Below are 92,120 nucleotides of genomic sequence, written 5' to 3' on the forward strand. Positions count from 1 at the left end.
GGTAAGGAGTGTTGCTATAGTGTATTAGCCCGGAAAAAGATTGGTGAATGCCTGCGGAAAATGCCTGCAAAAGAAACCTTGCATGAGAACGGTAAGAAGGCTCAGCTCCTGCCCGCAGCAGCCACCTTACACTCCCGCAGCCGCTCCGCCGGCGGGCACTTCGCCGGAGGCTCCGTTCGCAATCTTTTTGTACAAAAACTTCTTGCCTCTCCACCGCAGCAACGAAATCACCCCGCGAAGGTATTCGTCCGCCGTCATGCTGATGTAAATCCCGATAATGCCCCAACCCATCGAGACGCCGAACAGCCAGGAGCAGCCGACCGCGACCAGCCACATCGAGACCATGGCCACGTACATGTTGAATTTCGTATCGCCTACAGCATTCAAGGCACTGGTGACGGCCATATTGAGCATTTTGCCCGGCTGGAGAAGGAAATTCAGGAAAAGTAACGGCAGACACATCTCAATCACACTCGGGTCGGAAGTGAACCAGCCCAGCATGGTTTTGCCGAACAATACCAGCAGTAGGGTGTTGAGCATCACGACAGCAAGCCCGATATAGAGCGCGCGGTACGCAGCCTGGTACGCTTCTTTCAGCCGGCCCGCTCCAAACAAGTGCGCAATCTGGATCTGCACGGCCAGTGCAAACGCGTATCCCAGCAAGAAGCAAAATGACTCTAATTGGTTCATGTAGGTTTTGGCCGCAAGTTCCTTTGTTCCGAGCATAGCCAAAAAAGAATACATCACCAGCTGCGTCAGCACCCATGCCGACATATTGACGCCGAGCGGCCAGCCGATTTTGATAATCTCCTTGAACAATCCACGGTCAAACAGCTTAAGATCGAACCATTCAATTTTACGTTCAAAAGAATGCCGGAATACCGCATAAAGCACCACCACAGCAAGGACCTTGCTTATGAGCGTAGACACGGCTACGCCGGTCAGCCCCCATTCCGGAAAGCCCATGATGCCGAAAATAAAAGCATAATTCATCGCTACATGCACAAGGTTCACGCCGATGCCGATGTACATCGGCGCTTTCGTGTTGCCGGTGCTGCGGATGGCGGTGCCGAGCACGGCGCTCAGCGCTGTAAATACCATGGCGCCGCCGGCAATGGATATATAGGAATTGGACAGCTGCAGCAGCTCCTCCGGCATTTGCAGCAGCCGGGCGATCGGCTCGGGGATGGCGAACAGCAGCACGCTGATGGCCAGTCCGATGGCGCCGCATACTTTCAGCGCAATGATAGCCAGCGTCCGCGCGTCTTCTCTGGCGCCGGAACCGATGCGCTGGGCGATGAGGATCCCCGCTCCGCTGGCCGCGATCATGAACAAGGTCATGAGCGCATTAAACAATTGGTTGGACAGGCCCACGACAGCCACAGCGTCGTCGGATATTTGGCTCACCGAGAACGTATCGACGGTCCCGAGCAGCGTCTGCAGCAGCACTTCTATGAAAATAGGCCATGCGAGCGTCCACAAGGCAAATTTACGGTCTTCCGAATTCATAACTTTAAAACCTCCTGCCCTGTTGTCGGGCGAACTTCATTTTGGTTGGGTAATGACGTTGTTTTCAGTTCAAATTATAGATGGTATAGTGAGCTTATGGTATCAGATATGGAACCAAAACTATCACGATTTCAACCTCATGAAAGGAAGTATTCCCATGAACCTGCTCCAGTTTACCGTCCCTCCGTTCCCGCATTACATCCTGGCCGGCTTTGAGACGAACGGGATCGGAACCAAGCATGTAGCAAGGCATCATGTCGGGGTATTCGACCTCTTGTATGTAACGGAAGGCTGCCTGTATATGGGCGAAGGAGACCGCACCTACGAAGTCGGGGAAGGCTGCGCCCTTACCCTGCGTCCGGACCAGTATCATTACGGTACGAAAGGATGCAGGCAGAGGACCAGCTATTATTGGGTACACTTTCAAGCTTCCGGCCCTTGGTCGCCTGCGGACGCTGCTCTTCCGCTGACGCGGCCGGACGGCGACGAAGACAAAGCGGTCTGGAGCCTGAATGCACGCCCTTTCCAGATCCAGCTGCCGCAGTTCGCCCGCCTGCTGCAGCCGGCGTCCATGGACGCGCTGCTGCGCCAGCTCGTCCACCTGCAAGCCAGCGCCCATCTAAGCAGTGTGCGCTGGCGGCAGGAGACGTTGTTTCAGGAGATGCTGCAGCTGCTGTCCGCCTCCTTCACCTCTCCCGCGGCCTCGCCGCGTATCGCTTGCGCCGAACAGGCGGCAGCGTATTTGCGCAAGCATTACAAGGAAGAAGTGAACATGCAGGAGCTCGGCGACAGCCTGAACTTTCATCCGGTATACATTGCGCGCTGCATGCAGTCCGAATTCGGCTGTTCCCCAGTCGAATACCTGCTGCGTTACCGGATTGAGCAGGCGAAGCTTCTTCTCCTGCAAACCGACTACCCCATGACCCGCATCGCGGAAGAGGTCGGCTTTAATCAAGCCTCCTACTTCACCTCGCGGTTCACTAAATACGAGGGCATCCCGCCGCGCAAGTACAGGCAGCGTTTTTCACAGGGTTAACCTAGCTGAGCGGTTGGGGCGTGCCGAGCGTGCGATTCCTCCGGGTACTTGATAGATTTAAAGGGAACCCATACAAAACCAGCCTATTTTATGTTAGTATACTTGACATTAACAGCCATAACAGGAACGGGAGGCGTACACGTTGAGAAAGCGCATCATTTGGTTTCTTGCGTTAGCCGTCGGAATCACTGCAGGGGCAGTGTTTGTACAGTACACCCAGAAGGCCTCTACAGCGGAAACCCAAACCGAGCTGCTCGTTTCCGCCGCGGCCAGCCTGAAGGACAGCTTAACCGACATTGAAGGGATGTACGAAAAAGAACACCCCGGCATCCAGCTCCAATTTAACTATGGCCCGTCCGGTACGCTTCAAAAACAAATCGAGCAAGGAGCTCCTGCGGACTTGTTTTTCTCCGCCGGCACCAAACAGATGGACACCCTCCGGAAGCAAGGCCTGATCCGGGAAAGCACGGACATGCTGCTGAACGAACTCGTCCTGATCACTCCGCGTGATTCCAAGCTTGCTTTTGCCACTGTGAAAGAACTGACCCGTCCGGATGTACGGACAATTGCGCTGGGACAGCCCGAGTCGGTGCCGGCCGGCCAATATGCGAAAGAGACGTTAACTGCGCTGAAAACCTGGGACGTCCTGAAAGACAAGTTCGTTTACGCCAAGGACGTCCGCCAAGTGCTCACTTATGTCGAAACCGGGAACGCAGATGCGGGATTTGTGTACAAAACCGATGCCATGACATCAAGCAAAGTCAAAATCGCCATCCGTGTTAACCCGGGCATTCATGCCCCGATTATTTATCCTGCAGGGATCGTGAAACAAACGAAACATCCCAAGGAAGCGGACGATTTCTATACTTATCTTCAATCTGAACAAGCCCGTGGGGTATTCTCCAAATATGGGTTTCAACTGCCATAATATGAACCCGTGCTAGACTGACCGCTGAAATCTATCAAGGGAAGTCACCCTAAAGAAGTAGAAAGGAGGAGGTTCAGCTTGGACTGGAGCCTTTTTGCAGAGCCTATAGCCCTATCCATCCAAGTCTCGCTGGCAGCCAGCGTTATCGTCTTCGCGGCCTCTCTTGCAGCAGCATGGAAGATGGCGCGGGCCCGCTTTCCCGGGCATAGCCTGCTGGAAACCTTCCTCCTGCTCCCGCTGGTGCTGCCGCCAACCGTCGTAGGCTTGTTCCTCCTCGTTCTGCTGGGAAGGAGAAGTTGGGTCGGCGAGGCGTATGAAAGTCTTACCGGCGGCCCGCTTCTATTTACTTGGGGAGCTGCTGTCATTGCCGCGGCAGTCGTTGCTTTTCCGCTTGCTTACCGTACGATGAAGACAGGCTTTGAGCAGGTAGACCAAGACTTGGAGGATGCGGCGAGAGCTTCCGGGGCGACAGAGGGCCAGGTGTTCCGCTACATCTCGCTCCCGCTGGCCCGCCGCACCGTCATCTCCGCTTACCTGCTCGGCTTTTGCCGCGGGTTGGGCGAGTTCGGGGCGACCCTGATGGTCGCCGGCAACATCCCCGGCCGAACCCAAACTATCCCGTCCGCCATCTATGTCGCCGCCGACGGGGGCAGCATGCCGATGGCCTGGGCCTGGGCCGGGACCATGGTGCTGCTGTCGTTCGCTATGCTCCTGCTATCGAACGGGCTCACTAAGGATTCATAAGTAACCAAATTACGAAAATAGCAAGCAGCGAGACCAAGCAGCAAGAAACCAAATATCCTGGACCATCAAGCAGATAAGTAAGCCAAGTAACCAAGTATCCTGGGCCGCCAAGCAGCTATGTAAGCCAAGTAACCAAAACCACCAAGCAGCCAAACTACCCGTCATGGCTAACGGACACCACAGCCCTTATTCCGCCGCAAAACATGGATTTCATATTCTAACGGACAAGAGATACCTTATTTCGCCCATTTTGCGACTAATAAGGGGGTTGTTGCCCTAATAAGGGCCTACATGTCCGTTACATTGGGAAACAACCCATATCGGGCACATTAACGGCTCTTAGGTCCGTTACAACACAAAAACACCCTTACCGTGGAACCAACCACGATAAGGGTGTTTCTAATTTAAGCCGCTGTCACCGCGGCAGCTGCCGCTTGGCGGCGCTGCTTGGCGGATTTGCGGAAGTAGAACAGCTCGTAGATCGCAGGTACGACGATCAGCGTCAGTACGGTTGCGGCCACCAGACCGCCGATAACTACGATCGCTAAGCTCTGGGAAACGATGCTGCCCTGCTCGCTGTGGCCGAACACCAGCGGGGCCATAGCGCAGATCGTGGCGATCGCCGTCATTAGGATCGGGCGCATCCGTGTAGCGGCTGCTTCCACGATCGCTTCACGGACCGTCATGTGCTCTTCGTTCTGCTTGATACGGTCGATCAGCACAATTGCGTTGGTCACAACGATACCGATCAGCATCAGCGCTCCGAACATAGCGGTAAAGTCAGGGGTAATACCGGACACCATCAAAGCGATGATCGCACCAATTGCAGCCAGCGGCAGCGAGAACATGATGGCTAGCGGTGCGCGAAGCGTTTTAAACGTAAGCACCATAATCAGGTATACCAGGCCGATGGAGATCAAAGCCGTCATGCCGATATCGGCAAAGTCGCCCGCCTGATCCGCCGAAGCCCCGCCTGCGAACAGCTCCACGCCGTCCGGCAGCTTCACTTCGTCAGCAGCTTTCTTAATATCCGCACCAATGGTAGACACTTTCTTCGGATCTACGTCCGCGGTAATTCTTACATAAGGCTTGCCGTCTTTGTGATAAAGCATCGCCGGTTCGTTACGCACTTCAAACTTCGCCAGCTTCGTAATCGGAGCCGGGCCTGCCGCGGTCATCAGCGTAATTCCTGTCAGATCGCTTTCGGATTTGGCCTGCACCACCGGATCCAGAATAACGGCCGCCGGTGTTTCATTAATTTCCACCTGCCCGATCGGCATCGGATTTAACATCATACCCAGCTGCATAGCAATTTCCTGGGCATTCGCCTGCGTCGGATCTACTTTATAGGAGAACACCGGTTTCGTATCGTTCATGTTGCTGGATACTTTCTCGATGCCGTCGATCTTTTGAAGCTTAGCCGTCACTTCATCAGCTACCTTGCTCAGTGCGCTTACGTCGTCGCCCATAATATCTACGAACTCGGAAGTCGAGCTGCCGCCAAAGATGCTGGTTTCATTAGCGGAAATCGTTGCGCCTTTGAACTTGGATTTTTGCGCCAGCACATGGTCGATAAACTTCTGCGCATCAGCGCCTTCTTTCATAGCTACGGTGAAATCCGCCTGTGTCAGCGAGGAAACATTCCCCCACTTCGCACCGTCGGCACTGCGTCCGGATTGAAGAAGCACTTTTTCCGTCTGATCCTGCTTCATTAAATCCTCTTCCATCAGCTTCGCATTTGCAAGCACATCGCTGACAGGCACGTCATTCGGATATTTCATTTGTACACCCACATAAGATGCATCAGACGCGTCCAGCGCTGCCTTAGGCATATTCATGTAAGCCGCGATAGAACCTACAAACACTACCAGCGTCAGTGTCAACGTCACCCATTTGTGCTTCAGGTTCCAAGTCAGGAAGCCCGAGAAGCGCTTGGATGGAGCGTGTTCTTTCATAGTCGAATGTTTCAGCAGCCAGGAGCTGAGCAGAGGCACTACCGTCAGAGCTACGACCAGGGAAGTAAGCAGCGAATACGTCACGGTCAGCGCAAAAGGCAGCAAGAACGCCTGCAAGCTTCCGCGCAGCAAGCCCATCGGCAGGAACACGGCTACAGTTACAATGGTGGATGAGGTGATGGCACGCGCCACCTCTTTGGTCGCCCCGATAATCATGTCGCGGGACATCGGTTCCTTTTGCAACCGGCGGTAAATGTTCTCGATCACTACGATACTGTCATCCACCAGACGCCCGACCGCAACCGCTACTCCCCCTAGAGTAACAATGTTCAGCGTAATGCCGGAGGCCTTCAGCAGGTATAGCGTAACTGCCAGAGACAACGGAATCGATACGATCGTAATCAGCGTTGCTTTGAAATTGCGCAGGAACAGCAGAATGACCACTGTTGCAAAAAGCGCACCCATTAATACTTCACGCATCATATTATTAACGGAGGTAACTACCATATCGGAAGTGCTGAATACTACGTCTACTTCGGCATTTTTCACATCTTTATTGAGCTGGTCTACAGTTTCTTGGACTTCTTTGCCCACCGCTACCGCGTTGGCGTTCGCTTCTTTCGTGATGACCGCGAACAGCACATCTTTCCCATTTGCCCGGCTTACGCTCTCCTGGTTGGAGACCATGTCTACGGAGGCAATGTCCTGCAGGGTTGCGCCCGCTGCGACCGGCAGTTTTTTCAATGTATCCACGCTGTCGATGGTCGAAGTTACGTTGACGTTGCCTGTTTGGCCGCCGATCGTTTGCTCCCCGATGGAAGCCGACACGCTGCGCCCTTGAAGCAGAGTCATAAGCGACTGTGCATTCACCTTATACTGTGCCATCTTCGCCTGATCCACTTTCACGTGGATTTGCGGGGATGTTTTGCCGTAGAGGCCTACGCTTGCCACGCCGTCAATTTTTTGCAGTTCCGGCAGGATTTTTTCTTCGGCTGTCTTGATGTTCTGATCCGTCAATCCCTCGTCAAACGACATTGTAATTTGCGAAATCGGAATCATCGAGGTGTTGAACTGAACCACAAACGGCTTCATGACGCCCTGCGGGAATTGCAGCGAATCGATCGCCTTCTGCACTTCCTGCGTAGCTTCCTTCATATTGGTCTTGCCGTCAAAATTCATGTTCACTTGGGCAAAACCGTCCCCCGCGTTCGAGAACATTTCTTTCTTGCCTTTTACCGTCCCGACCGCTTCTTCGATCGGCTTCATGACGTTCTTTTCCATCGATTTAGCGTCTTGGCCTTGGCCCAGCACCGTTATCGTTATTTGCGGGTTATCCGCCTCCGGCATAAATTCCATGGGCAGTGTCGTGTAACTGATCGCCCCGATCACGAGCGCCATAATGACGAGCAGCCCCACCGCCGCTTTGTTAGTGAATGACCATTTGGTTAACCATGTCATCATTGTTGTTCCCCTTCCCTTTCCTTTACTCCATGTTCTTTGCGTTCTGAAGTTTACCGACTGCCCAAATACCCTTTATGGCATATCGCGCTTCTTTTTTGTGACTTCTGTCAGGCCGCGTCCGTATCGAGTGCTTCATCACAGAACTAAGTGTAAAAGAATTCCTTTCCCGCCGTAACGGACCCGGGATGGTTTTCGATACTGGACCCGAGACCGATGAAAAGTACACGAATTTACAAAATGGTTACAGTACCCATTACTGAATCCTTGGTGACCGGGGTGCGATGGTGGGTAGTTTTGACCCTCCCTTGGTCACTCGGGCGTGATGGTGGGTAGTTTTTACCCTCCCTTGGTCACTGGGGCGCGATGGGGGCCACGTAGGTGGTCTATGTATATATTTTATATTGCTAAGTAATTCCAATCTGTGCTACAATTCCTATACAAACATTATACAAACTAGGTACAAAGTTGGAGGCGGTCCTCATTGCAACACATCATCGTATAAAGGTTTGGGCTTTAGGCGCAGTGACTCTTCTTGGTTTATCCCTTACCGTTTGGCTGAAAGGGCACTGGGCACTGCCCCTCGCTTACGCGGGTGTCGTATCCGCGTGGATTTATCTTCTGTATCCCTATTACCGTATCTTGCAATCGGCCGGTACGGCGGAATTTCAAACAGCGGCGGCACATGAACTGCTCCAAACTCCGGATGCCCATCCGGGGCTGCCAAACGATACGCTGCCTCACGTGCTGATGAAGCTGGCGGAATTGAACCGGCATATCGAGACAGCAGCAAGCGCCATTCAAGAGAATGCGGCGGATGTAGAAGCCCGGGCCGAGCAGATTACACTTGCCTCGGCGGACATTACATCCGGAATTCAGGGGCAAACGGCGGGCACGGAGGAAACACTGCATCAGGGACAAGAGGTGCTGCAGCAGTTTCAGCAAACAAAGGACACCCTCCACTCCACTGCACAGACTACCGGGGAATGGGTGAAGCAGATGGAGGCCGGACGCGGCGTTCTGGAACAGCTTCTATCCGACATGTCCCGCATAAAGCACCGGACGGAGCTGGCTAATGAAAGCTACGAAACCTTCGCCAAACAAATCAAACAGGTACAAGCCCTGTTCCTGCAGATCAAGGATATTGCAGACCAGACACAGCTGCTCAGCCTGAACGCCGCGATCGAAGCCGCCCATGCGGGCGAATACGGGGCCGGATTCAGCGTCGTTGCCGATGCCATCCGTAAACTCTCCGGCGAGGCTAAGAAGCTGTCCGAAGATATCGGACGCACCATGAACGACCTGCTCAAGCAGGCCGACCATACCGCTTCGGCGATGCACGAACAAGATCAACTCATTGCCGCCGGCTCCGAACGTACGGAGCATGTACGCAAACTGCTGCTGACGCTTTCCGGCTCGGCTAACCAGGCAGCAACCGAACAGCAGGTGCTTATATGCAATACCGGCAAACTCGAGCAGTTGTACGATCACCTGTATGGCCGCCTGCGACGGTTAACAGAGGTTTCGGCAGCCGTTTCCGGGAAAGCGGAGTTATCTTCGGAAGCTTCGCAAATCCAACTGATGAGCCTCGTGGAGTTAAGCGCTTCGTTAGACATTCTCAAGGGTGTGGCTGCCCAGCTGTCAGACGAGCTTTTGCAAGCAGGACTGGATCCGGCCCAAGTAAAATGGATCCGCCCTTTTCAACTGTAACCGTCCGAAATACATAAACCTAAATCTAATGGAGGAATGAACATGATTAACGCATCGTTATACCGGGATATTTTTGACCAAAGTGTGGGGGAAGTTCAAGAAATAGCAGGCATGATAAGCCGTGCTCAGCTGGATACGGCCTCTTTAAAATATGAAACGCAGGTGCCGCAGCTGGAGTATATGTGCCTGATTATGGAGAATATGGTGATAACAAAAAAACCTAAAGCGGTTATCTATGCCGGGTTCCAGAAGCTTTCCCGTGCCGTGGCCCCCGTACTGGAGCGTTTTTTTACGATGGCGGAAACGGCGGAGAAGGTGTATATCTTCGGCGTTCCTGACCAGGAGCGCCCGGCGCATCCGAATGTAGAATATATTCACCTGCCGGAAGATCACCCGCTGGTCCGGGAATGGTTCCTGGTCGTCCAGGCTCCAACGATGAAAATGATGATGACCGCTTATGACCTGGAAGGATTCGGCGTACATGCCGTGGAAGAGAACCGCAAGTTCCGCGGCGTAAAGTCCAACTCTCCGAAACTGGTAGACCAAGCGGCACAGCTTCTGGCGAATGTTGTTGATTCGGCCAAAACAGGAAACAGAGCATGATCAAGCCGGATGCCAGACGCAGCGGCTTACTCTGGGTGGCGCTGGGGGCCGCCATGTGGGGCACGGACGCCTTGTTCCGCAGCGGATTGGTGGAGCGGCTCACCTCGCTGCAGATCGTTTGGCTTGAGCATGCCTTGATCAGCCTGATGATGCTGCCTTGGATCATCCGCGCCTTCCGCAAGCTGTCCGGCTTGTCTGCCGGCGGGTGGCTGCTCCTGCTCGCCGTCTCGTGGGGAAGCTCCGCCCTCGCCACCTGGGCGTTCACGGAAGCGTTCCGCTACGGCCACCCGAGCGCGGTCGTCCTGCTGCAGAAACTGCAGCCCCTTTTCGCCGTCCTGGCGGCGAAATGGCTGCTGCGCGAGCGCTGGTCCAGCACCTACTACGTCGTGCTGCCCGGAGCCTTGCTCGGCGCCTACGTGCTGTCGTTCGGGTTCTCCGCCCCCTTCACCGCAGCACACGGCGGCCAGTGGGCCGGCTCCCTGCTCGCGATCGCTGCTGCGCTGCTCTGGGGCTGCGGCACGACCTTCGGCCGCAGCCTGCTCCAGCGCTTCAGCTTCGCGGAGCTGACCGGGCTGCGCGTCTTCTGCGCGCTGCCGATGCTCACCCTGCTGCAGACGCTGCAGGGCGGACTGACCCCAGCCCTCGGGGAGCTGACTTTCCCCCTCGGGCTGGACCTGTTCCTGCTCTCGCTGGTTCCCGGCTTGGCAGGGCTGCTCCTGTACTACTACGGCTTGCAGCGCACGCAAGCCGCCTATGCCGCCATCGCCGAGCTGTCGTTTCCAGCGGCCGCCCTGCTCATCAACCGGTACTTCCTGGGCCAGTCCGTTTCCATGGCGCAAATCGCCGGCGTGCTCTTGATCTGGCTCATGGTAGCTTACCTGTCCCGGCAGAAGGAGAACCCGCTGCCCGCGCTCGCGGCACGGAATCACAGGGCCCAAATGTTATAACATCTCCCTTAACCGTGGTACGCCTGCCTGTTCTTTTTATAAGGAACAGCAGGAGTTCCACGGTTTTCATCCCTTTCGCCCAGCTACAAACACGCAAATTCACAAAGAGACAGACCTTGGAACTATGGTGATATCCGGCGGCCCTGTGATAGGATGTACGTAAGTAAACCATCCAGCGGGAACCGCTTACAGACAAAGGCAAACTTGCCGAAAGGCAGGGACGCAAAGCACCAGGGCTACGGATAACGCATCTATGCCGGCTGTGTTACCTAACAAGAGGTCGCTCTTATTAGGAGATGTATAGCATGAAAAGCCCCTCAGACTACCTCCACAATGCCTTATCGATGAAACGGTCCTCTTTTCCCCAAGAAGAAAAGAAGCGCCATTACCGTGAATTGCTGGTACGGATGAAGAATGAATACGGCCTGCTGCTGAATGCTGATCATCCGGACAAGCATACTGAAGCTATGGAAGTATATCGGCAAATCATGGTTCTAAACCAAGGATGACCGCTTATGTTAGCCGCAAATACCAACCATAAGGTTGGTATTTTACTGCATGTCGCGCGTCTGTTCGTCTGCAATGCTTTGTACATCCTCGGCTGTAATGGTCAAGTAGGCGTACCCGTCTTCCTCATGCCTCTTCAAAGCCCGCTGCTTCATATATTTGGGGCTGGCCTCACCTGCATCTTCATCATAAAACAGCAAGATGCCGTCGGATTTCCTAAGCAGCAGCTGATCTCTTGCCGTAAGCTGCCACACACCGCTGTACGGCTGGTTGCTGACCGATCCGCAGTAATCCGCGCCTTTGAGAATCCCGCGGTAATAGTCCTGTTTGGCCTCGGGCCATTTCTCTTCCGGATTAAGATAAGCCGTAATAATAGCCAGTTTTACATCGGGATACTGTTTCTTCAGCTCGATGACAACTTCGCACGCCCACAGGTCCACCCCGTATTGACCCGCCGTAATCACCCATTCCAGCCCTTCTTCGATCAACGGAACCAGCTTATCCCGCAAAGCCTGCTTGATATAGACGATCCCTGCATGCTTCTGGTCATATATGCTCAATTCCTGAGCCCGATAGCCTGTAACAAGCAGTGTTTTCACCCTTAGGATTCTCCTTCCGTTGAAATTCATTGTTTTCTAATTATACCGCTTTAAGCCGTTCATAACTGTTTTTTCATCAATTACCATCCAGTCTTTTTACCTTGACAAGAAAAGTTACACTGGTACAATATTCATAAAATAACACATGAATTTTTTTGCATATACTTGATCATTCCTATTTTTTTCGGGTAAAAGTTGCACTTAGACAACACTCTTTGGTTTGTACAACAGCAGTGCTAACGAGAAGGAGATATGGCTGAAGGTGCTGGCTTGGACCGTTGCCGTTATAATCGTGTCGCTGAATTTGTACATGCTGTATCGGACGTTCTTTTAAGAGAAGGGGCTGCCCCAAGGTTGATATAACCTTGAGGCAGCCCCTTTGTTGTCTTTCCGACGCCCTGCGGCGAAAGGTATAAGTTGGCAGTAACTAGAGCACAGTAACAAGTATCTGTAAGCAGCGTGACTCCAGTCAAGCGAGGTAGAACTTCATGCATGTATTATTTACGCTTGCCATCCTTTGCTTTGTATATTTTAAAGGGGACTGGCGCGATTGGCAGAAATACGGTTTGTCGATGTTCTATCCCGCCGCCTGTGACCTGCTCTATAACATTTTGTGCCAGGATAAGCTTCTATGGAGTTATCATCCGGACCCGCACTTATTTCCCCGCTCTCATGTGGCGGTCGATCTCCTCTATACGTTCCTCATCCTGCCTTCTGTTGCCTTAATGTACTTAACGAACTACCCTTTCGGCGAACGGGCCTGGCGTCAATGCAAATATATTTTGCTGTGGGTAGCCGGCTCATTGGCTGTGGAATATGTGTTTATCGCCTTCGGCAGGCTGGAATTAATGAACGGATACCGGTTTTGGATGGAGGCCCTGTTTTACCCCACCATGTACCTGATGCTGCGCCTTCATTACACCCGTCCCGTGCTTACTTATCTGATTTCCATCTTCATTATCTGGTTTTTGATGAGCGTATTCGAAGTTCCTTTGCCGCACTGAAACCCTGGATGCTTACACATCATATTCCAGCTGCTTCCGCGCCTGCGAGATGAAATCCAGCGGCGATTCAATGGCAGTTTCGTCATATTCCACGGCACCGATCCTCAAATCCAGCTCCACGGAGAACCGTCCTGCATAATCCTGCATATTCAGATCCTCCACCTTGTCCCTCAACCGGTCAATGACAATGTTGGCGCCTTCCCTGTCCGTAAATAGCAGCATGCCCCACGTAGGGTTATTGCTGTTAAGCATGTAAAGGGAGTCGTTCGTCCGGATGGTAGTCTGGCTGAGCGAAGAAACATCGAAAATCGCCTCCGTCATCTGGTCCTCACTGATCATCTGCTTAATTTCATCCCAATACTTCACGTTGGCCACAACCAGTGTCAGAGGAATCTGATACCGTTTGGACAGGGCCATAAAGATGGTAGCATCCTTTTGGAAGGAGCGGATATTTTTCAGGTTGGTATGTTCGTCCATCGTGGCCAGGGAGACCGTCGCTTTTTTCAATCTGGCATTCTCCGCCTGGATCGCTTTATTTGCATATGTCAGCAGCCAGGTAGTCAGCGTATAAATCGGGGTCATGATCAGCCAAAAATAAGTCTGAAGCTCCACCACCCCTCCGGTTACAGCCGTCCGGTACAACGTGAACGTGCCGTAGCCGAACAGGAACAGGATATTAATAATCAGGCCCGTGGTCACATTCGTGAAATACGTGATAATGGCGATCAGAAACGCAACGTTAAGAAAAATAATATTCCGCAGATACTGATCCGGATCTCCGCCAATATAAACGATGGTCAGAAACGACAGCAGAAACAGTGCCAGAAATGCGCCGTCAGAAAGGAAGCTGCTTAGATTTCGCCTCATATCCTGTCCTCCCCGGTTCTGCGCTTCTTATATTTAATAAACAGCAGCATCAGCGATACGAGTACCAGAACGAGCACCAGCACTAAAGACACCAGAAACTGCACTACGTCTTTCCGCTGAAGCACATCGGCTATCGCTGTAGAGGAAGGGGCTTCCGCCTGCTTTTTGAAGCGGTATGGATAGACGTTGCCGTCCAGGTCGGTCACCGCGCCGTCGCCGTATATTTTGTACAGCGTCCCCTGATTGGAAACCAGCTTGGAGGCCAGGTTGTATGCTTCCGGAGAAGCCCCTGTAACCGCCAGCAAGGCATGGCCCGCTTCGTAAGGAGACGGGAGCAGCTGCAAGGAACCGATCTGCCGCCCATAGTCGGTATCGATACTCATTTTCTCATTGGAAACAAAGCCTTCACCCTTCTCGTCGTAGCGGAAATACAGCTTATCGTTCGTATGTTGAATCAGACGGTTATCCTGGTAGCTTCCGATGGCGATGATCTGTTTGGATTTCAGCTCGTTTTCTCCGGCTGTATCGCTGACAAAGGTTACCTCACCCGTATTGCCTACCGCATATTGCCCGAGCAAGTTGAAGATATTCGTTAAAGCCAGGTAGGTCTCTCCGTTGCGCTGCTGCGGGAGAACCACCGCTACCTGGTTATAGCTGCCGTCCCGGAGGAACGGATACGGGTAGTTGTTGAACAACAGCTCCGTCCGGTCTTTCGTATTCAGCTGCAGCATCGAATCTTTCGTCACATAGGCCCAAGGCATCTGATTCTGATTATCAGTGCAATATAATTCTTTGATCTCCAGATCAAATGCTGCCGTAACGGTGAAATTCCCGCTGATATTCAGGTTTTTAGGAATCGGCAGAGACAGCGTATCCCCGTCGGCGAGCTGCGGCGTCAGTTTCTTGCTTCCGATCGGTGTGCCGTTCACCAGAATGGTCACCAGGGAACGGTCGAAATCCAGATTGCGGGCATACCGGAAATTCAACCGGATTTTGCTGGCCTCCGCTATCGAGCGGTTTGCCGGCAGTGCGATATAATACTGCTTCTCCCTGTGCTGCGGCCCGGTCAGCTTATCCCCTGTTCCCGTCAGCTGAATGTCGCGTGAAATGCCGTAAGCCGGCGTATCGACGTTCGTGCGCTCGTCCACTATTTTGACAGCAGCCTTGATTTGCTGCATCAAAGCCGGGTTAGCCGCAAGACGTCCCGCTTTGCGGAGCAGGTCCGCGTTTTCCGACGTAATGACCAGCGTCGGACGGTCCGGCAGGATAACGACCTGAAGGAGCGCTTCCTTCATGGGGTCGCGGCCGTTCAAGTCGAGCTGATCCCGCAGGCCCGGAGCAAGGCGGCTTGTCCGGCCGACAACGACCTGCATGCTGTGCTTCTGCAATTCGGCTGAACCATATTCCAGCAACGGGATCAGCTTCTCCTTGAGCGGGTTGGACTGCGCGAAACCTGACAGCGCATAAACCGCGGCCTCCATCTCCTCAGGCTCAGCCTTAGGCGGCACAGCTACAGCCGCTCTTCCGTTGTTCATAGCATCCAGTCCTGCGTAGAATTTGTGGAAATCGCTGATGCTCGCTGACATAGGCTTTACAGTATAATCAACACTCACATGAGATGTATCGAACAGCTGAAGCCAGTGTTCCCGTGTCTGTGTAGGCGGACAGAAAGAGTCCGTATCGTCCGTTTGGATATATCCCTCCACAACCAGTGTGTTGGTTCCCTTGACCAGCAGGGAGCCCGGTACGTTGACCGTCAGCTGCTGACGGGTCAAATCGGAAAGCTCGGGACGGAATGAATAGAACCGCGATCCGTTCATCAGGAACGTAATGCTCGATCTTTCGTTCAAGAGCAGCTGCGAGGCTTTATAATCCAGATGTACCTTCACATTCTTAATGCTCCAGGTGTCCGGTATTTCAAAAAATTGCTGGCGGTAAGTCGAAACTCCCGACAACGCATTCTCCGTATCCGTGAATGGAGTCACGTAGGTCTCAAGCTGAGCAGGACCGGCCGCGCCTGCCGGCTCGGGCATAGCCGCCAGCAGTCCCAGCAGGATCCCGGCAGCCAAGAGAAGTGCCGCAACTCTGTTTTTCATAATTGCACGTCCTTTACCATCCTTTTTTCAAAAACGTTCCGTTTTGTACCAGCGCACTTCGCGCTTGAGAATCTGATCCTTTATGTAGGCATATAATCCGTAGGCCGCCACAACCATCCACATCTGGCAGTAGGAGACGTACATCAGCAGGATGATCCACAGATTGGACAGCTTGAGTTCCCCTTTTTCCGTAATCAGCGTAATATAAGTTCCCACTACAAACAGGGTAATGGCGAGCGCCCACAGGAAGGAGCTTAATCCGGCCAGCGTGGTGTGAACGTAACCCAGCGCGTGGAGGATCAGCAGTGCATCCGACGTAAGCAGCGAGCTTAGCAGCAGGAAGTAGATAGACAGAAAATAGGCAATGTCGAAACGGATGCGGGCTGCTGCGGGGTTGAAAAGCAGCTTTGCATTTTTGACTATGACATAAATGTTACCTTTGGCCCACCGCGACCGCTGTTTAAACCAAACCTTTACGGTTTGCGGCTCCTGTTCCCATGTGACAGACATCGGCTGGAATTTGATCCGGTACCCCATCATATAAATGCGGAAACTGATTTCCGTATCTTCAGCTATCGCTTTGACATCCCACCCGCCGATCTGTTCCACGATGCTCCTCCGCATAATGAAGTTCGTTCCCGGAATTGTACACAGCTTAAACAGCTTCCATCTACCTGCTTGAGCCATCCATTGGAAAGACAGCGTTTCGATGTTGATGAACCGGGTCAGCAGGTTCGCATTCCGGTTCCGCGTCCGGAACTTTCCGATCACGGCTCCCAGCGAGCCGTCCTTCACGATTTCAGCCACGAGATAGGAGAGGGCCTTTCTTTCCGGTGTGTTATCCGCATCATAGATGGCAATGAGTTCCCCTTTGCTTTGAGCAAATCCGATATTCAGCGCATTCGACTTACCTTTGCCGCCAGTGACCTTGTCCGTATTAATCACCGTCAGATTACGGTCCTTATAACGATTCTGTATGCCTTGAAGCAGCTCGCTGCTGTTATCCGAAGAGTTATCGTTAATGATAATGATCTCGTAGCGGTCGGGGTCGTAGTCCAGTGCCAGCAGGGACTCCACTGTCTTCCCAATGACTTTCCCCTCATTGTGGGCCGGTACCATGATCGTGACGAACGGAAGTACCCGGGGCAGCTGAGGCAGCGGCGAAGTTTCGCATTCGATATAGTACAGATATCCGGCGATAATCAGCACGACGTTCACCAGCAGCAAGGACCAGATGCAGAGAACGGATAAGAGCATAAGAATATCGGCTAACGTCATATGCTTTCTCCTTGTTTCATGTATTTGCGTTTGTAAAGCCTTCGCCCGATGTAGTAAAAATAAGCGAATACAAGCAAGGACAGCACGATGACGACAATGAAGAACTTGTTCTGCCAGGAAAAAAGAGTCGTTAAACTCTGCGCATTCGCCTCCTGATAAACATGTTTGGATTTCACTTCGGCGTAGGCGTTGCCCAAAGCCACCGTGCTGCCGTTCACTTTCAGGATGCCGCCCTCGGATTGAACATAATAGCGGCGGGTATGCACGCTATGCGGTGTGTTTTTGTAATCCGCTATAGTCATCCACCGCTCTTCCAGCAGGGGCAGCATCTCCTGCCATTCCTTCTGCGTTTCAGGCATGGCGGCGGCAAGTGCCGTATCCATCGGGAACGCTCCCAGCGACAAACCGGTCTGATCGTACTGCTGCAGATCGCTCAGCTCCATCATATACGGCGATGAACGGAACGGCTGCGATGTATTTACGGGCGCGCGGGGCATCGGCTTCTTGTTGGGAAACAGCACCGCCGAATCGAAGAACGACAACCCCTCAGCCCGGAACAGCCCGTCGTTGGCCCAATAAAGCTCCGCACCGATACCAAGGGGAGCGATACCGCCGGCAATCAGCGTATCCAGGAACCGCTCCAGCTGAGTGTTCAATAGAGGGTTGCTGCCGCTGATTGCGGAATACACGGCAGGTGTCTGCACAAGGACGGTACCGTTCCTGTTCTGTACATATTTCAGCGTCTCCAGGTAACGCTTCATGGCAGGATACTCTTCATTGGAAAAGACCGGCCGGGCGCTGATCAGAAACGGAAATCCCGAATTGTACAAATCATCCGCCATCCTGCGGAGCAGCTCTAAATCAGAAAAAGGGTACACATCCGTGAACATCAGATACGTAGAGCCTTGCCGGCCCATTTGCAGCCAGCCTTTAAGGACACCCGATATAGCTATCTTGCTAAGGTCCCCACGGACATAATACGGAACATAGGCATAACGCCCGTCCGAAATGCCATAGGGTGCACTCCATCCCTCCGGCTCCGAAGCAAGCTCGCCATATTCGGCAGTGCCGGCCTTCATTTGAAATGCATAAGAGATCGGTTCCTTTGTCAGAAACCTCTGCCTGAACCGCCCGTCGGATAACTCCAGCGCTCCGGGGCGCCCATTACGCAGCCCCAGCTGTAAACCGTTGCTGATTCGTTGCGGAGGCTCCGCCCCTATGTGCATCCATGCGCCGTTGTAACTGCTGCTGTCAGCTGCAAAATCCGTTTTAGTCCACAAGGAAGACAAGTCTGGAGCGTTACGGATACTAATGATACGGTTATAGTCCGCCAAATCACCTGCTTCGTAGCTTTGGAGCGGCTTCACGGTTACGCTCAGCCGGAAAGCATACAGAAGGCGTTTCAATTCTTCTACGTTGCCCTCTTTGGATGTACCTGCTCCTAAACTGTCATAGAGCAGAAGCACTTTCGGTTCCTCAGCCGCTTCTGCGCGGCAGGCAGCGCCTAACGGAAGAAGGAAGCATAGAATGGCAGCCAGCTGAATGAGCAGCCGTTTCTTCATGACATCCCCCTCCTTCGCGCTTTGGTTTCCCGTTCAGCCCACAGGCGCCTACCGATAGCGTCTGTCAGGGTTACGAACAAAACCAGGTCAAACGCAGCAGTAAACATAAATTCATGCTTCGCCAGATCGGCGTCACCCGCCCCGATGACGGAAACTGCAATACCGGACAAACCCATCAGAATCAGGAGCCCCATCAGGGGAAGACGCAGAAGCTGTCTCCAGTCCCTTCGCAGATAGGACGACACAAAATGAGGCGCATACAGGCCGATGATCAATATGACCCAAATAACAATGAAACCGGCTGTTTTCGGGCTAAGCGCCTTTTTGAAAATGCTGTAACCAGAGAAAAAGAATGTCTTCGTACCGGCCGGTTTACCTGCAAATCTCTCATAATTACCCATTGCCTCCGGCCGGATTGTAAATGCGTTTTTCGCTGCAAAATTCAGCATTTGAACCGCCTGTCCCGGATTCTTTACGTAGTACAGAGCTATCGAAACGAATCCGTATTTGGGATAGAACGATTTCTGCAGCAGCGGGTCATCGGCTTCAATGGTAGGATAGGGCTCGTAGTAAATGCTTTTATTCAACAAAGCATACTGCTTGTCTATGCCGAACGATTCCAGCGTCTTTTCCGGATCCGGCGAGTCCTTCAGGACCCCCCTCATCATGGCATGATACTGGTTGATGTACACGTATTCCTGCGGAATCAGCACATAGCTGGCCACCCCTGCCGCCATCACAGTCACGAGTATGGCTGCCGTAACGGCACGGAACCGCCATTCCCTGCGCAGCATCAGGAAGAGCACGCCGACAGCCGCGATAAGAAGCCCTACCGGCGCATGCTGCTGTTTACTGGTAGTCAACAGGAATCCGCTCGTCCCGAACAAAGCGATCATGGCATAATCGTTGTAGCGTCCCCTGTATAGAAGCAGGCCGGATGCGAGCAAAAATACCATCATAATCAGAACTACAGATTCGCTGTAAAAAGAAGAGAAGTAAGCCGTATAAGCGGTATCGCCGAATATAAACACAGCTAAAGCTGCGATAAGGTAGCCGCGGATCCTCTCCAGCCGCCATGTCGCGGCCTCCACAAGAACATAAACAGCAGCAGTATATAGGGTCAAATAGAGAAGGGCCTGAATTCTCAGATCAAACACTTGAGTACTGAACAGGAGTTTATTCAGCCAAACCGAAATTTGGATAAACAAAGACTGCGACGTCATGATCATGGATGGATTTTCGTTAAAGTACTGAAAAATTCCATACTGTTTTACGTAATATCCGAAATACTGCTTCCCGTACTCGGGATCATTAAAATACAAGCCGTTTCCATATGCTACGCGGAAATAGTCCCCGTTATCGGCCATACCTACGTACGGAGGCGTAAACAAGGCGAGTGCGGTTATCAGAAATATTCCCAGAGCCGCAGCTGCCGCAGGCGTCATAAGCCGGAAGTACCGCTGTAGAAACGAAGCAGATTCAACCCGGGAAGCAGCTGGAGTAATGATGTTGTTCATAGCTGCACTTCCCCCTGTAAGCATAAAATTTCATAATTCCGGTCAATAGGCTGCAGCAAGCAGCGCCATTAAATTATCAAACGAGTAGGCCTGGCCTGCCGCGTCGCCGAAGCCGCCGTTGAGCGGGTTGTTCTCGTCCCTGATTTGGAACTCTTTAACCCGCAGCATACTGTCCTTATATAACTCCTCGTCACCCAGCTGGGAACCGATCATCGCTGCAGCGGCATAAATCGCAGTGGAGCGAATATCTGTATCGGGCACCCCGTCCGGCGTATACCGTCCGTACAATGTGCCTTCTTTCACGTGCTTCTTCAAAAAAGAAATGCTTTCCGGTTTCTGGGCGTTGATTTCCGTCAGAGCCAGAATGGTGAGCACCGATTCTAACGTGTTGATCCTGTCCTTGTTGTAGGTTCCCGTGCTGTAGTTATAACTTGCAGCGTAAAAAGGGAAGGAATCGGACAAATATCCCCCGGAGATGATGCTGAGCAGGCCGGGGATCAGCTCTTTCTCCTGCTTTTTGGGCAGAAACAGCTGCAGTGTCTTCAGGTCGATGTAACATAAGGTGATAGCATCGTTGGTTTTGAGCAGACGGTCATCATAGAAATCGTATAATTTGTCGTTTTGGATCACAATTTCGGAAAATTTGCCGCCGTATAGTTTGGCCAATGAGGTATAGGACCGGTCGTCAAACTTCTCCCCGGCCTCGTATAAGGAACGGATGATGCGCAGATCGTCTACAGCCGCGTTGACTTCATATTGTTTATCCAGCTTTGGGCTGTAGCGGTAGCTGAACATCTTTTCACGGCCGAATACCGCCTTGGTGCGCTCCCACTCTTCCCGATAGCGGTCCTCTTGGCCCGTCAGCGCATAAAACCGGAGAAGAAGGCCGGCCGACTCGCTGAGAACCTCATGGCCGGTCGCCATAGGGGCGTTCTGATCCGACTCAATGTAATTCGTATATACACCATACTTTCCGGACAAATCTTCCGTAACAAAAGGATAGAGGAGCGCTCTCATCTGCTGCACCCCGGCTTCTTCCCCGTAATGATTTGGAGGGAGCAGGGACCCGCCCGAAGAGGAACAAGCAGTTAACAAGCCTATCCATACTGCCAGGACCAGCAGCCCGACCGAACGTTTCCATTTCATCCAGGCATCTCCTACATCAAAGTAATCCATAAATTACCCCTTATACTTTACCCCATAAAATAATGCTTTGTAACAGACCGGATAGAAAATGAGTCCATGGGTTCAGGAAGTCATTTCCAGAAGCGTAACCCGCTACTTCCAGCATAAGACGAAGGTAGTACTTCTATCATAAGGCAGAACGGTGAGAAAAGAATGTGACAAAGATTAGAAGTATTAGTAGAAAGTAATTTCATAAAAAAGAGGACTGCCCTAAGGCCGCCCTTTACTTTCCATACCCCCGTATTAATTGATCTTTACCAGTTCAAAATCGTCGAACACCGACCAGTTCCCTGCATTTGCATCGGTCCATACCCCGATGTTTACAGTACCGTTGGTTACGGTAAAGGAGGCCGTCTCGTATTTGGTCCAGCTGCTGACGGCTGTGCCGCCGATGGCTGCCGTCACCTCATTACCGCCGTATCCGTTGGCATACAGGTGCATTGCTTTCTGCCCGCCGCCGGAGCGCACCCATGCGGACAACTTATAGGTTCCGTTAGGTACAGTAAGTTGCTGGGAAGTGAGCTGCTGGTAAGCCCCGCCCTCGTAGTGAACCAGCTTATAAGTACCGTTATGCGGATCGCCCGAGTCCACTTTGTGAGCTAACGCCTGACCTGCGGGATGCCACTCGCTCCAGTTCGACAGGCTGCCTGTCTCGAAACCCGCATTTTGGATCGGGTTGCTAATGCTCATGCCGCTGCCTCCCTGCCATTGCAGAGTGACTGCAGCCTTGGCCGGCAGTGTGTACTCGATTTTTTGACCGTTCCAACGTACCTTGAACGTATTCTGGGAACTGCTGTTGTTGACAGCCAGTAAGGAGATCGTACCGTCCGGATTGCGGAAGGCCACGTTCTCGATGCCGCCGCTGAAATTATTTGTCGAGATACGCACCGCGCCCGGTTTCACGAATTTCGTCAGGTGGCCTAGCGCATAATACTCCTCATTTTTGGTGTAATTTCCTGTATTTGAGTCGATAGTCACCACACCGCGGCAGTTCGTGCACCCGCCGTTAATCGGGCCTCCGTTCTGGTCCAGCGCCAGGTTCCAGGTTTGTGTTGTTTTGGCCCAGTTCCGAGCCGTTCCAATAATAATGTTCGTCATGAACCATTGCATGTTATCGCCAAAATTGGTCGCCCAACCGCCGCCGGAGCACTCCGTAAAGTAAATATTTTCGGTCGGGTACTTGTCGTGAATGGTGGATTGCGGAGATGCGTTATCTCCTCCGTAGCAATGCCATGCGGTACCGTCAATCACATTGCGCACGTCGGCATCCGCCAGCAGCTGATCCGGGTACCAGGATTTATCCCAGTTATGGTCAAAACCGATGATTTTCGTGTTCAGCTGATTGTTGTTGAAAGCGGGCGCAAGATAGTTTTTGATAAAATTGGCTTGTTCGGACGGGCCCATACTCATCGAAGGATAGCCTGTTGTGGCATAATCCGGCTCGTTCTGAACCGTGATGGCATACACAGGAACTCCCTCGGCCTGATAGGCTTTCAAATATTTCACAAAATAGTTGGCATAGGACGTGTAAACCCCGCTGTCCCAATATTTCAGATAGGAACCGTGCAGTTGGTCGTTCACTTTCATCCACGCCGGCGCGGACCACGGGCTTCCCATCACTTTCAGGGCGCTGTTCTTGGCCATAGCTCCTTTAATCGCAGCAATGACGTCGGCGTCTTTAGCGATAGAGAAGCGCGTTAAGTTGTAATCCATCTCGCCGGCCGGTGCATCATCGTAAGTCCAGCTGCCGTCCTGGTTAAAATCGGAAGCGCCGATGGTGTGGCGGACCAAACTGATCCCAATGCCGCTGGATCCGAACAAATCGTTCAGTAAGGTGTCCCTTTGCGTGGCGTTCATTTTTTTCTGCATCAGATAGGCGGAAGAACCGGTGATGGCGGCCCCGGCCCCGTCAAACGTCTGATACGTTACACTTGGGTCCACATCGATCGTAGTTGAGTTGGTGCCGCTGTCAGCCTGAAAGTTCATGGTCGGCTTGGCAGTCAGCAAGTTACTCTTATCCGCCGTTGTCAGGTAAACGCTTACAACTTCACCCGCGGCAGACGCTTTCGGCATCAGGATCGGCTGCTGCAGCAACCCTGCACATAGGGCTACCGCCAGCCACTTGAACGCCTTTTTCTTCATTACAATTCCTCCTTCAATATTGTGGTGTCCTGCCCTTCGACCATAGCCCCTCGCCCCGCCTTTCATCAACTGTCTATTCCTGACTTTTCTCACCTTTTCAGCCCGCCGAACCGCTATACTTTTGCGATGTGACTTAAAAGGCGGGACGCTGCGCACGGCGGGCCCGGCTTGCAGCGGTACTTTTGACCGCTGCACGCAACAGCTCCGCCCTGCAGCGGTACTTTTGACCGCTGCACGCAACAGCTTCGCCCTGCAGCGGTACTTTTGTCCGCTGCGCGAGGCTGCTCCGCCCTGCAGCGGTACTTTTGACCGCTGCACGCAACAGCTCCGCCCTGCAGCGGTACTTTTGTCCGCTGCCGGCTTTTTTACGGCAGCTGCCGCCCTAGATAATGCAGTTTGGCTGCGCAAGGGCAGTACCTCCCACGTTAGTTACGGAATGTTGTATTCTATACAACATTTTGACCGGTAAAAGGGTGTATTTCGGAAGAATATTGTACTCAGTACAACATTTGGGGCCGATCATGCCGAGAGAAGGTCCAAATTGTTGCACAAAGTACAACAATCGGCTGCCCAGCGGCCTCCCATTGAGCTAAATGTTGTACAAAATACAACAATACGCTCCCGCCGGACCCTAGGGGCTTGAAATGTTGCATAAAGTACAACAATCGGGCGCCCGGCAGCCTCCCATTGCGCTAAATGTTGTACAAAATACATCAATACGCTCCCGCCGGCCCCTAAGGGCCTGAAATGTTGCACAAAGTACAACAATCGGCAGCCCAGCGGCCTCCCATTGCGCTAAATGTTGCACAAAATACATCAATACGCTCCCGTCGGCCCCTAGGGGCCTGAAATGTTGCACAAAGTACAACAATCGGGCGCCCAGCAGCCTCCCATTGCGCTAAATGTTGCACAAAATACATCAATACGCTCCCGCCGGCCCCTAAGGGCCTGAAATGTTGCACAAAGTACAACAATCAGCTGCCCGGCAGCCTAGGATTGCCCGCTGCAAGCTGCCGCTGCACCCGACTGCTCCGCCGTGCAGCGATACTTTGCCCGCAGCGCGGCACACGCAAAAACCCGCGCAAGCTGCGCTCTGCTGAGCACGCCCGCGCGGGTTTCCCGCGTTTTATCTATTGAACTCCCTTAGCCGTTAACTGTTTATCTACTTCTGTTTTTACATACTCCGTCAGTTTGTCGATGCCTGCCGCTTTCAGCTTCTCGCGGTACTCTTTCAGCTTCTGGTCCACATCTTTGACCAGGCCCAGCATCAACGGACGTCCATACTGCTCTACCAGCTGGTTCACAGCAGCCAATTCCGCGCTTACCGGCTCGAAATCAAGCGTAATGGAACTCAACGTGTTCGGTTTGCTGATTGCCTTGAACTCTTCGTTCAGCTTAGCCATGCCGTCCCAGCCGCCGTCTTCGGTCTTCATGTTCGGCTCATAGCGCCAGCCCCAGCTTGCGATATCGTAGCGCGGCACTTCGTTCAAGTCCACACCCGGAGCAGGAACTACAATGTGTTTATCGTCTTTTCCTTGTGCCCAGTGGCGTCCTTCAATTCCGTAAGTCATCAGGTTAAAGTATTTCGGGTCGTTTCTCAATTTATCCAACACCATCAAAGCGCGCTCCGGATGAGCCGCATTTTTAGGAATTGCCATACCGTTTGTGATCGACAACGTCGGTACCACATAGTTGTGGAAACGTGTGAACGGGAAGTAAGCAATTTCCATATTTAGCTTCTTCGCCTTGATCTCGTTAATAAAGCCGCCTGCTGCAGACGGATTTCTCCAATAAATCGCACCTTGGCCCGTCTTGATGAAATCGCCGGCTTCCTGTTTGGAAGAAAGAGAGTTGCTTGTCCAGTAGCCTTTTTGCTGCCATTCCTTCATCTTCTTAACCCATGCCTCATATTCCGGTGTATCTACATAGTTGATGATGTCGCGCGGATTGTCGTAAGACGTAGAAGCGATCGGGCTGTTCTCATTTATATAAGGCTGATAATCGTGATAATAGCGGAACAGTTTAAACACGTTATCAAAAGCAATCCCGTTAATCGGAGTAACGTTCTTCTTCGTTTTTACAGCGTCCAGATAAGCCTCAATGGAAGCTAGGTCCTTAATTTCAGGCGTCCCCAGCTCTTTGCGCCAGTCTTCACGGTATACCCAGCCGTCCGGTGCATATTCATTGTATGTGCTGGGAATCGCGAAGATTTTGCCGTCGATGGTTACATCAGCCCAGTGTTCCTGCGGGATCTGCTTCCACGTTTCCGGGGCGTACTTCGGCAGAAGGTCTTTCACATCCAGGAACGCGCCCTGTTTGCCCAAGCGGTAGAAATCCGCCCAAGAGGAAGCAAACATCATATCCACTTTTTCGCCGGAAGTCAGCAGCAGGTTATATTTCGTCTGCCAGTCGTTCCATGTTGTAAAATTCAGCTTAACAGTCGTGTTCAGATCCTTCTCCAGCATTTTGTTCCATTCGGCCACAATCTGCTCCTGATCTTTATGCGCATCCCCTACAAGGTACCAGACAAGCTCGACTTTCTCTGAAGTGTCCGGCTTGCTTGGGTCCTGCTGGTTCACCGCCGCCCCGTTGCCTGCATTCGCTTTGTTGCCCTGAGCTCCCTCATTGGATCCGCTGCAGCCGGCAAGCAGTGTTACCGCCAGCGTGAGCACCATGGAAAGTTTCAGCCACGTTCCCCTGTTTTTTCTCATTGTTGACTCCTCCTTTTTCATTAAAGCGCAAAACTATGTCAGCCGGCAATAGCCGGATCCAACCAATGTCCGTATCATCAGCCCTTCACGGCGCCGATGGTAAGTCCTTTTACGAAAAACCGCTGCACAAAAGGATACAGAAGCACAATCGGTCCCGTAGCAACTACGGCAACAGCCATTTTCAGCGTTTCCGTCGGCGGCGTCACATTAGCGGACACGTAGTTCGCTGCGTTCGTCTGAAGGACAGCCGCGCTGGCCAGTATCTTGTATAACAGAAACTGCAGCGGATATTTCTCCGTCGAAGTAATGAAAATGTTAGCCAGAAACCAGTCATTCCAGTAACTTAGCGCCAGGAACAGGCCGATCGTGGCAAGCCCCGGTGTAGAGAGCGGAAGAATGAGCTTCCAGTAAATGTAGAACTCGCCCGCTCCGTCGATTTTGGCAGATTCAACAATGGAGTCGGGGATGGATTTCATGAAATTTTTCATCAAAATGATGTTCCACGCACTGAGCAGCGGCGGCAGCAGCAGCGCGAGATAACTGTCCTTCAAGTGGAGCTGGTTCACCATCAGGATGTACCACGGAATCAAGCCTCCGCTGAACAGCGTCGTGAAGTAGATGAAGAAGGAAAATGAATTCCGGTACTTGAATTCCTGGCGCGATAGCACGAACCCGGCCATGGATGTCAGCAGCAGGCCCAGCACCGAACCGACGACCGTAAGTCCAATCGTTACGCCGTAAGCACGGTAAATTTGTTCAGGTGACTGAAACACGGATTTGTATGCTTCCCACGAGAAGTTGTCCGGGATAATCTGAAACCCTTTGCTCACGATGTCCATTTCATCCGAAAAGGATCCGCTGACCATCAGCCAGAACGGGGTAAGGCAGAACAGCGCCAGCAGCGCCAGCAGGACATAGCCTACGAGGTTAAAGACGATGGTTGATGGTTCGGTTTTGATTCTCATAACGTCCTCCTCTAGAACAGTGCGTAATCTTCGCGGGTTTTTTTGATGATATAATTCACGGTAAGGATCAGCACAAACCCGAAGAGGGATTGATAAAGCCCTGCGGCCGTTCCCATCCCGATGTTGAAATTCACCGCAAGGGACCGGAAGACATACGTATCGATAATATCCGTCGACTCGAACAGAATGCCGTTGTTGCCGATAATTTGATAAAACAGGTCGAATTGTCCCTTCAAAATGCCGCCCAAGCTGAACAGGATCAGCATCACGAAGGTGGGCATCAGGAGCGGCAGCGTAATGTGCCAGGTCTGCTTGAAAATATTAGCCCCGTCGATCTTCGCCGCCTCGTAATATTCCTCGCTGATGCTCATGATGGCCGCCAGATAAATAATCATGCCGTAACCGAGGCCTTTCCAAATGTTGAAACTTACAATAATATACTTCCACGGTGCCGTGCTCATATAGAAATCATAAGGAGGCAGCTCCAGTTGCTTCAGTATCGCGTTAATTACGCCGGTATCAATATTGAACAAGTTGTACACGAATGCGCCTACCAGTACCCAAGAGATAAAGTAGGGGAGAAAAATGATCGACTGCGTCGTCTTTTTGAACAGCTTCCCCGGAATCTGAGCCAGAAAAATCGCACTCAGAAGCTGCAGGATGTTGCCGAGAATAATGAACGCCAGATTGTACAGCACGGTGTTCTTCGTCAGGTTCCATAGCACGCCGGATTTATAAAGAAACTCGAAATTCTTCATTCCGACGAACTTGCTTCCGAATAAGCCCCCCTCAAAGCTGTATTGAGTAAATGCGTAGTAGATGCCGACCATGGGAAAGTAACTAAAGATGATGAAAAAGATCAGCGTCGGCAGCAGCATGAAAAATAACACTTTGTTGCGCCTAAGTTCGGATAGAAACGTATGCATGTATTGGCCTCCTTGGTACGTGTTTCACACAGCGTCTCTGCTGCAAATTCACTATAAATCCGCACAGCCTGCACCAACAACGTTTCATCCCCGATATGACTCTATTTAAGCGACATTCCAGCACTGTATTATTTCGAACTCAGTCACTTTTCCCGTCTTTTGGGCACAAAAAAAGGCTTTCGCCCTGGTTTCAAGGCAAAAGCCGCTTGTTCAGTTTACATCGTTCCCGAGGTGTCCTGCTGCTGTCTGACATGTTTCCGGTACTCCGCCGGGGTGACGCCGTTCGCCTTTTTGAAGGCTTTAAAGAAATACGGCCCATTGGCGTATCCGATCCGTTCCGCAATGTCCCCTATGGACTCATTCGTGCCATGCAGCAGTTCTCTCGCTTTGTTCATCCTAACCTCGCTGATGTAGCCAAGGATCGTTTTCATCGTGTGCTGCTTATAAATCCGGCCAATATACGTTGAGGAAAGGCCCAGTTCGTCCGCAATGACATCCAGCGACAGGTCCGGGTCCCCGAACCGCTCGTCCACGATCTGCGTAATGCTCTGGACCAGATCATCGTGCTTGGATTTGCGCTTCTCATCCAGCTTGGAGGCCAGTTCGTCAAACAGCTCGTTGAAACGCTTAAGAATTTCTTCCAACGTTTCTACTTGATCGTTCACGACGGTATGAATCGGCTGCAGGCCCAGCCCCTCCGATTGAAACGAATACTGGCCGATGGTGGAAATTGTATTATTCACTGCTAAAGACAATTGGGAGAAAGCTAGTTGGAAGGACACGAAAGAGTATTCCGCCGTCTCTTCTATAATAGCTCTGAACTGGCGCTTCACTTCCTCTATGCGGCCCAGCATGAGTTCATCGATCAGCTGCTTTTCTTTGGCCTGCGGGTACACATATTTCTTGCTCTTGTAGCCTTCCACTTTCTCCGCGTCGATGACGCACTCGTGTCCGTAGAACAGCCTGTGGTACGAGGCGGAAAGCACCTGATTATATAAGGCATGCAAATGATCCAGGCTGTCGGCCGGCCCGCTGCAAACGGCGGATACCGACATTTTGAGCCAGTCCTTAACGGCGAATTGCAGTTTCTTTACCTCTTTCAGCAGTGCGGAATCGGCATGATCCGCCATTAAAGCCGCGCCGCCCAAAATAACGGCGATCCGGTCCTCTCCCATGTCCACCGCGAAGGCATCCGTATTTACCGACAATACTTCCTGAGCAATGTTCATGATCGCAAACTTGTAAAGCTTCCGGTCGTCGTTGTTATAACGCTCGGTGAAATCATGGTAATGGTCGATTTTCAGCAGCGCCATAGCCATCGGCTGGTCTGTACGAAGAGGGACACTGTACCGTTTGAACTGCTCCTCAGCCCGCCCCGCCGGGCACTTTTCCCAGCCGAGCAGCACATTCCTCATATACTCCTGCCGCAAAATATGGATGCTGTCCCGCCGCTCCGTCTCCAGCTGACTTAACTGCGCGAGCTTCCGGTCCACTTTGCGGAACATCCGGCTTGAAATGAGATAGGAGATCAGCAGCCCGATCAGCAGGATCGTAGCCGCAATCGAGATTGTCTTCCAACGCATGCTTTCAATCCGCTCCATAACCTCGTGGTACGGCATAATCCGGATGTAACGCCATCCCAGGCTGTCCGGCTGTGTAAAGGAGATAAAGGAGTCAACGCCGTCCACCTTCTCGCGCACATAGCCTGAAGAGGAGGGCTGATGAAGGATTTTGCTGACGAAGGCCTTGTTGGAAATGTCCGACAGGATCGGGTACTTCCAGCTGTTGGACATGAGCGTACCGCTGCTGTCGATAATGAACGTATTGCTTTCCGACTGCGTCAGCAAACCGTCGATCTTCTTGTGCAGCTGGGTTTCCGAGACATTGACGATCACCGTATTCTGCCTTGGTTTATTGCTCAGCGTGTCGAAGAGGAGGAACGTGTACATGTCCCTCTTTTTCTCCAGCGGATTGGTAATGTTATTGACTTTCATTTGGCGGGGGATGGGCATCAGCGGTTTATAGAGGTCCAAATGGTGCACGATGTCGACCGCTTCCCTGTCCACCACTTCCTGTTCCGTAAACTCGCCAAGCGCCGAGGACAGGTCCGAGCTGATGTAGAACGTTCTCGTTTTGGCGTTGTATATATAGATGGAATCTATGAACGGGGATGTCGCCCGGTAGGCATTCAGCTGGCTGATGAGATTGAACAGATCGACGGGATCTGTCGCAATATTGTTCAACAGCCGGGTTACCTGCACATCGTTGTAGATTTGTTTGGCAAAAGAGGAGGCCGTAACCGCCATGACGGAAGCATCCTGCGACGTTTGCTCCAGATTGCGGATCGTATGCTCGTAGGTTTGCTTCGCCACGATACTTTCAAAGTTTAAATATAGAATCGTAGAGAGAATAATAATGGTAGCCACGATGGTAATAGTCAGCACAGTAAACAGGCTGGAGTAAAATGACTTGTCTTTCTTCGCATTCCATTTCATCGGGACGGAACTTCCTTCCTGTAAGTAGATAAACCTGCTAGAAAGATAACAGAAATACAGGAAAAAAGCATCATAACTTTTCCGATCCAATTCACTATTTCCGCACTGAACCTGTTACCTGACCCACTGTTTCACTGCTTCCTTATTCCGTTCCTTGAACACCTCGTTGTGCGAGGAAACCATCGCGTGCTGCTGCGCGTCCGGCTGAATGAAGCGCTTCGCCCGGTTTACGGCATTAGCCGCATCTTGAAACGCCCCGGAAATCAGATGAAGCTTGCCTTCATGATGCAAAATATCGCCCGCCGCATATAGCCCCTCCACGGAAGATTCGCTTTGCGATGTTCCCGCAATATAGGAGGCCTCCGCCATCTCGATATTCAGCTCGCTCTGTTCCAGAAGAGACGCATCCCGTTCATAGCCGTGGTTGATGATAACTTCATCTACGTCCAGCTCGAATACTTCCCTGTTGTCATGACGGGTACACTCTACTTTCCGGATGACGTTAGAGGTGTCGCCTTCGCCCGCAATGAGCCGGGTAATGGACGTGTGGAACAGGCATTTCGCCGAACTTTCCATCAGCTGCTTCACCTGCGCTTCATGTCCTGTGAAGGCGTCTTTCCGGTACGTAACGATTACTTGCTTGGCAAAAGGCAGCAGCTCATTCGCCCAATCGACGCAGGAATTGCCGCCGCCGGACAGCAGAACGGTCTTATCTTTGAACTGTTTCAGCGACTTCACCGTGTAATGCAGATTGGTAACCTCGAAGCGCTCCGCGCCCTCGATCGTCAGCTTCTGCGGATTCAGAATCCCGCTCCCGACAGCTACAATCACGGTTTTCGAGTAATGCAGGCGGCCCGATTCCGCATGCAGCACGAACAGCCCCTCCGTGTTCCGGGACAGCGATACTATTTTCTCCTGGAGCACAACGGTTGGCTGAAACGTCAGCCCCTGCTGCACGATCTGCTCAATCAGCCTGGCCCCGGGAATCGGAGGCTGCCCGCCTACATCCCAAATCATCTTCTCCGGGTACACATGCACTTTCCCGCCCAGCACCGGCTGAAATTCGATGAGCTTCGTCTTCATCTCCCGCAGCCCGCTGTAGAAAGCGGAGTACAGACCCGCAGGCCCCCCTCCGATAATCGTTACATCGTATACTTCTTCCGGATCGAACTTAATTACTGTATCTGTATTCATTATATGTTGGCTCATCATTTCAACGCTCCGAACTATTAATGATTATCATTCTCAATGAAAAGTATAAAGGGTGCGGTGGGAAATATCAACTCTAAAAAGAATTGAGAACCTACCCGAACCGGGAATTCCGCGAGTCCCATGTAGAAAGTTACAGCCCTGTCCCTATTCCGGTTAGTTGTATTTATTGCAACATAATCTCCTATATTTCTGCCGAATTTCTTTAATTGTTGCATTATGTACAACATATTCCCGCGATTTAGCGCACGCAAAGCCAATTTTGTGCAGAAACTACAACATTTCCCCTACAGCAGGCCCTCAGAGACAAAATATGTTGCGGATACTACAACTTTTCGCAGCCAACGCAGCAATACAGCCATTATGCAAGCCACTATGCAAGTGAGCATTGCAGCCACTATGCAACGCCAGCAATATCACCACTATCACAACTAAAAATAAGTTGACAACCCCGAGTATCGAAGTTATATTCATAAACGTGAATAATAATGAGAATCATTATCATCCATTTTTTCTCACAAGCCATTCCACTATTGAGGAAATTAGTTTACATAAACCATTTGGAGGTGAAGCTGTGTCCCGGTTGCAAACATCAGATCTCAGTATCGGATATGGGGAGCGGACCATTGTCAACAACTTGAGCGTGTCTTTTCCAGACAAACAGATTACGGCCATCATCGGCCCGAACGGCTGCGGCAAATCCACTCTGCTGAAGACGATTACCCGCATCAATCCGCATTGTACCGGTTCGGTCCTTTTGGACGGCAAAGATATTTTCAAGGAGAATACGAAGGAGCTTGCCCGCAAGATCGCCATTCTCCCGCAGACTCCCGAAAGCGCAAGCGGCTTGACTGTGGGCGAGCTGGTTTCCTACGGCAGATATCCTTACCAGCAAGGCTTCGGAAGGCTGGCCCGCAAAGACTATGAAGTGATCGACTGGGCGCTTCAGGTAACGGGAACTTCCGACTTTAAATACCGCCCGATCGACGCTCTATCCGGCGGCCAGCGGCAGCGGGTATGGATTGCGATGGCTCTGGCCCAGGAAACGGACATTATCTTCCTCGATGAACCCACTACGTATCTCGATATGGCACACCAGCTCGAAGTGCTCGAACTGCTGCAGCAGCTCAACCGGGAGCAGAGGCGGACCATTGTGATGGTGCTTCACGATTTGAATCAGGCGGCCCGTTTTGCGGATTATCTGATTGCGATGAAGGACGGACGGATCGTGCAGGCCGGTCCCTGCGAAGAGGTCATTACCCCTTCTACCCTGCGAAAAGTTTTCAACATCGATGCCGAAATCGGTACCGATCCCCGGACAAACAAACCGATGTGCATTACCTATAACTTACTTAAAGGAGACTCCTTTCGTGAAAAAGAAACATTACCTGATCGTACTTTTGCTATTACTGGTTAGCACCGCCTGTAACAACGCTCCTGCAAAGGAAGCCGGCTCGAACGCAAATCCTAAAGACGCCAATTCAGCTTCAAACAGCAGCAAAACCGAACCCGCCGCTGACACCGCCAAATCCGGAACGATTGTGTATCAATCCGAAAACGGACCGGTAGACGTACCTGCGAATCCGCAGCGCGTAGTGGTCCTGTCCTCTTTTGCGGGAAATGTGATGTCCCTGAATGTCCCTCTGGTAGGCGTGGATTCCTGGTCCAAAATGAACCCGCGCTACGACGCCGTCCTGAAGAACGTGGAAACTGTGACCGACGAGGATTTGGAGAAAATTCTGGAACTGCAGCCTGACCTGATCATCGGATTGTCCAACATCAAGAACGTAGACAAATTAAAGCAAATCGCACCGACTGTAACCTACACCTACGGAAAAGTAGATTATTTGACGCAGCACCTGGAAATCGGAAAATTGTTGAACAAAGAAGCGGAAGCCAAAGCATGGATCGATGATTTCCGCAAACGCGCGCAGGAAGCCGGAACTAAAATAAAAGCTAAAATCGGCGCAGACACTACCGTTTCCGTTGTCGAGAGCTTTGATAAGCAGCTGTATGTGTACGGAAACAACTGGGGCCGCGGTACGGAGATTTTGTATCAGGAAATGAAGCTAGCGATGCCGGCCAAAGTGAAGGAGATGGCTCTAAAGCCGGGATACTATGCGCTCTCCCTTGAAGTGCTGCCTCAATTCGCAGGAGACTATCTGATCGTCAGCAAATTCCCGGATTCCGACAACGCCTACATGGAGACTCAGACTTATAAGAACATCCCTGCGGTGAAGAACAATCGCGCCTTCGTCGCCGACGCACGCGAGTTTTACTTTAACGACCCGTTGACGCTGGATTATCAGCTGGAGTTTTTTGTAAAGCATTTCTTAGGTGAGTAAGATGATACCTGGTACGACACAGCGAACCCTTCCGTTCGTATATAAACTGGCCGCAGGGCTTGCGGGACTGGCCGCGATGTTCGCTATAGCCATGATCTTCGGTGCGGCGGATGTAACCCTGCAGGATGTATGGCTTTCCATCGTCTCCGGCACCGGGAACGAGCAGGTGCTGTTGCTGCGGGAAATCCGCCTGCCGCGGGAAGTTGCGGCGTTGACCGTGGGAGCGGCGCTCGCCGTATCCGGCGCCGTCATGCAGGGGATCACTCGCAATCCGCTTGCCGATCCCGGCCTTCTCGGGCTCACCGCCGGGGCGAATGCCGCGCTGGCACTCTCCATGGCGTTGCTGCCTTCCCTCGGCACAGTTGGCATTGTCATCGCCTGCTTCCTGGGCGCTGCCGGCGGCACGCTGCTGGTCTTCGGCATCGGCTCCCTGCGCCGGGGCGGGTTTTCCCCGCTCCGCCTGGTGCTGGCCGGGGCGGCCATATCGACATTCCTTTATGCCGTTGCTGAAGGAATCGCGTTATATTTTCATATTTCACAAGATGTGTCCTTGTGGAATGCAGGCGGGTTGATCGGAACTACTTGGAGCCAGCTCCAAATCATCGTTCCTGTAGTGGCCGCAGGCATTATCGCAGCCATCCTGCTGTCCCGCCAGCTGACCGTCCTTAGCTTGAGCGAGGAAGTTGCGGCCGGCCTCGGACAGAATATAACCCTGATCCGAACGGCACTGCTGATCGTAATCATCCTGTTAGCCGGCGCGTCGGTAGCTTTGGCCGGCAAATTCGTGTTCCTAGGCCTGATGATTCCGCACATCGTCCGGGCCATGGTCGGGACTGATTACCGGTTTATCATACCGATGTCGGCAGTGGCCGGAGCCATCTTCATGCTGCTTGCCGATCTCGTCGGCCGGACGCTGAACGCTCCCCTGGAAACACCCGTAGTCGCTGTAGTTGCGGTAATCGGGCTGCCGTTCTTCCTTTACGTTGTGTACAAAGGAGGCCGTGAATTCTCATGATTCATCCTGCCTTGCTGCGCAAACAACGTCTGATTGTCATCGGGCTGCTCGTCATTATTGCCGCCTTGGCCGCCGTCAGTGCCGGTTTGGGGCCTTCCCCGCTGTCTTTTGACCGCCTGATCCCCACCCTGATGGGACAGGGAACGTTTAAAGAGGATTTTGTACTCTTCTCTATCCGGCTGCCGAGGATCGTCATTACTGTGCTTGCAGGGATGGCTTTAGCTCTGTCGGGCGCCATTTTACAAGGGATCACCAGAAATGATTTAGCCGATCCGGGCATCATCGGCATCAACTCGGGGGCCGGGGTTGCCATTGCGGTATTCTTTTTGTTCGCTCCGATCGATGCCGGGCACTTTGCTTACTTGCTGCCTGTGGCTGCATTTGCCGGGGCGCTGCTGGCCGCATCCCTGATTTATGTGTTGTCGCTCCGCAAGCATACCGGCTTACAGCCCGTACGCATGGTCTTAACCGGCGTCGGCCTGTCCATGGCTTTGTCCGGGGTCATGATTGTGCTGATGTCTTCAGCCGAGCGGCAGAAAGTCGATTTTATCGCGCAATGGCTTGCAGGCGATATTTGGGGGGACGACTGGCCCTTCATCCTTGCCATGCTGCCTTGGCTCCTTGTATGTATCCCGGTGACGCTGGCCATGGCTCAGCGCCTGAACCTGCTCGGACTGAGCGACCCTGCTTCCATTGGGGTAGGCGTCCGGCTCGGCCGTGAAAGAACGGTCCTGCTCTTCCTGGCCGTTGCCCTTGCGGCATCCGCCGTTTCCGTCACCGGCGGCATCTCCTTTGTTGGGCTGATGGCTCCGCACATCGCCAAAGGGCTGGTCGGCCCCCGCCATCAGCTTTCCTTGCCTGTCGGCATTCTGCTCGGCGGCTTCCTGCTGCTTCTCGCAGACGTAATTGGACGCAATGCCTTCCAGCCCGAAGGGATGGCCGCAGGGGTTGTGGTCGCGCTGATCGGTGCGCCTTATTTTATTTATTTACTGTTGAAGAAATGAAGAATGATTTATAGGCGGTCCTCCTGCATTAGTACAGGAGAGACCGCCTTTTTGAGTCAAGTATTAATTTGCATTTAAAATTTGATATTCATTTTTATTGAAGGTGCTCTCCGCATAGTCCTCTCCCCATTTACAAAGCGATTCTAAAACGGGTTTCAACGTTTCCCCAAGCTCTGTTACCGAATATTCAACTTTCGGCGGGACTTGATTGTACGTTTTACGATGAATAAGACCATTCGCCTCTAATTCTTTTAATGTTTGTATGAGCATCTTCTGGGTTATGTTATCGGCAAGGCGCTTTAATTCGCCCGTACGTTTCGGTCCTGTTAACAAATAGTATAAAATTAACGCTTTCCACTTCCCCCCTACAACCTCCAGGGTAATATCAAGTCCACAGTTATAAGTTTTCATCTTAAGCAGCTCCTTTGCGTCATTATCACTTCATAATTAAAAAGCCGGACTTCCCCAAAGAAGTGACAGCCGTATTCTATACAATCCCCTCCATAAACCGTGTTAATGCGTTAAATAAGCTCCCGATGGCAATGGCCTCAGCGCCATTGATCACTGCTCTGGCCGCAGCTGTCCTATTTACTTGCAGTTTGTAGAAAGATAATAGACAGGCGGTCTTTCTGCACACAGCAGAATGGACCGCCTGTCTCCATTTTTCTGACACTAATTCACTACATTTACCGGAGCCCCGTTCAAAAAAGCACTCACATTCGCCGTTGCAATATCCATCAGCCTTGATCTCGCCTCCTTAGTTGCCCAGGCGATATGAGGCGTGACGATGCAGTTCCTCGCCGAAAGAAGAGGGTTATCTATAGGAGGCGGCTCTACTGCCAGCACATCCAGCCCGGCACCTGCGATGATTCCCCGGTTCAATGCATCTGCCAGGTCCTCGTCCACGATTAGCGGTCCCCGGGATGTGTTAATCAGGATTGCCGACGGTTTCATCAGCGCTAACGTCTCCCGGTTCAGCATCCCCTGCGTTTCCGGCATAAGCGGACAGTGCAGGCTGACGACATCCGATTCGCTCAGCAGTGTCTTTATATCCACCCTCCGAACTCCGTTTTGTTCGGCCCCGCGGCCGGGACGAAAACTGCCCGCCAGTACGTTCATCCCGAAAGCTTCCGCAATGACCCCCACCTGCTGCCCGATGCGTCCGTAACCGATAATCCCCATTGTTTTGCCTGCCAATTCCGTCAGCGGTTGATTCCAGAAACAAAAATCCCGGCTTCGGCTCCAAGCCCCGCCGCGCACTGCATCTGCATGCTCCCGTACATGATTCGTCAGCTCCAGAAGGAGGGCGAACACCATCTGAGCAACGGAATGAGTGCCGTAATCCGGAATGTTCGTGACCGGAATGCCTTTCTGCCGTGCATAATCAACATCGACGACGTTATATCCCGTAGCCAGCAAACCTATGTATTTCATGTCCGGCAGGGCGTCTATAGTCTCCCGTGTAATCGGCGTCTTATTAGTGATTACGATCTCGTACCCGGCAGCCCGCTCCACAATCTGTTCCGGCGCCGTATGTTCGTATACGTCCAGTTTCCCGAGCGCCTCCATTCCAGCCCAGCTCAAATCTCCCGGATTCAGAGTATAGCCGTCTAATACAATAATTTTCATCGGTTCCCTCCTTAGGTTTTGATTTCAATTTCCATTATAGCGTAATTCTGGCGTGAGTTAGTGAAATTCATTTTGTGTAACATTTATGTGATTTTAGATAACATGGCTAATTATTGGTTACTAACAATTGAACCCATTTGTTTTTTTAAACCATCTAAGTTGACAACATTTAGGCTCAAAGGAAGCTGCCCCTCTATAAAATAGCCTCAGAAGAACATGTTATATTCCCTTACAATTGGCACAAAGTTTGCTTATTACATCTCTGTACCTATCCCATACCAAAGTAGAGGTGTTTTGATGATGAGAAAGGTTTACCGCAAGCTCCTGCCGATGGCAATGGCCTCGGCGCTTTTGATCACCGCCCTGCCCGCAGCCGTGTCCGCCGCACCGTCCGAAGTAACGACCACCGGTACCAATTACACGTATTACCGCTATAGCAACAATAATGCTCCGGATGTCACCAAAACCACAACGTTTGGCGAAGTGTTCATGGGCGGCGGCACCGATGTGGATGCGGCGTTCAACTGGATGATTAACAAAGCGAACGGCGGGGATTTCCTCATTATCCGGGCAACGGGAACAAGCGCTTATGACTCCTACGTCTACGATCTGGCAACGGCACAGGGTAAACCTTTAAATTCCGTCAGCACCCTTCTCTTGGCTGGGGGGAACGCCACAAAACTGCAGGCGGCGGCAACGGATGCTTTTGTCATCGATAAAATTAATAAAGCTGAAGGCATCTTCTTTGCAGGCGGCAACCAGGCCGATTATACCAGGTTTCTTTCAGTGACCGGTACGGGAACGGCAAGAGCGGCGTTGAACAGCCGGATCTCGGCTGGTATACCCTTTGGCGGCACGAGCGCAGGGGAAATGATTCAGGGACAATTTGTCTATGACGCCATTTCGGCCGGTTCCTCCTCCCTGGATTCCTCTACAGCACTGGCCAATCCTTATAACAGCCTGATGTCCTTCTCCCAAAATCTAGTCACGACCCCGGTAAACAGCGGTTTTATTGCAGACTCTCACTTTGAGCAGCGGGACCGGATGGGCCGCCTCTTAACATTTATGGCTCGCAACATCAAAGACGGTTGGACTACAACAGCCAAAGGCATAGCTGTTAATGAACAGTCCGCCCTCGTTGTGGAAAGCAACGGGAACGCAACGCTTTTGACCCAGCCGGGCGCTTCGAACACAGGAGCCTATATTGCCAAAAGCACAACAGCTCCAACGACAGTAGTCAGCGGATCGCCGCTTACGTTCACGAATGTGTCTGTAACCAAGCTGTTCAGCGGCAGCACATTCAACTTAGGTACGTGGACCGGCACTAACGTGTTGAATTATACGCTCAACGTGAACAGCGGTACCATCACTTCCTCCACAGGCAACATTTACGGAGGCACTTCCCCTTCCGGAGGCGGCGGTGGTACCGTTCCAACACCTACCATCTCGGGTACGAGCGGTGCAGACACACTGTATGATACCGGCGGAGCTGACGTGATCGACGGTCTTGGCGGAAATGACAACATCTACGGTACTGCCGGCAATGATACGTATTTGTTCCAAGGCAGCTTCGGCTACGATTATGTGGAAGACTACGATACTTCTTCCACCGATTCTGATACGATCTTCTTCACCGGCTTGAACTCTACCGCAGCAACCTTCACCCGCTCAGGAGATGACCTGATTATCAGCTTCTCCGGCACAACAGACAAAGTAAAAGTGCTGGATTACTATTACAGCGCGAACTATGAAGTGGAAAAAGTAAAATTCGCCGACGGTATAATACGGGATTACAGCTGGATTTCAGCGAACGATTAAGCATACCCACGATTTAAAAAAGGGCTGTCCTTAAAGGTAACTTCACCTTTAAAGGCAGCCCTGTCGTATGTCAACCGGTGAGAATATCGACGTTACAATTCATCCTGCTTAGAGGATAATTGGCACATAGCCCTCTTTCATGTACCTGGAAAATTTAGAATGTCCTCCAGCCTCATTGCTCTCTGCAAATCCTACACCGGCTTGTTTCATATCTTCGCCTGTCTCGAAGTAATTCGCATAGGCTTCGCAGCCCCCTATAATAATTCCTTGTTTCTGAACTTGCTTATAAAGAGGGTTGAAAGGGCTCTCTAATTTTGAAAATTCGTTCGGCCAATTTGTCAGCCATGGTTGAGTCCCCCTCGAATTTTTGGTTTTGAGATCGACATTTTTCTATTCGCAAAAGGACGTCTTGTTAACCAATATTGTCGCGTGAGGTCAAGGCTTCTTCCATTTTTATTTTACATAAAATGTAGCATCCTGATTATCCAACGCGGTAGAAATGGAACTAATGTACAGCAGCCCATTCTATCAAACCATCTTAACCTAACCTTGTACTCTCACTCTTCTCCGGAAGGGACCGGATACTCTACCCCGGACGCAACCGGGATGCCGAAATCAGGAAGCCCCTCTCCAGTCCAATAGAACTTCTGCATGCACGGCTGCCTGCGCTCCATCCCTCCTTCGGATAAAGGGATCGCGTGGTATACGATCCAATCCTCGGTGCCGTCTGGCGAAGTGGTGAAACTGTTATGGCCGGGGGCGTATACGCCGTTTTCCACCGACTTTTTAAATACCGGATGCTTGCTTTTGACCCAAGATGAAGGGTTTAGCAGGTCACTGTTCTCCTCCGCAGCCAGCATACCAAGGGAATAGTCGTCCGACCAGGTCGTGCTGGCGGAATAGATCAGAAAGAGCTTGCCATACCGGTGCAGAAAACATGGCCCTTCATTAATCGCCATCCCCCCCTGTTTCTCCCAGTCATAATCAGGCTTGGTCAGCAGTACTTCCTTCCCCGTTAACGTCCAGGGATTCGTCATCAGCGCGGCATAAATAGCCGATCCATACTCAGGGAAGTGACCATAACCGGCATACATGAAATAGAGCTTCCCGCCATGCTGCAGAATCGTTCCATCCAATCCAGGGACCGCTGTATTCACGGCACCTTTGTTCACCCACTTCCCTTGCATAGGGTCCGGGCTTTGATTTTCAAGTACGTAAATACGCCGGGATTTATCTCCGCTGCCGTCGCTTGCCGTGAAATACACATACCAGGTATCCTCAACATAATGAATCTCAGGCGCCCAAAGATCTCGACTTCCGGGTCCTTCTTCTTCAGGCAGCCAAATCGTCTGTTTTACAGCTTCGTCCAAATGGCTCATCACTTTGGATTGATATAACTCTAACCGGTCCCCGCAAGTCACCATGAAGTAATAGGTACCGTCCTCGTGACGATACATCCAAGGGTCAGCCCCGCTAGGCATGATGGGATTGCAATATGTTTTATCAGTTAAAGATCTCAAAATGTTTCCTCCTAACTATCCCTTCATCCCCGTCATGGCGATACCCTCCACAAAATACCTTTGCGCAAAAAAGAACAAAATCACGGTTGGAATCAGCGCCAGCACCGAGCCCGCCATAATATATGTCCACTGTGCACTGTAGAATCCTTGGAACGATGCCAAAACAAGCTGAAGAGTGAACTTTTCAGGGCTGTTAATATAAATTAAAGGATTAAGAAAATCGTTATAGCCGCCCAGGAACCCGAAAATCCCTTGAGCAATCCACGCGGGTTTAGACAGCGGAATCATAATCTTCATAAAGATCTGAAACGGATTCATCCCGTCCATTTTGGCCGCATCTTCCAGCTCGGAAGGGATCGTCATAAAGAATTGTCTCAGGAAAAATACAGCCGCAGCCGATCCGAACATGCCCGGTATCATTAATGGCAGCCAGCTGTCTAACCACCCGACTTGCTTAAACAAAATGAAGGTCGGAATCATCGTAACGACCCCCGGTATCATCATGGTAGCCAAAAGAAGCAGAAACAGCGGACCCCTCGCGGGGAACTGAAGCCTCGCGAATGCATAGGCTGCCAGCGAGCTTGTAAATAAGCCCATGACGGTCGTAGGTATAACGATTGCCATCGTATTTAAGAAGCCATGAAATAAATCGGCCTCTCCCAGGACCGTGCTGTAATTGCTCCATGCAAAATGTTCCGGAATCCACTTTGGCGGCATATCAAATACTGCCCCCTCTTCTTTTAAGGATGTGGAGAACATCCAGAAGAAAGGAACGGCCATAATCAGGGAGCCTGCCATAAGAAAGCAATAAGCCATAAGTTTGCGCAGCCGCTCCCCGGCAGCTTTGCGATGAATGCTATTTTGGACTACTGTTTCCATACAATTTCCCCCTAATCATAGTGCACCCAACGTCTCGATAACCAAAAGTTCAGAAGCGTGATCAGCATGAGCAAGATCCCGATAATCCACGCCATAGCTGATGCGTAGCCCATTTCCATATAACGGAATGCATTCTGGAACAAGTAGTATACAATCGTTGTCGTTGAGTAGTTAGGACCGCCCTCGGTCATAATTTGAAAACGGGGGAAATCCTGCATCGTTGCGATAATGGAGGTGATCAGGATAAACAATGTCGTAGGCGAGATGCCCGGTATGGTAATGCGCAAAAACCGCTGCCAGCCGTTTGCCCCGTCGATTTCCGCCGCCTCATATAAACTTTGGGGGACCCCTTGCAGCGCAGCCAGGTATAATACCATGTTAAAGCCTAGACCCGCCCACACGCCTTGGATGATCATGGCAGGCATCGCCCACTGCTCGCTGCTCAGCCAAGCTGGTCCTATGATGCCGAGCAGGCCCAAGAAATAGTTCAGCAATCCGTAATCCGAATTGAAAATCCACTTCCAAAGCAAGGTGAGTGCAACTACGGAACTGATCGTGGGGAGAAAGAACATCACCCGGAAAAACAGGATACCCCGGATCCGCTGATTCAGAGCAATGGCAATCGCCAAGGCTGCAGCCATACCTATCGGTACAGAGAGGGCTGAATAGAACGTGTTAAACAGCGTTTTCCAGAACAGGGGATCATCCGTCAGGAGACGTTCGTAGTTTGCTGTACCGGTTACTACCGGTGCCTGGTAGCCGCTATACTTGGTAAAACTTACGTATACGGAGTAACTGATCGGTATAAAGGCAAACAAGAGAAACCCGATAATCGGGGAAGCAATAAAAGCATAAGCCCATAGATATTCCTTATACTTTCTCTTGTTCCTATGGATGGCGCTGGAGTTGCCTAATTCACTCTGTATTTTACTCATAACGTCCCCCCTGGTCTGGCTGCAGGAAGAAGAGTCGGATGCTTCCGCCCCTTCTTTCTGCACGTCAGCATTACTTAAACAGAACCGGATTTCCATCCTTAATGGTCTTGTCAACCTTTGGTTTGAGCTCATTCATCAAATCAACGGCTGTTTTCTTTCCTTCCCACATCTGGCCTAAATTCTGGCCCAGCAGATCCCACCACTTGTTATTGGGCAGTTGTGTCCAAGGACCTGGAACCTGATTCTCAGCTGCTTTGATGAACACCCCGGCATGCTCCGGTTTTTGGCCAGGCTGAAGGAATACATCTGTATTAGCCATTGATTTAAAGCTTGGGATCGCGAAACCCATCATGGACTGTTCTTTTTGTCCTTCCGGTCCGCCAAGGTACTCCACTAGCTTGAACGCAGCGTCTGCGTGTTTCGTTTTCTTATAAACGCCGAGTCCAACCGAACCGCTCCAACCGGACCATTTGCCGTTAGCAGGCAGAGGAGCCACATCCCAATCGAAATTCAGCTTGCGGTAGGTCGGTACCATCCACCGGCCCTGAATCATCATGGCCAGCTTGCCCGTTTCAAACATCTGTCCGTCATTCATGGATTTCAGTGCCCTTCCATCCGGAACCACCTTATGCTTGAGGGAGAGATCTGCTGCAAATTGCAGGGCGTCTGTCGCTTCCTTGCTGTTCATGACAAACTCTTTTTTGTCCGCGCTCAGCACCTGGCCTCCGTTTCCGAATACAAATCCTTCCCACCAAATCGGCCCCATGCCATACTGCTCGACTTTGTCGCCTTTAGTAACTGTAAGTTTCTTGGCTGTATCCAAAAGCTGTTCGAACGTCATCGGCGCATCCGCGCTTGGGAAAGGAACATTCATTTTTTTAAACAAATCTTTGTTGTAGTACAATACGGTCGGACCGATATCTTTCGGGAGCGCATATAGACTGCCGTCCCCTACAACAGCACCGTTATATCGATACCGGACCAGAGCGGAATCCCACATGTCGGACGTATCGACACTGCTTTTCGACATGTAGTCATCGAGAGGCAGCAATAAATCCTGGCTTACCCAACGTCCGAAATCACCGTCAGGAACATAGAACACATCCGGAGCTTCACCGCCTGCCAGGATCGTGTTCATTTTGCCAACATAATCAGCCGGCACATGCACATACTCCACTTTGATGTCGGGGTTCTTCTCTTCAAAAGCTTTGAGAAGCTTCGTAAAAACTTCCTTCTCGCTGGGATCCCCCCACCCGGAGAATTTGATTTTCACAGGTTCATTGCTTTTTTCATTTGTTTTCACTTCCGTGCTAGTGGTGGTATCTGTGTTTCCACTTTTGTTATCCGCACTTGTACTGTTGCTGTTGTTCCCGCTGCTGCATCCGATCACACTGCTAAAAAGCATGAAGACAGAAACGATAATCCATAACCCTTTTTTCATCCGTTTCATTGAATGTGGCCTCCCCGTTTCGAATAGACTATAACTTTTGTTTTAAAACAATATTATTGTTACATTCCAAATTATATGGGGTTATTGCATACATGTCAACGCTTTCAAACATAATTTTTGTTATTAAAAAGAAAAAAATGGAGAGATTCCCCCTCCGCTTCAGAACGAATTTGGATACTGCATCATCTTACACCGGCTCGTAATTCAATTTCATAAGAATGCCTTGGTCATGATCCCCGAATCCCCGCCCGAACAGATTCACCCCGCCCTTATGGACCGCATCCTGCTTCAGGCCCAATTTAAAAGAAATATAAGGCTTAGATTCAATAGCCAGGTCTTCGATCGTGACTGCGGACAGCTTGAGGTTGTCTACTGTGCTTTTGTGCTCATCGACTCTGAACGATTTCAGCAAGCCGTACTGGGTACTGCTGTCAAACCACCATGGGGGATTATACCTGCCCCTGTGGTCGCCGAAATCTCCTGGAGAAGTCCATGTTCCGATCTCTTTGTCGTTGATCCAAACGGTGATATCCGAAGGCCAGTCATTATTAAAGTTCGGGGCCTCAGAACATAATTCCAAGGAAAATTCAATGGATCTGAGCTTAACATGTTTCGGGATGGACATTGGAAACCGGTATTCCGCCCATCCCTGCCGGAACCACATGATGCTCGCAGACCTGCACTCCGGATAGTAGAAACTTGCAGGATCGTCTTCAGGCACGATCATCCCGTCCTTATTAGCCAATCCGCATGTCGGCTGTACCTCAATATTGATATAGTGGCCGATCGGCATCTCTACTTCGTAGGACTCCAGGTTATTCACATAACCCGCAATCGGATTTAAGATCAGCCTGACGTCGTCAAAATTACGTTGGCACACCTTCATAGCTCCCCGGCTGGCCGGAAGAATTTCCGTAACGATCAGTCCCGCTTCCTCCAACACCTTTACATTAACCCCCGCTGTTGATACCGGGATGTTCAGCTTCTCGCCAATCTCATTTATATTAATTTTATTGTGGGTAAGAAGCAGCTTAATAATATTAAGCCTGGTATGGGAGGAAAGGGCATGTGCCACCCGGACGATCTTGTCAGGCTCATTAATCGACAGCTCCAGCATAAGATCCCCGCTTTCATCTAAAATGTTTGTTATAAACAGAGTAGCCTAATAAGGCGTGTTTTGTACATATTTTTTATTACAAATCAATCCGTCGGAGGAGATAATATGCTAAGCACACAACAAGTAAGAGAGGTTCAACAGGTGCAGAACGGCCCAGATAATAAATAGGGGTCCATTATGGCAACAGCAGACCATTATGGACCCCTTACATGTACTCGTACGGCGGTTAACTATATAACGCTTGGTCGATGGGGACCTTACCGCCGGACCACACCCGCTTGTTGGTCCAGTCTTCATCCGGACTGCTCCAGAACGGATCGTCCGCCGGCAGGCCTAGCGGCAAGAATACCGTCGTGCATAGATATAAACTGCCGGTTGTAATATACCCTTCACCAAGCTCCGGCTGTTCTCCGTAAAGGCCAATGTTCAAAAATCCTTTCGAGTCGAACATATCCGGTGCCTTCATTATGCGTTGGATGACCGCGGACAACGCGCACCGTACACTTGCCGGAGAAACCTCCGCCGGCAACTGGCGGTGAAGCGCCATCTGTGCAAGGTGCTGAAACGCACCGAAGCGGTAGGCCAGCGAGCGGCCGACGGCGGGGAAGGTGCCTTCCGGCGAGATCAGCCGTTCCTGGACTGCCGCATAGCGCACAGCCCTTGTCTGTATAGGCTCTCTCATCGCCTTCCATGCGGGATCATGGTCACCTAACGTATGGACGATGTCCAGCAGCATCGGTTGAATGACAAAACTGTTATAATAGTCCCAATGGAATTCGGCCCCGTCTCCATACGTGCCGTCCCCCTTATACCACTGATCATGCTGGCGGAATGCATAATCTACCCGCATGGAATCATAGCTTTCACCAAGTATGTATAGCGCCGTCTCAACCATGGCCGAGAACAAAAGCCAGTTATTAAAAGCAGGCTTTATGGCGCGCGATGCTTTCAATGCCTCTATTACATTATGCTTCACGCGCGGCTCCAGCTTCCCGCTCAATTCACGGGGTGCCCTCACCAAGGCATGAGCAAGAAACGCAGCGTCCACCAGGGGCTGTCCCCCTTCATGAAAGACCATATAATCGGGCGAGGAAGGATCGGTCCCGGCATCGATCGCTTTAAGGGCCATTGCCGCATATCGAGCCCGTCTCTCCCCCTCCGCTCCCGACGTTTCCCCGCCTTCCAGCCAAGGCGCCAATCCGGCCAGCGTTCGGCCAAGAGCTTCTAGATAGGCAAACGGCGAACGTTCCTGCCATTTCCCCTTATGGGGTAACCGCTGCTTAAGCTCGCGTGCTGCAAGCGCCTCCAGCACCGGCTCCGCAATACGGCACATGCTGTCCACCCAATACTGTCTAGTTATCATAAAACTGCTTCTCCTCCCAAGTTTTACATTTTATAATCCTTACTTTAGAGGAGAAGCAGCTTTTCTACAATGGGCTATTTCTGTTGCGCCTAAAGTCACACTACGCGCGATATCGCTGTGGCCCGGATATCTTCAGCGCAATCCACTATTGTAGATTGCGCCTTATCATAGCTATTCTAGATTTCTCGTACAGCAGATTTACTTAAGGAACCTGAATTTCGAAATCTCCGCTCCAGCCAAGGTGCAATCCACCGGTCAGCCCCAATGCGGCCTGCGTTCACTCCCGCCGTAAGCAGGATCATGCCAATAAGAAGCATCTGCGGATTCGTGCCTGCCGACCCGGAAAACATGTAGGAAAAGTTCATTACCATCCCCATCAGTACTGCCGGCGAGGTCAAGGTTCCCGTCAGCAGCCCTATCCCTACTAACAGCTCTCCCCATGGTACAAGCACATTGAACAAGGCTACGTTCGGCAGCGCTACACCCGTAAGAAACTCGGCCCACCAGGACTCCACCGCAGGATGTTCTCCCGTCGACTTTCCAACGGCCCCTTGCAGGTATCCGCTCGCGTTAAACCCTCCTGCCGATACCTTTTCCCAACCTGCCTTGAGCCAGGTCCAACCCAAATAAATCCGCAGTAACAGCAGCATGAAAGAAACGAATCGATTCTCCCTCAACCAAGAAATGGTCACCAGCTCAACCTCCTACAGAATGAAATCTAACATAATTATCCAGTCAAAGAGCTTGGCCCTACAATAAGAACATAGTCTTAGATAAGGCTTACAATTCATAGGTCCGAGGGAGTGTTTTCATAGGTTTGCACAAGGGAAAAAGTACTGCCCCCATACAACTTGTTTTAAACTTAAGCTTATTCTAAATTTAGCTGCCAGGACACGCCGTACCGGTAGACCAGCACGTTCGTTCGAAGCACAAAGGCGCATTGCAATTGTTGGCTGCAGGTTTTGCTGCAGGTTTTGAAGGTGCAATGGGTACTGTAATGAGACAAAAAGGTCTTAAATCAGAAGGAGTAACAATCGTTTCTAACTGTGCGCTTGGTAAAGATGCAAACGACGGTTACGTGCTCATAAAGTTTGCCCTTATGCTAAAGCAACTCGTGGCAACATCAAAGTAATCTCGAACGTTATTGGCTAATAGCCAGTCTTTTGAATTGTTTTGAATGTTAGTTTTAAACCATAAAATAAACCGATATTAAAATGAAAAAATGGAAAAATAAATTGTACAAAGCGACGGTAACCTTAACGTTAACTTGAGATACCCGAAAGAACTTCGCGGTAATGGCACTGGAACTAACCCGGAGCAATTGTTCGCTGCAGGTTTTGCTGCATGTTTTGAAGGTGCAATGGGTACTGTAATGAGACAAAAAGGTATTAAATCAGCAGGATCTAACATGAATAAAAAATTAAGGAGCGAGACAAATGCAAACAAATCTTTTCAATACTATTTTTGATCAAATGGGCCACGTTAGAGGTCAAACACTAGAATTGGTGGAGGGCGTAACGGAGGAGCTCGCAGATCGTATTCCTGAAGGGTTCCGCAATAATATCCGTTGGCAACTCGGCCACGTCTATCTCGTTACTGAAGCATTTTCATTGATGCAATTGAAACTTCCGTTACAATTACCGGAAGGCTTTATGGAGCGGTATGCTTACTCGACGACCCCGCAGGATGAGGCAGCAAAATCATTCCCTGTGTTGACGATACCGGAGCTGGTGAGCATGCTGAAAGAACAGCCGGATAGAATTCGCGAGACGTTTCCAATTAGCCGCTTGAACGAAAGCGCATCTCCCCTTACAACGTCAACAGGACTTGATCTGCTTACACCAGAGCAGTCGATCCGTTATAGCCTGTATCATGAAGGATTGCATTTCGGGACCATCAACGCTTACAAAAAAATCTTGTCCCGTTAAAACCTATCCAGGTATACCTAGATAACGTGGACGGACTATTTATAAACCGAGAATATTCAATTTTTTCGTTATACCTGAACTGTAACCCGAAAGGTAAGACACTTTGAAAAAGTGCCCATCTTTCGGGTTTTTACGTTTTGATCAAAATAACAAGTATTAATGAGATTGGTCTCTATTTATTGGGATTGGGTTATTACTAACTATTCTATATAGCTGCTCTTTTTGAGCTTATCGTACACAGCGGCGCATGACAACGCTGTGTACATTATCCCAATTGAACTGAAAACAACCGATCAAACAGATCGGCTGTCAAAATAATTTCTTATTTAACTGCTAATTTAGAAGCTTGCTCTTCAGCTTCTTTATATGCTTTTTGTAATACTTCATTTCTGTCCAAGAATGCAGTTCCCTGGATTCGAACTGCTTCAAAATCTTCGATTCCCATTAAATAAAAGATGGACTTCAAAAATTTATTTGAGTACTCCAGTTCGGTATAAAAGTCATTATTGGTGTAAATTGATCCACTGGCTTGAATTGTAACTACGCTTCTTCCATCATCGAGTAGTCCGACGGATGCTCTTCCATTACTCAATGGGGCCTCTAGATATCGAAACGTTTCCCTTGCAATCAAAACATTATCGATATAATCTTTTAGTTTTGAGGGGATACTAAAGTTATGCATTGGGAATACAATGACATACTTACTAGCACTTTTGAATTGTTTTAATAGCTCACTCATGCGATCTGTTACTTTTTTTTCTTGACTTGTTAATTCTTTGCCTTCCGCTTGTTTCGACCATGCGCTAAGTACAGTTTTATCTAACAAGGGTACTTCTTCGTCGTATAGATTGATTTGTTCAATGACCTCGTCTTTGGAATGCTTCTCTTTGTATACGTTTAGAAAGTAATTAAACACATCTAGACTTGCAGAGGTTTTAGAATCAAAATCCGGGTGTGCATTGATGATAAGTAACTTTCCCATGTATAGTTCCTCCTAAGTTTTTATTGTCGACTTGATTAATCGATGATTAACATAGTCTATAATATATCCACCCCAGTGGCATGTCAATTTATAACCTAGAAATTTATGTAAGTTTCTCATTTCTGATAAAAGGGAGGTTAAGGTAACCATTTGACTCCTTACCAATTGGAAGATAAGATGTAGGCATGAATAACAGAAAAAAACAAATCACGGACCTGGCGCTGAAACTCATTGAAGAAAAGGGTTATGTCGCGATCAGTTACGATGACCTTGCGAAACAACTCGGCGTAACCAAGGCAAGCATCCATTACCACTTTGAAAAGAAGGAGGATCTAGGAGTCGCTGTTGCCGATCGGATTAAACAAAGACTGGAGTCCATATTGCTCACAGTCAATGATCCTTCGGTAACGGTTGAAGAGAAGATTTCTTTTTTTGCAAACAGGCAAATCAAACAATTTGCAGACGGAATTTGTCCCGTCTCTTCCCTGCAAACGGACTTCGAATCTTTACCTGAATCGCTGCAAAAAAGAGTGCAGGACCTAAGCCGATTCGAAATATCGATCATGAAACAAATTGTTTCTAACATAGTTGAACATGAAGAAGAAAGTAATGTTGATGAGGAATCCTTAGCCCTTATGATTCTTTCGTCAATTAAAGGTGCGATTCAGTATCAGCGTGTAATGGGTATTGATTTGTTGCCTAAGGTCCTTGAACAAATAAACCGGACCCTTAAGAATAACGAACAGCGCGTGCTGTGAGAAGGTGAAAGCAAAAAAGAGACAGTCAGCTTGAGAGCTGACGGGTCTCTTTTTTCAATCAGCAACTTCCCGGTTTAGCGGACCTTCTTGAATGCGGCGCGGAGTTCTTTTGTGAAAAGCTCCGGCTGCTCCCACGCAGCGAAGTGGCCGCCTTTTTCGAGCTTATTGTAATATATCAGATTAGGATAGGCCTTCTTGGTCCAGCTTAGCGGGGCCTCATATTGCTCTCCGGGGAAAACGCTCACAGCCACCGGAATCTTGACGCCCTTGGCATTGAAATAGCCGCCCTTATATTCCCAATAAATCCGGGACGAAGACACACCGGTGTTTGTCAGCCAATACAGGGTGATATTGTCGACGATTTCTTCACGTGTCAGCTCGCCGTTGGTGCTCGCCGTCCGGTTCAGGCCCTCGAGGATGGCCGCCGCCGGCTGATTGTAAGCATCGTTATGGTCGAGAAGCCAGGCGGCAAGTCCCACGGGTGAATCCGCAATGCCATATAACGTTTGAGGACGCGATGCCATATAGGTGGCGTAGGCAACCTGCTTGAACGTTCTAACCAGCTGGTTATAAGCCAGCTCTTCTTCAGCTGATAACCCCGGAGGCGCCGGCGCCCCGGCTTGAAGAGCCTTATCTACGTCAGCGGGAACCGTGGCGGGCATGTTGGTGTGAATTGCCAGCAATCCCGGCGGTGCCTGCAAACCCATCTGATCGACGACAATCGCTCCCCAGTCACCCCCTTGGGCAACATAGCGGGTGTAGCCGAGGCGCTTCATCAGTTCTGCCCAGGCTCGTCCTATCCGTTCAGGTCCCCAGCCGGTCGCTGTCGGTTTACCGGAGAAACCATATCCGGGCATCGACGGGATAACCACATCGAATGCGTCCTCGGCCTTACCGCCGTAAGCAGTCGGGTCGGTCAGCGGCCCGATCAGCTTGATCTGCTCAAGCACCGAGCCCGGCCAACCATGCGTGATGATAATCGGAAGCGCGTTCTTGTGGCGCGAACGGACGTGGATGAAATGGATGTCCAGTCCATCAATCTCGGTAACGAATTGCGGAAGCGAATTGAGCTTACCCTCGACTTTGCGCCAATCGTAATCGTTCGCCCAATAGCTTGCAAGTTTTTTCATCGTTGCGAGCTGCACGCCTTGCGACGTATCCTTGACCGTTTCCCGCTCCGGCCATCTTGTGGCCTTGATGCGCCTGCGTAAGTCGGTAAGCTGGTCTTCCGGAACATTCACATGAAACGGACGTATCGCATTTTTTTGTTGAATTTCAGCTTTTACGGGATGGGCTTGAGGTTTCCCACTGCTTGCATTGGCATAAGCCCCGTTGGCTGTGCATCCAAGGGAAAAAGCCATAATCAGAATCAAACGTAACCAGTGTTTGCTGCTCATTGTAGTAACGCTCCATTCAGAAATTTTTTAATAAATCTATGGTGTTTATGTGCGATTGGTTAAAGTAACAAACAGGGGATGGGATCAGCCCTTGTTCAAGCAATCAACACAGTGTACCTTATTGGGAGGCGAGCAGGTTATGAACTACATGATATACATTATTGAAGACGATCAATCCATTAGCCGTCTGCTGAAAGAACATATTGAAAAGTATGGACTTTCCGCAAAGATTGTAGAAAATTTTGAGAACATCATGGAAGAATTCCATCTCCTTCAGCCTCATCTCGTCCTGCTGGATGTTAATTTACCCAAGTATGACGGCTTTTATTGGTGCAGAAGGATCAGGGAAATCTCCAAGGTTCCTATCCTTTTCGTATCTGCAAGGGAAAGCGGTCTGGATCAAGTGAGAGCTCTGGAAAACGGCGCGGATGATTATATTACGAAACCCTTCTCTTACGAGGTAGTAATGGCTAAAATAAACAGCCATCTCAGACGGGCCTTTGGGGATTATGCCCACACCATTGGCGAGCGGATCATTGAATGGGAAGGATTAAAATTATACCCGGAAAGATTAGATCTGGAGTTTCAAGGAAAGACTGCCGTATTGACCAAGAAGGAAGCCATTTTGCTTGAAAGCCTGATCTCGGCCTATCCTAAGGTGGTTAACCGCAACTATCTTTTGGAACAAATGTGGGATCATACCGATTTTGTTGAAGAGAATACGCTCAACGTAAATGTCACAAGAGTGAGAAAAAAATTGCAGGACCTTGATATTAAGGATGCAATTGAAACAATCAGAGGCATGGGCTACAGATTAAACAAGAGCTGGTAGGTGGGGCAATGAGTTTATTTCTAAAAGAACACAAAAGTTATATCGCTCTTTATTATGTTTCCGTGATCATAACCACTTTTTATTGTTCCCTTGCGGGCGATGTTTCACTTGCTGAAGTGTTATATGCATACTTATTCAATTCTTTTATTCTTTTTGTTTTTCTAGGATGGAAATATGTGAAGACTAAAGACGTCTATGCCTTACTTAAACGTAATTTCCATGCCATCGAGCAATCCTCTTTGGATCAAGGCGATTCCTTTTGGGGAAGGCACATATCAGACTTATTAAAGCGGCAGTACCGCTTATACGAAAGGAACATGCACCAAATCAACAACAACCACCAAGAGCACTTAACCTTTATCAACCAATGGGTGCATCAAATGAAAACGCCCCTTTCCGTCATCCGGCTTCAGCTGGAGGCACACAAAGGCGAACCTTATACGCACGGCATGAGCGAAGAGGTTTATAAGCTGGAAAAAGGACTGAATATGGCCTTATACTATGCGCGGATCGATGCTTTTGAAAGAGACTTTGTGATCGAAAAGGCACAGTTGAAGCCTTTAATTTTAGACAGCATCAGCAAAGAGAAAAAACTGTTCATTAAAAATAATATATTGCCGAAAGCTGACGTCGACGATTCCATTGAAGTTTATACCGATGTAAAATGGCTCAAATTCGTCATCGAGCAGCTGCTGACAAACGCCATTAAATATTCCAAGGGAAAAGGGAAATATGTAACGGTCTCCGCTTATAGAACAAAAGAACATACGGTGCTAGAAGTCACGGATGAAGGCATCGGGATCCATCCTAAAGATCTTAAGAGAGTCTTTCATCCTTTCTTTACCGGTGAAAACGGAAGAATCCTGGGAGAATCTACGGGCATGGGTCTGTATCTTGCACAAAAGATATGCGAAAACTTACATCATACGCTTACGATAGAATCCGAAGTGAACCGGGGAACCAAAGTCAGCATTCTGTTCGAACATAGCCACACGGATCCTAGCTAGTCCCATGAAGAACATGCCTTATTCCTAATGCATGTTCTTTGGTGTTCACTCCCAACCTTACATCAATGTAAGAATCGAGTAAGAAAGTTGAATCGCTTAGGAGGATGCGGCGAAGTACTATGGATAGATAAAAGCTGAACTAAAAGGAGTCGTTGTGATGGAAATGGTAAAAGTAAGCAATGTAAGCAAAACCTACGGCAAAGAAGCGATGCATCACGCTTTACATCAAGTTAGCTTTTCCATTGAACCCGGAGAATTTGTCGGAGTGATGGGACCATCGGGCAGCGGCAAGACTACGCTGTTAAATACGATCTCTACGGTCGATCAGCCTACATCGGGAGACATTCTGATTAAAGGCCTCAATCCGCTGCAGTTAAAAGGAGACGAACTGGCTCTCTTTAGACGCAGGGAGCTTGGCTTTGTATTTCAAGATTTTAATTTGCTCGATACACTGACCGTCGGGGAGAATGCAGTTTTGCCTCTTACCCTGGATAGAATACCTGTTGCAGAACAGGATAAAAGATTGCATAGTATCGCCAAAACTCTGCGCATAGACCATCTGCTGGGCAAAAGAACGTATGAAATCTCCGGAGGCGAAGCGCAAAGAACGGCCATAGCCAGAGCTGTCATCCATCAACCCTCTCTCCTCTTGGCGGATGAACCAACCGGAAATTTGGATTCCAAAGCGGCAAGGACCGTCATGGAACTGTTTGAGAAGATTAATAAAGAACATCAGCAAACCACGATTATGGTGACGCATGATCCTGTGGCAGCGAGTTATTGCGGCCGGATCATCTTTATTAAAGACGGCAGTATCTACAATGAAATTCATAGCGGAGGCAGCAGGCAGCAGTTCTATCAACAAATCATTGATGTGCTTTCGCTTTTAGGGGGCGCTGCTCATGGAGTTTAAACAGTTTGCGGCAAGAAACGTCCTGCGTAACGGCAAGACCTATTTCGCTTATTTCTTAAGCACACTCATATCCGTTACCTTATTTTTCTCTCTGACCATGTTTCTTCTCCACCCCGATAAAGGGACGTTCAAATCCTACATCAAGGTATCCCTTCTAGGTTCGGAAGTGATCGCCTATTTATTCTTATTTTTCTTTGTCTTTTATTCCATCAGTGTATTATTAAAAAAGAGGTACAAGGAATTCGGCATCCTATATATGCTCGGCATATCGAGGAAGCAGCTTCTGAAGATGATTTCGACCGAAAATATGATCATCAGCGCCGCAGCAACCATCAGCGGTATCGTCACGGGGCTGGTGTTCTCCAAATTATTTTTGTTGATCATCGAGAAACTTCTGAGGCTACCTTCCCTGCCGTTTTATGTTCCGGTCAAAGCCATTGTTATTACACTGTTCAGCTTCTTGCTGCTTGGTATGCTCGTTTCCGTATTCACGTCGCGGATCGTAAAGGAACAAGATATTGTACATCTTCTGAAGGCAACGAAGGCGCCTAAGCCCGCTCCCGCCTATTCGAAACCTATTGCGGTCTTTGGCTTTCTTCTGCTATTGGCGGGATATGTGCTATCTTTTATTGCAACACAAGAGAACCTGGAAAAGTTTATTTTACTTGTCGCAGTCATGGTCGTGATCGCCACTTATCTGATATATTCGCAGTTCAGTGTGTTTACGATCGCTTTATTGAAAAAGAACAGGCTGTATTATCTACGCAATACCAACTTAATCTGGGTATCCAATTTGTTCTATCGGGTGCGGGACAATGCCAGAATGTTTTTCATCATAACCATCACATCCACAGCTGCTGTAATCTTGAGCGGTGCCTCCTATGCCTTTTGGACGAACACATTACACGATATAGAGGAGCGTTATCCGCTGGCATTTACTTATCAAACTTTCGGTGTTAATCCTACCTCCGCGGAGGAGATCGGATTTATTGAAGCTCAGCTGACGAAATATCAGTTTCCCTATGAAACAATTACTGTAGACCGAAAACCTGCTGCCCAAGCGGACGGGTCTGCTGTTACTGTAATGAAAGCAAGCGTGTATAATCAACTGGCCAAACCATTAGGCTTGAAACCCGCTTCCCTTCAGGGGTATGAAGCCATGGAAATCCTCGGTTCGGGGGACCCAAGCCAAATCAGCCCTACCGTTGAAGGGAAGCCAGTTCTGATAAAGGATAGCATCAGAGCCAAACTATTGCCGTCTCAGGAATATACGGTTTATGTCATTGCCGACCAGCTGTTTGACCGTGTGAAAACGACATATGAAGATACCCAGCCGGAGTATGTGTTTGATGTCAGGGATTGGTCAGGCACTTATGTAGTCTATGACGAATACGAGAAGAAATTTGGAGGCAATTCGAGAGCGCTGTTATTGTCCAAATCCCATATTTATGAGACGGAAAAAAGAGCGTACGGCACGTTGATGTTCTTATCCGTATTTTTAGGCATCATCTTCTTCGTAGCCTCCGCAAGCTTTATCTATAACAAATTTTACATGGATCAGGAAACAGATAAACAGAAATATAAGCAACTGCACAAAATCGGTGTAACTTTGAAGGAAATAAAGAAAGTGGTCTCGATCGAAATTGGCGTATTGTTCTTGTTACCGTACATCGTGGCAGCTGTGCATTCCGCGATTGCTTTAGGAACCCTGCAAAGGATTTTTCACCTGGAAGTGGGCGCAGCCGCGGTTACCGTCATGGGGATCTTCCTGCTCGTTCAGGTTTTGTTTTTCCTGTTTATCAGACGTAATTATTTGAATGTCATTAGAAAGCATCTGGCTTTGAGCTAGGCAGGTTATTATGAAAAAGGCATCCAATCAAACATTGGATGCTTTTTTGTGCAGCAGGAAACCTATGCAGTTATCAGCCATCTTCTAATCGTTTAAACCCTTACCGCTGAGAATAGGTTCCATATATTTCTCGATTCTGGACACTCGGGTTTTGGACTGTTTCGGTTGGGAGAAATGAAGAAGGTACGCTCTTTGCCGCCCCGGCGTCAATGCTTCAAAAGCCGTTTTCAAGGCAGGGACTTCGTCGAATTTATGCTGAAGCTCTTCAGGAACCGTGAATTCCGTTGTCTCCTTAAATTCCACTTCCAACCCTGCTTGTTCCGCTTGAATCGCTTCTGCGATATAAGCTTTAATAAGAGGTTCCATTTCAGCGATCTGCTCTACACTGGTGAACCGGATCTGGCGGGCCGCCTGCACATTTTCCGTCTGCTGGACCAGAACTCCCTCGGTGTCCTTTAGCAAGGCGCCTTTGTGGAATAGAAGCGCACAATACTCTTTAAACCCATGAATCAGGACAATATTCTTACCTTCTAATGTGTAACAAGGGTGCATCCACTTGAAATCTTCCGTCAGCCCGCAGTCCATCACAATCTCTCTAAGTTTCTCAAACTCATCCCTCCACTTTTTGGCCTTCTTAAGAAATCCAAATACTTTAGGGTTGCCTACAACACTTGTCATCAGGTCCGCTCCTTTTCTGTGAATTTACAGTTCCAGTACCTTCTCCAGCTCTCCGGACCATTTGCTCCATCCATACTTGGCTCCGTTAAGCGCTGGTTCATTGGAGATTCCGGTCTGTTCTAGGTGAAGATTCACCCTTCCATCCCCTGCATCCTGCAGCGTCCAGGTAACCGTGTGCTTCTCTCCGCCGCTGGCCCAACTATAGGACAACCGGTTCGGTTCGTCCACGGTCAGCACTTCCCCTTCAACTATGCCATCCCACCACTCGGACGGCTGCGTGCGAAATTGGAACCGATGCCCTACGACGGGCTTAAAGTTATTCTCCATCGGCTCACCGGAGTGGATATTGACCACCCACTTGGCAAGTTTGCTTGAATCGGTTAAAGCAAACCATAGTTTCCCGATCGATGTTTTATATTGAAAATCCAAGTTTAATGTTAAGCTCATTCTTCATCCTCCTCTAATAGTTGGCCTAAGCGCATCAAATTTTCATTCCAGAATTTATTGTAGAAAGCCACCCAATCTTGAACTTCTCGGAGTGGAGAGGCATTTAGCCTATATCTCGTTTCTCTGCCGACTTTTCGGTCAAGCACCAGTCCCGCTTCTTTAAGGATTGTCAAATGCTTGGATACCGCGGTGCGGCCCATTTGGAACTGTGCCGTTAATTCATGCAGGGGCAGTTCTCTGGCTTCCGATAGCAGTCGAATCAGCTTGCGCCTGCTCGGATCCGCAATCGCGTCGAACACATCCCGTAATTGTTGATCTTCTCTCATTACAGCTTCACCAACTTATATTTTTCAGTAACAGACATCTCTAGGAAAAGAAGGGATATCCGGTAACCTTTCCATCTGCACTACAATTTACGGCTCTTTGTACGCAGCGCCCATGAGACCATACCTAGTGAAGCATACACAAGCGGAAGGATCACAGGAAACCCGTAATCTTCAGCAAATACATGAGACAAAGCCGCACCCGTCAACAAGAAGAAAAAGCCGGCGTAAGCCCATTCCTTCACCCTAGGAAGTCCAGGCACGACAAGAGCGATGGCCCCAAGCACTTTCCAAATCCCCAGTATAGTCATAATGTACAAGGGATAACCGATCTTTTCAAGTAACTCGACATTTCCTTCCAACTCCATCAGCTGCCCAATACCGCTTATCGTCATCGACGCCGCAAACAGCGAGGTGACTGACCAGTAAGCAATTACCTTCCCCCGGGACCGGGTTTCTGCTTTCACGATTGTTTCCGTACCGACCATCGTACTCATGTGTTTCCTCCCTCATATGTTCTTATCATCACTTCCATTAGGACACCATTTGGTGTCTGGATTGATTATATGCCACCTTTTGGTGTCTTGTCAAACCTGTTTTTCCAAAAAATCGATGTTAGATGAGAATATGGTGCCCGTACATATAGAAAAAGGACCTTCCAGAGGTCCTTTTTTTAGAATGAATCATCCCAATCTAGTACAGCTCAACCATCTTCTGGATTTGACGCTTTATGTTCATAATTAAATCCGGGGGCTCCATCACCTTCACCATACTGCCATAGCTCAAGACTTTTTGGATCGCTCGTTCCATAGATGAAAAATAGCTGGTTAGTGACAACATTCCATCAGAATTCACGAGGACTTGATCAAAGCCGAACTCATCACGCACCCTGGTTTTCATCTCAGGCTGAAAGAGTAACACCGCATGCACCTTCTTAAAATCGGCTCTATCCATGAATTGTTGTTCCACATCTTGCAGCGTGTACTCTCGCCTCACGAATTGTTCCGGTAAGATGTTCAGTTCTCCGATTCGGGACAACCGGAATACGCGAAAGTCCATTCGGGTCAGGCAATAGCCGTATAAATACCAGACATATCCTTTTAGGAAGAGACCCATCGGTTCCAGCTTGCGTTCGGTTTCCGCCCCTTTGTTATCCAAGTATGTGAACGAAATCAATTGAAAGTCTTTGATTGCCTGGTGTAATGGACCCATATGCACTTTATCGTTTGGCGCCGGCTGGAAATCTAGATCCACATAATTTTGATCCATGGATGTGTCTCGTCCGGGCATCAACGCGCCAACACGTTCTATTAATCGGTCAATCTCGGAATGATCTGTCGCGGAACGTACTCCACGTAAGGCTGAGCAGATTGACGAGAAATCATCCAAAGATAATACCTGCTTTTCCAATCGGTACCCCTGCATAATCTCATACCCTCCATCCGATCCGGCAAAAGACACGATGGGGATTCCGGCTAGATTGATAGCATCCATGTCGCGATAGATTGTTCGCAGCGAAACTTCAAATCGCTTGGCTAACTCAGTAGCACTGACGCGGGGCTGATTTAACAATGTCATCGTAATAGCAAGCAAGCGATCCAGTTTCATAGAACGTCCTCCAATCCGCGTATCCCCTTCCTTATTCTACATTCAAATGCCGCAAACCTTTTAGCGGAATCTCCGGAAAAATGCCTGGATGTCAGGTATTAAAAGATCCGGTGCATCCATCGCAGCGAAATGCGTCCCTCGCTCGAATTCGGACCAGTGCACAATATTTGTATTGTCACGTTCAGCAAAACGCTTTATCGATTTGAAATCATGCCCGAACACAGCTACGCCTGTTGGAGTCGTATTCGGTTGCTGCAGTTCCTGCCCTTGGTTGTGAGCATTCTCATAATATAAGCGAGAGGATGATTCCGCCGAATTGGTCAGCCAGTATATACTGACGTTAGTCAGGAATACATCCCGGTCCATAAAATCCACATGATCTCCAAAGCCGCAAAATAAATCGGATATCCAAGCAAGCTGGCCTGAAGGCGAATCTGCAAGCCCGTAAGAGAGTGTTTGCGGCCGTGTGGATTGGACCGAATGAAAGCCCGCCCGTTCATGGAAATTCGCCAGAAATTGAAGGTTCTGCTGATCTTCTTCCGATAAATCGACCATTTCCGCCGGATCTCCGGAAGGGAAAGAAAACAACTGCAGCACATGAATGCCGCGAAGGCCTTCCGGCTTCTGAATTCCAAGTTCTCTGGATACAAGTGCGCCGCAATCGCTGCCGTGAGCACCGTATTCTGTATATCCCAAGCGCTTCATCAAGACATCCCATGCTCTAGATATGCGGGCTATATCCCATCCTGCTTCTAGAACCGGCCCTGAGAAACCAAATCCAGGTACGGAAGGGATGACCAGGTGGAACGCTTGGGCCGGATCGCCGCTGTGACTGCGCGGATCGCTGAGCGGACCGATCAGTTCCAAAAACTCGACAACCGAACTGGGCCATGCGTGGGTAAGCAGCAGCGGAAATGCGTCAGGTTCAGGCGAACGAACGTGTAAAAAATGAATGTTGGCGCCATCGATATTCGTAGTGAATTGAGGGTATTCATTCAGGCGATCTTCGAATTTACCCCAATCATATTCTTTCTGCCAGTAGGCTGCTAACTCTTTCACATAATCGAGCGAAACCCCATATTTCCATCCGGCTCCGTCTAACGCGGCCGGCCAACGAGTCTGAGACAAACGATTCCGAAGATCATCAAGATCGTCATGCGATACGGAGATGCGGAACGGCTGTATTTCTGTGCTTACCTCGGAAATGAGTGTCTTACATTTGTCATGGGAATTTCCTCCTTGAAATGGGTTCGTTTTTGTCGTGCTTACAATGTCTATATTAAAGCGAACACCCTGACAACATTATGTCAGGGTGCATGAGGAAAAAATTTTTTTGTAACCGCAGATGGTTTTGCTAACGAACAGACTGTTACATAGTAGCAAGATCGTATGTGTCGTCACTGGTTCACGCTTTGTTATAACTCGCCAATCCCCCAATGCTGCCTGCAAACATACGGCGGGTTTCCTGTTAAGTTATAATATCATCAGTGCAAAAGAAAAAAAGTATGTGCCTGATCTGATGATACATCGGCCTTTCCGAAATATCGTCTGTAGTCGGAAACTGCCCCTTTGCGTATGATCGTTACCATAGATGCATGAGTAGCATCTTCAAAAATTCACACTCATAAAGGAGGGCTTTACATTGGACAAAATATGGAGAAGATGGTCCGTTCTTACGCTCGCTGTTGTACTAACCGGAACCGCCCTATTATCGGGATGTTCGAATTCGGGTTCAGGCACCAAGGAACCTGAAGCATCTGAAACCGCAGCGGAAGAAAAGAAACTCACAAATCTGACCTATTGGACCGGAATGGCGGGCCAGGCCGCCGTCACCATGAAGAGCTACGGCGAGATGGAAGTTTATAAAGAAATAGAAAAAGAAACCGGGGTCAAAGTAGAATTTCAACACCCGCCGCAAGGACAGGACGCGGAGCAATTCAACCTGATGCTGACTTCGGGCAAGCTGCCGGATATCATCGAATATCATTGGACCAGCTTCCCCGGCGGTCCGCAGAAGGCGATCAAAGACGGCAAAATTATCAAACTGAACGAATTGATTGATCAGCACGCTCCGAATCTGAAAAAGATACTCGATACGCATCCGGAATGGCAAAAGCAGGTGATCACCGACGACGGCAGCATCGTTGCTTTCCCGTTCCTGCGAGGGGATAAACTGCTTCAAGTATATAAAGGAGTGGCGCTGCGCAAAGACTGGCTGGATAAGCTCGGATTGCAGATGCCAACAACGATCGATGAATGGCACACTGTATTGAAAGCGCTTAAAGAACAAGATCCGAACGGCAACGGCAAGGCGGATGAAATCCCTATAATTATAACCCTTGAGGAGCTGAACGGTTCTCATGCGTTCATTGGCGCTTTCGGCATAACAAACGGTTTTTTCCAAGAAGACGGCAAAGTGAAATTCGGACCGATCGAGCCGCAGTTCAAGGAGTTCCTGACACTGATGAACAAGTGGTATAAGGAAGGGTTGTTGGACAAAGATTACGCGGCCACCGACGCGAAAATGCTCGACGCGAAAATAACAGGGAATCAGATCGGCGCCGCGATCATGAATACAGGCGGCGGCATCGGTAAATTTATGGGATTGATGGCGGGTAAAGACACTAATTTCAAGCTGTACCCGGCTCCGTATCCGACACTTGCCAAAGGAGAGAAACCGCAGCTGGGACAGCGCGACTTTGCTTTTAACGGCCGCGGTGCCGCTATTTCCACAAGCAACAAAAATCCGGTCGAAACGGTGAAATGGCTCGATTTGGCTTACAGCGAGAAAGGCCAGATGCTGTTCAACTTCGGCAAGGAAGGCGTCAGCTACAAGCTGGAGAACGGATATCCGAAATATACGGAGGTCATTACGAAAAATCCTGAAGGCTTGCCGATGCAGCAGGCGATGGCTCAGCACAACCGCGCCGGCTGGGACGGCCCGTTCGTGCAGGACGTACGTTACATCGAACAGTATGCGGTTCTTCCGGAGCAGCAACAATCGTTGAAGGTATGGGCTGAGCCGAACAACGAAAAGCTGATGCCACTCGTCACCCCTACGAAAGAGGAAAGCAGCCAATTTGCCTCTCTCATGGCCGATATCAACACCTATAAAGACGAGATGTTCCACAAGTTCGTCATGGGCAACGAACCGCTCTCGAATTTTGACAAGTACGTCGAAACGCTGAAGAGCATGGGAATCGAGGAAGCGCTGAAAATTCAACAAGCGGCGCTGGAACGTTACAACAATCGCTGATAAGTGTGCCCGTTTCGGAGGATACCGGCTCAAGCCCGGCATCCTCCGGAACGGTTCCCCACATGGGTGTTTAAAGAAAGGGAGTGAACTGGATGTCCCTGATACCGAACGAAGTGACCGTAACCGGTAAGGCGGTGTCGCGAATGCCGGCACGGCGCCGGACAGTCGTCAAAGATTTGCGGCGCAATAAGTATATTTACCTTATGGCACTTCCGGTAGTGGCATACTATCTGGTGTTCCATTACGGTCCGATGTACGGGCTGCTGATCGCTTTCAAAGATTTCAACACATCAGCCGGTATATGGGGCAGCCCATGGGTCGGTTTCGATCATTTCAAGGATTTTTTCCAAAGCCATTATTTCGGCAGATTGTTACGGAATACGGTGCTGATTAACGTTTACGAGTTATTGTTTGCCTTTCCCGCATCGATCGTGCTCGCTTTGCTCCTCAATGAAATTCGCAGCAGCATGTTTAAGCGGACCATCCAAACCGTATCCTATTTGCCGCATTTTATCTCCATTGTCGTCGTCGTGGGGATGATGGTCGATTTTCTGGCCACTGACGGACTGATCAACCAGCTGATCGCCCTATTCGGCCTGGAGCCGATCTCCTTTCTGCGCGAACCGGGATGGTTCCGGTTTCTCTATGTATCATCGGGAATCTGGCAGAGCATCGGCTGGGGCTCCATCATTTATTTGGCCGCTATCTCGAACATCGACCCGGCTTTATATGAAGCGGCAAAGATGGACGGCGCCGGCCGGTGGAAGCAGACGCTGCATATTACCATTCCGGGCATCATGCCGACCATCGTCATCTTGCTGATTCTGAATATGGGCTCCATGATGAGTGTCGGCAGCGAGAAAGTGCTGTTGATGTATAATCCGCTAACCTACGAAACCGCCGACGTCATTTCCACTTTCGTATACCGCAAAGGGATTTTGGAAGCAAACTACGGGTATACAGCGGCCGTCGGCCTGTTCAACGCGGTCATCAGCTTCGCGCTGATCGTGACGGCCAACGGCATCAGCAAGCGGGTCAGCGAAAACAAACTGTGGTGAAAGGAGGACCCTTCATGGCGAATCATCTCTCGGCAGGCGAAAGAATCTTCGGCTTTATGAACACGATTCTTATGCTCATCCTATGTTTTCTGACATTGTATCCCTTATTATATGTGCTGTTCTCCTCCGTCAGCGACCCGGCCTTGCTCGCGCAGCACCGCGGACTGCTGTTTTTGCCGACCGGCTTCACCATGGCCGCTTATAAGGCTGTATTCGACAACCCGATGATCGGCAAAGGCTACCAGAACACGCTATTTTATGTAATGGCCGGCACCTTGATGAATTTGTTTTTTACCAGTCTGGGAGCTTATGTGCTATCGCGGAAAAACGTGCTGTTCGGCAATTTCCTTATGTTCATGATTGTCATCACGATGGTGTTCAGCGGGGGACTGATTCCTTCTTACATCGTCGTCACCAAGCTGGGCATGCTGAATACCCCTTGGGCTCTTCTCATCCCGGGCTTGATCAATACGTTCAATATGATCATCATGCGCACGGCCTTCCAATCCGTACCGGTCAGCCTGGAAGAATCGGCCCGCATGGACGGCGCGAACGATTTCACCATTTTGTTCAGAATCATCATCCCACTGTCCATGCCCGTCATAGCCGTTATGATTTTGTGGTATGCGGTCGGGCATTGGAATTCTTACTTTAGCGCGCTGATTTATTTGCGGGACCGGGAATTGTATCCGCTGCAGCTCATCATGCGGGAGATCCTCATTACAAACAGTACGGACAATATGATGACAGGTGCATCCATGGGCGATCGGATTCCCATTGGCGAGACGATCAAATATGCAACTATCATTATATCGACGCTGCCGATTCTTTGTTTATATCCGTTCCTTCAAAAATATTTCGTTAAGGGCGTCATGATCGGTGCGATCAAAGAATAGTCCTAATGTATTACAGGAAAAGTAAAGGCTTTCACGAATACCTAAGAAATCGTGTGATATCGTGGAGGTTGGAGGTTCCTGCTCATGGCGCCCTTGTTTCGGCATCGATTCGGTTTGAACGGAATTCATCGAAGAAGCGTGTTCCTCAAGCTGCTTGTTTCTAATGCCGTCATTTTGCTTGTTCCCCTTCTGATCGTGATTATTTTGTATGTCAGGGTGGAGCTGTTCATAACGGAGAACGCCCAACAGTACAATTTAGCAATGCTTCAGCAGTTGCAGAAAGAAATGGATTGGCGGATTAAGGAAGTAGAGCAGTTCTCAGTACAAATCGCCTTGAACCCGAAGCTGAATCCGCTGCTTGGCGAAAGCAGCGCGTCAGGGGATAACGGATATAAATTTTGGGAGTTCAACCGGAACTACCTTGAACGTACAAAGCTCATGACGAGCGATTTTATATACGATTATTATTTGTATTTTGCAGGTACGGATACGGTATTGAAGCCGGGCTTAGTGACGGACTCGAGAACGTTCTATCAGTATTATTACAATTATGCCGGCAAGAGCTATCAGGACTGGCGGGACACGATTCTGACCGCAGTGAACAACCGGACGTTTATTGCAGCGTCCGAGCTGGTCAGCAAGCCCTCGGTCCCGCCAAATCCTTACGGCAAACCGTCCGGCAAACCATCCGGTAACGTCATCTCTTATGTTCAATCTCTTCCTCTTGGCGCATTAGCGGATGTGAAGGGTGCACTCGTCGTAATGATTGACGAATCGAAGATCCGGGATATGATCCAACAGATCGAATCGGTAAACCAAAGCTCGGTATTCATCGTCAATTCCAAAGATGAGCTGGTGATGGGAACGGACAAACCGCTCGACCGCGAATTTTTTACTGACTATCCGATTTCAGCTCCGAAGGGCTTGTTCGATGCCCGCTTACATGGAAAAGACGTCATGGTTTCTTATACTACTTCCGAACAGACCGACTGGAAATATGTCACCATCATGCCGACCGGTTTGTTTCTGGCACGCGTCAACATGATGCAGATGGCGGCTATCTGGCTATTCTTGTTTTTCCTGGTTGCCGGGTCGGCAGCCGCCTATTTCATCGCTTACCGCAACTATGCCCCGTTAAAATTGATGTTGCAGGCTGTGAGGAAAGGGAAACCTGCGGATCGGTCCTCCCGGCCTAATGAATATGAGCTGTTGCAGGAAACGATTGAAGAGTCTCTGACGGAAGGCCGCAACCTGCGGGAGATCGTTCAGCGGCAAATGCCTGTCGTCCGATCCAATTTCTTGTCCCGCCTGATTCGGGGACACGTGGAACTTTCAGACGACATGGAGACGTCCGAGTGGCTCGATCTGCGGTTCGAATCGGATCGATTCGCCGTGATGCTGATCGATATTGACGACGCGGCAGCCTTCGCCGCAGAGCTGAATGAAAAACAATGGGCGTCCATTCGCTTCATTTTGACCAATGTCGCTACAGAGCTTGTACAGCAGTATCATTTTGCTTACAGTGTAGAACTTGACAGAGACCGTCTGGCCCTATTGGTTAACCTGAATCCGATACGTATGGAAACCGGACTAGAAGACTTAGTAGAGCTGTCGATCCGGTTGAAGGATTGGATTGAAACGAAGTATCAACTCGTGATTACAATTTCGATCAGCGACATTCATCATGGCTCCGCCATGATAGGAACGTGCTATAAGGAGGCAATGGAAGCGGCGGATTGCAGAATGGTCCGCGGCCGGGGCGAACTCCTGCTGTACCGGGATCTCAAACATACCGAGACTGGCTTCGATTATACGATTGAGACGGAGACCCTGCTCATGAATATGGTCAAGAGCGGCGATGCCGAAGAGGCGGAACGCATTCTTGAGCAAATTTATGAGACGAATTTCCAATCGAAGCGGATCAGTCCGGAGATCGGACGATGCTTGTTTTTCAACATGGCCGGTACGCTGCTTAAAATATTGAACGCATCCCCTCTTCGCAATACGGAGGAGATGGACCGGCTGTTCGATTCGATTAAGCATGTCTTTGCCGCCAGCACAGCAGAATGCATGCATGAGAGAACGAAGCGGTTGTTCCGGTTGTTAACCGACGCCATTCGCGAGGAAAGAACGGACCACGGTCAGCAAACTCTGGAGAAAATGACCGGGCTGGTCCTCCAGCATTTGACCGACCCTGATCTGGGGCTAGCCTTAATTGCGAAACAGATGAACATGTCGCCGCAATACTTATCCACCTTTTTCAAAAAATCGTTCGGGGAGAATCTGACGGATTACATTCTCAGAAAGCGGATTGATTATGCCAAAAAGCTGATGGAGGATAAATCTCTAACCAATCATCAGATTGCCCAGATGGTGGGCTACTCGAACGATCTCGTATTTATCCGCGCATTCAAAAAACTGGAGGGCGTGACACCGGGGAAATACCGGGAATGTAAGTAAAAGGGTTGGAAAATAATTAGGAAGACACACTCAGAACAGTTTTCAATATGGAAAGGACCTTCCGAGGTCCTTTTTTTTCATGAACTATAGTTTACTTCGTGACTTCGATGACAATCGGTTCAGGCAGCTTTCCCCTAACGTAGGGAAGAACGACAAATATGAATCTCGCTTCCATTCCGCTTTCTTCCGGACGGGGAGAATTTTAGCTAGTTTCGGCAAAATCGTACAGGAAGGTAAAAATACTACTCTACGAAAAGGACCCGTACCTCGCTAAACTATTCATGTAATCGTTTGCAAAGTCCATATCATGAGGAGTGTGGTGTTCATTCATGCACGGAAAACTGGGAATCTCCCGCAAAACATGGGCAGGCAGCTTCCGGATCACGTATTTGACGTTGGTTCTGGTCCTGCTGGTTACCGTGAGTCTGACGGGGATCGGCTCAGCCTCGCCCCCGGCGAGGATTGAGATTAACGACAGCGCAGTAAATTTCCAGACATCTCCGATTCTGGAAGGCAAAGAGCTGTACGTACCGATGGACGAGTATCTTAACGCCCTGCAGGCCGTCTATGTAAACGACGAATATACGTCCACCGTCAAGATCAGAAAGAACGGCAGAACCGCGCAGTTCACGCTCGGCAGAACAACCGCACTGAAGAACGGCGTACCTCATTATCTTCCCGCTCCTGTATCCGAATCCGGCGGCAAGATCATGATTCCGTTCCAATTCGTTACGGAAGCGCTGGGCGGGACAGTAACCGCCGTCTCAGGCAAAACCGCATTCCGGGTGTCCATCGAGCATCTTCCAGACGTGCCCCCGGTTGACCCGAATGACGAGCCATACGGCGGCGGGGACGGTCCGGTCTATGATTCGATCTTCACGCCGAAAATCGGAAACTGGAAGATTGAAGATGAAATGTACACAACAGACGGAACGACCAACGGCTCCACGGCAACCCGCGAAGAAGGTGTGCTTGCCGACTTCTCCTTCGAAGTCACGGTTCGCATGCTGAACGACAACGGCGACGCGAACAATTGGGCAGGCCTCAATTTCCGCAAAATGAACGGATCCGGCTATCCATGGGACGACGGCTATCTGCTGTATATTTCGGCAACCGGCAACGTCGTCGTGTTCAAAGCCGGTGAAGGACCGATTGCAAGCAAACCGCTGGGCAGAAACATTACCGAACAAGATTTACGCTTAAAAATTTCAATGATCGGTCCTGAACTGAATATTTATACTGACGGCGGCACCGATCCCTTCCTGTCCCTCTCGGACAGCAGCTTCACGGAAGGCTATATCGGACTCGGCGCAACACAGGCCGTCGTCCAATTCAAAGATATTGTGATTACCGAGAACCCGGCAGGCGAGGGACCTGCACATGTCTTCACGCCGAAGATCGGCGAATGGAGCATTGAGAACGAAGTCTACTTGACGGACGGAGTGACGAATGGTTCCGTGGCGACGCGCGAGGAAAGCGTGCTCGGCGACTTCGCCATCGAGGCCACGATTCGCATGACCGATGCGAAGGGAGATCTGAACAACTGGGCAGGCCTCAATTTCCGCAAAGCGAACACATCCGCCTTCCCGTGGGATGACGGCTACCTCGTCATCGCAACGGGAACAGGTAATCTGCTTGTGCTGAAGGCCGGCTCGGGCGTCCTTGCAGGCAAGGCGCTTGGCACGAGCATCGCCGAGCAGGATCTTCGTCTGAAGGTTACGATGGTCGGTTCCGAGATGAATATTTATGTGAACGGCGGGGCCGAGCCTTTCCTTACCTTATCCGACAGCAGCTTCACGGAAGGCTATGTCGGGCTAGCATCCACGCAGGCCATGGTGCAGTTCAAGGATATTGCTGTAAGCGATGATCCGAACGGCGCCAATGCCGATCCCGCAGCGCCATAATGAGGAATTCTATATTAAGGAGGCAAACATGAAAGAGATCAGGCCCGCATCCCGCTTTCGTAAAAGAATGATCAGCCTATTCACGATTCTGGCATTGCTTGCCGCCATCGTCCCATCCGCTCCCCTTCAGGCAGAGAAGGGTTCCATGAAGGTCAGCGTCAACGGCACCTTGCTTGGAGACGAAGCCGTTAAAGAAGTAAACGGCCTGACTCATGCCGATGTGTCCGCTTATGCGCGCAGCCTGAACATACCGTTTACGTATGACGCGCTGATGAACCAGGTCAGCATCGGCGACGCGCAGGTGTTCGTCGAGCATATCGGCGGAACATATTATGCGCCGGTCAACCAGCTTGCGGAGGCTACCCATGCCCTCGAAGTGAAGACCGATGCCAAGAAGGATCTGGTCAGCGTCATCTATGCTCCGTCGAACAAAACGATCTCGGCAGGCAACATCCTGTTCGATGCGCTGACGGAACCTTTCGAGCGCTATGGCCCCGATAATATGGTCAATATCGTTCCCGCCGTTCCGTCAGGCGGCGTCTTCCGGGACGGCCTGTTCATTCACCCGCCGATTCCCCCCGCCTCGCAGGATCCGGAGGATGAAGCACCGTTGCCTTACCATGCAGCCGTCTACCAGGTGGATCTGACTGCATATAGCGTGAACGATCCGCTTCTTCTCGATTTCTATACCGGCATCATCGACAATGCGAAGCCTCAGGGCATCCGCTTCTTCGTGAAAGTGAACGATACGCAAATCTTCACGATCACGAGGAAGGAAACGTCATGGATCCATCATATTTTGGATGTTTCGGCCTTCGCCGGGCAGAGCGTCAAGCTCGAATTCGCTACAGCGCCGGACCCTGTCCCGGATTACGGTTGGGCCATCTTCGCGGAACCCCGGATTGTTCTCGCCGGAGCGAATGCAGCACCGGCTGACTGGAGCGGCCCTCCAGCAGGCTGGCAGACGTCCGGTGCGATTCAGGCCGGCTCGGGCAAGTGGACTCTGCAGGCCGGCGAAAGCCGCGTCATTTCCGCTCCGCTTGAAGTGTTGAATGGCTATGTCGAGTTGAAAGGCACGACCGGCTCGGCAGTGCCCGCGCTGAAAGCATCAGGCACCCTCGTCGCTGACGGCAAGGATAAATCGACACAAACATTCGACGTCGTTGCCATGCCGGCGGAAGCGGGTACTTTCCGCTATTTGATTCCTTTCAACTTCGACGACGTATCCACCGGAGCAACCCCATCGACGGTCAAGTTTACACTGACCTTCACTGCGGGTTCATCCGCCGAGGTTACCGGCTTTGCCATCCTGAGAAATATGGGCATTCTGAACCTGGAGGCTGCCGCTCCGTCCGGCAAACGTCTGTATGCCGACCGCGCATGGAGCTATAAGGCCGTATTCATCAATGACGGTCTGGGCCGAATTGATTCCAACGACAAGCTGGCCGTTGAACTCGTGCAGAACGGCCGGAGCGAGATCAAGCCCATATCACTGTTGAACCCGGATAAAGAGATCACGCTTAAGTGGAATCTGCCGCCTGCGAGCCCCGGGGATCAGGAGTTGGTTCTAAATGTCATGAGAAATGGCGAACGTACCGAGCTCAAGCGTACGAAAGTCTCGATTCTGCCATCCTATAACGTGGAAGTGCGGAATCCGTCCCGATTCGATACCATTGCCAACGACAAGCTGACAGTTGCCATCTACAAGAAGGACGGCAAAGCGGTCGAAGGCCATTTGTACAAGAAAACGGCAAGCGGACAGAAGCTGCTCGGCACGCTTCCTTTCGGCAGATTGTGGCTGGAGGGATCGGCTCAGACGCCTATCGAGGGACTGAACATTACGGCCAAAACCGACTCCTCCGTAACTATGAAGCTTAAGGACAAGCGCGGCGATGTGGAAGTCGTCTGGTCCATCGCGAACGACCGCGTCCTGATGTCGCAGCGTTTCACGGCAGCAGACGATTCCAAGCTGAAAGTATTCGACGGCCCTTCCTTCCTGGCTGGTGACGGTTCCTTCGGCGGCGCCAAGGACAGCGCCATCTTCCCGGGCATCGACTATCTGGATCAGGAAAAATCTTCGAATACGATCGCGGTGCTTCCTCCTTTCCATGAAAGATCGGTGCCGCATCCTTACAAGATTACGATTCCAGCTGTTGCGATCGAGAAAGACAACGATATTATGACGTTCATCTGGAATCCGATGCTCGAATGGACCCGCGGACAGCTGCACCCTTCCGTCCTGTTCGATTCACCGAACCGGGAAGGCTATGAGCATTCGATCGTCGGGATGTTCGCTCCATCCATACCTTATTGGGTGAATGAGAACAAGACCCACGCGATCAACGCATTCCCGTTGACCAAAGGCACCGAGATCAAGCTGGATGCCGAGCTTCGCGTCTCGACAGGCGATCATGCGCTCAAGGGTGTGACGGACTATGTGAAAGAGAAAGGCTTGCCTGACATTCCGGAGCCTGCTCCGCGCTCGAACGAAGAGCAATTCAAGCTTACGCTGAACGGTCTCGAGAAGGAGAAAAAAGGCAAGGACGGCTGGATCTCGTTCATCGGCTTCTCGCAAACCAAATCCGTTGAACTCGGCCTGCTCCAGAATCTGCAGACGATGCGCAGCGTGCTGGATGAAACCGATGCAGCGCGGGCCAAAAAAATTCTGGATAATATCAACAAACCCGCTCCAAATATCGAATGGAGCTATACCGACTCCTACTGGCTGCGTCAGGACCGCGACGTCATCGACGATCTATACAAAATCGCGGTGCGGCGGACGCAGGACTTAAAAAACAGCCAGCAGCCAAACGGAAACTGGAATTTCGTGCCTAACCGTACAACGGCGCCATTCGGTAAGGAAGGCGATCAGACGATGGGAACGACAGCGCCTTTTGTGCTGCAGGCTATCAAATCAGCCAAGATGACAGGCAGCGAAGAAGCCTGGCAGGTAGCCTCCAAAGGACTTGATGCCATCGCCGCCTTCACCAAACCGACCGGTGCAGGCCCATGGGAGCTTCCGCTGTTCGGCGCTGAATCCTTCGCAAGCGGCCTGGCTCTGCTGGCCGCCGTGGAAGCCTATGAGTACAAGAAAGATCCGAAGCATCTCGAGCTGGCCGTTCATCTCGCCGAGACCAGCCTGCCGTTTATCTACCTGTGGCAGATTCCCGACCGGAAGCACTCCCTATACGGCTCCGTTGCTTCTTTCTCGGCAACGAACTGGAGAGACGGCTGGTGGGGCCGCCATGTACAGTGGAACGGGCTCGTCATCTCTGACGGCTTGAAGCAGCTTGCGAAATACGATCAGTCGATCGACTGGAACAAGCTGGCCGACGGCATCATCTGGGAAGGCACACGCCAGGCGGCAACGACGAAGCGTGAAGGACGATTCCCCGACAATGTCGACGTCGCACTCGACAAGCCGGTGATTCAGAATATATGGCCTGAATGGCTGCTTGCCAATATGCAGTATGATACTACAAGCATCTCGCCGCACTGGGCGGCAAAGGAAATCGACGGCGTCCGAGTCGTATCCGGCGTTCAGATCGACTCGATGGAGAACACGGATGCCGGGCTGAAGGTCAGCATCAAGGGCCTCCGCCGCGGCGTCAGCTATACCGCCGTTCAGACCAATACATCATTCTCTTCCTACAAAATCAACGGAGAGACATTCACCCTCCAGCAAGGCCTGCTGAGCGGTGAAGTGCAGGGCGTTCGCAAAGGGCGCAATATGACCGGTTACGTATTCAAAGTCGCACATTCCGCTCCGGAAGCCACGCTGGAATTGCTGAAGTAAAACCTTAAAGGCTGTCCAAAAGTGATATGCTCCCCATACGGTAGACAGGTGAAGAATAAAACCTGGTACCGTATGGGGTATTTTTTATGGTTCAATGAGAACAAACAGCGGCAGATAAATTCGCCATCAACAAAAAGACAAACCAGCATAGTACTGATTTGTCCCGGTCCTGTATATTTTCTGGACAGTCTAAGTTAAGCCTCCAGCAAATCTTTTATGACGATCTTCTAATGTAACATATGCATAAAAATTCCACCCGAGTAAACAATATGGCTAATATTGGTGGGAAGTGGGGATTTTCCATGATAAGGGCCGAGACATCTAATCCCGTTGTTAAACAAATCACTGAACGTCTTGGACAGTCACCCGATTTTATTTGTAAAGAACTGGCCATCAACGAGGAATTGAACCTTTACTGCATTTATCTTGCATCGATCGTGACGACGAAACAGGTGGAGGATATGCTATTAAAGCCCATTTTTCAAAATCATCCAAGCATAGAAGCATCTAAACATCATCCCGTTCTCTGGTTAACAAATACAATCCCGCTAATTCAACGGAAGGAATTATCAGGGTCCATAGAAGGTATCAACGAACTTCTTGAAGGTCATTGTCTTCTCATTCCAGCCCCGGGAAATACGATCCTTAGTTATGATGTCTCAAAAGGGGACTATCGGAGTGTTACGGAACCCACATCGGAGGCCTCAGTCCGCGGACCAAGAGAAGGCTTCGTTGAGGATATATCACGGAATATCGCTTTAATCCGGAAACGGTTGAAAAACGAACATTTAGTGTTTGAATCCATGACGATCGGGTCAGCAACAAAGACTAAAGTTTACCTGACTTATCTTCAGAACGCGGCCTCCAAACAAGTGATTGATGAGTTCCGGCGTCGTCTTCAAGCCATTCAAACCGACAGCATTTTGGAGAGCGGTTATATTGAAGAATGGATTCAGGATAAAACATTTTCTCCGTTTCCTCAACTAGTTAGTTCAGAACGGCCGGACATCATTGTCGCTAAATTACTTGATGGACAAGTCGCGGTCATGACGGACGGAACACCCATCGTTCTAATGGGTCCCGTTACCTTTTTTCAAATGTTCTCATCGGCTGAAGACTATTACCAGAGAGCGGATATTGCCACTCTTACGCGTTGGTTGCGTATGATTGCTTTTTTGTTATCGATCTTCGTACCTTCTCTTTATATAGCGATAGCAAGCTACCACCAGGAATTACTGCCTACATCTCTCCTTATCAGTTTGGCGGCTCAGCGTGAAGAAGTTCCGTTTCCTGTATTTATTGAAGCGATAATCATGACGGTAACGTTCGAAATTTTACGGGAAGCCGGACTTCGTATGCCGCGTATTGCCGGCCAATCCATCTCTATCGTAGGCGCACTCGTTTTAGGCCAGGCCGCAGTGGAAGCCGGGCTCGTTTCGGCAGCGATGGTGATTGTTGTATCCCTTACAGCCATTTCGAATTTCGTCTCTCCTAACTACAGTTTCAGTATTGCCCAAAGAATCATTCAGTTTTCTTTTATGCTGTTGGCTGGGGTACTAGGTTTCTTCGGTATTATGTCCGGCGTATTTTTTCTGTTGATTCATTTGGTTTCGATACGATCGTTTGGCGTCAAATATATGACCCCCTTGGCTCCCGTAGCCCTTTCCAATTGGAAGGATACCTTGGTTAGGGTACCTCGGTATGTAATGAAACGTGTTCCGCGTGCGTTTTACTCTAAGAAATAAAGTGGAGTGAGAATTGTGAGAACAACATGTCTTGCCGTATTTCTTCTCCTATTCTGCACGGGATGTTGGGATATGAAGGAGATTAATCAATTAGCGATTGTCAACATTGCTGCAGCCGACAAAGACCCGAAGACGGGTATGATCACCGCTTATTACCAAGTCATCAATCCCTCTGGCGTTTCAACGAAAAGTGGAGGTTCGGGAGGCACAGCCGTGTACTCGTTTGAATTCAAGGAATATAGTTCTGGGAGATTTGAGGAAAAGACAAGCAGGGTCATGCCGAGGTTGTTTTATACACCACAAATACAGTGTTATATTGTCTCCCAAAAGTATGCCCGGCAAGGTTTATTGGATTTAATTAATTTTCTGGAGCACAACCCGGAACGCCGGACGAATGTGGATATTGTCGTTTCTGATGCCCCTCTGTCCGTTGTTATGAATAGCCTTACCTCACTAGAGAGAGTGCCCGGCCGTTATATTCGCTCTTTGTTTGAACTGCATGCACGCAATTATCATAGGGGTGTATTTCCTATCAAGGTAAACGATTTAGCAAAAGGCATCAATTTTCACCAGCCGACCGTTATCCCCATTCTCGATTTTAGCAGCAAGCAGCCTGCTTCAAAGAAAGATAAACTGGAAACCATGAATGCAACTCAAGCGGCGATGAGTTTTGAGGATGGAGCTGTGTTTCTCAATGCCCGCATGGTCGGCCGCATGGATGTAAAAACAAAAACGTTATTTTACATCTTGAATGACGATCTTCAAAGGTTTGCAGAATCCATTAAAGTGAATGGAGAAAACGTCGATGTAGAAGCCCAAAATGTTCAAGTTCATAGGGAATACGACCGGCCATCCTCCCGTCTTATCATCCGGATCCGTGCCGATCTTCGCATTATCTCAAATAAACAAAAAAAGGAAATGAACGTTCAGAATCTTCATGAAATCGAGAAGGCATTTAATCAGACCCTGAAAAGGAAAGCAAAGTCCCTTGATGAATTGGGGAAGAAGAAAGATTGGGATCTGTTCGGACTTCAGGATGAAGGCGTCCATCCGAAAGACTGGCATAACTATAAGGTTGTGTTTCTCGTGAACTCCAAAGTCACTACCATAGGGAATACGGGATCCCCATACCAAGTCGAAAAGAGTGAATAAGAATATGGAAAATCCACAGCTGAGCGGATGGCAATTTTTTACATTAACTTTTTGCTTTGTCTGCGCAACAACGTTTCTTTTGTTACCCGGGAATCTTATAGATCATGCCAAACAGTTCGGCTGGCTCGTTTGTGTATGGTCGTTCTTGTACGGGTTACTTCTGGCGATGCTGTGGCTGTATTTATCCAAACGTTACCCCGGGAAAAGTCTCGTACAAATTGCGACCCAAGTTCTGGGGAAATGGGCTGGAGGTTTTGTAGCTTCCCTATACGTTCTTTATTTCATTCAAATTGCTTCCTGGGTTACACGGAATTTAGGCGACTTTATGCATACGAATTTGATGCCCCGAACTCCCCTCTCCATTTTCCATATTGTGGTGCTGCTAGTGTGTGCTTATGGCGTTGTGAAAGGGATTGAGTCCATTGCAATGGTTTGTGAGCTTGTTACGCCGTATATCGTGGTCGCTTTCTGGATCCCGTTTTTGGTTACGCTTAAGGTCTGGGACTGGCGGGCATTCAGTACGCCCTATCATTTTCAGCTTTGGCCCACAATCGTTCAAACCCAATATGCGCTTGCTTTTCCCTATATGGAAACAATTATGTTCATGATGCTTTTTCCTTTTGTGAAACGTCACTTGAAAACTGCGTTTCTTGTAGGAATCGGCTCAGCCGGGGTGATTCTTTCCGTTAGTGTATTTATGACAATTGGAATTATCGGATTAGAGCGCGGTTCGAAACAAATATATCCGGTTTATACCATCTTCCGTGAAATGAAGTTTTCCGGTTTCTTAGAACATTTAGAATCGATTCTCTCTATAAACATTTTCCTATTGGTCTGCATCAAATTAAGTTTATTGTTTTATTGTGCGGTAATGGCGATATGCCAGCTGTTCCATGTGGAAAGACGCTCTGTAGTTGCTTATCCGTTAGTATGGGTCATCTCTGCATACTCCCTCTTATTTGCAAACGTTATAGAGAATATCGAATGGGTTCAAAAGTATTTGTTTAGCTATTATATGATTTACGCCATCATAGTTCCGGTCATTCTAATTATTGGTTCCTGGATGCGGAACATACAAAGGGGTGAAACACCGGCATGATCGGGATGATAAGCCTTTATGTACTGTTTCTCATCTTAGGATTGATGGGTTTGAACCGATTTCGTAAGTTGATTCGTAGGGAAGTACTTATTTTTATCGTAGTCACGACACTAGGCGGCATTCTTTGGGGTAGTATTATTATACATCATCCGCTTGATTTGAATAAAATGATTGCAACGATCTTTGATACTTTACAATAAATAGATGGGAGCATCCATAATATACGGGATGCCCCTCGATCTACATAACTATTGCGGAGGTTGCTTGTATGTGGAAGGAGCCACGCCAAACCTCTCTTTAAATACTTTGGAAAAATGAGCCAAGCTTTCAAAACCTGTCGAAAAACATACATCCGTAACGGATAATGACGTGTGAAGCAGCATTTCTTTCGCAATATCCAATCGGCGATTACGTATCCAGCGTACAGGTGATGTTGTGTTATAGATCGCTTGGAAATCTCTTTTAAACGCGGATAAACTTCTGCCCGATAGGTAAGCGAGATCATTTAGGGAGACAGGGTTAGTAATATTCTCTTCCACCACCTCGGTGATGCTCTTCCTATTTGTCCGTTTCAGCTGCAAAAACTGGTATAAAAACTGTTCGTCAGCATCCGCAATGTCGAACAATAGTTCTAACAATTTCACTCTTATCAATCCATCTTTAATGCTATCGGTCTCCTGAAAATAAGGTTTCAGTGAGTTGATGTAATGAATTAATCGTTCATTGACCGCTTTTACAGAGACCGGTACCAGCACGGATGGATAGCTGCTTTCAAGATCTGCCATTTTGATAAATTCAGTAAGCAGCTCTTCTTTAAGAAAGAACATCATATAGTCCAAAACATAGTCTGAACCTTCTTCTCCCGATTTCTCATATTCCACCATGATGGATTTCTGCAGCAGGACCATTTCATTTTTCCTAACGATATACTCCTGACTGCCGAATCTTACCCTGTAAATCCCCTCTAGTACAAACAAAAGCAGATGGTCCTCCAGAAACATAGTCCCCGTTACACTTTTGGTAAAGGTACAAGACTCAACAACGGTCAGCCCCTTCAACTGCAAAATCCTTTGATTTAACGGTTCTCTGGCTAGTTCTTGAGGAACTTTTCTTACTTTTTCGGCTCGCAGAACCATCTCTATATCTGAACGCTCCCCTGGTTCAATTAGAATATATTCGACTTAGAAATTAGACATCATCATGATCTGTGCCTGTTATCAAATCATACCAAGCTTCAATATCCTTCTCAAAATTGGCTGTCTTTTCCCTGTATTTTTGAAGTGCATCATTGCCAAGCGGCAAGTGTACCGGCGGCTTCTCCGCGTTTGCGACCTGCACAAATGCCTTCGCCAGCTTGACGGGATCTCCCGGTTGTTTTTTATTTGCCTGGGTAGCAAATGTCCTCATTTGCCCCACCGTTTCCTCGTAATCCGGGATGATGTTGCCCGACCGCGATAGCGACGCAGCATCCAGAAATTCCGTACGGAAGAAGCCCGGTGCCACTACGGTTGCATGGATCCCAAGAGGAGCCAATTCCAATGCAAGTGACTCCGTCAACCCTTCAACAGCGAACTTTGTTGCGCCATACACGCCCCAACCGATATATCCGCTCAATCCTCCAACGGATGAAATATTAATAATGTGTCCAGAACGTCTTTCACGCATATGAGGCAGTACCGCCCGGGTTACATTCAATAAACCAAACACGTTGGTTTCGAAGTTTTTCCTTACCTCTTCAGCAGTGGCTTCTTCAACCGCGCTCAGAAGACCATATCCTGCATTATTCACAAGGACATCAATTTTTCCGAATTTCTGTACAGCTTGATTCGCAGCCTCTATCGCCTGTTGTTCATCGGTTACATCCAGAAGAACTACTTGAAGATTTTCCGGATTCCCTAAACTATCAGCTAAAGCCTCCGCCGAACTCCGGACCGTTGCAACAACGTGATCGCCCGTTTCCAAGACAGCCTTTAGGATTTCGTAACCAATGCCTCTTGCTGCCCCGGTAATGAACCAAACTTTATGATTTGTCATATAGATTCCCTTCCTTTGTCTTGTTTTTGTAATTATTACCCCTCGTATATCTCTGAATTCATACTTTTACCTTCTCAGTTTTTTCTTATACAAATGACTTAAGAATTCCGGCTGCTGAAATCACTTTAACGTATAATAAGGCTTTTCGCTTTTCTATAAGGTCCGTTCTATTTGTTCATTTAGCCCATGCCTCTTTAAAAAGAAAAAAGCACCCGCTAGAATTCATTGGATATACCAGGGTGTTATTCCAACGTCCATTCTAGGGGTGCATTAATAGGTTCCTAACTCTGATTAACGAAGCGGCTTAAATGCAGCGCGGAGCTCTTTCGTGAATAGTTCAGGCTGCTCCCATGCTGCGAAGTGCCCGCCCTTGTTGAGCCTGTTGTAATAAATAAGGTTAGGGTACGCCCGCTCAGCCCAGCTCCTAGGTGCCTGATAAAGCTCGTCAGGAAAGACGCTTACAGCAGCCGGGATGGAAACGCCCTTGACGGTGAAAAAGGGGTACTTGTTCTCCCAGTAGAGACGAGCAGAAGAAATCGCCGTGTTAGTCAGCCAGTAGAGCGTGATGTTGTCGAGGACATCGTCTCGCGTAAGGCCTCCGGGGTTTCCGGCGAAGGCCCTCGAGATCAGCTCCAGACTACGCGCATCATGGTCAATCATAAAGGCTGCCAAACCTACCGGCGAATCCGCCAGTCCAGTCAGTGTCTGCGGGCGTGTCCCCATCAATAGAGCGTAGCCGCTGCGTTTGTTAAAGAAGTCCAGCTGCTGGTACGCGCGCTTTTCGTCTTCTGAGAGACCTGCAGGCGGCGGGCTGCCACACTTGAGCGCCTTATCAATGTAGTCCGGAACGGTGCCAGGCATGTTCGAGTGAATGCCAACCAGTCCCGGAGGCGCCTGTACACCCATCAAATCCGTGATGAGCGCGCCCCAGTCGCCTCCCTGCGCCACATACTTTGTGTATCCAAGGCGCTTCATTAGCTCTGCCCAGGCATGTGCTATGCGGTCGGGACCCCAGCCGGTCGTAGTTGGCTTTTCCGAAAATCCGTAGCCAGGCATCGATGGAATCACCACGTCGAAAGCGTCCGATGCCTTCCCGCCATACGCCGTGGGATTGGTAAGCGGCTCAATAATCTTCAGCATCTCGATGATCGAGCCGGGCCATCCGTGCGTAATGATGAGCGGCAAAGCGCCTTTATGCTTCGAACGAACGTGAATAAAGTGAATGTCCAGACCATCGATCTCGGTGATGAACTGCGGCAGGGAGTTCAACCTCGCCTCGATTTTGCGCCAGTCGTAATCTGTTGCCCAATAGCGCGCGAGTTCCTGAGCTGTGGCGAGCTGTACGCCTTGCGATTGATCCGAGACCGTTTCCTTATCAGGCCATCTTGTCGCTTTTATGCGCCTGCGCAATTCAATAAGTTCCTTTTCCGGAACATGCACTTGAAACGGGCGAATGATCTCCTTTTGATTAGTTTTGGAATGTTGGGGATTTGCTTGCAAGTTCCCAACATTAGCATTGGCATAAGTACTGCAGACCGTCAATCCTAAGGACAGGACGGAAACCGTTGCCATACGAAACCAACATCTCATGTTCATTAGGAATACGCTCCCAGTGACCTGGATAACAGACCCGAGATGCGAGTAGGTTGGATTGAAAGCACTTAGCTTAAAGACTAAAATAAAGGGAGTAGCTTAGAAAGGCGGCATGAAGCTATGAAACTGAAGATCGTCTTGTACCCCGTAATTCTTACAGTGAGCCAGTTCATCCTCAGTTATCTGGCGGAACCCTTCTACCTTCAGTGGCTCTTTGCATTAATGATCACCTTCGCTATAATGCCGTTTGTGCGAAAATTAAATTTGGAAGACCGCACGATCCCTGTTATCTACGGCATACTTACCTTTTGCTCTATACCGTTCCTATTTTTAATCCTAACCCGTTACTTTTAAAAAGAGCTTATTCTACAATAGGTTCCATTATAAAAAACAGCGCATTCCCAATAGGAACGCGCTGTTTCTTTTTCATAAGCACTGCAGCCAGGTCAATGTTGGCAATTATTGCGATGTCACCTTCGTATAATAAGGTTTAAATTTAACTGAATAAACTAAAACATAAATCACGAGCAGCGCGGCAATTGAATTAAGAATTACCAAGGAGAAGTTCAAACTATAGAACGTAGTCAACACGCCGACTCCAATCGGAGGAATGATGAACCCGGCATAGGCGCACAAATAAAATGCAGAGATGACCCGTGGACGTTCTTCCGGCTTCGGCAACTGACCCGCAAGTCGTAATGCAGCCTGAAACGATAAGCCGGCGCCAGCTCCTTGAATGAGCATTCCAACCCAAAGCAGGAATATGTTTTCTGACTGGCCGGAATAAACAATAATCCATGGTCCGATGGCCATACAGATAACGCCTATCCGTACCCGCGTAACCGGATTTTGTGCCCAAGGAAGTAACGGTACCAAGGCCGCTACGGTGAGAAGCATGAACACTAACAACCCTGCTACAGAGAGATTAGTGGAGTGAATGACGGTCTTGACGAAAGTGGGAATCAAAGATAAGATCACGCCGCCAATCATAAAGAAAAGAAAAGCCGGAAGTCCAATAATGGAAAAAAAGTGTGTACGGATATTATCGGGAATACCGAGCGATATCTTCGCTTTTGCAGGTTTTTGTGCATCTTCGCGCTTCGGCAATATTTCGAGAATGATTAGGGAAATTACTAACATGACGAGCAGAACCCAGTACGGCATCCGCAGCGGATCAGCGTCCACATATTGCACGACTAATCCTGAAATGGCGGGGCCCAAGCCAAAACCGCCTATCGCGGCTACACCCGATAACTTGAGGGCAGTACCCAGTTTCGTTTGAGCTGTTTGCTTAATTAAAAAGGCAGTAGCGGAACCCGTAAAAGCACCATAGGCGATACCTTCCAAAATTCTTGCCACATAGAGCATCCACACGTCTTGGCTCGCGATAAAGAGCAGCGTTGACGCGATGGATATCCATATACTGATACGAAGCACCTTTTTCAATCCCCAATAGTTCCCTCTGGCGCCCACGATAAGCAAGGTTGGAAGCAAGACGATGGCATAAACAGCAAACAATAGGGTAATCTCTAAATTGCTCAGGTGATAATACTTCCCATATACAGGGAACAACGATGAAATATACGTAGCCCCGCAGGACATCATAAGAATAACCCACAGCATTTTATACATATAGTTCTCCTTTACACTAATATCAATTTCTAATACCCAGAAAAATTAACCCTGCACAGTTACATATACCTGCATAGTTATGTCCTGTTTTTACCTAGAGATACGGAAATTCTGCCGGTATTTGTTTTATGAATGAACTAGATAAGCAACCTTTATTTCTAACAGCACATTCATTACTTAATTACCGGCTTTCACATTCTAACCTACTAGTAAGTAAGTTGTCAACGGTTTGAATCCTTACTTAGTGGTGAGATAAGATGTAGACATGAATAAAAGAAAGTTTCCTACATCATCCTGCATCTTCTTGGCTTGCATCCTGAAAGTCAAATCATCCGTATTGGACACTTACTCCATGCCGGCCGATAAGGATTGAATAATAAAACAACCAATGTTGGCATGTCTCAGCCAAAGTTGGTTGTTTTATTTTACTCATTTTTTATTTTTACCGAACTCGAGCGTAATGCTTTATTTAATAAACTTCTCGGCAAGCTTCTTGCGATATTCCAAGGCAGGCAATCCACCCCAACCCCAATTATCGGTGTCAACTTCTTCAATAACTACGAAAGTAGATTCTAACGGTTTATTTAGGACATTGAGCAAAACCTCGCTGACCCCTTTAATAAGCGCGGCCTTCTCTTCAGCTGTGATTGACTGACGATCTGGTGCGGTGCCCTCACGGGTTACTTGGATATTAACGATGGGCATAGATGTTCTCCCCATTCCTATTAAAATTTGATCTCTAATTTGCTATTAGAATTGCTTGATTTATTAGGTTTATTTAGTACCGGCGTTTTGCCCGCCATCAACATAGAGGATCTCACCTGTAACAAAGTTGGCTGAATCCAAGTATAAGACGGCATCGACGATATCTTGAGACTCGCCCATGCGTCCCATAGGATGTAAACTAGCTAGCGCCTCATGTGTTTCAACCGCATGCATAGGTGTTTTGATTACTCCCGGCGAAACGGCGTTCACACGAATACCGCTTGTCGCATATTCAATTGCCAATGATTTTGTAGCCGACTTCAGAGCGCCCTTCGTCAATGAGGCAAGTACAGAAGGAACGTTCACTGACGGTTGATCAACCAGACTTGTCGTAATATTTACAATGTGGCCTGATCCTTGTTTCAGCATTTCAGTCACCGCACGTTGGGTAACGTGGAAGAAGCCAACGACATTCGTGGATAAATACGTTGCAAAATCCTCTTCGGTATACTCTGTAAATGGTTTTGACATAAAGATACCTGCATTATTAACTAGCGTATCAATGCGTCCGAAATGAACCAACCCTTCTTCAATTAAGCGCTTCGCGACTTTTGGATCGGCAATATCACCAGCAACGTACCTCACGCTTTTTCCAGCAGGATCGATTTCTTGCGCAGCCTCAGCCAATGCCTTTTCGCGGCGCCCATTGATGATAACTTTCGCTCCCCGATTCACCATCTCAATCGCCATTGCTTTCCCCAAGCCGCTGCTTCCGCCGGTAATCACTACTACTTTTCCTTGTATAGTCATTGGTTATTCTCCTTTATGATTTTTTGGATATTGATTGTTCAGATGGAATTACATTTGTTCAAACAATTTAACAAAGTCTGCAGGTGATTGCAGCCCGGATAAGCTAATTTCTTCATTAATAACAAAGAATGGAACTCCTCTGACACCGAGTTTCTGCGCGTTGCGTTGTCCTAGCTCTACTTTTTCCAGCCCCTCACCCTGAGTAAGGCGCTCCTTGAGATTCGCGGCGTCACCAACCCCGATGGATGATCCTATTTTCACAAGTTCGTCCACATCCCCGATATTCACACCCTCTTCAAAATAAGCCGTGTATATTTTCTCTATCAATTGGACTTTTAAGTGCTCAGGGGCCATTGATATTAACTGATGAGATAACGTTGTATTAGGCGTATATTTGACGAGATCCATATTATATTTAAGACCAAAATGTTTCCCGTTTTCGTTATATTGCTTCTTCCTTGCTTCGAATTGAGGAACTCCGCCTAAGCGTCCAATCATCACCTGCCGATAATCTTCTCCCTCAGTACGAATTCCAGGGTTAATTTGAAAGGCATTCCAACGGACGGTTGCCTTCTTATCTGCTGGCAATTGCTTCAGAACGGTTAACAGACTTGTCGTTCCCATACGGCACCAAGGGCAGCTAGTATCCATATAAACGTCAATCACCAGTTCCTTCATTTGCTCACCGCTTCAGCTGACCGCACAGTTTTAATATGATTTACGAAATCGATACTGCTTTGAGTTAATCTTTCATCCGTCACGTCAGAAGTATCGTTTAGAACAAAGTGAGGCAGATATGTGGCACTAATAAAACGAGTGAGCGCTTGAATGGGCCGCAATATTTCTTCCATTGTAAACCGGTTGGACCCGTTTGCTTGATAGGACTCTTCTGTACCATATGCCGAAATCGCAACGCCGATTTCCTTACCGACTGTTTTAGTAGCCTCTGGTCCATAAGCCCAATTGTATAGCAAGACAGAGTCAAACCACTTTTTCAGTAATGGCGGTGTGCTGTACCAATATAGCGGGTATTGAAAAATAATCCGATCATGCGCCTCAACCAACTGCTGCTCTCTAGCAACATCGATATTTTCGTCGGGGTACTCTTTATATAATTCATGGATCGTGATATCGTCATGCTTTTGCAGTTCGTTTACCCATGATTTGTTCCAATTAGATGCCTCAATGTTCGGGTGAGTTACGATTACTAAAATTTTCATTTTTATTTACTCCTATTCATAATAAATTTATTTGTTTTTGAAAAATGGGACATTCTTCATAAATATACTTTCTTGTTTCTGAACTAACGGTCCATCAAGTTCTGATAGTCGTCTTACTTCAATCCATTCAGGGTCATTACGGAATCTGTCATAGTTCAGGTTACGTGCCTCCATGGAGGCATGTTCAACAATATAATAGAGACGGTTACTTGAATCATCCAAATCCTCCCAAAAAAGCGTTATGTTCATATTATGTTTGTTAAATAATTCAATAACATGGTCCCTGAATCTATCTAAAATAACCTTCATCTTGCCAGGATTAATATCATAAATCCGAAGCTCATATATCATCCTTTACGCCTCCTGGTAGAAAGTGTTTGTTCATTCATCCACTCTACTTACCTACTAAAAGGTAAGTTAATATGAAATGGTTAGGCCAGCAATTAATCCTTCGGCAATAACTTTGAACCTGCTTTTATCCCGAAAGCTTCTTGCAAGCAATTGCGCTCCTTGAAGAGAAGCCAAAAATTTATGGGCTTGCACATCCGCGACACCTTCAAAGTTGATATGCCCTTCCTGGCGCCCCTGATCCAATACTCGTTCCAGCCATGTTAAGTTAGCAATGAAAAACTGTGCTAACCTGTCACGTACTTTCTCTGATAAAGTTGCCAATTCAGTAGAAAACATGACACTCAAACACGTACAGTAATCCTGAACAGGGCCATCGAATAATAAGATGAATTTGCGCAGTTTCTCTAAGTTGTTCTGTGTTTCGGCATCGATTTGAGCAATGGCAGTCATATATTGTTTGTGATAACGTGTGATCAACGCTTCTCCTAAATCCTCTTTGTTAGGGAAATGGTAATGAATGCTGGCCGTGCGTATCCCGACTTTCTCTGCAATATGTGCATAGCTGAATCCGTTGAATCCGACTTCTTGCACTATGAAATGGGCCGTATCTAAAATAATCTCTGCGGTATTCTTATGATTGTTCATCGCGTTCTACCTTTTAGTAGATAGAGTTTCAACTCCTCTCTTCTCTGATATTCAACCGCCCACTCATCATACTATGAACTAGTCATCCTGAATAATACAGAATCGTGATACTCAATATCTCAATTTCAGATACCTTAGTATATATCGCATAGGTGAAAGACAAATTGCAAATCATATACGTGAAAGACATATAAAAAAAAACACCCAGAGGAGTGCTTCTTCAACTTAGTTCGTAATAAACGAGATGTTTCATAAATCAGCAATGCGATTTCCCGCACTACTTCGTGAGTTTCATTTCAGCTTCCAAGATTGACCAGCCTTGCCGGTTCATCCCCTCGTACATAAATGGCGTGTAAAAATGGAACGGCGACGAGGATGGAATCATCATTCCTTCTAGTCCATGAGTTTATAGCATGCAATGCGTTGGAATCAATAATAGATTTCAAGTACGATGACAATACCATTCGTAGAAAGGGTTGAACATCATGAATCGTAAATTCGTTCTTTACATTGTCGCTTTTGCCGCGTTTCTTGGGCCGTTCACGCAAACGATTTACACCCCTATATTACCTGAGGTTGCGAGACAACTCCACTCCACCTCATTTATTGTAAACCTAACGATTTCAGTGTTTACCGTGTTTCTTGCTATCATGCAGATAATCTATGGCCCGCTCACGGACTTAAAGGGGCGCCGCAAAGTCATGCTTTTCGGAATAACGCTGTATGTTATCGCTACGGTTGGATGTTTTTTCTCCGAAACGATAGTGTTTCTCCTCGTCTTCCGAGCGGTACAGGCTATCGGCATCGCTGCGGGATCAGTCGTGGCCGTTACGGTCATCAGCGATATGTTCGAAGGAAAAGAACGCGGCCAAGCAATGGGAACCTTTCAAATGTTGGTGTCGTTAGGCCCTGTGCTCGGGCCGGTCATCGGGGGCTTCCTTAGCGGTTTATTCAATTTTCACTCCGTATTTCTTGCTCTTGCGGCAACGGGGATGCTTGCGCTGATTTTCAACTACCTATACTTGAAGGAAACGAAGCCGGACAGCGTCGAAGGAGGCCGCTTTCAACTGCGGAATTTTGCAGCGATTCTTCAGAATCGGATCGGATCGTCCATTATTTATTTGGCGTTTATTCAGTATTACGTGTTTTACTATTTTCTTGTATTCCTGCCGAACATATTAACCGATAGTTACGGATTGTCAGCCGAGCAAAAGGGACTTGTATTTCTCCCGATGTCGCTTGGCATTGTGGTCGGCAGTTACTTAGGCGGAAAAATCCAAGCACGGATAGATGGAAAAAGGCTGCTCGTACTGATGACTTATCTAAATGCAATTTCGGTGTTGTTTTTCCTCATCTTCTACTCGATTTCTTTACCTTGGCTGCTGGCTGGAATTATCTTCTTCGGGTTATCCCTCGGGTTCTCGCTTCCGGTGCAGACGACGCTGTTGACCGACGCTTTTAAGCATAACCGTGCAACCGCCATTGGAGCGTATAACTTTTTCCGTTATATAGGGATGGCTGTCAGCCCGATCGTTGGCAGCCTATTTTACCATATCGGCGGCTATAATCTGTTGTTTGGTTTTATCGTGATCGTATATCTGACTTTTGCCTTGCTGTTGTCGCGGCGTCACCTTGGCGCACAAACAAATAGTCCCTCCCTTAAAAAGGGATGATTTCTGGATATACTTTCCTTCTTCGCTCACCTCTATTTTGAAAAACCAACTATCCTGAGACATGTCTCAAGATCGCTGAATGAATCTAAAAGTGGTGCTGCTTAGTAACCGTAAGTTACTGCCGTTGGCGTTTATTTACTTCGCTTTGACGGACGATCTCGTCAACGACGTGCTCGATCTTTGCGGTGGCGTCGATGATAATTCCGTTATTCGGAATGTCTTCTTTCGTTTGGTGCAATCGCGCAATGAGTTCCCGTTCCGTTTGCTTTCCGCCCCACTCATTTTCCGGCCGCTCGTCAAGCCGCCGGTTCAATGTGTCAAGGTCGACCTCGAGGACAAACACGCCGTCAAAAAGATCTATGAATTTCGAAAAGTTCCTAGAACCACCGCAGAAAAAGGTTACCGCCTCATTCTGGTCAGCAACCAAAGCCTTTACTTTATCTACATGCCAAATGTGGTGCTCGTGCGTGGCGGTATCCGTCCGTGTACCAGTTTCCGGATCGCCTTGATAAGCCAATTCACGATCGCCATGAATGGCATGGTAGCCGCGCCGCTGCAGTTCATTGCAGACCGTAGTTTTACCGGTGCCGGAAACGCCTTCAATCAAAAAATTCCTAATGCCCATAGCAGACCCTCCATTCTACTCTTTAAGCACATGTCTATCTTTCGCTAAACTGCCCGCTAGTTCAATGCTGCCGACGTGAGACTAATACTTTTTATTCGCAGTCTACATCTTTATTTTCTTAGTCTACAACTATTTTTTCCAGTCTAAAACTTTATTTTCTCAAGACAATCAAGCCGCAGTTTCACAGGATATATGACCATGTTTCGGTTGTTACACAAACACAAATAAAGCCAGACAGTATATCTGCCCAGCTTTTCCGGTCACTTAAGTTACTCTTATAAATACTTGACTACCGCATAGGAGATCAGGTTCCGATCCCTGTAAGTAGATGCAATTACCTCACTTTGTGTGCTTAAAATCCCATTTTGCAAAAGTACGGGCCGAAATCCTCTTTCCGCAGCTCCGTTATATGTAAACAGGACACACTGTTCTGCAGCAAAACCTGAGATAATCACCAACTCAACCTGTCGCTCCGATAACATCTGTTCAAGATCTGTCTTCCAAAAAGCATTCGAATGCTCCTTGCCCACAATCAAATCTTTCTCGTTAACATCGATCTCAGGAATAATAGAATATGGATCTGAATTCGATTCCGACATACCTTCATTGTCTTGAACGTGAATGACAACGTGATCCTTGGAACGAAGGACATCCGACACATAATTGATGTGCTCGCAAGCTCTATTTATCGTTTTCTTATCAACTTCCTGCAGGTGAACGGGTTGCATATCGATAATTAGAAATCCAATTTTCATAAAATAGCCCCTTAAGAGTATTTTGCACCAGTTGTGTACCTATCAAATATTCGTGAAGCAAACACATTATCCTGCCATCACTCTAATGACCGCGGATTGGGGAGCGTGGCGGCGATGACGGGTGGCACATCTATAGCATTGACGGGCGGTACATCTGCAGGATGGTGGGCGGCTCTACGGAATGTTCGGTCACCTGCCCCGTCCCTTACTTTGGTTGAGTTGGGGTATACCAATTTGTTACACTAACCGTGGAACGTGAGAATATTGCCCTCAGGGCAAAAGGAGCAGTGGTAATGTCTAGTTTAAACCCTTATCTCGTAACCAACGGTAATGGGAAAGAAGCAGTGGAATTTTACAAAGATGCCTTATCTGCTGAGGTGGTAATTGTACAGACGTTTGGCGAAGCGCCGCAGGACCCGAACTATCCGGTTGCTGAGGAAGCCAAAGATCGCATCATGCATGCAACGCTGCGTTTCGGCGAATCGCTGCTCATGCTCTCCGACACATTCCCGGGCATGCCCCATCAGATCGGCAACCATGTAACGATTGCCCTGAACGTGAACGATGCGGAATCGGCGAAGAACATGTTCCACAAGCTGCAGCAAGGCGGCGAAGTGCTGATGCCGATCCAGGAGACCTTCTGGAGCCCCGCTTACGGCATGGTAAAGGACAAGTTCGGGGTCACCTTCCACGTATCTGTGGAGCATTAAGTGACTGCCGGAATGTTGTTAGGACATAAATAGTAACGAAAAAGCCTGTACACCGGCGACTCTAATTCGTCGCCTTGTTTGCAGGCTTTTTTGTTTTTACTGTTGCCCACGCCAACGCTTCTTGTCTACTTTATCCACGACAGTGCGTGAATAGGGCTCATGGTCGCGAATAACCACTGAAGAACATAAGAGTCAATTAGGAAGCTAATAACAAACTGTATAATGACAAGTATTATAGGGTAAATGACGTATTGCAACTTCACTTTTGCATTCTGCCTTTCCACCTGTTCTCTCCGAATCCCATTTAAATAAACTTATAACTTCTTGTCGAAATTATATACCCTGTATAAACAATATTAACAAACCCTGACGCTACATAGACAAGAACTGCCTATACTGCTTGTATCTGCGATGGATGGAAGCAAAGAACTCCCAAAGACTCCTAAAGTGGCAAAAAGATTGCGCAAAGTTTTCAATGATCCGGCTGCTGGTTACCGTTATTCAAGAGATTCTCTGCTTCGGGGCTTGTCCAAGGTACCATAGAAAGCAATGATGGATCAAAACAAAAAAATGGCAGGTACAGGATTAACATCCTGACTGCCATGTTTCTGTATTTTGCTGGCTGTTTCCCATTTACAATTATCAATTTTCATTAATGAGACAGCCCCAACAGTATAGATAAGACGATTCCGAATAATCGTTTAACGCAAAGTTTTCATTGCGCCGCTCCAAGCAATAACCTGGTCAAGCATCGTGTTGACCGAAGCCTCTTGATGCGCAGCTGGCTTGAATACACTGAAGTTTTCGAAGTCCGTGAACAGGGAGAGTCCCACTTGAGCACGTACATCAGCCATGTGCAATTCCGCAGCGATAGTCCGCAGGTTTTCTACTGCACGTTGAGCTCCACTTCCACCATAGCCGACAAAACCAACCGCTTTGTCTTTCCATTCGTTGAACAGATAGTCAATCGCATTTTTCAGCGCAGCGGAAGTCGCATGGTTATACTCCGGCGTCACAAACACGAATCCGTCAAAAGTATTAATTTTCTCCGACCAAGCAATGGTATGAGGCTTCGTATATTGGCCCATGGACGGCGGATACGGTTCATCCAGCAACGGCAAATTAAAATCTGCGATATCAACAAGCTCAAACTTGGCATCCGTGCGTTTTTGCGCAATCTCAGTTACCCAACGAGCTACAGCTTCACCATTACGTCCTGGACGTGTACTTCCCAAAATAATACCAATGTTCAACATATTCATTCCTCCATTTGTTTTCATATGATTTGATTCATTTACATTTGATTGCGATGATGAAACTTCTTCCGGATGACTTTGTTGCTTTCCCTTTTTTAGCCAGTTAAACAAGCAGCTCCTCAACTCCTTCCCAACAATATTAAATAATATTATAAATTATAATAATAGAATATATATTTATCCTAACATTAGGATAATTGTTTTGTCAATCACATAAAAAAGCCAGCTATAAGCTGGCTTCAACCTCATCTTAGCTATCTAATTATCCTTAATGCAAAATCTTGTCCACCAAAAGGATACGCTGATTTTATTAATCAGCTTGACAGTTACTTCACAATGATGGAGTATGTTCCGGCAAACGAAATAGAAGCGGTGGCCGTCTTTTTCACGACATCCGTTTTGCTTGAGATTGGCTTCCAAGATGCCGATTTGGTATCGTATTGAGCCATGGCCAGCGATTTCCCAGCCGCTAAACTCGAATCATACGAAAGGGTAAGCGTAACTCCCTTCTTCCACTTCTGGTCGGAGGCGACAATCCAGGCTGTGCTTACTAGGGCTGACTTGCCCGCAGTCATCCGATAGGAATTTAAGGTTACTTTTGCATTCTTAGAGAATGCCCCTTTAGTGACGGCCAGTACGGCCTTGCCGGACGCGGTGTCAAAGCCGCACCTTTAGCGCCTATTGTTTTAAACACGACTTCGGCTTTGAATGGGGGCGTGTTAGGAACTGGTTTCGGAAGCAGAGCGCCAAACTTATCTTCGACCTGATATATTGGACATGGATGTAACACTCCTTTTGCTTTAATGGTTTGCCCACTTAAGTTCCCATAAAAATAGCCCCGATGATAACTCATCGGGACTATTTACTAAATTACACCACATAATGCAAAGTTAAGTCATTATTAATTAAGTGATTAACGATACAGTTAAAATCCGTTATCCGCTGAACATAACTCGAAATCGATCTAATATCTTTTCTTAAGAATAATACTCCAC

General features: G+C 49.1%; 79 protein-coding genes and 1 riboswitch. Of the genes, 32 read left to right on the plus strand and 47 right to left on the minus strand.

Translation table 11 applies throughout. The features are described 5' to 3' along the window. Nucleotides 1–126: 126 nt before the first annotated feature. Nucleotides 127–1,509, minus strand: a complete 1,383-nt coding sequence (locus tag ACFSUF_RS18290; RefSeq protein WP_377605137.1) for an MATE family efflux transporter — start codon at nt 1,507–1,509, stop codon at nt 127–129. 157 nt (nt 1,510–1,666) lie between these two features. Here ACFSUF_RS18290 and ACFSUF_RS18295 point away from each other — a divergent pair, with 157 nt between their 5' ends. From ACFSUF_RS18295 to modB, 3 genes are all read left to right on the plus strand, one after another. Further along, nucleotides 1,667–2,545, plus strand: coding sequence for an AraC family transcriptional regulator (locus tag ACFSUF_RS18295; protein WP_377605138.1), 879 nt, complete (start codon nt 1,667–1,669; stop codon nt 2,543–2,545). Between the two features lie 142 nt (nt 2,546–2,687). Continuing rightward, the gene (gene modA / locus ACFSUF_RS18300; protein ID WP_377605139.1) at nt 2,688–3,473 is read left to right on the plus strand and encodes a molybdate ABC transporter substrate-binding protein; all 786 of its coding nucleotides are present in this window, start codon (nt 2,688–2,690) and stop codon (nt 3,471–3,473) included. A gap of 78 nt (nt 3,474–3,551) precedes the next feature. After that, nucleotides 3,552–4,217 (plus strand): molybdate ABC transporter permease subunit, encoded by a 666-nt coding sequence (gene modB, locus ACFSUF_RS18305; RefSeq protein WP_377605140.1) that lies wholly within the window; start codon nt 3,552–3,554, stop codon nt 4,215–4,217. A gap of 404 nt (nt 4,218–4,621) precedes the next feature. Here the strand turns inward: modB and ACFSUF_RS18310 are convergent, their stop codons facing one another. Continuing rightward, complete coding sequence (locus tag ACFSUF_RS18310; protein ID WP_377605141.1) at nt 4,622–7,633, minus strand: efflux RND transporter permease subunit; 3,012 nt, start codon at nt 7,631–7,633, stop codon at nt 4,622–4,624. Nucleotides 7,634–8,155: 522 nt separating this feature from the next. On the opposite strand from ACFSUF_RS18310, the gene ACFSUF_RS18315 reads away from it, so the two are divergent. The 4 genes from ACFSUF_RS18315 to ACFSUF_RS18330 all read left to right on the plus strand — a co-directional run bounded on the left by ACFSUF_RS18315 (nt 8,156) and on the right by ACFSUF_RS18330 (nt 11,399). After that, complete coding sequence (locus ACFSUF_RS18315) at nt 8,156–9,340, plus strand: methyl-accepting chemotaxis protein (protein ID WP_377605142.1); 1,185 nt, start codon at nt 8,156–8,158, stop codon at nt 9,338–9,340. A 42-nt stretch (nt 9,341–9,382) separates the two neighbouring features. Then, nucleotides 9,383–9,943 (plus strand): DICT sensory domain-containing protein, encoded by a 561-nt coding sequence (locus ACFSUF_RS18320; RefSeq protein WP_377605143.1) that lies wholly within the window; start codon nt 9,383–9,385, stop codon nt 9,941–9,943. Further along, entirely contained in the window at nt 9,940–10,890 is a 951-nt protein-coding gene (locus tag ACFSUF_RS18325; RefSeq protein WP_377605145.1) for a DMT family transporter, read from the plus strand. The genes ACFSUF_RS18320 and ACFSUF_RS18325 overlap by 4 nt, the downstream gene beginning before the upstream one ends. A gap of 187 nt (nt 10,891–11,077) precedes the next feature. Beyond that, a riboswitch (cyclic di-GMP riboswitch) is annotated at nt 11,078–11,163 on the plus strand. 32 nt (nt 11,164–11,195) lie between these two features. Further along, nucleotides 11,196–11,399 (plus strand): hypothetical protein, encoded by a 204-nt coding sequence (locus ACFSUF_RS18330; protein WP_377605147.1) that lies wholly within the window; start codon nt 11,196–11,198, stop codon nt 11,397–11,399. 42 nt (nt 11,400–11,441) lie between these two features. Here the strand turns inward: ACFSUF_RS18330 and ACFSUF_RS18335 are convergent, their stop codons facing one another. Beyond that, nucleotides 11,442–11,996 (minus strand): DUF1273 domain-containing protein, encoded by a 555-nt coding sequence (locus ACFSUF_RS18335; RefSeq protein WP_377605150.1) that lies wholly within the window; start codon nt 11,994–11,996, stop codon nt 11,442–11,444. A 488-nt stretch (nt 11,997–12,484) separates the two neighbouring features. On the opposite strand from ACFSUF_RS18335, the gene ACFSUF_RS18340 reads away from it, so the two are divergent. Continuing rightward, nucleotides 12,485–13,000, plus strand: a complete 516-nt coding sequence (locus tag ACFSUF_RS18340; RefSeq protein WP_377605152.1) for a CBO0543 family protein — start codon at nt 12,485–12,487, stop codon at nt 12,998–13,000. A gap of 12 nt (nt 13,001–13,012) precedes the next feature. On the opposite strand, the gene ACFSUF_RS18345 is transcribed toward ACFSUF_RS18340, so the two are convergent. The 13 genes from ACFSUF_RS18345 to ACFSUF_RS18405 all read right to left on the minus strand — a co-directional run bounded on the left by ACFSUF_RS18345 (nt 13,013) and on the right by ACFSUF_RS18405 (nt 31,938). Beyond that, the gene (locus tag ACFSUF_RS18345) at nt 13,013–13,867 is read right to left on the minus strand and encodes a diguanylate cyclase domain-containing protein (protein WP_377605154.1); all 855 of its coding nucleotides are present in this window, start codon (nt 13,865–13,867) and stop codon (nt 13,013–13,015) included. Further along, complete coding sequence (locus tag ACFSUF_RS18350; protein WP_377605156.1) at nt 13,864–15,963, minus strand: cellulose biosynthesis cyclic di-GMP-binding regulatory protein BcsB; 2,100 nt, start codon at nt 15,961–15,963, stop codon at nt 13,864–13,866. Before ACFSUF_RS18350 ends, ACFSUF_RS18345 begins: the two co-directional genes overlap by 4 nt. Before the next feature lie 27 nt (nt 15,964–15,990). Then, nucleotides 15,991–17,241, minus strand: coding sequence for a glycosyltransferase family 2 protein (locus ACFSUF_RS18355; protein ID WP_377605158.1), 1,251 nt, complete (start codon nt 17,239–17,241; stop codon nt 15,991–15,993). Beyond that, entirely contained in the window at nt 17,238–18,803 is a 1,566-nt protein-coding gene (locus tag ACFSUF_RS18360; protein ID WP_377605160.1) for a hypothetical protein, read from the minus strand. The genes ACFSUF_RS18355 and ACFSUF_RS18360 overlap by 4 nt, the downstream gene beginning before the upstream one ends. Next, on the minus strand, nt 18,800–20,320 hold the full coding sequence (gene wsfD, locus ACFSUF_RS18365) for a glycan biosynthesis hexose transferase WsfD (RefSeq protein WP_377605162.1): 1,521 nt from the start codon (nt 20,318–20,320) through the stop codon (nt 18,800–18,802). The genes ACFSUF_RS18360 and wsfD overlap by 4 nt, the downstream gene beginning before the upstream one ends. A gap of 42 nt (nt 20,321–20,362) precedes the next feature. Then, nucleotides 20,363–21,466 carry a hypothetical protein gene (locus tag ACFSUF_RS18370; RefSeq protein WP_377605164.1) on the minus strand — a complete coding sequence of 368 codons (1,104 nt, stop codon included), beginning with the start codon at nt 21,464–21,466 and terminating at the stop codon, nt 20,363–20,365. Between the two features lie 282 nt (nt 21,467–21,748). After that, nucleotides 21,749–23,647, minus strand: coding sequence for a glycoside hydrolase family 30 beta sandwich domain-containing protein (locus ACFSUF_RS18375; RefSeq protein ID WP_377605166.1), 1,899 nt, complete (start codon nt 23,645–23,647; stop codon nt 21,749–21,751). Nucleotides 23,648–23,780: 133 nt separating this feature from the next. Beyond that, nucleotides 23,781–23,969, minus strand: a complete 189-nt coding sequence (locus ACFSUF_RS18380) for a hypothetical protein (RefSeq protein ID WP_377605168.1) — start codon at nt 23,967–23,969, stop codon at nt 23,781–23,783. A gap of 808 nt (nt 23,970–24,777) precedes the next feature. Continuing rightward, nucleotides 24,778–26,358: an extracellular solute-binding protein gene (locus ACFSUF_RS18385; protein ID WP_377605170.1), complete on the minus strand. Its 1,581-nt coding sequence runs from the start codon at nt 26,356–26,358 to the stop codon at nt 24,778–24,780. Nucleotides 26,359–26,435: 77 nt separating this feature from the next. Continuing rightward, nucleotides 26,436–27,323, minus strand: a complete 888-nt coding sequence (locus ACFSUF_RS18390; protein ID WP_377605174.1) for a carbohydrate ABC transporter permease — start codon at nt 27,321–27,323, stop codon at nt 26,436–26,438. Nucleotides 27,324–27,334: 11 nt separating this feature from the next. Then, nucleotides 27,335–28,249, minus strand: coding sequence for an ABC transporter permease (locus tag ACFSUF_RS18395; RefSeq protein ID WP_377605177.1), 915 nt, complete (start codon nt 28,247–28,249; stop codon nt 27,335–27,337). Nucleotides 28,250–28,464: 215 nt separating this feature from the next. Continuing rightward, nucleotides 28,465–30,744 (minus strand): AraC family transcriptional regulator, encoded by a 2,280-nt coding sequence (locus ACFSUF_RS18400; RefSeq protein ID WP_377605179.1) that lies wholly within the window; start codon nt 30,742–30,744, stop codon nt 28,465–28,467. A gap of 114 nt (nt 30,745–30,858) precedes the next feature. Beyond that, the gene (locus ACFSUF_RS18405) at nt 30,859–31,938 is read right to left on the minus strand and encodes an NAD(P)/FAD-dependent oxidoreductase (RefSeq protein WP_377605181.1); all 1,080 of its coding nucleotides are present in this window, start codon (nt 31,936–31,938) and stop codon (nt 30,859–30,861) included. Nucleotides 31,939–32,527: 589 nt separating this feature from the next. Here ACFSUF_RS18405 and ACFSUF_RS18410 point away from each other — a divergent pair. From ACFSUF_RS18410 to ACFSUF_RS18425, 4 genes are read left to right on the plus strand one after another with little or no spacing between them, the layout of a single operon-like run. Further along, nucleotides 32,528–33,370, plus strand: coding sequence for an ABC transporter ATP-binding protein (locus ACFSUF_RS18410; RefSeq protein ID WP_377605183.1), 843 nt, complete (start codon nt 32,528–32,530; stop codon nt 33,368–33,370). Further along, on the plus strand, nt 33,324–34,298 hold the full coding sequence (locus ACFSUF_RS18415) for an iron-hydroxamate ABC transporter substrate-binding protein (protein ID WP_377605185.1): 975 nt from the start codon (nt 33,324–33,326) through the stop codon (nt 34,296–34,298). Before ACFSUF_RS18410 ends, ACFSUF_RS18415 begins: the two co-directional genes overlap by 47 nt. Nucleotides 34,299–34,302: 4 nt before the next feature. Further along, nucleotides 34,303–35,313, plus strand: a complete 1,011-nt coding sequence (locus ACFSUF_RS18420) for a FecCD family ABC transporter permease (RefSeq protein WP_377605303.1) — start codon at nt 34,303–34,305, stop codon at nt 35,311–35,313. After that, the gene (locus tag ACFSUF_RS18425; RefSeq protein WP_377605187.1) at nt 35,310–36,317 is read left to right on the plus strand and encodes a FecCD family ABC transporter permease; all 1,008 of its coding nucleotides are present in this window, start codon (nt 35,310–35,312) and stop codon (nt 36,315–36,317) included. The genes ACFSUF_RS18420 and ACFSUF_RS18425 overlap by 4 nt, the downstream gene beginning before the upstream one ends. Before the next feature lie 63 nt (nt 36,318–36,380). Here the strand turns inward: ACFSUF_RS18425 and ACFSUF_RS18430 are convergent, their stop codons facing one another. Together ACFSUF_RS18430 and ACFSUF_RS18435 are read right to left on the minus strand one after the other, a co-directional pair. Beyond that, nucleotides 36,381–36,728 (minus strand): winged helix-turn-helix transcriptional regulator, encoded by a 348-nt coding sequence (locus ACFSUF_RS18430; RefSeq protein ID WP_377605189.1) that lies wholly within the window; start codon nt 36,726–36,728, stop codon nt 36,381–36,383. Between the two features lie 261 nt (nt 36,729–36,989). Then, nucleotides 36,990–37,946 carry a D-2-hydroxyacid dehydrogenase gene (locus tag ACFSUF_RS18435; RefSeq protein WP_377605191.1) on the minus strand — a complete coding sequence of 319 codons (957 nt, stop codon included), beginning with the start codon at nt 37,944–37,946 and terminating at the stop codon, nt 36,990–36,992. 297 nt (nt 37,947–38,243) lie between these two features. Here ACFSUF_RS18435 and ACFSUF_RS18440 point away from each other — a divergent pair, with 297 nt between their 5' ends. Beyond that, entirely contained in the window at nt 38,244–39,764 is a 1,521-nt protein-coding gene (locus ACFSUF_RS18440) for a calcium-binding protein (RefSeq protein WP_377605192.1), read from the plus strand. A 557-nt stretch (nt 39,765–40,321) separates the two neighbouring features. Here the strand turns inward: ACFSUF_RS18440 and ACFSUF_RS18445 are convergent. The 7 genes from ACFSUF_RS18445 to ACFSUF_RS18475 form a co-directional block, all read right to left on the minus strand. After that, nucleotides 40,322–41,284, minus strand: coding sequence for a glycoside hydrolase family 43 protein (locus tag ACFSUF_RS18445; protein WP_377605194.1), 963 nt, complete (start codon nt 41,282–41,284; stop codon nt 40,322–40,324). A 15-nt stretch (nt 41,285–41,299) separates the two neighbouring features. After that, entirely contained in the window at nt 41,300–42,163 is an 864-nt protein-coding gene (locus tag ACFSUF_RS18450) for a carbohydrate ABC transporter permease (protein WP_377605196.1), read from the minus strand. Between the two features lie 11 nt (nt 42,164–42,174). Next, nucleotides 42,175–43,098, minus strand: a complete 924-nt coding sequence (locus ACFSUF_RS18455; RefSeq protein ID WP_377605198.1) for a carbohydrate ABC transporter permease — start codon at nt 43,096–43,098, stop codon at nt 42,175–42,177. Nucleotides 43,099–43,168: 70 nt separating this feature from the next. Further along, complete coding sequence (locus ACFSUF_RS18460; protein ID WP_377605200.1) at nt 43,169–44,548, minus strand: ABC transporter substrate-binding protein; 1,380 nt, start codon at nt 44,546–44,548, stop codon at nt 43,169–43,171. Nucleotides 44,549–44,735: 187 nt separating this feature from the next. Continuing rightward, nucleotides 44,736–45,665, minus strand: a complete 930-nt coding sequence (locus tag ACFSUF_RS18465; RefSeq protein WP_377605202.1) for an ArsR/SmtB family transcription factor — start codon at nt 45,663–45,665, stop codon at nt 44,736–44,738. Nucleotides 45,666–45,891: 226 nt separating this feature from the next. Further along, entirely contained in the window at nt 45,892–47,028 is a 1,137-nt protein-coding gene (locus tag ACFSUF_RS18470; protein WP_377605205.1) for a DUF2264 domain-containing protein, read from the minus strand. Nucleotides 47,029–47,204: 176 nt separating this feature from the next. Then, nucleotides 47,205–47,720 carry a DoxX family protein gene (locus ACFSUF_RS18475; RefSeq protein WP_377605207.1) on the minus strand — a complete coding sequence of 172 codons (516 nt, stop codon included), beginning with the start codon at nt 47,718–47,720 and terminating at the stop codon, nt 47,205–47,207. 257 nt (nt 47,721–47,977) lie between these two features. Between ACFSUF_RS18475 and ACFSUF_RS18480 the strand changes: the two genes are divergently transcribed. The 3 genes from ACFSUF_RS18480 to ACFSUF_RS18490 all read left to right on the plus strand — a co-directional run bounded on the left by ACFSUF_RS18480 (nt 47,978) and on the right by ACFSUF_RS18490 (nt 48,956). Then, nucleotides 47,978–48,160, plus strand: a complete 183-nt coding sequence (locus tag ACFSUF_RS18480) for a hypothetical protein (RefSeq protein WP_377605210.1) — start codon at nt 47,978–47,980, stop codon at nt 48,158–48,160. A gap of 189 nt (nt 48,161–48,349) precedes the next feature. Then, a complete protein-coding gene (locus tag ACFSUF_RS18485; RefSeq protein WP_377605305.1) occupies nt 48,350–48,496 on the plus strand; it encodes a hypothetical protein in 147 nt (48 codons plus the stop codon). Beyond that, nucleotides 48,465–48,956, plus strand: a complete 492-nt coding sequence (locus ACFSUF_RS18490) for a DinB family protein (RefSeq protein ID WP_377605212.1) — start codon at nt 48,465–48,467, stop codon at nt 48,954–48,956. The genes ACFSUF_RS18485 and ACFSUF_RS18490 overlap by 32 nt, the downstream gene beginning before the upstream one ends. A gap of 322 nt (nt 48,957–49,278) precedes the next feature. On the opposite strand, the gene ACFSUF_RS18495 is transcribed toward ACFSUF_RS18490, so the two are convergent. After that, a complete protein-coding gene (locus ACFSUF_RS18495) occupies nt 49,279–49,938 on the minus strand; it encodes an FMN-dependent NADH-azoreductase (RefSeq protein WP_377605214.1) in 660 nt (219 codons plus the stop codon). Between the two features lie 185 nt (nt 49,939–50,123). On the opposite strand from ACFSUF_RS18495, the gene ACFSUF_RS18500 reads away from it, so the two are divergent. Next, entirely contained in the window at nt 50,124–50,696 is a 573-nt protein-coding gene (locus ACFSUF_RS18500) for a TetR/AcrR family transcriptional regulator (RefSeq protein WP_377605216.1), read from the plus strand. Nucleotides 50,697–50,770: 74 nt separating this feature from the next. Here ACFSUF_RS18500 and ACFSUF_RS18505 read toward each other — a convergent pair whose 3' ends face one another. Further along, nucleotides 50,771–52,093: an epoxide hydrolase family protein gene (locus tag ACFSUF_RS18505; protein ID WP_377605218.1), complete on the minus strand. Its 1,323-nt coding sequence runs from the start codon at nt 52,091–52,093 to the stop codon at nt 50,771–50,773. 139 nt (nt 52,094–52,232) lie between these two features. Here ACFSUF_RS18505 and ACFSUF_RS18510 point away from each other — a divergent pair, with 139 nt between their 5' ends. The 4 genes from ACFSUF_RS18510 to ACFSUF_RS18525 all read left to right on the plus strand — a co-directional run bounded on the left by ACFSUF_RS18510 (nt 52,233) and on the right by ACFSUF_RS18525 (nt 56,694). Beyond that, the gene (locus ACFSUF_RS18510; RefSeq protein ID WP_377605220.1) at nt 52,233–52,925 is read left to right on the plus strand and encodes a response regulator; all 693 of its coding nucleotides are present in this window, start codon (nt 52,233–52,235) and stop codon (nt 52,923–52,925) included. A 176-nt stretch (nt 52,926–53,101) separates the two neighbouring features. Further along, entirely contained in the window at nt 53,102–53,932 is an 831-nt protein-coding gene (locus tag ACFSUF_RS18515) for a sensor histidine kinase (RefSeq protein ID WP_377605222.1), read from the plus strand. Between the two features lie 157 nt (nt 53,933–54,089). Then, a complete protein-coding gene (locus tag ACFSUF_RS18520) occupies nt 54,090–54,845 on the plus strand; it encodes an ABC transporter ATP-binding protein (protein ID WP_377605225.1) in 756 nt (251 codons plus the stop codon). Then, nucleotides 54,835–56,694 carry an FtsX-like permease family protein gene (locus tag ACFSUF_RS18525; RefSeq protein ID WP_377605227.1) on the plus strand — a complete coding sequence of 620 codons (1,860 nt, stop codon included), beginning with the start codon at nt 54,835–54,837 and terminating at the stop codon, nt 56,692–56,694. Before ACFSUF_RS18520 ends, ACFSUF_RS18525 begins: the two co-directional genes overlap by 11 nt. A gap of 84 nt (nt 56,695–56,778) precedes the next feature. Here the strand turns inward: ACFSUF_RS18525 and ACFSUF_RS18530 are convergent, their stop codons facing one another. From ACFSUF_RS18530 to ACFSUF_RS18555, 6 genes are all read right to left on the minus strand, one after another. Further along, nucleotides 56,779–57,372 carry a YdeI/OmpD-associated family protein gene (locus ACFSUF_RS18530; protein WP_377605229.1) on the minus strand — a complete coding sequence of 198 codons (594 nt, stop codon included), beginning with the start codon at nt 57,370–57,372 and terminating at the stop codon, nt 56,779–56,781. 24 nt (nt 57,373–57,396) lie between these two features. Beyond that, nucleotides 57,397–57,819, minus strand: coding sequence for an SRPBCC family protein (locus ACFSUF_RS18535; protein ID WP_377605231.1), 423 nt, complete (start codon nt 57,817–57,819; stop codon nt 57,397–57,399). Beyond that, nucleotides 57,816–58,145 (minus strand): ArsR/SmtB family transcription factor, encoded by a 330-nt coding sequence (locus ACFSUF_RS18540; protein WP_377605233.1) that lies wholly within the window; start codon nt 58,143–58,145, stop codon nt 57,816–57,818. The genes ACFSUF_RS18535 and ACFSUF_RS18540 overlap by 4 nt, the downstream gene beginning before the upstream one ends. Before the next feature lie 80 nt (nt 58,146–58,225). Continuing rightward, nucleotides 58,226–58,639: a DoxX family protein gene (locus ACFSUF_RS18545; RefSeq protein ID WP_377605235.1), complete on the minus strand. Its 414-nt coding sequence runs from the start codon at nt 58,637–58,639 to the stop codon at nt 58,226–58,228. A gap of 196 nt (nt 58,640–58,835) precedes the next feature. After that, nucleotides 58,836–59,750 carry a helix-turn-helix transcriptional regulator gene (locus ACFSUF_RS18550; protein WP_377605238.1) on the minus strand — a complete coding sequence of 305 codons (915 nt, stop codon included), beginning with the start codon at nt 59,748–59,750 and terminating at the stop codon, nt 58,836–58,838. Between the two features lie 60 nt (nt 59,751–59,810). After that, on the minus strand, nt 59,811–60,878 hold the full coding sequence (locus ACFSUF_RS18555; RefSeq protein WP_449290216.1) for an epoxide hydrolase family protein: 1,068 nt from the start codon (nt 60,876–60,878) through the stop codon (nt 59,811–59,813). Nucleotides 60,879–61,401: 523 nt separating this feature from the next. Between ACFSUF_RS18555 and ACFSUF_RS18560 the strand changes: the two genes are divergently transcribed. From ACFSUF_RS18560 to ACFSUF_RS18600, 9 genes are all read left to right on the plus strand, one after another. Next, nucleotides 61,402–63,006, plus strand: coding sequence for an extracellular solute-binding protein (locus ACFSUF_RS18560; protein WP_377605309.1), 1,605 nt, complete (start codon nt 61,402–61,404; stop codon nt 63,004–63,006). A gap of 143 nt (nt 63,007–63,149) precedes the next feature. Beyond that, the gene (locus ACFSUF_RS18565) at nt 63,150–64,064 is read left to right on the plus strand and encodes an ABC transporter permease (protein WP_377605311.1); all 915 of its coding nucleotides are present in this window, start codon (nt 63,150–63,152) and stop codon (nt 64,062–64,064) included. Nucleotides 64,065–64,078: 14 nt separating this feature from the next. Next, complete coding sequence (locus ACFSUF_RS18570) at nt 64,079–64,960, plus strand: carbohydrate ABC transporter permease (protein ID WP_377605239.1); 882 nt, start codon at nt 64,079–64,081, stop codon at nt 64,958–64,960. An 84-nt stretch (nt 64,961–65,044) separates the two neighbouring features. Then, nucleotides 65,045–67,420 carry an AraC family transcriptional regulator gene (locus ACFSUF_RS18575; RefSeq protein ID WP_377605241.1) on the plus strand — a complete coding sequence of 792 codons (2,376 nt, stop codon included), beginning with the start codon at nt 65,045–65,047 and terminating at the stop codon, nt 67,418–67,420. Nucleotides 67,421–67,749: 329 nt separating this feature from the next. Continuing rightward, nucleotides 67,750–69,324 (plus strand): stalk domain-containing protein, encoded by a 1,575-nt coding sequence (locus tag ACFSUF_RS18580; protein WP_377605243.1) that lies wholly within the window; start codon nt 67,750–67,752, stop codon nt 69,322–69,324. 28 nt (nt 69,325–69,352) lie between these two features. Then, nucleotides 69,353–73,120, plus strand: coding sequence for a hypothetical protein (locus ACFSUF_RS18585; protein WP_377605245.1), 3,768 nt, complete (start codon nt 69,353–69,355; stop codon nt 73,118–73,120). Between the two features lie 239 nt (nt 73,121–73,359). Further along, nucleotides 73,360–74,865, plus strand: a complete 1,506-nt coding sequence (locus ACFSUF_RS18590) for a spore germination protein (protein WP_377605247.1) — start codon at nt 73,360–73,362, stop codon at nt 74,863–74,865. A gap of 72 nt (nt 74,866–74,937) precedes the next feature. Then, complete coding sequence (locus tag ACFSUF_RS18595; protein ID WP_377605249.1) at nt 74,938–76,017, plus strand: Ger(x)C family spore germination protein; 1,080 nt, start codon at nt 74,938–74,940, stop codon at nt 76,015–76,017. A gap of 4 nt (nt 76,018–76,021) precedes the next feature. After that, entirely contained in the window at nt 76,022–77,116 is a 1,095-nt protein-coding gene (locus tag ACFSUF_RS18600; protein WP_377605251.1) for a GerAB/ArcD/ProY family transporter, read from the plus strand. A gap of 248 nt (nt 77,117–77,364) precedes the next feature. Here the strand turns inward: ACFSUF_RS18600 and ACFSUF_RS18605 are convergent, their stop codons facing one another. The 10 genes from ACFSUF_RS18605 to ACFSUF_RS18650 all read right to left on the minus strand — a co-directional run bounded on the left by ACFSUF_RS18605 (nt 77,365) and on the right by ACFSUF_RS18650 (nt 86,106). Next, nucleotides 77,365–78,252, minus strand: a complete 888-nt coding sequence (locus ACFSUF_RS18605) for a helix-turn-helix domain-containing protein (RefSeq protein WP_377605253.1) — start codon at nt 78,250–78,252, stop codon at nt 77,365–77,367. Nucleotides 78,253–78,304: 52 nt separating this feature from the next. Next, nucleotides 78,305–79,150: an oxidoreductase gene (locus ACFSUF_RS18610; RefSeq protein ID WP_377605255.1), complete on the minus strand. Its 846-nt coding sequence runs from the start codon at nt 79,148–79,150 to the stop codon at nt 78,305–78,307. A 291-nt stretch (nt 79,151–79,441) separates the two neighbouring features. Further along, nucleotides 79,442–80,746 (minus strand): epoxide hydrolase family protein, encoded by a 1,305-nt coding sequence (locus ACFSUF_RS18615; protein ID WP_377605257.1) that lies wholly within the window; start codon nt 80,744–80,746, stop codon nt 79,442–79,444. 456 nt (nt 80,747–81,202) lie between these two features. Then, nucleotides 81,203–82,375 (minus strand): MFS transporter, encoded by a 1,173-nt coding sequence (locus ACFSUF_RS18620; RefSeq protein WP_377605259.1) that lies wholly within the window; start codon nt 82,373–82,375, stop codon nt 81,203–81,205. Nucleotides 82,376–82,840: 465 nt separating this feature from the next. Continuing rightward, the gene (locus ACFSUF_RS18625; protein ID WP_377605261.1) at nt 82,841–83,080 is read right to left on the minus strand and encodes a tautomerase family protein; all 240 of its coding nucleotides are present in this window, start codon (nt 83,078–83,080) and stop codon (nt 82,841–82,843) included. 69 nt (nt 83,081–83,149) lie between these two features. After that, nucleotides 83,150–83,890, minus strand: coding sequence for an SDR family NAD(P)-dependent oxidoreductase (locus tag ACFSUF_RS18630; RefSeq protein ID WP_377605263.1), 741 nt, complete (start codon nt 83,888–83,890; stop codon nt 83,150–83,152). A gap of 48 nt (nt 83,891–83,938) precedes the next feature. Next, a complete protein-coding gene (locus ACFSUF_RS18635) occupies nt 83,939–84,568 on the minus strand; it encodes a DsbA family oxidoreductase (RefSeq protein WP_377605265.1) in 630 nt (209 codons plus the stop codon). Then, the gene (locus tag ACFSUF_RS18640; RefSeq protein WP_377605268.1) at nt 84,565–85,110 is read right to left on the minus strand and encodes an NAD(P)H-dependent oxidoreductase; all 546 of its coding nucleotides are present in this window, start codon (nt 85,108–85,110) and stop codon (nt 84,565–84,567) included. Before ACFSUF_RS18640 ends, ACFSUF_RS18635 begins: the two co-directional genes overlap by 4 nt. Before the next feature lie 27 nt (nt 85,111–85,137). Further along, nucleotides 85,138–85,461: an NIPSNAP family protein gene (locus ACFSUF_RS18645; RefSeq protein WP_377605270.1), complete on the minus strand. Its 324-nt coding sequence runs from the start codon at nt 85,459–85,461 to the stop codon at nt 85,138–85,140. Nucleotides 85,462–85,527: 66 nt separating this feature from the next. Continuing rightward, nucleotides 85,528–86,106 (minus strand): TetR/AcrR family transcriptional regulator, encoded by a 579-nt coding sequence (locus ACFSUF_RS18650; protein WP_377605272.1) that lies wholly within the window; start codon nt 86,104–86,106, stop codon nt 85,528–85,530. A 485-nt stretch (nt 86,107–86,591) separates the two neighbouring features. Here ACFSUF_RS18650 and ACFSUF_RS18655 point away from each other — a divergent pair, with 485 nt between their 5' ends. Then, nucleotides 86,592–87,779, plus strand: coding sequence for an MFS transporter (locus ACFSUF_RS18655; protein ID WP_377605274.1), 1,188 nt, complete (start codon nt 86,592–86,594; stop codon nt 87,777–87,779). A 115-nt stretch (nt 87,780–87,894) separates the two neighbouring features. Here ACFSUF_RS18655 and ACFSUF_RS18660 read toward each other — a convergent pair whose 3' ends face one another. Together ACFSUF_RS18660 and ACFSUF_RS18665 are read right to left on the minus strand one after the other, a co-directional pair. Beyond that, the gene (locus ACFSUF_RS18660) at nt 87,895–88,404 is read right to left on the minus strand and encodes an AAA family ATPase (protein WP_377605276.1); all 510 of its coding nucleotides are present in this window, start codon (nt 88,402–88,404) and stop codon (nt 87,895–87,897) included. A gap of 275 nt (nt 88,405–88,679) precedes the next feature. Then, nucleotides 88,680–89,159: a cysteine hydrolase family protein gene (locus tag ACFSUF_RS18665; protein ID WP_377605278.1), complete on the minus strand. Its 480-nt coding sequence runs from the start codon at nt 89,157–89,159 to the stop codon at nt 88,680–88,682. A 293-nt stretch (nt 89,160–89,452) separates the two neighbouring features. Here ACFSUF_RS18665 and ACFSUF_RS18670 point away from each other — a divergent pair, with 293 nt between their 5' ends. Beyond that, nucleotides 89,453–89,869, plus strand: coding sequence for a VOC family protein (locus ACFSUF_RS18670; RefSeq protein WP_377605280.1), 417 nt, complete (start codon nt 89,453–89,455; stop codon nt 89,867–89,869). A 701-nt stretch (nt 89,870–90,570) separates the two neighbouring features. Here the strand turns inward: ACFSUF_RS18670 and ACFSUF_RS18675 are convergent. Beyond that, nucleotides 90,571–91,125: an NADPH-dependent FMN reductase gene (locus ACFSUF_RS18675; protein ID WP_377605313.1), complete on the minus strand. Its 555-nt coding sequence runs from the start codon at nt 91,123–91,125 to the stop codon at nt 90,571–90,573. A 326-nt stretch (nt 91,126–91,451) separates the two neighbouring features. Then, nucleotides 91,452–91,700, minus strand: coding sequence for a hypothetical protein (locus ACFSUF_RS18680; protein WP_377605282.1), 249 nt, complete (start codon nt 91,698–91,700; stop codon nt 91,452–91,454). Nucleotides 91,701–92,120 lie beyond the last annotated feature (420 nt).

This window comes from Paenibacillus gansuensis, from assembly GCF_042684925.1.
GTDB classification, from domain to species: domain Bacteria; phylum Bacillota; class Bacilli; order Paenibacillales; family DY6; genus Paenibacillus_N; species Paenibacillus_N gansuensis.

Coding starts and splice junctions, on each gene's coding strand:
- ACFSUF_RS18465 (WP_377605202.1), bottom strand. CDS start 45,665: ATGCTGGAGCTGTCGATTAATGAGCCTGACAAGATCGTCCGGGTGGCA.
- ACFSUF_RS18545 (WP_377605235.1), bottom strand. CDS start 58,639: ATGAGTACGATGGTCGGTACGGAAACAATCGTGAAAGCAGAAACCCGG.
- ACFSUF_RS18390 (WP_377605174.1), bottom strand. CDS start 27,323: ATGAGAATCAAAACCGAACCATCAACCATCGTCTTTAACCTCGTAGGC.
- ACFSUF_RS18615 (WP_377605257.1), bottom strand. CDS start 80,746: ATGAACATGAGATGTTGGTTTCGTATGGCAACGGTTTCCGTCCTGTCC.
- ACFSUF_RS18600 (WP_377605251.1), top strand. CDS start 76,022: ATGGAAAATCCACAGCTGAGCGGATGGCAATTTTTTACATTAACTTTT.
- ACFSUF_RS18505 (WP_377605218.1), bottom strand. CDS start 52,093: ATGAGCAGCAAACACTGGTTACGTTTGATTCTGATTATGGCTTTTTCC.
- ACFSUF_RS18580 (WP_377605243.1), top strand. CDS start 67,750: ATGCACGGAAAACTGGGAATCTCCCGCAAAACATGGGCAGGCAGCTTC.
- ACFSUF_RS18625 (WP_377605261.1), bottom strand. CDS start 83,080: ATGCCCATCGTTAATATCCAAGTAACCCGTGAGGGCACCGCACCAGAT.
- ACFSUF_RS18670 (WP_377605280.1), top strand. CDS start 89,453: ATGTCTAGTTTAAACCCTTATCTCGTAACCAACGGTAATGGGAAAGAA.
- ACFSUF_RS18360 (WP_377605160.1), bottom strand. CDS start 18,803: ATGAAGAAACGGCTGCTCATTCAGCTGGCTGCCATTCTATGCTTCCTT.
- ACFSUF_RS18620 (WP_377605259.1), bottom strand. CDS start 82,375: ATGTATAAAATGCTGTGGGTTATTCTTATGATGTCCTGCGGGGCTACG.
- ACFSUF_RS18340 (WP_377605152.1), top strand. CDS start 12,485: ATGCATGTATTATTTACGCTTGCCATCCTTTGCTTTGTATATTTTAAA.
- ACFSUF_RS18575 (WP_377605241.1), top strand. CDS start 65,045: ATGGCGCCCTTGTTTCGGCATCGATTCGGTTTGAACGGAATTCATCGA.
- ACFSUF_RS18595 (WP_377605249.1), top strand. CDS start 74,938: ATGAAGGAGATTAATCAATTAGCGATTGTCAACATTGCTGCAGCCGAC.
- ACFSUF_RS18435 (WP_377605191.1), bottom strand. CDS start 37,946: ATGAAAATTATTGTATTAGACGGCTATACTCTGAATCCGGGAGATTTG.
- ACFSUF_RS18375 (WP_377605166.1), bottom strand. CDS start 23,647: ATGAAGAAAAAGGCGTTCAAGTGGCTGGCGGTAGCCCTATGTGCAGGG.
- ACFSUF_RS18310 (WP_377605141.1), bottom strand. CDS start 7,633: ATGATGACATGGTTAACCAAATGGTCATTCACTAACAAAGCGGCGGTG.
- ACFSUF_RS18450 (WP_377605196.1), bottom strand. CDS start 42,163: ATGGAAACAGTAGTCCAAAATAGCATTCATCGCAAAGCTGCCGGGGAG.
- ACFSUF_RS18590 (WP_377605247.1), top strand. CDS start 73,360: ATGCATAAAAATTCCACCCGAGTAAACAATATGGCTAATATTGGTGGG.
- ACFSUF_RS18295 (WP_377605138.1), top strand. CDS start 1,667: ATGAACCTGCTCCAGTTTACCGTCCCTCCGTTCCCGCATTACATCCTG.
- ACFSUF_RS18650 (WP_377605272.1), bottom strand. CDS start 86,106: ATGAACAATCATAAGAATACCGCAGAGATTATTTTAGATACGGCCCAT.
- ACFSUF_RS18320 (WP_377605143.1), top strand. CDS start 9,383: ATGATTAACGCATCGTTATACCGGGATATTTTTGACCAAAGTGTGGGG.
- ACFSUF_RS18635 (WP_377605265.1), bottom strand. CDS start 84,568: ATGAAGGAACTGGTGATTGACGTTTATATGGATACTAGCTGCCCTTGG.
- ACFSUF_RS18500 (WP_377605216.1), top strand. CDS start 50,124: ATGAATAACAGAAAAAAACAAATCACGGACCTGGCGCTGAAACTCATT.
- ACFSUF_RS18680 (WP_377605282.1), bottom strand. CDS start 91,700: ATGACTGCGGGCAAGTCAGCCCTAGTAAGCACAGCCTGGATTGTCGCC.
- ACFSUF_RS18570 (WP_377605239.1), top strand. CDS start 64,079: ATGGCGAATCATCTCTCGGCAGGCGAAAGAATCTTCGGCTTTATGAAC.
- ACFSUF_RS18405 (WP_377605181.1), bottom strand. CDS start 31,938: ATGAATACAGATACAGTAATTAAGTTCGATCCGGAAGAAGTATACGAT.
- ACFSUF_RS18370 (WP_377605164.1), bottom strand. CDS start 21,466: ATGAAATGGAAACGTTCGGTCGGGCTGCTGGTCCTGGCAGTATGGATA.
- ACFSUF_RS18655 (WP_377605274.1), top strand. CDS start 86,592: ATGAATCGTAAATTCGTTCTTTACATTGTCGCTTTTGCCGCGTTTCTT.
- ACFSUF_RS18470 (WP_377605205.1), bottom strand. CDS start 47,028: ATGATAACTAGACAGTATTGGGTGGACAGCATGTGCCGTATTGCGGAG.
- ACFSUF_RS18630 (WP_377605263.1), bottom strand. CDS start 83,890: ATGACTATACAAGGAAAAGTAGTAGTGATTACCGGCGGAAGCAGCGGC.
- ACFSUF_RS18565 (WP_377605311.1), top strand. CDS start 63,150: ATGCCGGCACGGCGCCGGACAGTCGTCAAAGATTTGCGGCGCAATAAG.
- ACFSUF_RS18510 (WP_377605220.1), top strand. CDS start 52,233: ATGAACTACATGATATACATTATTGAAGACGATCAATCCATTAGCCGT.
- ACFSUF_RS18330 (WP_377605147.1), top strand. CDS start 11,196: ATGAAAAGCCCCTCAGACTACCTCCACAATGCCTTATCGATGAAACGG.
- ACFSUF_RS18585 (WP_377605245.1), top strand. CDS start 69,353: ATGAAAGAGATCAGGCCCGCATCCCGCTTTCGTAAAAGAATGATCAGC.
- ACFSUF_RS18550 (WP_377605238.1), bottom strand. CDS start 59,750: ATGAAACTGGATCGCTTGCTTGCTATTACGATGACATTGTTAAATCAG.
- ACFSUF_RS18640 (WP_377605268.1), bottom strand. CDS start 85,110: ATGAAAATTTTAGTAATCGTAACTCACCCGAACATTGAGGCATCTAAT.
- ACFSUF_RS18460 (WP_377605200.1), bottom strand. CDS start 44,548: ATGAAACGGATGAAAAAAGGGTTATGGATTATCGTTTCTGTCTTCATG.
- ACFSUF_RS18290 (WP_377605137.1), bottom strand. CDS start 1,509: ATGAATTCGGAAGACCGTAAATTTGCCTTGTGGACGCTCGCATGGCCT.
- ACFSUF_RS18675 (WP_377605313.1), bottom strand. CDS start 91,125: ATGTTGAACATTGGTATTATTTTGGGAAGTACACGTCCAGGACGTAAT.
- ACFSUF_RS18400 (WP_377605179.1), bottom strand. CDS start 30,744: ATGAAATGGAATGCGAAGAAAGACAAGTCATTTTACTCCAGCCTGTTT.
- ACFSUF_RS18325 (WP_377605145.1), top strand. CDS start 9,940: ATGATCAAGCCGGATGCCAGACGCAGCGGCTTACTCTGGGTGGCGCTG.
- ACFSUF_RS18395 (WP_377605177.1), bottom strand. CDS start 28,249: ATGCATACGTTTCTATCCGAACTTAGGCGCAACAAAGTGTTATTTTTC.
- ACFSUF_RS18665 (WP_377605278.1), bottom strand. CDS start 89,159: ATGAAAATTGGATTTCTAATTATCGATATGCAACCCGTTCACCTGCAG.
- ACFSUF_RS18660 (WP_377605276.1), bottom strand. CDS start 88,404: ATGGGCATTAGGAATTTTTTGATTGAAGGCGTTTCCGGCACCGGTAAA.
- ACFSUF_RS18425 (WP_377605187.1), top strand. CDS start 35,310: ATGATTCATCCTGCCTTGCTGCGCAAACAACGTCTGATTGTCATCGGG.
- wsfD (WP_377605162.1), bottom strand. CDS start 20,320: ATGAACAACATCATTACTCCAGCTGCTTCCCGGGTTGAATCTGCTTCG.
- ACFSUF_RS18385 (WP_377605170.1), bottom strand. CDS start 26,358: ATGAGAAAAAACAGGGGAACGTGGCTGAAACTTTCCATGGTGCTCACG.
- ACFSUF_RS18535 (WP_377605231.1), bottom strand. CDS start 57,819: ATGAGCTTAACATTAAACTTGGATTTTCAATATAAAACATCGATCGGG.
- ACFSUF_RS18490 (WP_377605212.1), top strand. CDS start 48,465: ATGCAAACAAATCTTTTCAATACTATTTTTGATCAAATGGGCCACGTT.
- ACFSUF_RS18520 (WP_377605225.1), top strand. CDS start 54,090: ATGGAAATGGTAAAAGTAAGCAATGTAAGCAAAACCTACGGCAAAGAA.
- ACFSUF_RS18345 (WP_377605154.1), bottom strand. CDS start 13,867: ATGAGGCGAAATCTAAGCAGCTTCCTTTCTGACGGCGCATTTCTGGCA.
- ACFSUF_RS18495 (WP_377605214.1), bottom strand. CDS start 49,938: ATGGGAAAGTTACTTATCATCAATGCACACCCGGATTTTGATTCTAAA.
- ACFSUF_RS18610 (WP_377605255.1), bottom strand. CDS start 79,150: ATGACAAATCATAAAGTTTGGTTCATTACCGGGGCAGCAAGAGGCATT.
- ACFSUF_RS18455 (WP_377605198.1), bottom strand. CDS start 43,098: ATGAGTAAAATACAGAGTGAATTAGGCAACTCCAGCGCCATCCATAGG.
- ACFSUF_RS18440 (WP_377605192.1), top strand. CDS start 38,244: ATGATGAGAAAGGTTTACCGCAAGCTCCTGCCGATGGCAATGGCCTCG.
- ACFSUF_RS18645 (WP_377605270.1), bottom strand. CDS start 85,461: ATGATATATGAGCTTCGGATTTATGATATTAATCCTGGCAAGATGAAG.
- ACFSUF_RS18430 (WP_377605189.1), bottom strand. CDS start 36,728: ATGAAAACTTATAACTGTGGACTTGATATTACCCTGGAGGTTGTAGGG.
- ACFSUF_RS18530 (WP_377605229.1), bottom strand. CDS start 57,372: ATGACAAGTGTTGTAGGCAACCCTAAAGTATTTGGATTTCTTAAGAAG.
- ACFSUF_RS18540 (WP_377605233.1), bottom strand. CDS start 58,145: ATGAGAGAAGATCAACAATTACGGGATGTGTTCGACGCGATTGCGGAT.
- ACFSUF_RS18525 (WP_377605227.1), top strand. CDS start 54,835: ATGGAGTTTAAACAGTTTGCGGCAAGAAACGTCCTGCGTAACGGCAAG.
- ACFSUF_RS18355 (WP_377605158.1), bottom strand. CDS start 17,241: ATGACGTTAGCCGATATTCTTATGCTCTTATCCGTTCTCTGCATCTGG.
- ACFSUF_RS18605 (WP_377605253.1), bottom strand. CDS start 78,252: ATGGTTCTGCGAGCCGAAAAAGTAAGAAAAGTTCCTCAAGAACTAGCC.
- ACFSUF_RS18350 (WP_377605156.1), bottom strand. CDS start 15,963: ATGAAAAACAGAGTTGCGGCACTTCTCTTGGCTGCCGGGATCCTGCTG.